General features: G+C 38.0%; 113 protein-coding genes, 8 tRNA genes, 1 rRNA gene and 1 pseudogene (1 of these 123 running past the window's edge). 30 read left to right on the plus strand and 93 right to left on the minus strand.

The genetic code is table 11. From position 1 onward, the window contains the following. The 21 genes from B5473_RS01135 to acpS all read right to left on the minus strand — a co-directional run. Positions 1-93: ribosomal RNA gene (locus tag B5473_RS01135) — 16S ribosomal RNA — on the minus strand; the annotation flags it as partial. Between the two features lie 198 nt (positions 94-291). Further along, positions 292-365, minus strand: a tRNA-Gly gene (locus B5473_RS01140). 19 nt (positions 366-384) lie between these two features. Then, positions 385-461: transfer RNA gene (locus tag B5473_RS01145), tRNA-Arg, on the minus strand. A 10-nt stretch (positions 462-471) separates the two neighbouring features. Further along, a tRNA-Leu gene (locus B5473_RS01150) sits at positions 472-557 on the minus strand. A 54-nt stretch (positions 558-611) separates the two neighbouring features. Then, a tRNA-Lys gene (locus B5473_RS01155) sits at positions 612-687 on the minus strand. Positions 688-691: 4 nt separating this feature from the next. Beyond that, positions 692-766 (minus strand) — tRNA-Gln (locus tag B5473_RS01160). 5 nt (positions 767-771) lie between these two features. Beyond that, positions 772-847: transfer RNA gene (locus B5473_RS01165), tRNA-Asp, on the minus strand. Between the two features lie 30 nt (positions 848-877). Then, positions 878-952, minus strand: a tRNA-Glu gene (locus tag B5473_RS01170). A 5-nt stretch (positions 953-957) separates the two neighbouring features. Further along, a tRNA-Asn gene (locus B5473_RS01175) sits at positions 958-1,033 on the minus strand. Between the two features lie 195 nt (positions 1,034-1,228). Beyond that, on the minus strand, positions 1,229-1,696 hold the full coding sequence (locus B5473_RS01180; RefSeq protein ID WP_079523290.1) for a SprT family protein: 468 nt from the start codon (positions 1,694-1,696) through the stop codon (positions 1,229-1,231). 75 nt (positions 1,697-1,771) lie between these two features. After that, the gene (locus B5473_RS01185) at positions 1,772-3,943 is read right to left on the minus strand and encodes a Tex family protein (protein ID WP_079523291.1); all 2,172 of its coding nucleotides are present in this window, start codon (positions 3,941-3,943) and stop codon (positions 1,772-1,774) included. 127 nt (positions 3,944-4,070) lie between these two features. Beyond that, on the minus strand, positions 4,071-4,856 hold the full coding sequence (gene sigB / locus B5473_RS01190; RefSeq protein WP_079523292.1) for an RNA polymerase sigma factor SigB: 786 nt from the start codon (positions 4,854-4,856) through the stop codon (positions 4,071-4,073). Beyond that, the gene (gene rsbW, locus B5473_RS01195) at positions 4,834-5,304 is read right to left on the minus strand and encodes an anti-sigma B factor RsbW (RefSeq protein WP_014822539.1); all 471 of its coding nucleotides are present in this window, start codon (positions 5,302-5,304) and stop codon (positions 4,834-4,836) included. Before rsbW ends, sigB begins: the two co-directional genes overlap by 23 nt. Then, positions 5,304-5,636, minus strand: coding sequence for an STAS domain-containing protein (locus B5473_RS01200; protein WP_079523293.1), 333 nt, complete (start codon positions 5,634-5,636; stop codon positions 5,304-5,306). The genes rsbW and B5473_RS01200 overlap by 1 nt, the downstream gene beginning before the upstream one ends. A gap of 66 nt (positions 5,637-5,702) precedes the next feature. Further along, positions 5,703-6,698, minus strand: coding sequence for a PP2C family protein-serine/threonine phosphatase (locus B5473_RS01205; RefSeq protein ID WP_079523294.1), 996 nt, complete (start codon positions 6,696-6,698; stop codon positions 5,703-5,705). A gap of 13 nt (positions 6,699-6,711) precedes the next feature. Continuing rightward, positions 6,712-7,113 carry an anti-sigma regulatory factor gene (locus tag B5473_RS01210; RefSeq protein ID WP_079523295.1) on the minus strand — a complete coding sequence of 134 codons (402 nt, stop codon included), beginning with the start codon at positions 7,111-7,113 and terminating at the stop codon, positions 6,712-6,714. Positions 7,114-7,384: 271 nt separating this feature from the next. Next, on the minus strand, positions 7,385-7,735 hold the full coding sequence (locus B5473_RS01215) for a type II toxin-antitoxin system PemK/MazF family toxin (protein ID WP_008405778.1): 351 nt from the start codon (positions 7,733-7,735) through the stop codon (positions 7,385-7,387). A gap of 4 nt (positions 7,736-7,739) precedes the next feature. Beyond that, positions 7,740-8,027, minus strand: a complete 288-nt coding sequence (locus B5473_RS01220) for a hypothetical protein (RefSeq protein ID WP_008405780.1) — start codon at positions 8,025-8,027, stop codon at positions 7,740-7,742. 166 nt (positions 8,028-8,193) lie between these two features. After that, complete coding sequence (gene alr / locus B5473_RS01225) at positions 8,194-9,312, minus strand: alanine racemase (RefSeq protein WP_079523296.1); 1,119 nt, start codon at positions 9,310-9,312, stop codon at positions 8,194-8,196. 181 nt (positions 9,313-9,493) lie between these two features. Continuing rightward, positions 9,494-10,486, minus strand: coding sequence for a LolA family protein (locus B5473_RS01230; RefSeq protein ID WP_079523297.1), 993 nt, complete (start codon positions 10,484-10,486; stop codon positions 9,494-9,496). 65 nt (positions 10,487-10,551) lie between these two features. Continuing rightward, a complete protein-coding gene (acpS, locus tag B5473_RS01235; protein WP_079523298.1) occupies positions 10,552-10,905 on the minus strand; it encodes a holo-ACP synthase in 354 nt (117 codons plus the stop codon). 90 nt (positions 10,906-10,995) lie between these two features. Here acpS and B5473_RS01240 point away from each other — a divergent pair, with 90 nt between their 5' ends. Next, positions 10,996-11,619: a rhomboid family intramembrane serine protease gene (locus B5473_RS01240; RefSeq protein ID WP_079523299.1), complete on the plus strand. Its 624-nt coding sequence runs from the start codon at positions 10,996-10,998 to the stop codon at positions 11,617-11,619. A gap of 45 nt (positions 11,620-11,664) precedes the next feature. On the opposite strand, the gene B5473_RS01245 is transcribed toward B5473_RS01240, so the two are convergent. From B5473_RS01245 to B5473_RS01255, 3 genes are all read right to left on the minus strand, one after another. Next, a complete protein-coding gene (locus B5473_RS01245; RefSeq protein WP_079523300.1) occupies positions 11,665-13,143 on the minus strand; it encodes a PH domain-containing protein in 1,479 nt (492 codons plus the stop codon). Continuing rightward, positions 13,136-13,615 carry a PH domain-containing protein gene (locus B5473_RS01250; RefSeq protein WP_079523301.1) on the minus strand — a complete coding sequence of 160 codons (480 nt, stop codon included), beginning with the start codon at positions 13,613-13,615 and terminating at the stop codon, positions 13,136-13,138. Before B5473_RS01250 ends, B5473_RS01245 begins: the two co-directional genes overlap by 8 nt. 227 nt (positions 13,616-13,842) lie before the next feature. Further along, entirely contained in the window at positions 13,843-15,387 is a 1,545-nt protein-coding gene (locus B5473_RS01255) for a DEAD/DEAH box helicase (protein WP_079523302.1), read from the minus strand. Between the two features lie 36 nt (positions 15,388-15,423). Between B5473_RS01255 and B5473_RS20560 the strand changes: the two genes are divergently transcribed. After that, positions 15,424-15,597, plus strand: a complete 174-nt coding sequence (locus B5473_RS20560; protein ID WP_176141991.1) for a hypothetical protein — start codon at positions 15,424-15,426, stop codon at positions 15,595-15,597. A gap of 154 nt (positions 15,598-15,751) precedes the next feature. On the opposite strand, the gene B5473_RS01260 is transcribed toward B5473_RS20560, so the two are convergent. The 4 genes from B5473_RS01260 to B5473_RS01275 all read right to left on the minus strand — a co-directional run bounded on the left by B5473_RS01260 (position 15,752) and on the right by B5473_RS01275 (position 19,843). Beyond that, the gene (locus tag B5473_RS01260; protein WP_079523303.1) at positions 15,752-16,447 is read right to left on the minus strand and encodes an alpha/beta hydrolase; all 696 of its coding nucleotides are present in this window, start codon (positions 16,445-16,447) and stop codon (positions 15,752-15,754) included. Positions 16,448-16,538: 91 nt separating this feature from the next. After that, the gene (locus B5473_RS01265) at positions 16,539-17,909 is read right to left on the minus strand and encodes a UDP-N-acetylmuramoyl-tripeptide--D-alanyl-D-alanine ligase (RefSeq protein WP_079523304.1); all 1,371 of its coding nucleotides are present in this window, start codon (positions 17,907-17,909) and stop codon (positions 16,539-16,541) included. Positions 17,910-17,921: 12 nt separating this feature from the next. Beyond that, complete coding sequence (locus tag B5473_RS01270; protein WP_079523305.1) at positions 17,922-18,995, minus strand: D-alanine--D-alanine ligase; 1,074 nt, start codon at positions 18,993-18,995, stop codon at positions 17,922-17,924. A gap of 98 nt (positions 18,996-19,093) precedes the next feature. Beyond that, complete coding sequence (locus B5473_RS01275) at positions 19,094-19,843, minus strand: hypothetical protein (protein ID WP_079523306.1); 750 nt, start codon at positions 19,841-19,843, stop codon at positions 19,094-19,096. Between the two features lie 293 nt (positions 19,844-20,136). On the opposite strand from B5473_RS01275, the gene B5473_RS01280 reads away from it, so the two are divergent. Beyond that, a complete protein-coding gene (locus tag B5473_RS01280; protein WP_079523307.1) occupies positions 20,137-21,327 on the plus strand; it encodes an FtsW/RodA/SpoVE family cell cycle protein in 1,191 nt (396 codons plus the stop codon). A 95-nt stretch (positions 21,328-21,422) separates the two neighbouring features. On the opposite strand, the gene B5473_RS20565 is transcribed toward B5473_RS01280, so the two are convergent. After that, on the minus strand, positions 21,423-21,560 hold the full coding sequence (locus B5473_RS20565) for an Lmo0850 family protein (protein ID WP_176141992.1): 138 nt from the start codon (positions 21,558-21,560) through the stop codon (positions 21,423-21,425). Positions 21,561-22,041: 481 nt separating this feature from the next. Here B5473_RS20565 and B5473_RS01285 point away from each other — a divergent pair, with 481 nt between their 5' ends. After that, on the plus strand, positions 22,042-22,842 hold the full coding sequence (locus tag B5473_RS01285; protein WP_079523308.1) for a YwqG family protein: 801 nt from the start codon (positions 22,042-22,044) through the stop codon (positions 22,840-22,842). A gap of 81 nt (positions 22,843-22,923) precedes the next feature. After that, positions 22,924-24,390: a cardiolipin synthase gene (cls, locus tag B5473_RS01290; RefSeq protein ID WP_079523309.1), complete on the plus strand. Its 1,467-nt coding sequence runs from the start codon at positions 22,924-22,926 to the stop codon at positions 24,388-24,390. Between the two features lie 97 nt (positions 24,391-24,487). Here cls and B5473_RS01295 read toward each other — a convergent pair whose 3' ends face one another. From B5473_RS01295 to B5473_RS01305, 3 genes are all read right to left on the minus strand, one after another. Beyond that, entirely contained in the window at positions 24,488-25,378 is an 891-nt protein-coding gene (locus tag B5473_RS01295; protein WP_079523310.1) for a M15 family metallopeptidase, read from the minus strand. 25 nt (positions 25,379-25,403) lie between these two features. Next, complete coding sequence (locus B5473_RS01300; protein WP_079523311.1) at positions 25,404-25,658, minus strand: hypothetical protein; 255 nt, start codon at positions 25,656-25,658, stop codon at positions 25,404-25,406. 288 nt (positions 25,659-25,946) lie between these two features. Beyond that, positions 25,947-26,741 (minus strand): helix-turn-helix transcriptional regulator, encoded by a 795-nt coding sequence (locus B5473_RS01305; RefSeq protein WP_079523312.1) that lies wholly within the window; start codon positions 26,739-26,741, stop codon positions 25,947-25,949. A 587-nt stretch (positions 26,742-27,328) separates the two neighbouring features. Between B5473_RS01305 and B5473_RS01310 the strand changes: the two genes are divergently transcribed. Continuing rightward, a complete protein-coding gene (locus B5473_RS01310; RefSeq protein ID WP_008405802.1) occupies positions 27,329-27,979 on the plus strand; it encodes a LytTR family DNA-binding domain-containing protein in 651 nt (216 codons plus the stop codon). A gap of 333 nt (positions 27,980-28,312) precedes the next feature. Further along, positions 28,313-29,833, plus strand: a complete 1,521-nt coding sequence (locus B5473_RS01315; protein WP_079523313.1) for a succinate CoA transferase — start codon at positions 28,313-28,315, stop codon at positions 29,831-29,833. Positions 29,834-29,997: 164 nt separating this feature from the next. On the opposite strand, the gene B5473_RS01320 is transcribed toward B5473_RS01315, so the two are convergent. The 14 genes from B5473_RS01320 to B5473_RS01385 all read right to left on the minus strand — a co-directional run bounded on the left by B5473_RS01320 (position 29,998) and on the right by B5473_RS01385 (position 43,259). Beyond that, entirely contained in the window at positions 29,998-30,414 is a 417-nt protein-coding gene (locus B5473_RS01320; RefSeq protein ID WP_079523314.1) for a 3-oxoacyl-ACP reductase, read from the minus strand. A gap of 347 nt (positions 30,415-30,761) precedes the next feature. Next, positions 30,762-31,043, minus strand: coding sequence for a GNAT family N-acetyltransferase (locus B5473_RS01325; RefSeq protein WP_079523315.1), 282 nt, complete (start codon positions 31,041-31,043; stop codon positions 30,762-30,764). A gap of 98 nt (positions 31,044-31,141) precedes the next feature. Further along, positions 31,142-32,056: a DUF1002 domain-containing protein gene (locus B5473_RS01330; RefSeq protein WP_079523316.1), complete on the minus strand. Its 915-nt coding sequence runs from the start codon at positions 32,054-32,056 to the stop codon at positions 31,142-31,144. Between the two features lie 119 nt (positions 32,057-32,175). Further along, entirely contained in the window at positions 32,176-33,033 is an 858-nt protein-coding gene (locus B5473_RS01335) for a CvfB family protein (protein WP_079523317.1), read from the minus strand. A gap of 26 nt (positions 33,034-33,059) precedes the next feature. Then, entirely contained in the window at positions 33,060-33,479 is a 420-nt protein-coding gene (gene mntR / locus B5473_RS01340) for a transcriptional regulator MntR (RefSeq protein WP_079523318.1), read from the minus strand. 314 nt (positions 33,480-33,793) lie between these two features. Continuing rightward, complete coding sequence (locus B5473_RS01345; protein WP_176141996.1) at positions 33,794-34,075, minus strand: late competence development ComFB family protein; 282 nt, start codon at positions 34,073-34,075, stop codon at positions 33,794-33,796. Between the two features lie 159 nt (positions 34,076-34,234). Beyond that, positions 34,235-36,352: a heavy metal translocating P-type ATPase gene (locus B5473_RS01350; protein WP_079523320.1), complete on the minus strand. Its 2,118-nt coding sequence runs from the start codon at positions 36,350-36,352 to the stop codon at positions 34,235-34,237. A gap of 8 nt (positions 36,353-36,360) precedes the next feature. After that, on the minus strand, positions 36,361-36,702 hold the full coding sequence (locus B5473_RS01355; RefSeq protein WP_254865215.1) for an ArsR/SmtB family transcription factor: 342 nt from the start codon (positions 36,700-36,702) through the stop codon (positions 36,361-36,363). A gap of 146 nt (positions 36,703-36,848) precedes the next feature. Further along, the gene (locus B5473_RS01360; RefSeq protein ID WP_079523321.1) at positions 36,849-39,260 is read right to left on the minus strand and encodes a penicillin acylase family protein; all 2,412 of its coding nucleotides are present in this window, start codon (positions 39,258-39,260) and stop codon (positions 36,849-36,851) included. Positions 39,261-39,338: 78 nt separating this feature from the next. Continuing rightward, positions 39,339-40,097 carry an exodeoxyribonuclease III gene (locus tag B5473_RS01365; RefSeq protein ID WP_079523322.1) on the minus strand — a complete coding sequence of 253 codons (759 nt, stop codon included), beginning with the start codon at positions 40,095-40,097 and terminating at the stop codon, positions 39,339-39,341. A gap of 101 nt (positions 40,098-40,198) precedes the next feature. Further along, on the minus strand, positions 40,199-41,110 hold the full coding sequence (murB, locus tag B5473_RS01370) for a UDP-N-acetylmuramate dehydrogenase (protein ID WP_079523323.1): 912 nt from the start codon (positions 41,108-41,110) through the stop codon (positions 40,199-40,201). Between the two features lie 85 nt (positions 41,111-41,195). After that, positions 41,196-41,501, minus strand: a complete 306-nt coding sequence (locus B5473_RS01375) for a winged helix-turn-helix transcriptional regulator (protein ID WP_079523324.1) — start codon at positions 41,499-41,501, stop codon at positions 41,196-41,198. Positions 41,502-41,702: 201 nt separating this feature from the next. Next, the gene (locus B5473_RS01380) at positions 41,703-42,341 is read right to left on the minus strand and encodes an FMN-dependent NADH-azoreductase (RefSeq protein ID WP_079523325.1); all 639 of its coding nucleotides are present in this window, start codon (positions 42,339-42,341) and stop codon (positions 41,703-41,705) included. Between the two features lie 213 nt (positions 42,342-42,554). Further along, positions 42,555-43,259 carry a DsbA family oxidoreductase gene (locus B5473_RS01385; RefSeq protein WP_079523326.1) on the minus strand — a complete coding sequence of 235 codons (705 nt, stop codon included), beginning with the start codon at positions 43,257-43,259 and terminating at the stop codon, positions 42,555-42,557. 155 nt (positions 43,260-43,414) lie between these two features. Between B5473_RS01385 and B5473_RS01390 the strand changes: the two genes are divergently transcribed. Continuing rightward, complete coding sequence (locus B5473_RS01390) at positions 43,415-44,791, plus strand: FAD-dependent oxidoreductase (protein WP_079523327.1); 1,377 nt, start codon at positions 43,415-43,417, stop codon at positions 44,789-44,791. A gap of 21 nt (positions 44,792-44,812) precedes the next feature. On the opposite strand, the gene B5473_RS01395 is transcribed toward B5473_RS01390, so the two are convergent. The 3 genes from B5473_RS01395 to B5473_RS01405 form a co-directional block, all read right to left on the minus strand. After that, the gene (locus B5473_RS01395) at positions 44,813-45,739 is read right to left on the minus strand and encodes a manganese-dependent inorganic pyrophosphatase (protein ID WP_079523328.1); all 927 of its coding nucleotides are present in this window, start codon (positions 45,737-45,739) and stop codon (positions 44,813-44,815) included. Positions 45,740-45,871: 132 nt separating this feature from the next. Beyond that, complete coding sequence (locus B5473_RS01400) at positions 45,872-46,720, minus strand: MurR/RpiR family transcriptional regulator (protein WP_079523329.1); 849 nt, start codon at positions 46,718-46,720, stop codon at positions 45,872-45,874. A gap of 357 nt (positions 46,721-47,077) precedes the next feature. After that, positions 47,078-48,310 (minus strand): MFS transporter, encoded by a 1,233-nt coding sequence (locus B5473_RS01405; RefSeq protein WP_079523330.1) that lies wholly within the window; start codon positions 48,308-48,310, stop codon positions 47,078-47,080. Between the two features lie 206 nt (positions 48,311-48,516). Between B5473_RS01405 and thrC the strand changes: the two genes are divergently transcribed. The 4 genes from thrC to B5473_RS01425 all read left to right on the plus strand — a co-directional run bounded on the left by thrC (position 48,517) and on the right by B5473_RS01425 (position 53,194). Continuing rightward, positions 48,517-49,575 carry a threonine synthase gene (thrC, locus tag B5473_RS01410; RefSeq protein WP_079523331.1) on the plus strand — a complete coding sequence of 353 codons (1,059 nt, stop codon included), beginning with the start codon at positions 48,517-48,519 and terminating at the stop codon, positions 49,573-49,575. Continuing rightward, a complete protein-coding gene (thrB, locus tag B5473_RS01415; protein ID WP_079523332.1) occupies positions 49,572-50,471 on the plus strand; it encodes a homoserine kinase in 900 nt (299 codons plus the stop codon). Before thrC ends, thrB begins: the two co-directional genes overlap by 4 nt. A gap of 167 nt (positions 50,472-50,638) precedes the next feature. After that, positions 50,639-51,286, plus strand: coding sequence for an NAD(P)-dependent oxidoreductase (locus B5473_RS01420; protein WP_079523333.1), 648 nt, complete (start codon positions 50,639-50,641; stop codon positions 51,284-51,286). Between the two features lie 339 nt (positions 51,287-51,625). Then, positions 51,626-53,194 (plus strand): IS1182 family transposase, encoded by a 1,569-nt coding sequence (locus B5473_RS01425; protein WP_079523334.1) that lies wholly within the window; start codon positions 51,626-51,628, stop codon positions 53,192-53,194. Positions 53,195-53,315: 121 nt separating this feature from the next. On the opposite strand, the gene zupT is transcribed toward B5473_RS01425, so the two are convergent. From zupT to hflX, 11 genes and pseudogenes are all read right to left on the minus strand, one after another. Further along, on the minus strand, positions 53,316-54,137 hold the full coding sequence (gene zupT, locus B5473_RS01430; protein WP_079523335.1) for a zinc transporter ZupT: 822 nt from the start codon (positions 54,135-54,137) through the stop codon (positions 53,316-53,318). A gap of 147 nt (positions 54,138-54,284) precedes the next feature. Beyond that, the gene (locus B5473_RS01435; RefSeq protein ID WP_079523336.1) at positions 54,285-54,869 is read right to left on the minus strand and encodes a phosphatase PAP2 family protein; all 585 of its coding nucleotides are present in this window, start codon (positions 54,867-54,869) and stop codon (positions 54,285-54,287) included. Between the two features lie 126 nt (positions 54,870-54,995). After that, a pseudogene (locus B5473_RS01440) lies at positions 54,996-55,328 on the minus strand (antibiotic biosynthesis monooxygenase family protein). Positions 55,329-55,392: 64 nt separating this feature from the next. Next, entirely contained in the window at positions 55,393-56,430 is a 1,038-nt protein-coding gene (locus tag B5473_RS01445; protein ID WP_079523337.1) for a siderophore ABC transporter substrate-binding protein, read from the minus strand. Between the two features lie 183 nt (positions 56,431-56,613). After that, entirely contained in the window at positions 56,614-57,381 is a 768-nt protein-coding gene (locus B5473_RS01450) for an iron ABC transporter ATP-binding protein (RefSeq protein ID WP_079523338.1), read from the minus strand. Next, positions 57,378-58,334: an iron chelate uptake ABC transporter family permease subunit gene (locus B5473_RS01455; protein ID WP_079523339.1), complete on the minus strand. Its 957-nt coding sequence runs from the start codon at positions 58,332-58,334 to the stop codon at positions 57,378-57,380. Before B5473_RS01455 ends, B5473_RS01450 begins: the two co-directional genes overlap by 4 nt. Further along, entirely contained in the window at positions 58,321-59,277 is a 957-nt protein-coding gene (locus tag B5473_RS01460; RefSeq protein WP_079523340.1) for an ABC transporter permease, read from the minus strand. The genes B5473_RS01455 and B5473_RS01460 overlap by 14 nt, the downstream gene beginning before the upstream one ends. Positions 59,278-59,554: 277 nt before the next feature. After that, positions 59,555-60,664, minus strand: coding sequence for an o-succinylbenzoate synthase (gene menC, locus B5473_RS01465; RefSeq protein WP_079523341.1), 1,110 nt, complete (start codon positions 60,662-60,664; stop codon positions 59,555-59,557). 47 nt (positions 60,665-60,711) lie between these two features. Further along, positions 60,712-61,545: a GNAT family N-acetyltransferase gene (locus B5473_RS01470; RefSeq protein WP_079523342.1), complete on the minus strand. Its 834-nt coding sequence runs from the start codon at positions 61,543-61,545 to the stop codon at positions 60,712-60,714. Between the two features lie 401 nt (positions 61,546-61,946). Further along, complete coding sequence (locus tag B5473_RS01475; RefSeq protein ID WP_079523343.1) at positions 61,947-63,431, minus strand: peptide MFS transporter; 1,485 nt, start codon at positions 63,429-63,431, stop codon at positions 61,947-61,949. Positions 63,432-63,747: 316 nt separating this feature from the next. Then, on the minus strand, positions 63,748-65,025 hold the full coding sequence (gene hflX, locus B5473_RS01480; protein ID WP_079523344.1) for a GTPase HflX: 1,278 nt from the start codon (positions 65,023-65,025) through the stop codon (positions 63,748-63,750). Between the two features lie 323 nt (positions 65,026-65,348). On the opposite strand from hflX, the gene B5473_RS01485 reads away from it, so the two are divergent. The 5 genes from B5473_RS01485 to B5473_RS01505 all read left to right on the plus strand — a co-directional run bounded on the left by B5473_RS01485 (position 65,349) and on the right by B5473_RS01505 (position 71,004). After that, positions 65,349-66,509, plus strand: coding sequence for a class I SAM-dependent methyltransferase (locus B5473_RS01485; RefSeq protein ID WP_079523345.1), 1,161 nt, complete (start codon positions 65,349-65,351; stop codon positions 66,507-66,509). Between the two features lie 204 nt (positions 66,510-66,713). After that, positions 66,714-67,334 carry a DUF47 domain-containing protein gene (locus B5473_RS01490; RefSeq protein WP_008405849.1) on the plus strand — a complete coding sequence of 207 codons (621 nt, stop codon included), beginning with the start codon at positions 66,714-66,716 and terminating at the stop codon, positions 67,332-67,334. A 19-nt stretch (positions 67,335-67,353) separates the two neighbouring features. After that, a complete protein-coding gene (locus tag B5473_RS01495) occupies positions 67,354-68,370 on the plus strand; it encodes an inorganic phosphate transporter (protein WP_079523346.1) in 1,017 nt (338 codons plus the stop codon). 108 nt (positions 68,371-68,478) lie between these two features. Continuing rightward, complete coding sequence (locus B5473_RS01500; RefSeq protein ID WP_079523347.1) at positions 68,479-70,596, plus strand: MMPL family transporter; 2,118 nt, start codon at positions 68,479-68,481, stop codon at positions 70,594-70,596. 126 nt (positions 70,597-70,722) lie between these two features. Next, positions 70,723-71,004 (plus strand): hypothetical protein, encoded by a 282-nt coding sequence (locus B5473_RS01505; RefSeq protein ID WP_079523348.1) that lies wholly within the window; start codon positions 70,723-70,725, stop codon positions 71,002-71,004. 137 nt (positions 71,005-71,141) lie between these two features. Here the strand turns inward: B5473_RS01505 and B5473_RS01510 are convergent, their stop codons facing one another. The 14 genes from B5473_RS01510 to B5473_RS01575 form a co-directional block, all read right to left on the minus strand. Further along, positions 71,142-71,360: a hypothetical protein gene (locus tag B5473_RS01510; protein ID WP_079523349.1), complete on the minus strand. Its 219-nt coding sequence runs from the start codon at positions 71,358-71,360 to the stop codon at positions 71,142-71,144. A gap of 20 nt (positions 71,361-71,380) precedes the next feature. Continuing rightward, entirely contained in the window at positions 71,381-71,845 is a 465-nt protein-coding gene (locus B5473_RS01515; protein WP_079523350.1) for a hypothetical protein, read from the minus strand. Positions 71,846-71,954: 109 nt separating this feature from the next. Continuing rightward, entirely contained in the window at positions 71,955-73,043 is a 1,089-nt protein-coding gene (locus tag B5473_RS01520) for an AI-2E family transporter (protein ID WP_079523351.1), read from the minus strand. Positions 73,044-73,178: 135 nt separating this feature from the next. After that, positions 73,179-74,882, minus strand: a complete 1,704-nt coding sequence (locus B5473_RS01525; protein WP_079523352.1) for a M3 family oligoendopeptidase — start codon at positions 74,880-74,882, stop codon at positions 73,179-73,181. Positions 74,883-75,049: 167 nt separating this feature from the next. Next, positions 75,050-76,798 (minus strand): methyl-accepting chemotaxis protein, encoded by a 1,749-nt coding sequence (locus B5473_RS01530; protein ID WP_079523353.1) that lies wholly within the window; start codon positions 76,796-76,798, stop codon positions 75,050-75,052. A gap of 198 nt (positions 76,799-76,996) precedes the next feature. Next, entirely contained in the window at positions 76,997-77,716 is a 720-nt protein-coding gene (locus tag B5473_RS01535; RefSeq protein ID WP_079523354.1) for a YebC/PmpR family DNA-binding transcriptional regulator, read from the minus strand. A 157-nt stretch (positions 77,717-77,873) separates the two neighbouring features. After that, complete coding sequence (ypfJ, locus tag B5473_RS01540; protein WP_079523355.1) at positions 77,874-78,737, minus strand: KPN_02809 family neutral zinc metallopeptidase; 864 nt, start codon at positions 78,735-78,737, stop codon at positions 77,874-77,876. A gap of 149 nt (positions 78,738-78,886) precedes the next feature. Next, entirely contained in the window at positions 78,887-79,345 is a 459-nt protein-coding gene (locus B5473_RS01545) for a low molecular weight protein-tyrosine-phosphatase (RefSeq protein ID WP_079523356.1), read from the minus strand. Positions 79,346-79,400: 55 nt separating this feature from the next. Continuing rightward, complete coding sequence (locus B5473_RS01550) at positions 79,401-80,003, minus strand: lysophospholipid acyltransferase family protein (RefSeq protein WP_079523357.1); 603 nt, start codon at positions 80,001-80,003, stop codon at positions 79,401-79,403. Positions 80,004-80,069: 66 nt separating this feature from the next. Beyond that, positions 80,070-80,957 (minus strand): NAD-dependent epimerase/dehydratase family protein, encoded by an 888-nt coding sequence (locus B5473_RS01555; RefSeq protein ID WP_079523358.1) that lies wholly within the window; start codon positions 80,955-80,957, stop codon positions 80,070-80,072. A 6-nt stretch (positions 80,958-80,963) separates the two neighbouring features. Next, positions 80,964-81,800 carry a putative RNA methyltransferase gene (locus B5473_RS01560; protein ID WP_079523359.1) on the minus strand — a complete coding sequence of 279 codons (837 nt, stop codon included), beginning with the start codon at positions 81,798-81,800 and terminating at the stop codon, positions 80,964-80,966. Positions 81,801-81,900: 100 nt separating this feature from the next. Further along, the gene (locus B5473_RS01565) at positions 81,901-82,779 is read right to left on the minus strand and encodes a polysaccharide deacetylase family protein (protein ID WP_079523360.1); all 879 of its coding nucleotides are present in this window, start codon (positions 82,777-82,779) and stop codon (positions 81,901-81,903) included. A 135-nt stretch (positions 82,780-82,914) separates the two neighbouring features. Then, positions 82,915-83,583 (minus strand): nuclease-related domain-containing protein, encoded by a 669-nt coding sequence (locus B5473_RS01570; protein ID WP_079523361.1) that lies wholly within the window; start codon positions 83,581-83,583, stop codon positions 82,915-82,917. A gap of 58 nt (positions 83,584-83,641) precedes the next feature. After that, positions 83,642-84,361 (minus strand): YjjG family noncanonical pyrimidine nucleotidase, encoded by a 720-nt coding sequence (locus tag B5473_RS01575; RefSeq protein ID WP_079523362.1) that lies wholly within the window; start codon positions 84,359-84,361, stop codon positions 83,642-83,644. Between the two features lie 132 nt (positions 84,362-84,493). On the opposite strand from B5473_RS01575, the gene B5473_RS01580 reads away from it, so the two are divergent. Continuing rightward, a complete protein-coding gene (locus B5473_RS01580) occupies positions 84,494-85,264 on the plus strand; it encodes a TSUP family transporter (protein ID WP_014822492.1) in 771 nt (256 codons plus the stop codon). Between the two features lie 78 nt (positions 85,265-85,342). On the opposite strand, the gene B5473_RS01585 is transcribed toward B5473_RS01580, so the two are convergent. From B5473_RS01585 to B5473_RS01600, 4 genes are all read right to left on the minus strand, one after another. Next, a complete protein-coding gene (locus B5473_RS01585) occupies positions 85,343-85,813 on the minus strand; it encodes a DinB family protein (protein ID WP_079523363.1) in 471 nt (156 codons plus the stop codon). An 84-nt stretch (positions 85,814-85,897) separates the two neighbouring features. Further along, positions 85,898-86,404: a DNA-deoxyinosine glycosylase gene (locus B5473_RS01590; protein ID WP_079523364.1), complete on the minus strand. Its 507-nt coding sequence runs from the start codon at positions 86,402-86,404 to the stop codon at positions 85,898-85,900. A 105-nt stretch (positions 86,405-86,509) separates the two neighbouring features. Next, a complete protein-coding gene (locus B5473_RS01595) occupies positions 86,510-88,087 on the minus strand; it encodes an amidohydrolase (protein ID WP_079523365.1) in 1,578 nt (525 codons plus the stop codon). 17 nt (positions 88,088-88,104) lie between these two features. Beyond that, positions 88,105-88,611: a fructose-2,6-bisphosphatase gene (locus B5473_RS01600; RefSeq protein WP_079523366.1), complete on the minus strand. Its 507-nt coding sequence runs from the start codon at positions 88,609-88,611 to the stop codon at positions 88,105-88,107. Positions 88,612-89,209: 598 nt separating this feature from the next. Between B5473_RS01600 and B5473_RS01605 the strand changes: the two genes are divergently transcribed. Beyond that, entirely contained in the window at positions 89,210-90,952 is a 1,743-nt protein-coding gene (locus tag B5473_RS01605) for an ABC transporter ATP-binding protein (RefSeq protein WP_079523367.1), read from the plus strand. Further along, the gene (locus B5473_RS01610; RefSeq protein WP_079523368.1) at positions 90,949-92,685 is read left to right on the plus strand and encodes an ABC transporter ATP-binding protein; all 1,737 of its coding nucleotides are present in this window, start codon (positions 90,949-90,951) and stop codon (positions 92,683-92,685) included. Before B5473_RS01605 ends, B5473_RS01610 begins: the two co-directional genes overlap by 4 nt. Before the next feature lie 50 nt (positions 92,686-92,735). On the opposite strand, the gene B5473_RS01615 is transcribed toward B5473_RS01610, so the two are convergent. Further along, positions 92,736-94,937, minus strand: coding sequence for an MMPL family transporter (locus B5473_RS01615; protein WP_079523369.1), 2,202 nt, complete (start codon positions 94,935-94,937; stop codon positions 92,736-92,738). Between the two features lie 180 nt (positions 94,938-95,117). On the opposite strand from B5473_RS01615, the gene B5473_RS01620 reads away from it, so the two are divergent. Continuing rightward, positions 95,118-95,990, plus strand: coding sequence for a MerR family transcriptional regulator (locus B5473_RS01620; RefSeq protein ID WP_079523370.1), 873 nt, complete (start codon positions 95,118-95,120; stop codon positions 95,988-95,990). Positions 95,991-96,123: 133 nt separating this feature from the next. Here the strand turns inward: B5473_RS01620 and B5473_RS01625 are convergent, their stop codons facing one another. From B5473_RS01625 to B5473_RS01650, 8 genes are all read right to left on the minus strand, one after another. Further along, on the minus strand, positions 96,124-96,345 hold the full coding sequence (locus B5473_RS01625; RefSeq protein WP_079523371.1) for a hypothetical protein: 222 nt from the start codon (positions 96,343-96,345) through the stop codon (positions 96,124-96,126). An 89-nt stretch (positions 96,346-96,434) separates the two neighbouring features. After that, positions 96,435-96,728, minus strand: coding sequence for an RNA polymerase alpha subunit C-terminal domain-containing protein (locus B5473_RS01630; RefSeq protein WP_079523372.1), 294 nt, complete (start codon positions 96,726-96,728; stop codon positions 96,435-96,437). Positions 96,729-96,814: 86 nt separating this feature from the next. Next, positions 96,815-98,371, minus strand: coding sequence for an alkyl hydroperoxide reductase subunit F (gene ahpF, locus B5473_RS01635; protein ID WP_079523373.1), 1,557 nt, complete (start codon positions 98,369-98,371; stop codon positions 96,815-96,817). A 212-nt stretch (positions 98,372-98,583) separates the two neighbouring features. Continuing rightward, the gene (ahpC, locus tag B5473_RS01640; RefSeq protein WP_079523374.1) at positions 98,584-99,147 is read right to left on the minus strand and encodes an alkyl hydroperoxide reductase subunit C; all 564 of its coding nucleotides are present in this window, start codon (positions 99,145-99,147) and stop codon (positions 98,584-98,586) included. A 444-nt stretch (positions 99,148-99,591) separates the two neighbouring features. Next, the gene (locus B5473_RS21015; RefSeq protein ID WP_303047299.1) at positions 99,592-99,714 is read right to left on the minus strand and encodes a hypothetical protein; all 123 of its coding nucleotides are present in this window, start codon (positions 99,712-99,714) and stop codon (positions 99,592-99,594) included. Between the two features lie 24 nt (positions 99,715-99,738). Then, positions 99,739-99,861 (minus strand): hypothetical protein, encoded by a 123-nt coding sequence (locus B5473_RS21020; protein ID WP_285848962.1) that lies wholly within the window; start codon positions 99,859-99,861, stop codon positions 99,739-99,741. A 375-nt stretch (positions 99,862-100,236) separates the two neighbouring features. After that, positions 100,237-100,638, minus strand: coding sequence for a DUF948 domain-containing protein (locus tag B5473_RS01645; RefSeq protein ID WP_079523375.1), 402 nt, complete (start codon positions 100,636-100,638; stop codon positions 100,237-100,239). Between the two features lie 129 nt (positions 100,639-100,767). After that, complete coding sequence (locus tag B5473_RS01650) at positions 100,768-102,321, minus strand: NlpC/P60 family protein (RefSeq protein ID WP_254865216.1); 1,554 nt, start codon at positions 102,319-102,321, stop codon at positions 100,768-100,770. Between the two features lie 384 nt (positions 102,322-102,705). Here B5473_RS01650 and B5473_RS01655 point away from each other — a divergent pair, with 384 nt between their 5' ends. Both B5473_RS01655 and B5473_RS01660 read left to right on the plus strand, forming a co-directional pair. Then, complete coding sequence (locus tag B5473_RS01655) at positions 102,706-103,440, plus strand: MerR family transcriptional regulator (RefSeq protein WP_079523377.1); 735 nt, start codon at positions 102,706-102,708, stop codon at positions 103,438-103,440. Beyond that, entirely contained in the window at positions 103,437-105,149 is a 1,713-nt protein-coding gene (locus tag B5473_RS01660; RefSeq protein ID WP_079523378.1) for an ABC transporter ATP-binding protein, read from the plus strand. The genes B5473_RS01655 and B5473_RS01660 overlap by 4 nt, the downstream gene beginning before the upstream one ends. A gap of 95 nt (positions 105,150-105,244) precedes the next feature. On the opposite strand, the gene B5473_RS01665 is transcribed toward B5473_RS01660, so the two are convergent. The 4 genes from B5473_RS01665 to B5473_RS01680 form a co-directional block, all read right to left on the minus strand. Then, complete coding sequence (locus tag B5473_RS01665) at positions 105,245-105,628, minus strand: hypothetical protein (protein WP_254865217.1); 384 nt, start codon at positions 105,626-105,628, stop codon at positions 105,245-105,247. A 49-nt stretch (positions 105,629-105,677) separates the two neighbouring features. Further along, entirely contained in the window at positions 105,678-106,724 is a 1,047-nt protein-coding gene (locus tag B5473_RS01670) for a DUF4097 family beta strand repeat-containing protein (RefSeq protein ID WP_079523380.1), read from the minus strand. A 2-nt stretch (positions 106,725-106,726) separates the two neighbouring features. Then, positions 106,727-107,041 (minus strand): PadR family transcriptional regulator, encoded by a 315-nt coding sequence (locus tag B5473_RS01675; protein WP_079523381.1) that lies wholly within the window; start codon positions 107,039-107,041, stop codon positions 106,727-106,729. Between the two features lie 116 nt (positions 107,042-107,157). After that, entirely contained in the window at positions 107,158-107,817 is a 660-nt protein-coding gene (locus B5473_RS01680) for a phospholipid phosphatase (protein WP_079523382.1), read from the minus strand. A 122-nt stretch (positions 107,818-107,939) separates the two neighbouring features. Here B5473_RS01680 and B5473_RS01685 point away from each other — a divergent pair, with 122 nt between their 5' ends. Both B5473_RS01685 and B5473_RS01690 read left to right on the plus strand, forming a co-directional pair. Beyond that, positions 107,940-109,151 carry an NAD(P)/FAD-dependent oxidoreductase gene (locus tag B5473_RS01685; RefSeq protein ID WP_079523383.1) on the plus strand — a complete coding sequence of 404 codons (1,212 nt, stop codon included), beginning with the start codon at positions 107,940-107,942 and terminating at the stop codon, positions 109,149-109,151. An 88-nt stretch (positions 109,152-109,239) separates the two neighbouring features. Beyond that, complete coding sequence (locus tag B5473_RS01690; RefSeq protein ID WP_079523384.1) at positions 109,240-109,641, plus strand: PH domain-containing protein; 402 nt, start codon at positions 109,240-109,242, stop codon at positions 109,639-109,641. A 42-nt stretch (positions 109,642-109,683) separates the two neighbouring features. Here the strand turns inward: B5473_RS01690 and B5473_RS01695 are convergent, their stop codons facing one another. Then, positions 109,684-111,387, minus strand: a complete 1,704-nt coding sequence (locus B5473_RS01695) for a sensor domain-containing protein (protein ID WP_079523385.1) — start codon at positions 111,385-111,387, stop codon at positions 109,684-109,686. A gap of 384 nt (positions 111,388-111,771) precedes the next feature. On the opposite strand from B5473_RS01695, the gene B5473_RS01700 reads away from it, so the two are divergent. From B5473_RS01700 to B5473_RS01720, 5 genes are all read left to right on the plus strand, one after another. Beyond that, on the plus strand, positions 111,772-112,314 hold the full coding sequence (locus B5473_RS01700) for a GNAT family N-acetyltransferase (RefSeq protein WP_079523386.1): 543 nt from the start codon (positions 111,772-111,774) through the stop codon (positions 112,312-112,314). A 19-nt stretch (positions 112,315-112,333) separates the two neighbouring features. Beyond that, positions 112,334-113,506, plus strand: a complete 1,173-nt coding sequence (locus B5473_RS01705; protein ID WP_079523387.1) for a M20 metallopeptidase family protein — start codon at positions 112,334-112,336, stop codon at positions 113,504-113,506. A gap of 42 nt (positions 113,507-113,548) precedes the next feature. Further along, positions 113,549-114,109, plus strand: coding sequence for a signal peptidase I (lepB, locus tag B5473_RS01710; RefSeq protein WP_079523388.1), 561 nt, complete (start codon positions 113,549-113,551; stop codon positions 114,107-114,109). A 157-nt stretch (positions 114,110-114,266) separates the two neighbouring features. Further along, positions 114,267-114,794: a DUF6773 family protein gene (locus tag B5473_RS01715; protein ID WP_079523389.1), complete on the plus strand. Its 528-nt coding sequence runs from the start codon at positions 114,267-114,269 to the stop codon at positions 114,792-114,794. After that, entirely contained in the window at positions 114,791-114,994 is a 204-nt protein-coding gene (locus B5473_RS01720; protein WP_079523390.1) for a helix-turn-helix transcriptional regulator, read from the plus strand. Before B5473_RS01715 ends, B5473_RS01720 begins: the two co-directional genes overlap by 4 nt. 53 nt (positions 114,995-115,047) lie before the next feature. Here B5473_RS01720 and B5473_RS01725 read toward each other — a convergent pair whose 3' ends face one another. After that, positions 115,048-115,343: the 3' portion of a PQQ-dependent sugar dehydrogenase gene (locus B5473_RS01725; RefSeq protein WP_079523391.1), read on the minus strand. The gene runs 766 nt beyond the window's last position; the window shows 296 of its 1,062 coding nt (coding positions 767-1,062); its start codon lies off the right edge, out of view — the gene reads right to left on this strand; it ends in the stop codon at positions 115,048-115,050.

A 115,343-nucleotide genomic window follows, 5' to 3' on the forward strand; every position in this document is an offset into this window, starting at 1 on the left:
AAGGTGCAAGCACCAAAAGTTCGTCCGCTCGACTTGCATGTATTAGGCACGCCGCCAGCGTTCGTCCTGAGCCAGGATCAAACTCTCCATAAAAGTAGTTTGAAAGCTCATTTGCTTTGCTAGCGATCCAACTTCGTTAGAAGTTAAAATCTATTGTTTGCTTCATTTAAGAAGCTTGTTTCATTAACGTTGCTTGTTCAGTTTTCAAGGTTCATTTCGTTGCCTCAAGTGACAACTTTTATATCTTATAACATCTTCATTTAGATGTCAACAGTTTTTTAAAATAAAAACTGGAGCGGGTGATCGGAATCGAACCGACAACATCAGCTTGGAAGGCTGAGGTTTTACCACTAAACTACACCCGCATTATATTATAGTAAATTATGGCGCGCCCGACAGGAGTCGAACCCATAACCTTCTGATCCGTAGTCAGACGCTCTATCCAATTGAGCTACGGGCGCCGGGAATTTTTGGTGCGGCCGAGAGGACTTGAACCTCCACGGGGTTGCCCCCACTAGGCCCTCAACCTAGCGCGTCTGCCATTCCGCCACGACCGCTTCATCCGACAATAATTATTATACATCTCTGAAATAATTTGTCAACATGAAAACTGGTGAGCCATGAAGGACTCGAACCTTCGACCCTCTGATTAAAAGTCAGATGCTCTACCAACTGAGCTAATGGCTCTAAATGGCTGGGGTACCTGGATTCGAACCAGGGCATGACGGAATCAAAATCCGTTGCCTTACCGCTTGGCTATACCCCAAAAAATGGCGGTCCCGACCGGGATCGAACCGGCGATCTCCTGCGTGACAGGCAGGCATGTTAACCGCTACACCACGGGACCATTAGTAAATCTTCATTATTAAAATATAAGTGGTGACCCGTACGGGATTCGAACCCGTGTTACCGCCGTGAAAGGGCGGTGTCTTAACCACTTGACCAACGGGCCATTAATGGCTCCGAAGGCAGGACTCGAACCTGCGACCTGCCGGTTAACAGCCGGATGCTCTACCAACTGAGCTACTTCGGAATAATTACTTCGTTGCGACATCATCTTGTCGACTTTTACTATTATAGAGAGCGATTTCCTTTTCGTCAACACTTTTCCTAAAAAAATTTAAAGAAAAAATCTCTTCCTATTTATAGAGCAAAAATCATGTTCTCTAAAAAACAACATAAATACTGTATACCATTATTCACTTATTTTTAAACATCATTTCTAAAATTATTTTTCACTGTGTAGAAATTTAATTTTACCTTTGCACATACTGCAACAGTATTTTTTTACATCCATTTTTCTTTTTCTTTTATATATTTGTCCGCAGTTCGTACAGCTATATATATGTATAGTATTTTGTTTCGGCTTTTCTTTAGGCTGTTCCAATGTAGAACAAAAACGTGGCGCGCCTACTTTTTTCAATAGATTCCGAAAATCTGCATCACCATGCCTATAACCCATCCCCAAAATATGAAGATGATAATGGCAAAGTTCATGTAAAATAATACCCTTTAACTCCTCTATGCCGAAATGATCATATAGTTTTTTATTAAGTTCGATATTGTGGCTGCTTAACATATACCGACCGCCAGTCGTTTTCAAGCGACTATTAAAATAAGCTTTATGAATAAACGGTCGATTAAAAAAGTCATTTGATAACTGTTCCACTAACTTTTGTGCCTGTTCGTCCGTCATATGCCAACCCCCTTAAATTAATAAAAAGCGCATATTCAGCTATGCGCTTTTTATTATAATTGAAAATCATGCTCTTTACACGCTATGTTGATTTTCAGGAGTTAACATCGTTAAAGAAATACGACCTTTATTTGCTTCCACTTTTTCTACCCAAACCGTCACGATATCCCCAAGAGAAACAACATCTAATGGATGTTTAACACGACCTTTTTGCAATTTGGAAATATGGACAAGTCCATCCTGCTTAACCCCGATATCGACAAATGCTCCAAAATCTACAACATTTCGGACGGTCCCTTGCAGCTCCATTCCAACTTGCAAATCATCCATTTGAAGTACATCTGTTTTTAATAACGGTTGCGGGAAAGCATCACGAGGGTCACGGGTAGGTTTCATTAATGTATCGACAATGTCTTTCAATGTAACTTCCCCTACTTCTAATGACTCACCTAATGTTGTTAAATTTAACTTGCTGATCGCTTCTTCGGCTTTTGCCGTTCCGACATCCTTTTTCGTTAATCCTGCTGCCTCCAATACAGCTTCGGCTAATTTATAACTTTCCGGATGGATACCTGTAGCATCTAACGGATTTTTGGCATCTGCAATACGCAAGAAACCGACTGCCTGCTCGTAAGTTTTAGCACCTAATCGCGGGATTTTTTTCAGTTGTGCACGTGATGTAAATTGTCCGTTTTCACTACGCATCGTCACAATATTTTCAGCTACCGTTTTCGAAAGTCCAGATACATATTGTAAAAGAGAGGCCGAAGCTGTATTTACATCTACCCCAACTTGGTTTACCGCTGTTTCCACAATAAACGTCAGTGATTCTGCGAGCTGCTTTTGCGAAACGTCATGCTGATACTGTCCTACACCGACTGCTTTCGGATCAATTTTTACAAGCTCTGATAAAGGGTCTTGTAATCGACGAGCAATCGATACAGCACTCCGTTGTTCCACCTGTAAATCCGGAAACTCTGCTCGTGCCACTTCGGAAGCAGAATATACGGATGCCCCTGCCTCATTGACAATGACATATGCAATGTTTCCGTCTATTTCTTTCAGCAGTTCCGCAATAAACTGTTCTGTTTCACGGGAGGCTGTCCCGTTTCCAATCGCAATAATACTAATCGGATATTTCTTTAATAATGCCTTCACTGTTGCTTTCGCTTTTGAAGGATCCGACGTAGTGTGAGGATATATAACGCCCACTTCAATCATCTTGCCCGTCTCATCGACTACCGCTAACTTGCAGCCTGTTCTGTATGCAGGGTCTACACCAAGAACCATTTTACCGCGCATTGGCGGCTGTAATAATAAGTTACGTAGATTTTCCGAGAAAATATGAATCGCTTGAGTTTCTGCTTTTGCTGAAAGTTCTGCTCGAAGCTCATTTTCAATAGACGGTTTAATTAATCGTTTATAGCTATCCGCAATTGCCAGCTTTACTTCATTTACAGAAGGGCCTACAAAATTTCTAGGAATAAAATGATTTTCCATTTGTATTGTTGCTTTATCGATTGGAACTTCAATTGCTGCACGTATTACATCTTCTTTTTCACCGCGGTTTACCGCCAGGATTCTGTGAGGTGCAATTCGGTGAACAGGTTCTTCATATTCGTAATACATTTCAAATACTTGTTTTTCATCTTTTTCCGCATTTTTTACCGTTGTTACAAGCTTGCCTTCCCGCCAGGATAGGGTACGTAGCTTTTCACGAATTGCAGCATCATCGGCAAATCGCTCTGCTAAAATATCTCGTGCACCAGCCAATGCTTCATCAATTCCAGTAACACCTTGCTCTTCGTTTATAAAAGGCGCCCCCATTTCTTCCAAAGTACGCTTTTTAAACTTTAACAGTTCTTCAGCTAATGGTTCCAAACCCCGTTCTTTGGCGATCGTTGCTTTTGTACGGCGCTTTTGTTTAAATGGTCGGTACAAATCTTCTAAACGTTGAAGAACCGTTGATGCTTGGATAGCTGTTTTTAGTTCATCCGTCAATTTACCTTGCTCATCGATCAGTCGCAGCACTTCTTCCTTTCGTGTTTCGAGCTGTTGTATGTAATGGTAGCGGTCTTCCACTGCCTTAATTTGAACTTCATCAAGTGAACCTGTCATTTCTTTTCTATAACGTGCGATAAAAGGTACTGTGTTACCTTCTTCCAGTAGTCCAATAACCGCTTTTGCCTGTTTTGGTTCCACTTTCGCATCTTTTGCGATTATTTGTAACATTTTTTGTTGATCCATCATGCCACTCCTTTAAATTTCGAACTTTCTTTTAGTGTACCATTCCATTTGTATTGTTTCCCAAAAAAGCTTTGAATTTATGCATGAAAAAAGAGCCTACTAATTTATACTAGTAGACTCTTAAACTTTATAATGAGACGCCGCCACTTGCTGTAATGGCGTCTTGTAATTTTTTAATTGCTTTACGTTGAATTCGCGAAACGTGCATTTGGGATATACCGAGTCTTTCTCCGGCTTCCTTTTGACTAAGCTGTTCCAAATAAGTTAATTGGATAATTTGTCGCTCACGTTCATTTAAAACATTCATCGCATCTGCTACAATCATGCGGCGGTTTGTCACTTCATAGCCTGTATCTTCTCGACCGACTACATCAAATAACGTAACAGTACTACCATCAGAATCCGATTCGATTGAATGGTCCATCGAAAGCGCCTGATAGCTTCGGCCCATTTCCATCGCTTCCAGTACGTCCTCATCCTGTACTTCTAAATATGTTGCAATTTCTGTAATGGATGGAGAGCGTTGTAGCGATGTCGTTAATGCTTCGACAGCTGCCTTGATTCTAGGTCCTAATTCTTTAATACGTCTCGGAACATGTACGTCCCAAGTTTTATCACGTAAAAAGCGTTTTATTTCACCTACGATAGTCGGAACTGCAAACGCCTCAAAGCTTCTGCCAAAAGAAGGGTCAAATCGTCGGATCGCACCTAATAAGCCAAGCATCCCTACTTGTACAATATCATCATAATAAGATTTACCATGTGAATATTTGCGTGCAATCGACTCGACTAACTGCTGATAATGGAGCACAAGATTTGTTTGTGAATCTTCACAGCCGCTTGCCTGATATTCTGCAATCCAATTTAGTACTTCTTCTTTTGATGTATTTTTAGGTAGTGATTCTTTCGACATTTCCTTTCACCTGCTCTCTCGAGACATACTTTGTCATGAAAACAGTGACGCCACCTTCGTTATTTAATTTCACTTCATCCATTAAAGTCTCCATTAAATAAATTCCTAATCCACCTTCACGTAATAATGCTACGTTTTCATTTTCATGATATGGACCAACTTTTGATTTGATCTCTTCAAAGTTAAAGCTTACACCGTAATCTGCGACCATTATTTCAATCTTGTCCTCAAATAATGCACACCCGATTACAACTTCGCCTTCCTCGTTTGCTTTATAAGCATGGTGAACAACATTTGTCACCGCTTCACTTGTAGCAATTTTTAAATCTTCTATTTCATCATAAGTAAACCCAACTCGCATCGCTAATCCTGAAATTGTTAGCCGTATTACACTTACATATTGCGATTTGGCAGGCACTCGAATTTCAATATAGTCAAATGCTCTCATCATTTCAACTCCAATTCCTCATCAATCTCAATACTCATTAATTCACTTAATCCTGTAATTTCAAACAATCTCACTAAACGATTGGATAAATTCACTAATTTTAGTGATGCATTTTCCTTCGTAACTTTTTTATAAAATGCAACAAATATTCCTAATCCTGTACTGTCCATATAATTTACTTTTGATAAATCCAATTCGATTTTTCGGCCTTCTACAATTTGAACTGTTTCCAGCTCTTCGCGTAATATCGGGGCTGTATACGTATCGATTTCACCCTCGATATAGCCTTTTAATACGTTTCCATCTTCTCTAAATTGAACATTAACATTCATTATTAGACACCTCCATTATAAACCTAATTACTTTTCCCGAATCCTCGGATTTTAAACATAAATTTTTTATTTTTTAAAAATAACAACCGTAAAATCATCTTCTAATTCGAAATCAGGCAAGTTTTTCAAATAGGTGTACATTTCCTCACACATTTCCTGTGCTGAAAGATGGTTACAACTTAATGCCAAATTTTTAATAACATCCCGAGGATCCAGCTCTCCTTGCTTGCGAAAATCCGTTACACCATCTGTAATCATAATGATAAAATCATTTTCTTCCAAACAAATGTCGTACTGTGGATATGTCACTTCCGGCATAACACCCAATAGTAAACCCTTCGATTCCAAATCAAAGAAAGTTTTTTTACGGGCATTATAATATATAGCAGGCTCATGCCCAGCCGACCCATATGTAAATTTGCTTTCCTCAATATTGTATGTCCCATAAAACATCGAGACAAACATACTATCATCAACACTTTTTTCGATAATACGATTTAACACTTCTAAAATGTAAGATGGATCTTTTGTTGCGTACTCAAGTGTATCAAGCCCATATTTGACCATAGACATGCACAGGGCTGCAGGCACACCTTTTCCAACAACATCTGTCACAGCTACACTGACAACCGAATCATTGTTGTTTAAGAAGTGAACATAATCACCATTCATTTTGCGGATTGGTACGGACAGCATCCCAATATCAATCTGATCAAGCATAGGTACTGTTGTTCTGAGAATCATATTCTGGATCTTTGTAGCGACATTCATCTCCATTCGCAGTTCTTCTTGCTGTTCCAGTAAACTTTGATGCTCCTTTAAAGTTAAACCAAAGTGCACCATAATCTCAATTAAAAAATCATAGCTATGCGAAATATCTTCTGGCAGATCTGGATAAATTTGTTCTATCGCATATTTGTGGATATTGATGACCTCTTCTGGAGCTACTTTTTTTTGAATTAACTGTCGAATAAAGTTTTGTCCTATATACAAATTTCGCTCAGTTTGGTTTGCCAAAAAATCCGATAAGATTTTTTGATATTGTATTTGCAGCTCTTTCAAATTTTATCACATCCTACTTTACCCATTTTTCGATAACTATCGTCGTTCCATTTCCTACAGTGGATTGGATGTCCATTGTATCCATTAGTCTTTTGACTCCCGGCAAGCCCGCTCCAAGCCCGCCTGAAGTTGAATAGCCGTCTTCCATCACTTTTTTTAAATTGCTTATTCCTGGTCCTTTATCTGCCGCTATTATGCGAAGGCCAACTTTCTCTTCATTACTAATACGTTCTATTGTCACTTCCCCGGCACGGGCATATAAATAAATATTTCGAGCCAGTTCACTTATCGCCGTCGTAATTCGAGCTTGATCTACCGCGCCAAAGCCAATTGCTTTCGCCTCGTTACGTCCAAGTTGGCGTGCAGCTACAATATCCCATTCTGTTACAATCTCTACGGTAGATTTCGTATTCATCATAGTGCCCCCAATTTCCTACTTTTTCTTTCTATGGAGTTAACGTATAGTATCAGTTTTTTGAATTATTAATTTTTACATTATACCATATGTTATCCTTGTAGTTTAGTTGGATATAAGTTTTCAACCATATTTTTGCTATATTATAATTTTAAGTAAAATATTACAAAGTTGCATGATTACAGTTTACTATTTACCTAAAATGTATAGGGGACTTCTATTTATAATAATAAAAAACACCGAAACGATAGTTTCGATGTTTTTTTATGTATTAAAATTTTACAAGTCCTAAACTAATATTAAGAGCGATATCTACTTCTTGCATTAGTTTTGCATCTAGCTGAGTAATACGATCTGTTAATCGCGATTTATCAATTGTACGCAATTGTTCAAGCAAAATTACCGAATCACGCTCAAAACCATACTTTTTCGCATCGATTTCAACATGTGTAGGTAACTTTGCTTTTTGAATTTGCGCAGTAATTGCAGCTATTATGACAGTTGGACTAAAGCGATTTCCAATATCATTTTGAATAATAAGAACGGGTCTAGTCCCGCCCTGTTCCGACCCTACCACCGGTGATAGGTCAGCAAAAAAAACGTCTCCACGTTTTACAATCAAATTGTCATCCCCCGCTTACGAGACGCTCCACCATATGTTCCGCTTCATACTCTGCATGCAAGCACTCACTGCAAATTGTCAGATTAATTTGCGACATTTCCACATAGCCCTTTATTAAAGCTTCCCGTATTTGATTTGGTTGCATATGCTTTGTATAATTTTGAGTCGCCAAATACGCCATCATATAACCATTCTCAGTATTACGCCCAAACGTTCTTTCGAATTGCGTTACTAGCTCATTTGGTATGTCAATTACTACTTCTTCTACTTCTACTAATTCCTTCGCGTACAAAACAAGCACCTCCACCGAACATCCCATTTCCCATTCATTCTATCATTGATTGACTACAATGAAAAGACAGGAAAATTAAAAAACTGACAATTCTCGCAATAAAGGAATAAATATGGACATACTTGTTTTGTATATTTGAAGTTATTTGCAGTAATATTACATCGATTTATTTATATACCCTAGGAACTCTAGCCGTTATTACACATGGCACTTCGTAATTAATTGTTTGGAGTTTATGAGCCCAATCATCTATCGTGATTTCCTCTTGCTGTTGGCAGCCTATCAGTACAACTTCTTCCCCAACATTATATGCTTCCGGAAGTAAAATCATACTTTGATCCATACAAATTCTGCCGACAATTTTCGCTCTTTTTCCTCCAACAAGCACTTCTTGGCCTGAAAGCTTACGAATCATACCATCTGCGTAGCCAATCGGTATTGTACCGATATAGCAGTCCTTTTCTGCCGTATATGTTGCACCATAACCTACCGATTGACCAGCCTTCATTTTTTTAATATGTACAAGTTCGGTCTGTAGAGAAAATGCCGGCTTAATCGGAAATGGCAATTTTGTGCCTACATAACCTGAAGGAAGCAATCCGTACATGGAAATACCGAAACGTACCGCATCATAATGCAAAGAAGGATCTTTTACTAATGCGGTAGCTGTATTGGCAACATGAACAAGACGAGGCTTTTGTGGCAGTGCACCTAAAAAGTCCTTGAATAGGGTAGCTTGATTGTCAAAGTACAGTGAATCTTCTTCATCTGCAGTAGCAAAATGCGTAAAAATTCCATCCACTAAAAAGTCATCGGAAGAATTAATCATTGTATATAACTCCAATAGTTCTTCTTTAGTAGATACACCGATACGTCCCATGCCCGAATCAACTTTAATATGAAGTCTTAACTGGTTTAACAGCGGTGTATACTGCTGTGCTTCTTGGAGCCATTCTGTTGAAAAGGCAGTAAGGATAATATTTTCTGCTGATGCATACGGAATAAAAGCATGCGGTGAAGCACCTAACACTAAAATATCGATTTCCTTAAAATTCTCTCTAATATGTACTGCTTCGTCGGGTGTTGCGACAGCAAGCATTGTTGCACCGGCCTCAATTGCCGTTTTTGCAACTTCCACATCTCCATGACCATATGCATTTGCTTTTACGACAGCAATAATTTGGATATTCGGTCCTATATAATTTCGTAGTGAAGCAAGGTTATGTGTGATTGCTTGCAGATGAATTACTGCTTTTGTTGGTCTGTAATAAATTGGAGTATCCATTTCGATTTTTACCCTCTTTTTATAAGTTTAAACTTACTGTTATTTATGTAATTTTCAGTCAACCACTTTTAAATCTGTATACGAAAGAAATCATCTTGCGCTAGTATGCGCAAGATGTCTCTTATTAAATATAACCATAAAATACAATTTAAAAACAAGTTTAGAAAGACATAATTATAATTTATTTTATACTACTTTCCTGCACACTTGCAGCTACTTCCAATAATTCATCCTTCGTTAATTTTGTGGAAGCGATAAAGAAGGTCATGCCATCTTTGTCCCACTGAATTGAATTATCAGTAATAGCCCCTATTGTATATCCTAAATCTGCCGGGTCCCCGGATACAGGTAATATTGTATCATCGGATTGGATCGGCTGCTGCATTAATGTAAACGGCTTTTCCCCTTCAAATGTTAAAATAACTCGTGTATTTCCATCTTCCTGCACTTCAAACTCATCTGTCAGCTTTGTATGGGCCCAGTCAATCGTAGGATAATACACACTAAACTCTGTATCTACCACTTCTGCTGATGCAGCTTTCTTTTCCTCTTTTTCAGAGAATTTTTCTACCGCATATTCTTCCGCAGTATGCTGCACTCCCAGTTTAATGTCTGCAAATGTAATGACAACTTGTTCTTGTAAAGATTCATCCATAACGCTAACTTTTGTCGGAAGCATCGTTTTCTTATCGACTACAATTTGCTGAACCGGTAATGCTGTTTGGTCTACGTTTCGAGTCGCAACTTCAAAAGTATAGCTTGCATCATCTTCAGTCATTACCGCTTTTGAATCTGACAACAAATCTTCAGCCAATGCACCAATTATATACGCCTGACTGTTTTGCTTTGGCCATTCACTTTGGAATTTATGCGTTTTACGTAATGATGGCGTGACAACAAAGACACCTTCTTCATTTCGAACGATCAACTGCTGTTCTGACTCACCTTTTGGATTAACTGCCACTCGGTAAAAATCCGGTTTTGTATGCCAAACTTTTACATCGTAAACACGTGGCTCTGCGCCTGTCCGAACTTCCATCGAAGCACTTAACTCATAACCTTTGGCGTCATTCCACTTCTTGTTAACATCTTCAATCACTTCATCCTTTGTAGCTTTTCCACACGCCGCCAAAAAGAGACAACAAACGACAACTACTAGCAGTCGTAGTTTCAAAGATTCACCCTTTCGATTATCTATTTCGATAAATTACTATATGAGCCAAGGTGTCCATGTATGTATTATTGCATTAAGATTACTTGAGCAACTGCTGTCGTACGCGTATGAGTAATGGATATAAACCCGTTCACCAGTTCACCATCGAAGTATAATACAGGTTTTCCTTGCTCCGTTTTTAAAATTTCTATTTGATGGAGTTCACAGCCTTTACCGATTCCTGTGCCATTTGCTTTTGAATAGGCTTCCTTTGCAGCAAAACGACCTGCCAAAAATTCCACTTTGCGCATATCCGATAACGAATTAAAAATGGCCAGTTCCCTATCTGTTAAAATTCTTTGAGCAAATTTTTCTGAACGTCCAATCATTTTTTTAATTCGGTCCAATTCTACTAAATCTAAACCAATCCCTTTTATCATTTAATAGCTCTCCCTTTCTTTTAATCATTACTCCAATGTATAATGAATAAAAATACGTTTTATTTTGTATCGACTTAATTGAGGTGGAACATGTTTATTCGTAGAGAAAATTTTAAACAGTACATTACGTTATATCCGGTCGTATCGTCAATTATAGCAATTAATCTAATTGTTTTCGTCCTAACATTAATACCGGGCTTCGGCGAAGATCTGCTTTATGCCGGTATGAGCGTAAATGGACTCATTGCAGCCGGTGAATGGTGGCGTATTATTACGTCCATGTTTTTACATGCAGGTTTTATGCACGTTCTTTTTAATATGTTCTCCCTATTTTTATTTGGTCCGGAACTTGAGAAAATCGCCGGCAAAATGCGCTTTTTAACAATTTACTTTTTAGCCGGAATTTTTGGTGTTGCTGCTACTTACGCAACACAAGATGCCTATTATGCAAGCGTAGGTGCAAGTGGAGCACTATACGGAATTTTCGGAGCGTTCGGGGCCCTTGTTTATTACACTAGACATTTATTCCCGCAGTTAAGACAAATAATATTGCCATTAATAGTGATTAGTATTATTATGACATTTTTAACACCAAATATTAATATTGCCGCACATCTAGGCGGTTTAGTTACCGGCTTTATTTTAGGGGTTGTTTACTTTAATCCTAAAAATATGGGACGCTGGCGCAAACAGCCCATTAGACGGGTAAAATAAAAACAGGATTCGCGAAAAGTAAAACTTCTTCGCGGATCCTGTTTTTTAATGTTCATACCAGGACAGTACTCTTTCTACTTCCTGTTGCTCCATATGACGCGCTGTAGCAGAAGCTCCGAGCATACCTGACATCACTACAATTTTTACAGACCCAATATCCCGTCGCTTCTGGAAATAGGTTTGACTACCTTGCGTAATTTGTACTCGCTTTTTTATAGCATAAAATGTTACACGGCTTACAAGACGCGAGACGATCGTAATTTGCTGATCTTTCACCGTAAATCCAGTCGTCTTAAATTGCCATCTTCCAAGTAGAATGATCGGCACGATTAGCAATAATGACAACAGTCCATATGGATAGAAGAAGTAAGAAATAGCACCGATTAACGGAACTAACCATACAAAATCGATCCGATAGAAAAAAGGTTGTGCTTTTTTTGGCGGCTGAATAAGTTGGGTAACTTCAAAATCATATTCAGGAAACAGTTCTGCCAATGGTGTAAACACCTCTTTTTTTGCAATCAATGGAAATAAAATGATTTTCTTATCATTCTCCCCGCTAAATCCTCCACCAGCACTTTCTACCGCAACAGATGCTAAGCCGAGCATTTGCTGGAAAGGGTTTTCCGCCAGTTTAATTGCCTGCACCCGTTTTAACGGAATTGTCACACGTTTTTTTTCGATTAATCCCCGCGTAATAATTAGACGATCATGCTCCTTGCTGACCGTAAAGTTATAATAATTTAAAAACGTCAAGCCAACAGAAATTCCCCATGCCAGTATTAGCGCAAGCGCGATTAAAATCATGACAACAATAAAGCCGTATTCCACTAAAAATGCCAATTCATCATATATCAGATCAAAAGGAATAAACTCCGCAAATTGCGAAAGAACTGCAAAGACACCGGCAAGTACTACCCCCACACCGCTGGAAGTCGTCGCTAACAGTAACAGCTCCGGTATTTTCATTTTGTGTAAAACTACTGATTCCGGCTCTGGCTCTTCAACTTCAACCATTTGCCCTATGTCACTTTCAATCGGCAGTTTCTGTTTCGCCTTTTTCATTTGAATTTCCACTTCGTCTGCCGCAGCTTTCGTTACCGCTGTCAGTTCCGCTTCAGGTTTCCCATCTTTACTTCCCGCCGTTTCCACTTGTACTTGTACAAGCTTGAACAACCGGTGAAAAATACCTTCTTTATAATTCAAATTTTGAATGCGATCAAATGGAATATAACGCTTTTTCTTTATAAACAGACCATATTCCACACGGAGTTCACTATCTTCAAACCAATATACAAATGTCCACCACTTAATCAAACCGCTCACTACCGTTACCGATAAGACGATAACTAAAATTAAGAGCGGGATCATCTCACTGAAAAACGTTTCGCTTCGATAGTCCAAATTAAAATTAAAGCCGTTCGCCGCAACAATGATAATGATCGGGATAAGGAGATCTTTCAATGCCTTTACAACATTGATGATTGCCGTTACAGGATGAAGTTTATATTTGTCTTTAGACATCATCTTCCGCCACCCTTGCAAGTTCAGAGATTTTTGTCCTCAATTCATCGGCATCTTCAACTTTCAACATAGGAATCGTATGTACTGTTGCCGCCGAAGAAATCGATATACTCGCTAACATGTATTTTTTTAAAATCGGTCCCTGCTCTGTATCAACATGTTGAACACGCACCATCGGTATTAATGTCCGTTTTACGACAAACAGGCCACTTTGAATTTCAATTTCCTGTTCTCGTACTTCATAACGCCAAATTTTCCATCGGATGCTCGGGAATACAATAACTGAAAACGCAACTGATAACAATACGAGCGCGATGGCAATCCACATAATCCATTGCGGCCAATCAAATTTAACTGTTAAAAATACGATGCCGCCTGTTAAAAGAGCGATAATAAAAGTTTGAATGATTCCATATAGTCGCCACACTGTTTGCGCTTTTTTAGGTAACTGAAACTTTGGTTGTTCTCTCACTAGCCTTACACCTCTTTCTCTATATTATGCTATACGTATTAACTGCTTAAATGTTTCAATATGTTCTAACTAGGATGACAAAAACAATCCCCTCTCCCTCATAGTATAGTTAATTGGTAAATTTGTTAAATAATTTATAAAAATTTTATTTCCCGGAAAATATATTTGTATAAAATTTTCCACAAAAAAACACACCAACGAGAAATCGTTGGTGTGTTGAAATAGTTTTAGTCTTCGCGACGTTGACGTGGACGACGATCACGAGAGCCTTCGCGACGAGCACCGCCTTCACGACGACCTCCATCACGGCTTCCGCTACCAGAACGGCTTCCGCCACCTTCACGACGGCGATCTCCTCCGCGACGGTCACCACCGCCACGGTTGCCACCACGGTTACGGTCATTACCGCCACGGCCGCGGCCTCCGCCACCTTGTGAACGGTCACGACGCATTGGTAATGGACGCTCTTCAGATAATGATACTGGTGTAGCATCCGGTTCTTTAGTAATTGATTTAAGTGCTGCTGCCACTAAGTCAAGTGCATCGTTATTTTCCAATAACTTAGCAGCTAACTCACGGTAAGTACCTAAATCATTATTTTGAACTAATTCCACCAATGATTGCATTGCATCTTCTTGTAAGCCTACTAATGCTTCTTCAGATGTTGGTGGACGTAAAGGTGTCATACGTTTTTTCGTAGTTTCTTCTACGATGCGTAAGTAACCCATTTCACGAGGTGTTACGAATGTTACTGCAACACCAGATTTACCAGCACGGCCTGTACGACCGATACGGTGAACGTAAGACTCAGGATCTTGGGGAATGTCAAAGTTGTAAACATGTGTTACACCTGAAATATCCAATCCACGAGCTGCTACGTCTGTTGCGATTAAAATGTCAATTTTACCTTCTTTGAACTGGCGTAAAACTGAAATACGTTTCGCTTGAGATAAGTCACCGTGAATACCTTCAGCTAAGAAGCCACGTAAACCTAAAGCTTGGCTTAATTCATCAACACGGCGCTTCGTACGACCGAAAATGATTGCAAGTTCTGGTTTTTGAACGTCAAGTAAACGAGATAAAGCATCGAATTTTTCACGCTCTGTTGCTTTTACGAAGAATTGTTCAATGTTTTCCATTGTTAATTCTTTTGCTTTAATTTTTACGATTTCAGGATCTTTCATGAATGTCTCTGCAATTTTGCGAATTGCTGGAGGCATTGTCGCTGAGAATAGTAATGTTTGGCGATCTGATGGTACGTTTTCTAAAATCGCATTGATATCATCGATGAAGCCCATGTTTAACATTTCGTCCGCTTCGTCTAAGACTAAAGTTTGCACTTCGTCTAAACGTAATGTACGACGGTTAATATGGTCTTGAATACGACCTGGTGTACCTACAATAATTTGTGGTTTATTTTTTAATGCGCGGATTTGACGGCCGATTTCTTGACCACCGTAAACTGATAATAACTTTACGCGCTTGTCATAACCTAATTTATAAAGTTCTTCTGAAACTTGGATTGCTAATTCGCGAGTCGGAGCAATTACCAAAGCTTGGATGTTTGGATTTTTTGGATCGATTTTCTCGATTAAAGGAATACCAAACGCAGCTGTTTTACCAGTACCTGTTTGTGCTTGACCTAAAACGTCACGGCCGTCCATTGCAAACGTAATTGTACCTTCTTGGATTGGTGTTGCTTCTTCAAACCCCATACGCTTAATAGAACGTAATGTCGATTCACTAATGTTTAATTCTGAAAAATTTGTCAAACTCTTCATTCTCCTTTTTCCTGTATAAGTTGACAAATGGTTACATTTTCAGATGAAATGGCGGCAAATTTCGAGCCATTGTATGTGGAACGTTTCCGTTACTTAAAAATTCTCTCTGCTTCATTGCAGAGTCTCTTATATGAAAAGGAAAGCCCGGTCATTGCCGAGCGGTTCAATTCTACCGTTTCTAATTGGGTGTTGCATTTGTAAAAAATAGAATAAAACCGTTTATCAAAAAAAAGCACTCTTCACCCATAAGTCTGAAGAGTCTTCGCACAAAATGTATCCATTGCTTTTATTAGTCTAACATGGGTTGTAACGGTATGCAATGATATTGCTTTGTATCAAAATAGTCAGATATTTATTACTCCAATAAAAATTGATACACTTGATCAAACCATTGCTCACAATCATCACTGTAACAAATATGATGTTTTCCACAATCTGAAATATACATTTGCTTTTGTTGCGACTGAATTTGTTCAAATAATATTTGGGCGGTTGCACTTGGCACAATTCCATCCAGCTCCCCTTGTACAATGAAGGTAGGACACTGAATGTTTTTTATATAAGGCTCCGTTTTTTTCACGACCTTCATAAATTCAATCGTTGCTGTTAACGGGACATTTTTAAATTTAAATTTGTACCGTGCAAACAATTCGTTTTCTTCTAACTTTTTATGCACCATATCTTGGGCAATTGCTCGAACATCTTTTACTAACTGTGTAGGACTCACATATTTTGCTGCAGCACTTAGGAGTACCAACTTTTTTACTGGGTAACGTATAGATAAGTACATCGCAATGACACCACCCATTGAAAAACCGACGACGATGACTTCATCGACTTGCTTTTTCAACTGCCGATATGCGATTTCCGCTTCCATCATCCAATGTTCTGCTTTATAGCCTTTCATAGCCAAATGCTCTGCATCACCGTGACCGGAGAACGTCGGAATACTTACGACCCAATCTATTCGTTGCTCTATATAATGCGCAAAAGGCTGGACTTCATACGGTCCACCTGAAAATCCATGTAAAAACAGGACGCCGACTTTCATCCAATCACCTGCTTCCATTAAGCTGTTACTATCTATAATAAGCGACATTTAAAGTCGAAAAAAGTTTTTGCGCTAAAAAAACGAGCTAGCACTAGGCTAACTCGATTGAATGGATAATTTTCTCCAACTGCATTCCACGAGAACCTTTTACTAAAAGGATGGACTCGTTTGTTGCATGAGACTGAATTTTTTCGATAATCGGTGCGTACTCATTCTCGGAATACACTAAATGCTCAGCATCAAATGTTTTTTGCAGTTTATTATAAAGCCATTTCATGCGCGGGCCATACAAGCAAACATAGCGTATTTCTTCAGGATGAATATGTGCGGCAATTCCTTCATGCATCTGCTTTTCATCATTTCCAAGCTCGAGCATATCACCAAGTACAAGCCACTTTTCGTTGCGGATTGTCGTTTGCTCGACAAATTGGATTGCAGCATGCATCGACGTTGGCGCAGCATTGTACGCATCGTTAATAAATAATAAATCACCGACCGGAACAAGCTGCATCCGCATATCTGTTAAAACTACTTTCTTTAATGCTTCGCGGATTTGCTCGTCAGTCAAACCTAATGCCTTACTTACCAGCATTGTACTTAATGTATTCTTCACTTGGTGCTCGCCTAAAACCGAAATGAAGAAATCACCTTGGATTACTCCATCTACATGGAAACTGCTTCCTTGTGCTGTCGCTTCTATTTGTGAAGCTGCTAAACTTTGCGCTTGGCTAAAGCCAAATGCCTGTGTTTTTAATTGCGGTGTTTTTGCAACTAAGTTTTGAAGTAACGGTTCATCACCATCATAGAAAAGAACTCCTTCTTCAGACAATCCTTTTACAATTTCAAACTTCGCCTTTGCAATCCCTTCGCGTGATCCTAAATCTTGCATATGCGCTTCACCGATATTTGTAATAATGGCATAATGCGGTCGTGCAAGCTTCGTTAAAAATTCAATTTCACCGAAACCGCTCATCCCCATTTCCAATACGGAAACTTCCGTATCCTCATCAAGCTGTAAAATCGTAATCGGCAAACCGAGCTGATTATTAAAGTTCCCGATCGTTTTTTGGACCTTAAAATATGGAGAAAGAGCTCCCGCCAAAATATCTTTTGAAGACGTTTTCCCGTTTGAGCCAGTAATCCCGATAAATGTCGCTTGATGCTCATTACGGTAACACTCTGCCATTTTCTGAAGTGCTAGCTCTGGGTCTTTCACGAAAATTAGTGGCAAATGTTTCGGTGGATTTGGCTCATCGATCATCCATAAAGAAGCTGCCGCGCCTTTTTCAAATGCCTGCTCAACAAAACGATGCCCATTTACGGCTTCTCCACGGAAAGGAATGAATAAATCCCCTTTTGCAATTGTCCGTGTATCAATGGAAATACCTGTGACAATCGTTTCAGGAAATGACTGATTTTCTATCGTTAACCATGTTGCAATTTGCTGTAAACTTTTTTTCACTTTTTATCCCACTCAATCTCTGTTGTATTGAAGCTGTTGTTTTTCTGTATAACGTTCAAGCGCAAAATCAATCAGCTCTTTAATTAGCTGTGGATATGTTACATCCGTATGCTGCCACAATAAAGGATACATGCTTACCGGTGTAAATCCTGGCATTGTATTTACTTCATTGATGAATATTTCGTTGTTTTCAGTTACAAAAAAATCTGCGCGCACTAATCCCGCTCCGTCAATCGCTTTAAACGCTCTTTTCGCCATATCTACTAAGTCTGTATAAACATCGTCTTGTAATGGGGCCGGAATAATTAATGCTGTCGAACCATCTTTATATTTTGAATCATAATCATAAAACTCAGTCATTGGCTTAATCTCACCTGCTATTGAAACGTTCGGTGTATCATTCCCTAACACAGCAAGCTCAATTTCTCTAGCTGTTACGCCTTGTTCAATGACAATTTTGCGGTCATATTGCAGTGCAAATTGGACAGCTTTTTCTAGTTCCGCTGCATTCGTCGCCTTGCTAATTCCTACACTTGATCCTAAGTTAGCTGGTTTAACAAACATCGGATAGCCTAAAGACTGTTCGCATCTTTTGATCCAAGCTTCTTTCTCCCGCTCCCATTCACTTCGAATAAAATATTCATAAGGTAATTGCGGCAAATTTGCCATTTCGAATAATTGCTTCATAACTACTTTATCCATACCTGCTGCTGAACCAAGAACACCGTTACCTACATAAGGAATGTTCAGCACTTCCAAAAAGCCCTGTACTGTTCCATCTTCACCGTTCGTACCATGCAGTAAAGGGAAGATTACATCGAATGGACTTTCCATATGTTTTGCAATAAATTGCGTAATATTATTTTCAGACTGGTCTGTTGCCGTTGTAAATTGCAATTGTTCAATCGTTTGAGCGGGTTCTGTTAATTGAGGTCCAACACGCCATTCACCCTTCAATGTTATAAAAATCGGGAAAACGTCAAACTCATTAAAATCCATTGCTTGCGTTACTGCTTTTGCCGTTGAGAGTGATACTTCATGCTCGGCTGACTTACCACCATATAATAAACCAATTCTTTTTTTCATTTTTTTGACCTCCAGTTTTCACTAACCTTATTTTATCACGAATACACTAAACGCTGAAATCGGATAAAAAACACCCACTGCCCTGTTCGCTGTGAGTGTCAACTAATTTGTATTAATTCATCATAGCCTTGTTTTAATATTTCATCTAAATCATCCCAAACTTCATCCGGATAATCATAATCACTCAGCACTCGGATTTCGATTGCATAATGGGAATTTGGTTTATCTAGTTTATATAATGACAGCAATGCACCTTCTTTAGCAAAAGGCCGATATTGTCTTAATGTAGAAGGATCGATTGTCGGTGAGTTGTTTTTATTCTTTCTTCTCCAAAAGCTCCCAACACCTTCTTTATCTCTTATCATTTGATTAAATAGATTCGAAACGAGTATTTCAGAATCGCCTATAAAACGATAATATACTTTTGTCATTTTGTCAGTTACAGATGAGTAATAAGCATAGCGATTTTGCAATTTGTTGAAAAATGGCGATGCAAGCGGCTCACGCTTATGACTAAAATACAGGAGCTCTGCCTGTTCAAGGGGAGTTAACGTATTAATGTTTTTCTCTGTCGTAAAATCTACCCAGCATAAATCTTTCTTTAAGTCGCTTTCCTTTTTCAGAAAATCGCGCATATCTTCAATTGTTACAAAATCAAATTGTGTATGCATATTAAAAGAGCCGTTGTCGTAGGCGTGCTTTAATAACAGAACATTTTTTACGGGCTCGACCGAAACCATAAATTCCTTCAGTGTAAGACCACTATAAATAACAAAATGTTCGACATCGTTCATATGAATATATAAATGATGCATAAAATCTTCAGCAGATTTCATTTTCTTCGCCACGATTTGCACGCCCCTTTAATATGAATAATATGATTATTATATGACTTCTCATTCAAATTTGAAACATTTTCTCACCTGTTTCGTCCAACTTTTAAATTAGTCTTACTAAAGTAATTTTTATAAGAATATGATAAAGTAAATAAAGCTTAAAACATTACAGCAATTTCCGTGAAAACTTTCCTATATCTGCAATTCTTTTACCGGGAAATGTTGTGCCCATATAAAGAACCTTCAATTTGTTGGTATCTTCTGACCCTTTAACGGGTTAAATTTAATAATTTAAGGTGAAACGAATGGATACAAACAATTATAATTTTAATAAACGGTTCGACTGGCCGCTTACTACTATCCTCATCATATTTTTAGGGGTAAGTGTGCTGGCAATCGCATCTGCACAAACTTCAGGTCAATATGGAATAAATTTCATACCGAAGCAAATAATAAACTATGCTATTTTTGCTTTTATTGTGGCCTTTGTCATGTACTTTGACCCTGATCAGTATAAAAAAATGGCATGGCCGCTTTACGGTTTCGGAATCTTGCTATTAGTTGCCCTTGTCGTTATTCCGACTTCAACTGGTTTAACTGTTGAAACAAACGGAGCAAAAAGCTGGTTCAAAACACCAATCGGTAATATTCAGCCTGCCGAATTTATGAAGACATTCTACATTTTAGCTTCTGCCTTTTTAATTAGTAAGCACAATGAAAATTACCAGATTAAAACGATTAAATCCGATTTATTGCTGCTCGGTAAAATTTGTTTAACGTTGGCAATACCGCTTGGCTTCATTATGATGCAGCCGGATTTAGGTTCTGCGCTAGTATTCTTTGCAATTACTGCAGCACTTGTGATTGTCGCAGGTGTAACTTGGAAAATTATTTTACCGCTTTTTGGCGGTGCTGCACTTGTTGGCGGTTCGTTATTATGGATGGCACTGTATATGCAGGACTTCCTGGAAAAGACATTTGGTTTCCAACCATACCAATTCGCCCGTATTTACTCATGGATTAATCCTTATGAGTATGCGACTTCAGACGGCTATCATTTAATTACTTCACTAAATGCGATTGGCTCCGGTGAGGTTTTCGGTAAAGGATTCATGGCGCGTGAAGTATATGTTGCGGAAAACCATACAGACTTTATCTTTGCTGTAATTGGTGAAGAGTGGGGCTTTATCGGCGCAAGCGCTGTTATTTGTCTATACTTCCTGTTAATCTATCACTTAACGAAGATGACTTTGTTATTAAAAGATCCATTCTGTACTTATGTATGTGCAGGGATTATCGCTATGATTACGTTCCATGTATTTGAAAACATCGGTATGACGATACAACTTCTGCCGATTACAGGTATTCCGTTACCTTTCATTAGCTACGGAGGTAGTTCGATGATGGGGAATGCCTTAGCGATCGGTCTAGTCTATAGTATGAAGTATCATTACCGTACGTATATGTTTACAACAAATGATCCTGACGATGAATAAAACAAAAAGGACCCGTGTATACCGCGGGTCCTTTTCCTATTGCTTCATATGAAATTAACGTATGACAAACGGGGTTTCATCACACCTAATTTTCATTAATTTTGCGTTTGTGGAGTTTGTGTTGGTGGTGTTAAAACTTTTAAAAGCTCAAGACGAGATTTCGTAACTGTCGCCGTAACACCTAATTTTGATAAGTTTGTAACAATACGCTTTAAATCAATCTCTTTCGCCATTTGATTACACCTCAAACTTTCCTTTGTTAATATATATAACGATATTTCATGTTAAAAGTTTCAAATTTATAAGGTCAGACCTTGTACTACTTCATATGTTACCACGTATAAGCTTATTTTTCTTTCCTGTTTTGTGACAAAACTAAAACATAATTAAACTTAACCGTTTATTAACAATAATAAACCTATATAAATTTATTTTAGAGAAAATTTTTTCTAGTAAATTTTATAATTACTTTTGAAATAATTTACATAATCTTCTCGAATACATGTTATTTAATAATTTTATTTTCCACGTGTAGTTAAAATGAATTGCATTATATTTCCAACTACGTTTAACAAAAATTACAAGTGGAAATATTGAAAATATCATACCCATTTTTGTGAAGTAATTCCGACTTGGAATAAACAAATTTTTATCCGTTCGGGCCTTTTAATTCATCATTTCACATAGATGTTACTTCAGTAGGAGGAACTTCAAATGTCACATATAGAAAAAAATATTTATATTCCAAAAGAATTGATCCATTATCATACGAGTTTAAGTCATTCAGCCGAACAAGTAGCAATTTTAAAACCGGTGAAACAGCCTGCGTTTTTACATGAAAGTAAATTTGCCGGTCTTCCTTTTCTAACAAATAAAATGGAACACCCTAAAGACAATCAAAATCGCTATATGCTGTTTTTGGCACAGCTTAACTTTGCGGAGATTCAGCTTGACCATCCATTTCCACAAGATGGTATATTGCAATTTTATATTCCACAGCAATGTTATGAAAGGGAAAAATCACATTCGGAATGTCGTTCTTTTAAAGTCCAATATATACCTTATCAAGGTCACTATAATGAATTTATTCATGATTTCACATATTTAGAAGACGTAAACATCAGCAGTTTCCCGATTCAGCAGGAGATGAAGCTCATTCCAAAAACACAATTTGAACCAGTGTCTGCAATGGATTACCGTTTAAATAATTATTTTAATCCTGAAATAATGGATGCACCCATTACATTGGATGACCGTTCATTTCAGGATGTATATTTGGAGAGTTATTTAGCAGCGGAGCATAAAATTGGCGGCTATCCGTATTTTATACATCAGGACTTCAGGAAAACGTCGCGCTACTTACAGCACTACGACACATTATTACTGCAAATCGTTTCAAACGATGAGCAAAATATTATGTGGGGAGATAGTGGGATTATCAGCTTCTTCATTAACTCCAAAAAATTAGCACAACGTGATTTCTCGGATATTTACTTCCATGTTGAGGAATATTAAAGCAGTAAGAAGCACTCGCTTGAAGTGTTTCTTTTTTTGTTTTGCTTCCATAGGCTATAATGAAAGTAAGAAGGAAAGTAGGTGAATCTTTTGAGCGCAATTATTCAAAGTTCCATTTGGGTACCGCTTATTATGTTTATAAATATTCTATTTGCCCTGACTGTCATTTTTTTAGAGCGCAAAAAGCCTTCATCAACTTGGGCATGGTTGCTCGTTCTTTTTTTCTTACCGTTTGTTGGATTTTTCCTCTATTTATTATTAGGAAGGCAATTAAGAAAAAAACACTTATTCCGTTGGGATGGCAGAAAAGATATCGGGATTGAACAACTGATTAATTATCAGATTGAAGCAATTGAAAAAAATGAGCTGGAACTGCGTGCAGAACATATTAAAAGTTATAATCATCTCATATATATGAATTTAAAAACAAATAACGCTGTCCTGACACAAGATAACGATGTGAAGATTTTCGATGACGGCAGTGACAAGTTCGAAGCACTTATAAATGATATTCTACATGCGAAAAACCACATTCATATTCAATACTATATTTTCAAACTGGATAACTTGGGGCAACGCATTGTAAATGCTTTAATAAAAAAGGCAAAACAAGGTGTAAAAGTAAGAGTACTATTTGATGAAATGGGCTCACGCGGAGTTCGGAAGAGGCATTTTAAAGAACTGATCGAAGCTGGCGGTGAAGTAGAAGTATTTTTCCCTTCAATTTTGCCACTCATCAATCCACGCTTAAACTTTAGAAATCACAGAAAAATTTCCATAATAGACGGGCGTATCGGCTATATTGGAGGTTTTAACGTCGGGGATGAATATTTAAGTTTATCGGATCGATTCGGCTACTGGCGCGATACACACTTACGTATTGAAGGAAGTGCTGTCCACCCATTACAGACACGTTTCATTTTAGACTGGAATCAGGCAAGTGCCAAAAATGATATTTGTTATGCAGAGCGTTATTTTCCGATTATTCCTCAAAAAGGAACGGCAGCTCTCCAAATTATTTCAAGTGGACCTGACACAGAATGGGAAGTAATTAAAAACAACTATTTGCATTTAATCTCAAATGCAAAAAAATACGTGTACATACAGTCCCCGTATTTCATTCCGGATGATTCGTTTTTTGACGCTATTAAAATTGCAGCACTATCCGGCCTCGACGTGCGGATTATGATTCCAAATAAACCTGACCATATGTTTGTCTATTGGGCAACTTATTCATACGTAGGACCACTCGTTGAAGCAGGTGCCAAAGTGTATCATTATGAGAAAGGCTTTATTCACGCCAAAATGATTGTCGTGGATGATGAAATTGCTTCCGTCGGTACTGCAAACATTGATGTGCGGAGCTTTAGTTTAAACTTTGAAGTGAATGCCCTTCTTTATGACCGATTATTGGCACACCATCTTGCCGAAATATTCGAAAGTGATATATTAGACTGCTCAGAGCTCACATATGAACTGTACAAAAATCGCTCCAGCTTTATTAAATTCAAAGAATCCATTTCTCGTTTATTATCACCGATACTGTAGGGAAATAAGATTGAGTTTAAAGTTTTACGCATAGTAAAAAACCAATTTCCTCTTTTTTGAGGAAATTGGTTTTTTGTTTATCATTCAATTTCAAGTATTATTGTATCCCTAAGTATTCTTCCAGCGTTACGCCTGCTTCAAATACCTTTGTCGCAAGCTCACCTTCCAAATAGCGGAAATGCCATGATTCATGCATGAAACCTGTAATCTCTTCTTTTCCTTTTGGATAACGTAAAATGAATCCGTATTTATGGGCATTTTGTGCCAACCACTGCCCTGCTTCAGTTTCGCCGAACTCATTTGTCAGCCATAAATCTTCCCGGCCCTTTTCCCCAATATCAAAAGCGAGTCCAGTTTGATGCTCGGAATATCCTGGTCTTGCACTATAGCGATCCGCCGCTTCCTTTCCGTCTCGCTTCACATACCGATCGTATAGTGTTTTTTGATAGTCATAAGAACGGAAACCACTAAAAGCAACGAGCTCTAGTCCATTTTCCATTGCAGCTTTTGCCATCTTTTCAAAAGCGGCACGCGCCTTAGGATCTTCCCCTTTATTGTAAGTTGAAGGAAGAGGGTTTTTCTTATTCGCAATTAAAACCCCTTTTACAAAAGTAGGCTCAGTTGCAGGCTTTTGTCCAACAATATATCCATTTTCCAGTTCCACTTCTTCCGTAGCGGGTGGCGTTTCTTTAGCAGGTTGCTTAATTGGCTGTTCTCCGGAATTTACCAAAGAATTTCCACCGTTTTTTTCTGAAGAAGCCAGATCATCTGCATTTTCATCTTGTGGCTTCAACGGTTCTTCTGTTTCGTTTGTTTTATTTTGCGTCTCTTCTTTTTCCAGTTCAGTTGGTTCAACAGATTTTTCTTCTGTAGCAGATTGTGCTACTTCAAATTTATAATAAATAGACCCTAAGATCGCGATTAAAATAACAATTGAAATGGATACAATTATTGCGATCGGACTTTTTCTGTTTGCTTTTCTGTTCATTCCATTTCGCCTTCTTTTTCTATTTTTATCCTGTGACAATAATAAATAAAACAATAATTGATAAAACCGCAAAAATCATCGACATCTTCTGCATCCATTTAGCTTCTTTTTCATGGCCCTTTTCTTTAAAGGTACGTGAACGGAAAAAATTCGTAAACGTAAACATAATCGTCATAGCTAAAATGGCCGCTTCCATATTTTGTTTCACAATGAAAAATAGTGCGGTTAAACTAGCTCCTGCAACTAAAACGAGTGAGATCGCTCTTTCATATTTTTTCATTTTTCTCTCCTTACATGATGATTGCATGTTCTTCTTAAAAGCAATCTATTTTTCAACCTTTGTTTAGTATAAAACTAGCTTAATTGATAATGCAATTTTGAAAATCTTAAAGGTACAACTAGTTTCAAAATAAAAAACTCTACATGTAATAATATATACCATGCAGAGTTTTCGTAGATTATTCTTTTTTTTCTGAAACTTTCAGCTGAACGAAGAATAAAGAAATTAAATTAACTATTCTGCCCAACAATTAAGGGTGAACTACACGCACTAGTAGGCTTTTAATTATTAAACATTTTCGTACTCTACTTCAGGAATTTCAAATCGGAAAAATTCATGATGCAATTCATCACGGAAATGTTTAGGTGTTACACCTGTGTATTTCTTGAAAATTCTCGTGAAATAACTCTGATTACAGAAATGGAATTGATCTGAAATTGACGTAATACTTTTATTCGTATGGCGTAAATAATATTGGGATTCCTCTACACGGCGAACATTTAAGTATTCAACTAAAGTGATCCCTACATGCTCACGGAAAATACGCGATAAATGACTCGTACTAATATGGAAGTTCGCTGCAATACTTTCAACTGTTAAATCATTTTCCAGCTCATCATTTATGTACATAATTACTTTGTTTACTGTTTGGTGACGGAACGTAGGCTGCTTTCGATCCGCAATAAAGTACACATAAAAATCGATTAAGTCATCCGCAAATTGCAGAAACTCGGCATCCTTCATCTTGTTTTCAATCATATCTGCACATGCTAAATTGAAGGCAAATGCTTTTTTAGAAGGGACTTGATTATCTAAAAGCTTACGCGCAACAATTGAGGATAACGTAACAAAATACGAGCGCACTACTTTAATGACCTGTTTTCCGAAGCGTGCGGATAATATGTCTATTATTTCGTGTAATGTCTTCTTTGCTTTTGCTACTTCTAAATGATAAACTTCAAAAATCAATCGAGATTCCAGAACAAAAAAATCTTCGATACCAGCATATTGATTGATATTGTCAATCTCTTGAAAATACCGTTTTGAAATTGTTTCCGAGATTGAATATTGATGTAGTTGCATAAGTTACCCCATCTTTCTTCAGAATGACCTTCTATTACTTATTAGAAAAACAAGCCTAATACAAATGTACAAGAAATTGTCATAATTCTGCAGATTGTTTATATTCCTTACATCTGCCAGTCTGTATTTCATAATAAGTAATATCATTATATTAATCATAAGAAATTTCCATAGTAGAATTTCTTTTATTAAGCAAAGTAATTATTTATTCATTTTTATATTTATACTATTATAGTATGCATTGTTTTCCGCATAATAGTACATTTTATTAGTAACTATAGTGAATATTACCATATTACAAGATTTGCTTTCAACCTAATTTTAACAATTACCCTAGGACAAAATTATTAGGTTACTTCCAATTATAGAAATAAAGGAATTTAAAAAATGCATATTTCACCTAATCATACTCTTTTAGCATAGTAATTTTCACGCTATTTTTTCATTATATTTTCCATAAAAAAATTCACTTTTTACATCCACAAAAAATATTTTTCATTTTAAAAAATCTTCCCAACCCAATTTCTTTAAATATGTAGTAAAATAGTTCATAATTGTATAAAATGCTTATAAAGAGGTGTTATAAAGTGGATCCAAGACAAATAGAAGAAATTATGGAAGTCATTAAAGAATTTTTCCCTGAGAATACATCAATTGCTATTTCAGATACAAATGAGTATTTATATTATCAGCCAAGCAAAAAAGTAGACTTAAAAATCAAACCAGGTGACCCGATTAAAGAAGGTTCAGCTGCATACAAAGCATTAACGTATGGTCAAAAAATCAATTCATACATTGAATCTGACGTATTCGGTGTTCCTTATTACGGAATGAGTATTCCTCTCATTGAAGAAGGTGAAACAAAAGGTGCTATTACAGCAATCTTCCCTCAAAAACCTTCTCCATTTTTAACTAATTATATTACAGTAAAAATTGATGACTGCTGGTACCCAATTAAACACAATCAAGTAATTTATCTTGAGACACAATTGCGTAAAACATTTGTAAAAACGATGCACCGTGAAGGATATCACCGCCTGAACTTAAGTGACTTAGAGTTATTTTTAGCTCCTGATTCGTTCATCCGTTGCCACCGTTCTTATATTGTTAATATCGATTATATTGATGAAATTCAGCCAGATTCACACTCGACTTTCCTTTTAATTATGAAAGACGGCACACGTATTCCTGTAAGCCAACGTTATGCTAGCTACTTCCGCCGTTCTTTAGGATTCTAAAATTAATTTAAAGCGACTCGTAAATACGAGTCGCTTTTTTACTTTCCACCCTCGATATTGGTCTTTTGACCTATTTCCCCGACCTTTATTGTGCATATTTGCTAAACAAGTAATAAGTGAGTTTCAAAACCAATCTGTTTTTATCTCTTTTTTACGTTAAATTTCTCTAATAATCACCTTTTAAGCGCTTTTATGTTGGGCGTGAAGTAAATGTGACAATTTGATGATAATATTAGCATAAATGCCGGTTTACTACCTGGTGAAAAACACAGAAAATTACAAAATTTTCTGTTTATCAAACGATTAAATAACTTATTAGGGGAGGATTTATTAATGGATCCACGAGTTGAGAAACGTTTAGGTTTAAAACAATTAGTAGATAAAGTTGTATCTGCTGAAGAAGCTGCTGCTTTAATCCAAGATGGCACAGTGGTAGGGATGTCAGGATTTACTCGCGCAGGTGATGCTAAAGTTGTACCAATGGCATTAGTAGAGCGCGCTAAAAACGAAAAATTTAAAATTGATGTATATACAGGGGCTTCATTAGGTCCTGAAGTTGATAACTACTTAGCTGCTGCTGGTGTTATTAACAAACGTGGTCCTTTCCAAGGGGATGCGGTAATGCGCGGTTTAGTAAACAAAGGCGAAATTTCTTATGTAGACGCTCACCTTTCTCACAATGCTGAGTTAGTACGTCAAGGAATTATCGGTCCTATTAAACACTTAATTTTAGAAGCAGTTGCAATTACAGAAGACGGTTTAATTATTCCTTCAAACTCTGTAGGTAACTCACCAATCTTCGCTGAATATGCAGAGAACATTATTATCGAATTAAATATCTCTCATCCGGAAGCATTAATCGGTATTCACGATATCTATGTTCCAGGTGAACAAGGTAAGCGTGACGCGATTCCAATGACAAATGCTGAGCAACGTATCGGTGAAATCGGTATTAAAGTAGATCCAGCTAAAATTAAAGCAATCGTTATTTCTGAAGAGCCAGACGCTCCTTCATTAATCGTTCCTCCAGATGAGGAAACGCAAACAATGGCAAACATTTTATTAGACTTCTTCCGTTCTGAAATCAAAGCGGGCCGTTTAACAAATGAATTAATGCCATTACAATCAGGTGTAGGTTCTGTAGCAAACGCAGTATTAGACGGCTTCGCTGATGCAGAATTCGAAAACTTGGTAGTTGCTTCTGAAGTATTACAAGATGCAGTATTCAACTTAATTGATGCTGGTAAAGTACGCTTTGCTGCTGCAACTTCTATTACACTTACAGAAGAATTACAGAAAAAAGTATACGGCAACTTAGAAAAGTATGCTGATAAAATTTGCTTACGTCCACAAGAAATCTCTAACCACCCAGAGCTTATCCGTCGTTTGGGCTTAATCTCAATCAACACTGCTCTTGAATTAGATATTTATGGTAACGTAAACTCTACACACGTTTCAGGTACTAAAATGATGAACGGTATCGGCGGTTCTGGTGACTTCGCACGTAACGCTCGTCTTGGTATCTTCGTAACGAAATCATACGCAAAAGGCGGAGCGATTTCTTCAATCGTACCAATGGTTTCTCACGTAGACCACACTGAGCATGATGTAGACGTAATCGTAACTGAACAAGGTATCGCTGATTTACGCGGACTTGCTCCAAAAGAGCGCGTAAAATTAATCATCGAAAACTGTGCTCACCCAGATTTCAAAGAGCAGTTATGGGATTACTATAACCGCGCTTACGAAGCAACTGGCGGCGCGCACACTCCTCATATTTTAGAGGAAGCTCTATCTTGGCACGTAAACCTTGCTAAAAACAAAACAATGAAAAAAGAAACAGCTAACGCTTAATCTTTTATACATGTTAAAGGGTTTGTCTGAACGTTAAAAACGTTACAGACAAACCCTTTTTTTCATTTTAGTTAACAGCATCACTAAGTGCTCCGACATCATATTCATAAAAAAAGGAGGCTACTTTCCCGCCTACCTTGTTTTTATTAAATTCATCGGTTTGCTTACGCTCGTTTGTCCTGTTCATAATTGTAATAATCAGTTGTTGTTTGAGCGCCTTCTTCGACCATTTGGTTACCTTCTAACGTATGATCGGCAACCTCTCCAGCTGTCACTGCAACTTCCTCCAGTGATTCTTTTTTGTAATCATCTTTTCCGACAGAAGCCGATTTCGCCATATTTGTATCTAAATCTCCTGTCGATGATGGATGCGCATCTTCATTACTATAACCAGCAGAACCATCAGGTTTACCTTGAACTTTCTGCATCAAGCCCTGAACTCCACCGCTTTCATTTACTTTACCTTTTGCTTTATTCAAATAGTCCATTGCTTTATCACGGTTTTCCTTTTTACTTAAAAATGAAGCAGCACCTGCTAATAAACCTGCAACTACAACGCCTTTACCTTTTAATTTAGCCATAATAATATTACCTCCTAATTAGGGATTTAATTTCACTTTTCATATAAATTAATATACCCTGCGAAATTCTTTTAAAACATTCGTAGTTATAGGATTAAAAACTACCTGAATTGGATAAATATATATAAATAAAAAATAAAGGAGTGTCCAATATGTTCCAAAACAAAGAAATTACATATAAAGGTACGGAAATTCTTACGCTTCTCGGTGTTTCTGGACTTATTACTGCTCTGATTTCATTATTTGTAGGTTTTTAAAATACATGATAATACATATCGAAAAATGTTTTTAATTCCATAATAAAACACGATTTTCTAAAAATGAAAATCGTGTTTTTCTGTATATTGCTATACTTTTACATCGTCATACGCGTCGCTTTTTTGGAATGAAGAAACGACATATGAACAAATGGCATTCATTTTGTAATTGTTTTCTCGCGCGTAATCCGCAGCGGCATCTAAAAGCTTTTTGGCTACCCCTTGACCGCGCAGCACATCAGATACATACGTATGATCCATATTCATGACACCCTCACGTAAAACCCAAGTAATCTCAGCAACACGCTGACCGTTCAATTCATATTCCAGAGCACCATAGTTGTTCCCTTTGTCTTTATAAATAAATTCCATATTTCTCCCTCCTTCTGTACTTCACAATATACCATAATTTGAATTTTCAATAAAAATAAAAGCACCCGATTTATGAGTGCTTTCATTTAATGACTATTTTATTTGAACCAAGATGAAATTGTATCGATTAAATTATTGAAAAAGTTTTTAACGCTTTGCCAAAATCCTTCATCCTCTAATATTGCACCGAACTTTTCATCGAACTTTGCCGTTAAATCCGAAAGCTGTGATGATAATTTACTGAAGTCGATATTCAGATTACTGATTCGGTCCATTAAATCAACTAAAATCTGACGGTCTGCTTCACTTAAATTGATTTGCAGTTTGTTCAGCTGTTCTTCAACAATTTGCTGAACTTCTTCTTTTGTTGCCGGTTTATTTTCAGCAATTGCTTTCTTAATTTCCGTTAATAATTCTGAAACTTGTGCATCTGAAACTCCTGCCGATTCAGCAATTGATGTAGCAACCGATAATTCATCATTCGCGACATCTGTTCGCTCAATATCTAATGTCTCACCTGTTTTCGCTTCATATGCTTTATAAATCCCGACTAATGCCGAGTGACCCGTTACCGGTTTAGGTGCTGCAATTTCCACAATCGCATCTTCAATACCTGCCGTTAACATGGCATTTGCATACATTTCCGATGTTACTTGTGTAATATTATCTGGTGTTACGATACTAATTGTAAGTCCCTTGCCTGCATCTTGACGTGTAATTTTAGCAGATGAGAACATACGTGAACTTGGGTTGCTATCTTTTATATATTTTGCTAAATCCTGTCCTGAAATTGAAATTTCATCTACTTCTGATTCCTGATCTACACGTAAAGCAGTTTTCACTAATTCCTTTTCATCAGCAGATAAATTGCTTCCATAAACAACGATTGGTACACCGAGTTTTTCATTGATTGGATTTTTTTGTTCTGTAGTCGCCGCAGAAGCGCCCATTGGTAAAACAAAAGAAATCAATAATGCGAATGCTGCAATGACAGCCATCCATTTTTGTCTCATTTATAAATCCCCCTTTACGAATGTATATGTTGTCCAATTTTACTATACATTCTCTAATTAGTACGAATAAAAAAAGTAAAAGGTTTCATATACATTTCCCCTTTTACTTATAATTGTATCTAAACGATTTCTGTCCAGCCGTCTTTTTGTGTAATTTTGCGTGCTTTCATTAGAGTCCCTAGTGCACGTTTAAACGAACCTTTACTCATATTGAACATTTCAGAAATTTCCTCTGGCGTTGACTTATCACCAAATGGCATTTTTCCGCCGACACTTTCCAAATATGCAAAGATTTTTTCAGCATCATCACCTAAGCGCTCATGTTTTCGAGGTAAAAATGAGCCGTTTAACGAGCCATCTTCTTTTACATCAATAATGCGTACTTGCACTTCTTGTCCTAAACGGGGCTCAGCTTTCATTTCCGATTCGTGGACGAAAATACGATAAGGATTTTCAACGCCTAATAAAAACGATCCTACCGGTAATAGACGGTATGGTCGAGCTGTAATGTTTTTATTGAACATTTCTTCCGCTGCGCCTTCATACATGTCATTAACTTTTTCTTCTGTAACTAAACGACCGAATAAATCCCCGTTGCGATCTGTACGTAATGTAATATACAAATGATCTCCTGCTTCAGGCCATACTTCTTCAATAACCGGTAAGTCTTCAGCACGGACTAATACTTCGCGGGATGTACCAATATCACAGAAAGCACCTTCTTTTGTTACTTTCAACACACGTGCCCAACCGTAATCTGCTTCTGTAATATGCGGAATGGCTGTTGTTGCTTGAAGATCTCCACGGCGATCCGTATAAAGGAATACTTTTAAAACATCGCCGATTGCAATTGTTTCTGCTACATCTGATGCATTTAAAGGAATTTCCAATTCACCATTTGTTAAAATATAACGTGATCCTTGCTCTTCCAATACCGTTAATTCCACTACTTGTCCTGATTTTATTAATTGATTCATCATATTCTCCTTTTTCTTGTCAATCATTACATACTATGATTTGATTTCATTTCTTCCAGCTTCTTTGTCATTTGAGGCTCTTCTTCTAAAAGCTGTACAAGATCCGCAATGCGATCAATGGAATTCCAGCTCAAGTGATGTTCAATACCTTCAACGTCTTCATATATACGTTCTTCATCAACCCCTATTAAACGCAAAAATTGTTCCAGCAAATCATGTCGCTGAACAAGTCTCTTTCCTAACTTTTGCCCTTTTGGCGTTAATGTTAAGCCTCTATATTTTTCATATATTAAATAGCCGTCTTTATCCAATTTCTGCACCATTTTTGTAACGGAGGAAGGTAGAACAGATAAAGCTTCCGCAATATCGGACACACGTGCATACCCTTTATGTTCAATTAGTAGATAAATTTGTTCAATGTGGTCCTCCATGCTAGGTGTTGGCATAGCTGTTCCCTCTCTTTCCAATTGCTTCTTTAAGTTTACTACAATTTCACGCAAAAAGTTAACTGAAAACAGTAAACGCTTAAATTACACTGGCTCAGTTTTTTAATAATTCGGCTATGGTTACATAGGAAGCTGATTAGTCAGCTATTGCCGTAATTGTGGCAATTTTAAACAGTCTCCCTACGCTAAAAGGCATTAAAAGAAAAAGGCTATTGCAATTAGTATGCACCTAATTGAATAACCTCTTCATTTTATCTTTTATATAACTTGATCATTACTGCTTATATACATAAAGAAAGCATTGAATTAACTTTTTATGGATGCTTAGGATATTGTTTTACAATGTGAAGTGCGCGGATAATCTGTTTATTGATTTCCTCAAGATTTTCCGGTGTGCTCATTTGCTTAAAAACAGCATCTCTCGTCTCGTTTGATGTAACATAACGAGCCGGCAAAACATTTAAGACAATTGCATTCACATCCATCTCACATTGTTCACAATGACAAAATGTTTGATATTCAACGCCATGCAGCAGAAAACTAACAAGCCCTCTTACAATTTCTTCTGTTACATTTATTAATTTAATACCTGACATTGTCATCTTTCGCCTCATTTATAAAACTAGATTCTCTTCTACAATCATATAACGCCAAGTAATTTAACTCAAACATTTCGATTAGTATATGTGACTTTTTTACTTTCGAATTAAAAACTAGATTTCTATAATTTAGCTCACTTTATAAATACCAGTATACTACTTTTCTACCTTTAATAAGCGCAACGAATTTAAAACAACGATTAATGTTGCGCCCATGTCTGCAAAAATTGCAATCCATAACGTTAGCCAGCCTGGGATGATGAGTAAAATCGCAACTAATTTCAGACCGAGCGCAAATGTAATGTTTTGTTTAATAATATTTAATGCTTTTCTGCTAAGTTTCATTGTATATGGGAGTTTTGAAAGGTCATCTGCCATAAATACAATTTGAGCAGTTTCCAGTGCTGCATCAGTACCTGCACCGCCCATCGCAATTCCAATATTTGCTGCAGCCAATGCCGGCGCATCATTGACCCCATCACCAATCATCGCAACCGACCCGTACTGCTGTTGCAATTCTTTCATTGCCTTTAACTTATCGTGCGGCATAAGATTTGCCCGTATGTCACTTATCTGTAGTTGTTGGGCAATTTTTTGTGCGGTCAATTGTGCATCACCTGTCAGCATAACTGTATGTTTAACACTATTTTCTTGAAGTGTTTGAATAACCTTTTTACTTTCAGGACGAATTTGATCCGCTATCGATAAAATCCCTAAAACACGTTCGTTATTTGCAGCAAGGATTACCGAATGACCATTTGAAGCAAGCTGATCAATTGTTTTTAATAGTTGTTGTGAAACAGTAACAATCGATTGTATCCAAGGAACACTTCCAGCATAAATTACTTCGCCTTGCACTGTTCCATATGCCCCTTTTCCTGTCACGGACTGAAACTCCTCCACAGCAGGGACGGTAACTTTTTCGTCAAATGCCTTTGCTAAAATTGCGCGTGCTAATGGATGCTGCGACTTTTTTTCTACTGCTGCTATCTTTGCAAGTAATGTACGCCAATCTTCGGCATTATTTTCTACTATTATTTCCATTACTTCCGGCTGCCCTTTTGTAAGGGTACCTGTTTTATCGAAGGCTACTGCTTTAATACGACCTAGCTCCTCCAAATATGCGCCACCTTTAATTAAAACACCATTGCGCGCCGCATTCCCGATCGCAGTAACAATTGCTACAGGTGTTGAAATTACAAGTGCACATGGGCAGCCAACTACTAAAACAGCTAAGCCTTGATAAATCCAATGCAGCCAGTCTCCTGTAACAACACTCGGAACGACGGCTACCAGCAAGGCTACTATCATAATGGCTGGTGTATAATACTTGGCAAAGCGGTCAACAAACTTTTGCGAAGGGGCTTTTTCAGCCTGCGCTTCTTCGACTAAATGAATGATTTTTGCAATGGTTGTATCTTCCACCCTTTTTGTTACTTCTATTTCTAAAGCGCCTGCTTCATTTAATGTACCTGCAAAAACTGCATCTCCGATATTTTTTGTCACTGGTAAAGATTCGCCGGTAATTGCAGCCTGGTTTACAGTGGAAATTCCTGCTGCGACAATACCATCCATTGCAATTTTCTGTCCTGGTTTAACAATAAGTATATCCCCAACTTGAATATCTTCCGTCGCCAGCTCCATTTCCCGAAGATGCGTACCATGGCCTCTTTTAATCATGGCAGTCTTCGGTGTCAAATCAACCAATTGAGTAATCGATTGGCGTGCTTTGTTCATTGAGTATGCTTCCAATGCCTCACTAACAGCAAAAAGAAATACGACAATTGCTGCTTCCTGCCATTCACCGATAATCGCTGCACCGATAATCGCAATCGTCATCAAAGTTTTCATATCAAACTCTAAACGCAGTAAATTTTTTATACCTGTTATGAAAATGGGGTAACCTCCAACAATGATAGCAATGGCATATAGACTATTTGCGTACAGTTGCCCTTCGTTAAAAACATAGCTACATATAACACCAATCAAAACAAAAAGTAATGAAAACCCTGCCAACTGATTTTCTCTACGTTTATAAAATGGGACTTTCTCTATTACTTTCCGTTCATTTGCCGGCGTAACTTTAATACCGTCAAATGCTCCGGCAGCTTCAAGTTCTGCAACGGACACATCTCCTGTTACAGTCAATTTTGCCGCTCCAAAGTTCAATTGCACTTTTCTTACGGAATCAATGTCTTTTATATTTCGTTCAAACTTTGCCGCGCAGTTGGCACAAGATAAATTTTCCAGGCGGTATTGTACAGTTTTTTCCACGATAAAATTCACTCCTTCGAATGTTCATAAGCAATCATTACAATTTGATAAACGTGATCATCGGCCAAAGAGTAATAAACCAGTTTCCCTTCCCGAGCGGATTTTGCCAATCCATGCTCCTTTAAATATCTTAAATGATGGGATGCGGTTGCTGTACTCGTTCCAAGAATCGCCGCTACATCGCATACACATAAACGTTCTTCTATTGTGAGCGCAAATGTAATTTTCAGCCGTGTTTCATCTGCGAGCGCTTTTAGAAATTTTGCTACTTTTGACAGTTCCGGCATTTGTCCTCTGACAGCCTCGACCGCCTGTACATTCACCTTTGTTACATCGCAAGTTTCCTTCACTGTTCGCACCTCATTCTAATAGTCGTTTGAATGTATTATAGCTTATGCACATACAACGTTCAAATGAACATTTGAATGAAAAAAGTTGGGGGCAGAAATTAAAACACCCTTTTTCTCATTGAGAAAAAGGGTGTTTTACTTTATTTCTATTCAGCTTTTAATATTAATTCGTAACCATGGTCAACTTCGCCATTGATTTTTGTTTTATGATAGCGCCCGTAAACCCAGTTTGAAGTCTGGTTGTCATACCATTTAGACTTCACATGTCCGCTCTGTCCTGGACCAACAATATGATATGCTGATGATAAATCATCCAAGTCGGCAACAAAGCGCCATGATGCACCGTGATTTACATTTCCGCTGCCATCTTCAGAAGCTGCCTGCACGGTAACACTAGAACCGCCAACCGGTAGTTTTTCAGGGTTGACATAGTCTGCTAAAAAGTCAGATGCGCTTGCTAATGGATGATCAAATGTCAGCTGATTATAGCTGCCCCATTTCCATTTTGAAACAGACGTCCCAAATTTACCTTTAATCTTCGTTACAGCATCCTCGAATGCAGTATAAACGAATTTATCCAATCCGCCTTCTTCTGTAATCCAGACTCCCGGATTACCTGCATATGCATCACGCAGCATTTGGTCGGTGATTTGCGATTTGCCAGGCATTAATTTATAAACATCTTCCGGCATTGCATCTTGGAATAATGCTTTTTCCATATTTTCGATTAAGAAGTGGTATACAAGTGGTGCCCCTTGATCTTTGTCATCGTAATACTCCCATTCTTCCAGAAGGGTAATGACACTCTTGTACTTGCCGTCTTTATCTTGAGCCTTAATCGTTTCAAGCAAGTTTGGTAAAAATTCTTCGGCATGCAAATTCTTTTTATCCATTTGCATACCTTTCATTTCCGCAACAGTCAGCTTTAATAATTCACCTGTTTCCTCATCATACATCGGTGTTTTAATCATCTCTACGATTCGCTCATATCGATAAGGCTGTGCCCAAAGATTTGAAATATGATAAGGGTATTCCTCGCCTACAACTTGATTGTTCGCTGTTGCAATATAGCCTTCTTCCGGATTAATAACAGTTGGCAGCTCATCAAATGGGATATAGCTTTCCCAGCCGTATTCGGACGAGTTCCCCGGCACTGGTAATGAACCTGTACCTTGTTTACGGATTGGTACTAGACCATTTGCTTTGTATGCAATTGTTCCATCAGTTGAAGCAAACACAAAGTTTTGTGCCGGTGCTTTAAAGTCCTCTAGCGCAACTTCAAACTCTTCCCAGTTTGTCGCTTTATTGAAACCTAATACTGCTTTTAATTCTTGTGTTGATTGCAGTGCTGTCCACTGCATAGAAAACTGCTCTTTCATCTGTGTATCTTTTAGCATAATGTTAGAAATGATTGGACCATGGCGTGTTTCCACAACTTCAAAGTCCACCGTTTCACCGTCTTTTACTTTGATCGGTTCTTGTCGTACAGTTGCCTCTTCCCATTCACCGTCATATTCAAATTCATAAGGGTTTTCCGGGTTTGGTTTTTCAATATATAAATCTTGCACATCCGGGTTTACATTCGTTACACCCCATGCAATTTGTTCGTTATGCCCAAGAATAATTCCAGGGATCCCTGCAAAAATTACACCACTTACATTTTGTTCAGGTGATTCCAGATGCATTTGATACCATACAGATGGCGTGCTTAATCCTAGATGCGGATCATCTGCAAGTAATGGCTTACCTGACTTTGTCAGCTCACCACTTACAACCCAGTTATTACTGCCGTTATGTTCTGACGGTAAATAATCTGTCGGAATGGCACTTGCTATATCCGTTTCCAGATTTAAATTCGCTTCAATAATCGATTGAGCATTTTCCGGATACTCTACAAATAACTCTTCAGCTTGTTCTTTTGTATAGTTTTGCATTGCCCATGATCGGAAAGCTTGTTGATTCCAGTTTCCGCCCAAGTCATACGCCATATATTTTCCGATTGTCAATGAATCGATCGGTGTCCAAGCTTCAGGCGTATACCCAAGTAGTTTGAACTCATATGAAAGTTTGCTTGTATCTTTTACTTCATCGATAAAGGCATTTACACCTTCCGCATACCATTCAAGAATTTGTTTTGACTGTGCATCATAGTCATCCCATGATAACTCTGCAGCATGTCGTAAACTGAATGTACGGAAAAACTTATCTGTATTTACTGCAGATTCCCCTACCACTTCAGCTAAAGTACCACTTGCTTGGCGGCGCGCTAAATCCATTTGGAATAAACGATCCTGTGCCTGTACATAGCCTTGTGCACGGTAAAGGTCCGCATCAGACTTGGCCACAATGTGCGGAACTCCTACCCCATCTCTCGTAACTTCCACATCATTATCTAAAATCGATACCGCGAGCTCACCTTCAATGACAGGTTTAGAATTTGCTACGTATAAGTGCAATCCTGCTACCGCTGCACCTCCTACAATAATTAAAATCCCAACTGCCCAAATGACGATGTTTATAAATTTGCGCCCTTTTGACTTTTTCGCCTGTTGTGCCATAAATTCCACCTCTTTTTTTCTGTTTTTTACAAAGCTTTATTATGCTTTTAAAGTTCCGTTTCTATTAGTCTATTCATCTTACACCGTTTTTAATTTTAATACGATAGGGCAATGATCGCTACCTAAAATTTCTGAATGTATAGATGCTTCCTCTACTTTTTCAACAAGTCGGTCAGAGATAATAAAATAGTCAATGCGCCAGCCGATATTTCGCTCACGTACTTTCGCCATATAACTCCACCACGTAAAATGGTCGGTTAAGTTCGGATGGAAATGACGAAACGTATCCGTAAATCCACTTGAAAGTAATTCTGTCATCTTTCCGCGCTCTTCATATGTAAATCCAGAGTTCCCAATATTAGATTTCACATTTTTAATATCCAGTTCACTATGTGCAACATTTAAATCTCCACAATAAATGACGGGCTTTTTCGCATCAAGTTCCTTCAAATATAGTGCCATCCGGTCTTCCCATTGCAGCCGCTCTTCCAAACGAGTTAAATCTCTCTTTGCATTCGGTGTGTATGTATTCACTAAATAAAAGTTTTCATACTCCAATGTAAGGATGCGGCCTTCATCTGCTGCAATTTCATTTTCGATGCCGTAGTACACTGCTAACGGTTCATGTTTCGTAAATACAGCTGTACCGGAATAACCTTTTTTCACTGCTGAATGCCAATATTGATAATATCCTTCCAGTTGAAGGTCAATCTGTCCTACCTGGCATTTCGTTTCCTGGATACAGAAAAAGTCCGCATCCATTTCACGGAAATAATCCAAAAATCCTTTATTTACACAAGCACGAATCCCGTTCACATTCCACGAAATAAATTTCATCTTTCTTACTCCTTTTATGTAACCCATATTAATTATCCATTAAAAAAAAGAGAACCCGCGCTAAATTAGCACGAGTTGAAGTCATTTTATATCGTCCAAGATTAGTCTTCACCGACGATTTTTACTTCCATTTCCAAGTCGATATCGTACTTCTCTTTTACAACACGCTGTACCATTTGAATTGTATCGATATAGTCCTTTGCCGTAGCATTGTTTTTATTGACGATAAATCCTGCATGCTTTGTAGAAACTTCTGCTCCACCGACACCTTTACCTTGCAATTCACTATCCTGAATAAGCTTACCTGCAAAATAGCCTGGAGGACGTTTGAATACACTGCCTGCCGAAGGATATTCAAGCGGCTGCTTCGATTCACGCTGGAACGTTAAATCAGCAATCTTCTCATCGATTTGCTTTTGATCACCGTGTGCTAATTGGAACGTAGCAGACAATACAAAATAGCCTTTTTTTGCAATAATGCTTTTCCGGTAAGAAAGTTCAAGTTGCTCGTTGTTCAGCTCAAGAAGCTCTCCTTCCGGTGTGAGTACTTTACAAGATGTGACGATGTCTTTAACCTCGCCACCGTAAGCGCCGGCATTCATTGCCATTGCTCCACCGATTGAACCTGGAATACCGCATGCAAACTCAAAACCGGTTAAGCTCTGAGCTGCGACTTGTTTTGATACTTCTTTAATCAATGCACCGCTTTGTGCATAAACCGTATCACCTTCAATGCGAATTTCGTCCAATAAAGCAAAATGCAGGACGATTCCACGTACACCGCCATCACGTACGACCATATTGGAGCCGTTCCCCAGCATGAGTAGCGGTATATTATTTTCATATGCATACTTAACGACAGCTGCTGCTTGCTCTTCAGTTTTCGGCAACACTAAAATATCTGCCTTACCGCCAAGTTTTGTCATCGTATATTTTTTTAATGTTTCATTTTTTTTTATATTAGTTGAAGGGATCCATTGTAATAAATCATTTTCCCACTGTTGAATTGTCATAAAAAACATTTTCCTTTCCTGTAAAGCTGACGTACTTTTTAAGTATCTGTTTTTATAACGCTTTTTACAAGTAAAACAGCATGATTTATAACCAAGTTTTCGCCCATATTTCAATTTCTCTCACAGTTTGTTCAAGTGAACGCCCTTTATCCGTTAAATTATACTCAACACGAACCGGTACTTCTGAATACACTTTCCGTTCAACAATACCTTCTTTTTCGAGCTCTTTTAATCGCTCTGACAGTAAGCGTCCACTAATCGGCAATGCTGCTTCGATCGCATTGAAACGTTGAGGTCCTTCCAATAATTGATAAATAATTAAAGCTGTCCAGCGTTTCCCGACTAGCTCCATTGCTTTTGATAGACGCGGACATAGTGCTGACTCTTTCATTTTCTTCACCTCATATTCACTACTCTAAAACTAAATTTATTTAACTGCTACTTATTATATTACCACTTCTCATTAATTACGAAAAGTAAGTAGCTTACTGCCAAGTGAATTTTTATCTTAATACATGCTGTTGACCGACTAAAAAAAGAAGGGAGCTCACAACTTTGTGAGCAACCCTTCTCTACTATATGAATAATTAAATTAAGCTGTTACTTTTGCCAAATTTTGCGCTGCAGCTTTTACTTTTTCTAAGCCATCAGCAATAATTTGTTCAGCTCCAGCTGGATTTGAAGCATGACCTTCGATAATAACTTCATCAATTTTTTCCATACCAAATACGCCACCGATAACTGCATTAATATAGTTTACTGACATTTCTGATGCAGATGCTTGTGGTGTTGAGTAAATACCTCCACGTGCGTTTAATACGATATATTTTTTGTCAGTCATTAAGCTTACTAATTCACCTTGTTCATTGTACTTGAATGAATAGCCAGCGCCATAAGTGTAATCGATGAATGATTGTAATGCTGCTGGAATTGTTAAGTTCCATAATGGGAATGCAAATACTACTACATCTGCAGCTGTTAATACTTCACGAGATTTGTTGAAAGCAGCTAAAGAACCTGCTTCGATTGCTGATAATTCTTCGCCTGCTTGTGCTTTACCGAAAGCGTTGAATAATTCTTGACCGAAATATGGCATATTCTCTTCGAATACATCAAAAGTTGTTACGTTTAAACCTTCATTGTTCGCTATTTCAGCCATGAATGTTTCATACATTTTTGTTGATACGCCATCTGGACGGTTATTTGCTTTTACTACTAATACGTTTGTCATTTTCATTTCTCCCTACTATTTTCAATATTATTTATTTTTGAAATTTTATCTTGTTTTAAAGTATCTCAATTTCGAGGTACTTGTATATAATAAAAGAACAACCTAAAAAAATCAATTAGATTGTCCTCATACTTTAGTCTGAATTCCTATTTCGTGTTTATATAAAAATACGAATCTAGGTAAAATTCCCTGTTCAAACCCTGTTAACTCCTGTTAAATATCACAAGAATCATCGGTACACGCAGCACCGTCTACCCCTTGCATTTTCAAAGGCTTACGTAAACCCATTTCCTGAGCTGCCTTTTCAATCGTTTGTTCAAACACTTCCTGTGGCTGTGCACCTGAAATGCCGTACTTATTATCAATGACAAAGAATGGTACACCGCGTACACCAAGATTTTGAGCGACCGCAATATCTTGCTGCACCTGCTCCATATACTCATTACTTTCAATAACTTGACGAGCTTTTTCTGTCGATAATCCAACTTCTTTTGCTAATGTCAGTAATACCTCAGTTTGTCCGATCGCTTCACCTTCTAAAAAGTAAGCTTTTAAAACGCGCTCGGTAAACTCTTTTTCTTTGCCTTCTGTTTCAGCCCATTTTGCTAAACGGTGCGCTTTTACAGTATTTGCACTTTTCATTTCATCAAAATTGTACTCAAGCCCGACTTCTTTGGCACGTGCTGTAACATTTGCTGTCATTTTCTTCACTTCATCTAATGAGATCTGGTATTTTCGTGACAGTTCTTCATATACAGAGCTTGTCGTATTAACTGGTGTGGAAGGATCCAATAAATAGCTTTTATATGCTACTTCAATCGCATCACCATATCCAAGTTCATCTAATGCGATTTCTAATTGTTTCTTGCCGATATAGCAAAAAGGACATACATAGTCAGACCATACTTCAATTTTCATGCTAATCACTCTCCTTGTCTTGTATTGTAGCGAGCAACTATTCAAAAGTACAATGTTTGAAACTAGCCCCCTAGCTCAGGGAATTTTTATTATGTGACAACAGCTGAATAAATCCTGGTCAATTACCCTATGCTAAAAAATAAAAAGGTGATATTTTGAAACAATCTCTCTGGCTTCCAACACATTCAGATTTTGCTGCCCCTACTCTGCAAGAATCGATTAACTGCGATATTTGCATAATCGGAGGGGGAATTAGTGGTATTTATACTGCATACTCTCTGGCTAAAGAGGGTCTTAATGTCGTTCTAATCGAAGCAATGCCTCAGTTTGCTCAAGGAACAACCGGCTATTCTACAGGAAAATTAACAGTACAGCATAATGTCATTTACTCAAAACTTAATGAAGAAGACGGGAAAATTTACTACGAGGCAAATAAACAGGCTATCGAAAAAGCCGTTTCCGAAAGTAGCACCAGCTTTACCCGAGCTACTTCGTATGTTTATACAGCTACCCCTCAAGGAAAAGAGCAGCTTTTAAACGAGGCGGAAAGCTATAAAAAAATCGGGATTCCCTTTGTTGCAACAAAGGACATCGAACTTTCGGTTCCTGTAGAACTTGCGCTCGGCATTAAAAATGAAGGTCAGATCAATCCTGTCGAGTTCACGAATACGTATGTTCATTTAGCAAGAAAACATGGCGCACAACTTTATTTAAATACGCGAGTCACTAAATTAGAAATGTCCAAAAATTGCCTTCATACAAGCAATGACAGTACCGTTCATTATAAAAAGCTGATTTTATGTACCCATTATCCGATTGAATCAATTCGTCAGCTTTATTCGATGAAGCTCCAAATTAAGCGGTCTTACCTGACAGCAACAAAATATTCACAGCTATTAGAAGGCCAATACTTAAGCGTCGATGCTCAAAGTCGGACAATCAGAACAGCGCTTATCGATAATCAGCCCTACTTCATATATGGCGGACAATCGCATACAGCTGGCTCGACAAGTGATACAGACCCGTTTTATGAAACTTTGCAGCATGAACTAACAACTGATTTTGAGCTTCCGCCATTTGAATACGGTTGGAGTGCACAGGATGTTATGACGGCAGACCAAATTCCTTATATCGGCCAGCTATCTCCGAGTGATGACAGTTTGTATATTGCAACGGGCTTCAATAAATGGGGGCTATCTTCTTCGCTTGTTGCAGGAACATTGCTTACAGATCTTATTAAAAGAATTGCAAACCCTGCAGCCGCTTTATACTCACCGAATCGTTCGAATTTCGGGAAGACATTTTACTTTATGCTTCAGACAGGCGGGATGATCGGAAAAGAGCTTGTAAAAGGCTATATCGACAGACTGGATGCGCCTAAGTGTACACATCTTGGCTGTAAAACTAGATGGAATGTTGCAGATGATACATGGGATTGTCCATGTCATGGTTCACGCTACAACTCAAAAGGCGAAGTAATTGAAGGCCCTGCCGTCTATCCGTTAAAATTAAAAAAATCCGGTAATTCATAAATGAGTTACCGGATTTATTTTTTATTTTAAGTTTTCTGTTAAAACGGGAACGATTTGTTTTTTACGTGAGACAACGCCTGGTAAGCTGATGCGACCATTAACAACTGTTGCACCAAACGCTTTCGCTGCTTCTTCAGCAACTTGTCCAGCTGCTACTGCTGTTGAATCATTGTTTAAAATATCTGTTACGACGAAGAAGAATAAATCTAGGCCGTTATCTGCAATATTTTTGTTCAATAAGTTTTCAAGCTCTTCTTGGCGACCAAGAACATCTTCAATATCCACTGCATTTACTTGGGCAACCGTCGCTTTATATTCACCGAATTCAAAGCCTTTTGCATCCAATGACAATAAATCTTCCAATGACTTATCTGAAAGGTCCGCACCTGCTTTTAGCATAGCTAAACCATATTGTGCAGTATCAACATTTGCAATTGCTGCCAATTCTTCACCAGCTTTAACATCTTGCTCTGTGCATGTTGGCGATTTGAATAATAATGTATCCGAAATAATAGCAGAAAGCATTAAACCAGCAATATTAGCCGGAATTTCAACGTTATTTTCTTTAAATAATTTATTTAAGATTGTTGCTGTACAACCTACAGGCTCAGCACGGAAATATACTGGATCAGCTGTTACAAAGTTCGCAATACGGTGATGATCGATGACTTCTGTGATTTGGACTTCTTCGATTCCATCTGCTGATTGCTGGAACTCATTATGGTCTACTAAGATTACTTGTGCCCCTTCATCTTTTACGTTAGCAATTAGACGTGGTGCTTCAAAGTTGAATTTTTCTAGTGCATACTTTGTTTCGTTATTTAATTCTCCAAGACGAACTGCTTCTGCATCTACACCTAATTGTTGTTTTAAGTATGCATAAACAATTGCTGAAGTAATAGTATCTGTATCTGGATTTTTATGTCCGAAAACTAATGTTTTACTCATGAGTGAGCCTCCTATTAAATGCTTTTCGCTCTTCATTTTAACATAACGTAAAGAAAGTGAAAAACAGAAGATTTACCAATGTTGCTTAACAAAAAGGAAAACTGTAATGGCTATGAGTTAGCCTTTACAGTTTTAGCTGATTGCTATTAAATTCGACGTATTGAACGCGCTTTTTGTCTTTTCATTATACTGCTCATATTGTTGCGGGTTTTGGCTTACCATTGATTCCACTAATATATGTAATAGGGAGAAAATAGCAATTGTACATGTGGCTCCGGCTTCTTTTGTATTGGGAACGATAAGCACGGGGTTAGCCGGTTCCTCTTGAGATGTAAGCTCTTTGTTACGGATTGCGACAATTTTTACATTTTTTCTTTTAGCTATTTCTACTGTTGTGGCCATATCTTCATACTCTTCATCAAGCGATATAATGAAAAGCAATGAATCTTCATCCATATATGCAAGTTGTTGTGCAATTTTGTCTGCCTCATGAGGAATAAAATGAACATGGTCACGTAACCTGTTGACATTGCTGTACATCCAAAATGCAACCGGTGTCGATTGTCTGAAACCTAAAAAGTGGATTTTCTTTGATGTATGTAACAATTGCACAACTTCTTCAACATCCTGCTCTTTTAGCTGGTTGAATGTTTTGGATATGTTGGCGATATCTTTTTTTACAATGTCTGCTCCAATGTGATTACGGATTTTTTTAACAGGCATCGCTTGTTTAACTTCAGTTACTTCGCCTTTTTCCATTAAATATTCCTTCAGTTTATCTTGGAGTTCACTAAAACCAGCTAAATCCATTGAGTAGCAAAATCTGATTACAGTTGATTCACTTACATCTGCTAACCTTCCTACTTCGGAGGCGGTATGTGTCCCCACTATATTCGGATTATCCATAACAAACTGAGCAACTTTTCGCTGCCCCTTAGAAAGACGAATATATTTCTTCTTAATATTTTCGCAAATAGTCAAATTCTCCATCTCCCTTTCTTATATTTTTTTAAAATAATATCTCACTCATTCATGTAACTTTACGTGCGCTAAATTCTTAATAATAAAAAATACATTATCATGAATAATAATAGAATTCAACGAGTTTTCTGAAAAAACTTTAGCATACTAAAGAATATAAAAATTTGAATAGGAAATTGACATACTTTTGTAAAATTTATAATTTATAAATAAACTATTATTAAAAACCTGTTAAGTACATTTATCTATTAGGTATTTTTTTACAGCTTAAAGATACTAAAAGGGACCTGCGCTATTTTATTAGCACAGGTCCCTATTCAATATTATAAAAAGCATTTTAATACTAATAATTTACAACTATAGTAATTCTGTTTGCTTTGTTTCTTTCCCTAAAAATATAACTGCTAGTACTCCGATAACGATGGCCACACAGAAAATCGCGAAAATATAGCTAATATCAAAGCCTTTCGTCAGCAATGTCCCAACTAATAACGGACCGAAAATACCACCAACACGACCTATTGCTGCTGCCATACCCGCTCCCGTTCCACGTACAATTGCCGGATATTGCTCAGGTGTATACGCATATAAGGCACCCCATGCTCCTAAGTTAAAGAACGAAAGCAACATTCCTGAAATTAACAATGTTTCGATTGTTTCTGCACCGCCGAATACAAAGGCACTTGCTGCAGTCCCTAATAAATATGTAACTAATACAAACTTGCGCCCAAATTTCTCGATGAACCAAGCGGCTGTAAAATAACCTGGTAACTGGGCTAACGTCATGATTAATACATATTTAAAACTTGATATTAAATCAAACCCTTTGCCAACCATTACACTTGGTAACCATAAAAACATGCCGTAGTATGAAAATACAACTGCAAACCATAAAACCCAAAGCATTAATGTAGAGCGTGCATATTTTTTCTCCCATAACGTTGCGATATTTTGGAATACCGAACGTTTCTTCGACTCTTCTTTTACCCTGAACTGTGGAGAGTCCGGTAGTTTCATTCTTATATAAATTGCATAAAGTGCAGGGATTGCCGTAATTAATAATGCAATTCGCCATCCTTCAATTGGCCAAAATTCAGCCGGTATAACGAAATAGGCAATAAGTGCGGCAATCAGCCAGCCTCCAGCCCAAAAACTTTCAAGTAAAACGACAACTCTCCCGCGTTCTTCAGCTTTTACACTTTCAGATACAAGTGTTGAAGCGACAGGTAATTCTCCGCCAAGCCCCATACCAACAAAGAATCGTAAAATTAAAAAGAGCGTCAAAGTTGTTGTAAATGCGGATAAACCACTCGCAACTGAGAATATTATTAGTGTCCACATAAAGATTTGCTTACGTCCTACTTTATCTGCAAGTACACCGAAAAACAGTGCACCAACTGCCATACCGATCGAGTTTACACTTGCAATCCAACCCATTTGACTACTACTTAATCCCCAGTCAACCGCAAGTGCTGCAATGATAAAAGACAGTATTCCGACATCCATTGCATCGAACATCCATCCAACCCCAGCTATACGTAGAAGTTTATTACGTGATAGGGGCTTTTGTTCATTTGTTTCCACCGACATTACTTTTCCACCTTCCATGTGTCTTTACACTTGACTTAACATAACTATCATACATTTCTTTCTTAAAAGTGACAACATTTTTTTAACTTAACGAATTGTTCCGACAATTTAACAATTCCTATTGAAATAAGGGACACATAGGTATAAAATGTCTTGTATACAAAAACAAATGTTCACCTAGCGAGAACAGAAGGAGTTTATTATCTATGTGGAAAGGTCTTATTGAAGAATATAAACAGTACCTACCTGTTACTGAAAATACACCTGCATTATCACTTAACGAAGGAAATACACCATTAATCCCACTAGTAAATTTATCTAAAGAGCTCGGAATTGAGTTATACGGAAAAATTGAAGGCGCTAACCCAACAGGTTCGTTTAAAGACCGGGGTATGGTTTTTGCTGTTGCAAAAGCAATTGAAGAAGGCTCTAAAGTTGTTATTTGTGCATCTACAGGAAACACATCTGCGGCAGCTGCAGCATATGCGGCACGTGCAGGCATTCAGTCAATCGTTGTTATTCCTAAAGGTAAAGTAGCGCTCGGGAAATTGGCACAAGCTTGCATGTACGGTGCAAAAATTATTGAAATTGACGGCAACTTTGATGATGCATTAAATATTGTGCGCAAAATCGGGGAAAATACTCCAATCGCACTTGTTAACTCTGTAAATCCATATCGTATTGAAGGTCAAAAAACAGCGGCGTTTGAAATTGTTGATCAACTTGGCCAAGCCCCAGACTACTTATGTATTCCTGTAGGAAACGCAGGGAATATTACAGCTTACTGGAAAGGCTTTAAAGAATATAATGAAGCAAAACAAAGCGGTCTTCCTAAAATGTACGGTTTTGAAGCAGAAGGTGCCGCTGCAATCGTGCAGGGAGCACCAATTGCAAATCCTGAAACAGTAGCGACAGCGATTCGTATCGGGAACCCAGCAAGTTGGAAATTCGCCGAAAATGCTCGTGATGAGTCAGGCGGTCTAATTAATTCAGTAACAGATGATGAAATTTTAGACGCTTATAAACTAATCGCCAACAAAGAAGGAATCTTTGTTGAACCTGGTTCGGCTGCTTCATTAGCTGGTGTCATCAAGTCAGTGAAAGCCGGCAAAATCGCTGCGGGCAGTCGTGTTGTTACAGTCTTTACTGGTAATGGCTTAAAAGATCCGGATACAGCGATGAATGTTTCGACTGTAGACCTTGTTTCACTTCAAAATGATGAGCAGGAAATCCGTAATTATATCGAGGGCGTATTTAGTCTATGAGTAAAAAGTGGCAAATCAAAGTTCCTGGCAGTACAGCAAATTTAGGCCCTGGATTTGACTCCATTGGTCTTGGATTATCGCTCTATTTAACATTGGATGTCACATTACAAGATGAGTGGGAATTTGTGCATATCGGTGACAATGTGCCCTCTGATACGTCAGTCGAAACGCATTTAATTTATACAATTGCACAGCAGGTAGCTAAGCAATATAATGCAACGCTGCCTCCTTGTAAAATTGAGATGACTAGTGAGCTTCCCCTTGCACGTGGTATCGGAAGCAGTGCGGCAGCAATTGTTGGTGCTATTGAATTAGCCGATATTTTAGGGGATTTGAAATTATCGCAGCAGGATAAGCTCAACATTTCATCTCAAATTGAAGGTCATCCTGATAATGCGACCGCTTCGGTATTAGGTGGATTAACGATTTCTTCAATGGACGAAGAAGGTATTGTCGACACACTGCATATTCAGGAGATGGATACGGCATTCGTTGTATTTATTCCGAATATCGAACTTAAAACAGCAGCATCACGCGGTGTTTTACCGGAGCAGTTGAAACGAGGCTACGCAGTGCGTGCAAGTGCAAATGCGAATATGCTTGCCGCTTCCCTTATTGCAAAGGATTATGAGCGAATTGGACGTTATATGGAAGCAGATCTTTTCCATGAGCCTTTCCGCGCAAACCTTATTCCCGAATATAATGAAATTCGCGAAGCTGCAAAAAAAGCTGGAGCATATGGAACTGCTTTAAGTGGTGCTGGTCCAACATTAATCTCGATGATTCCGCTCGCTTTATCCGAACAATTTGTTAAATCAATGCAGCGACAATTCCTGGACCATCAAGTAGTAGTGACAACCGCATCACCATCCGGCTCAACTGTCACAACTTATTAATAATAAAATTATAGATAAAACTCTTCATTAAAATGCTTAATGTACGTTATTCTCATATTTGAATAACGTACATTTTTTGTTTTTTCTATTCTTTTTTGTCTTTTATGCATAATTCCCCTTAAATTTGGGTATATTAATAAATCTACTGTTAGAAAGGGGTAATGTTTATGAAAATTGCAGTTATTGGGGCTGCAGGTAAAGCAGGAACTCATATTTTAAGAGAAGCCATCATGAGAAACTTTGATGTAACAGCGATTGTAAAAAATAAGGCAACAGTACAAGAAGAAAATATTAATATTATTGAAAGCGACCTTTTTAAATTAACAAAGGAACAAATTGCTCCTTTCGATATTTTAATTAATGCTTTTGCTCCGCTACCAGGGGAAGAACATTTACATGTTGATGCCGGTGAACACTTAATTTCTTTACTGGAAGGAACAGAGAAGAAATTATTCGTGATCGGTAGTTCAGGCTGCCTTTTTGTTGATCGTGAAAAAACAGTTCGCCTGATGGATCTTGAAGATTATCCTGAGGACCTTGCTGTGGCAGCAAAGGCTCAATTGCAGAACCTACGTGATTTGGAAAGCTCTTCAATTCAATGGTCCTTTGCCATCCCATCAGCTATGTTCGATTCGGATGGACCACGTACCGGCCATTACATTAAAGGTGAAGAGAAAATTCTAGTAAACTCGCAATTTAACAGTTATATCAGTTATGCTGATTTTGCTGTCGCATTGCTTGATGAAATCGAAAAAAATGAATACCCAAATACAACATTTACTGTTGCATCTGAAAATGTAACAGCCGCATCTTAATAGAAAAGGGATAAAGCCCTTAAAAGAGGTTGGGACAAAACCCTCCTCAATAAAAAGCCGTTCAAATTTTACGATGAGTAAAATTGAACGGCTTTATTATTTTGTGTCTACTATGTAGCCGTTGTTCTCCGTTACGGCGGACGCTTTCCTGGGGGCACGGATCGAGCCTTTAGTCTCTCCCACGTGCTTGTCCCCTGGGAGTCGCCGCCTTCACTCCGAACAACTAATTTTTCTTCTATATCAAGTAAATCTCTGCATAATTTCGAGCATAAAAAAAGGACATTCTCTGTTAAAATTTAAGTATCCTACAACCAAATTTCAAACGAAAGAAGTGTCCTTATGTTTAAAGATTATAACATGAATCAACTTATTTTACCGCTAGATTTAGAAGTAAAGTTACATAAAAATGATATTGCCTTTTCAATCCATAATTTGGTCGAAAGCATTCCAAACGAAGCTTTCGCTCCTTTCATTCACCATACGGGTTGCCCATCGTATCATCCACGTATGATGCTAAAGCTGATTCTATGTGGTTACACACAATCCACTTTTTCAGGAAGAAAAATTGAAGATCTGACTAGAGACAGTATCCGTATGATGTGGCTTGCCCAAGGATATGAACCAAGTTATCGCACTATTAATCGTTTTCGTGTACATCCAAATATGAAAGAACTCATTCGCCAATGTTTTGTACAATTCCGTTGTCAGTTAGTTGAAGAAAAACTCATCGATCAGGAAGCGATTTTTATCGATGGCACAAAGATTGAGGCAAATGCCAATAAGTTCACATTTGTTTGGAAAAAATCAGTGGAAAAACATCACACCAACCTCGTAGAAAAATCAAATAAACTTTACGATGAGTTACTTGAACATCAAATTATTCCTGAAATCAAACGTGAAAATGATGAACAGTTATCATTAGAAGAGTTAACTCAAGTAGCACATCACCTAGAAGAAGTAGTCGACGACTATACGAGCAAAATAGAGCATTCTGACGATGTCATTGAGCGAAAAAGATTACGTAGCGAACGAAAAACACCGAAGCAAATACTTAAACAAGTACACGATTGGATCATAAGAAAGCAGAAATACCAAAAAGATTTTGATGTGTTTGGCACACGTAACAGTTATTCAAAGACGGATCATGAAGCAACATTTATGCGGATGAAAGATGACTATATGCAAAACGGCCAATTGAAGCCAGGATATAATGTACAAATCGCTACTGAAGGTCAATATACACTCGCGTACGATGTATTTCCAAATCCAACAGACACGAAAACGCTTATTCCATTTCTTAATCAAATTGAAGAAAATTATTTCGAGTTACCAAAGCATATTGTAGCGGATGCCGGATACGGCAGTGAACAGAATTACCAGGATATTCTTAACAATCGAAAACGAACAGCACTCATTACATTCAATCATTACTTGAACGAACAGAAGCGAAAATACAAAAATGATCCTTTTAAGACAAGCAATTGGGTGTATGAGAAAGAAAACGATGCATACATATGTCCAAATGAAAAGAGATTACGATTCCAATACAATTCTGTTCGTACGGATAAATCAGGTTTCCAAAGAGAATTTAAAATCTATGAATGTGAAGAATGTACAGGGTGTCCTTTCCGTACAAAGTGTACCAAAGCAGCGGAAGGGAAAAATCGTAGACTCATGATTAATGAGAATTGGGAACAACAAAAAGAAGAAGTAAGAGCGAAGCTTTCAGAAGAAAAAACGGCTGCCATTTATCGTCAACGTAAAATTGACGTGGAACCAGTTTTTGGATTCTTGAAGGCTAATTTGTGTTTCCGTCGATTTTCTGTTCGGGGAAAATCAAAGGTTACTAACGAAATAGGTTTGGCACTAATGGCCACAAATTTAAGGAAGTATGCGGTAAGAGGTTAATACCTCTTCCAATATTTTCTTAATAAAGCGCAAAAAAGAGAAATTGCATTGTGCAATTTCTCTTTTTTGCGTGAACTGGAACTAATTCTGTCCCAGCCCCTTTTTCATGAAGTAATTACAATTAAGTTAACATTACTAAACTGATGGCCATAACTGCCATACCTGCTATTAATCCGTAAATAGATGAATGGGCTTCATCATATTTTTTAGCAGCTGGCAACAGCTCATCAATTGAAATAAATACCATAATCCCTGCAACACCAGCAAAAACAATACCGAACAATGTATCTGTCATAAATTGCATTAGTACTAAGTAGGCAATAAACGCACCGAACGGCTCTGACAAACCAGAGGCGAACGACCATTTAAATGCCTTCATACGCTTCCCTGTTGCATAAAAAATAGGAATGGCTACCGCAATACCTTCCGGGATATTATGAATGGCTACCGCAATTGCTATCGCGATTCCGACATTCGGATCTTGAAGTACCGCCATGAATGTTGCAATACCTTCCGGGAAGTTATGAATTGCAATTGCCAGCGCTGTAAATAATCCCATTTTCATGAGGCGGTCTGCTTCTACATCTTCATTCCCGATCAATTGAGCCTTTTGTACATCTTCTACAGACTTTACTTCATGCGGATTTTTCCCTTTTGGAATAAAGCGGTCGATTAAGGCAATTACAAGCATTCCTCCGAAAAAGCCGATGATGGTGTACCAATACCCTATAGTTTCTCCATGAACGTTTACTAATGCGTCTTTCGCTTTTACAAAAATCTCTACAAGTGATACATAAATCATCACACCCGCTGAAAAGCCTAATGCAACAGAAAGAAACTTCTTGTTTGTACGTGTTGTAAAAAAGGCAATTAAGCTGCCAATACCAGTAGCAAGCCCTGCAAATAATGTTAAACCCAACGCTAATAATACATTCTCATCCATACTATTCTCCTTTTTTATAATTCTTTTCTCACATTATACGCACAATGTTTCCTTTGTGCAACTTTTTTTAATACGGAAACATCTTATGCAGCAAACCAAATCAAGTTCTAAAAAAGGGATTCCTAAATATTAGGAATCCCTTTGGTTCTATTTATGCTTTTTTGACTCATACCATAATACGCTTACGATAAACCAAGTATACCCGATACTCCACCCTGCTAAAACATCCGTTGCATAGTGGCGGCCTTCCGCTATACGTGATAAACCAATTAAAAAAATCAGGACTAGCATTAAACCGTATGTAATAAATTTCCACTTCTTATTTTTCAGCCACTTCGAAATTAAATATGCCAGCGTTAAAAAGAATAATACGCTAATTTGCGCATGGCCGGAAGGAAAGCTAAACGACGAAAGCTGATCTTCAATTTCCGGACGTGGTCTTGCAAAAATACGCTTTAAAAGCTGGTTTAGACCATTTCCAACACCAACTGTAAGTAGGACAAAAAGCACACCGCGAAAATCTTTTTTAAAGATCGCTAAATACAGCAACATAATAACGGTTGCCACTATGATAAACTTTGTTTCTCCTAAATTGTGAAATAAGATAATAAAACTATTACCAAATAATAGTGAGCGGATTTTTATATCAAACGCCTCAAAGCTTGGTGTATCAAAATTTAGTGCAATAATAATAAAGATTACCAGTGTAACTAGCGCAAAACCTTTTTTCAAACAAAAACCCACTTTCTTCAGTCAAACTGTTACTTTACTTACCCTATTATTATATGTAATATACAAAAAAATAAAATCCACTTTGCCAAAAAAACTCCGCAAAGTAGATTTCTCCCTAAACAGCCATTATTCCACAACTGTGTAATTTCCGTGCTCCATCGAAATAACGAAGTCCGGTTTTGGTGGTTTACCGCCATGCTCTTTGATTTTCGCTTTATGGCCTGCAATATGTTCCGGGCTCTTCTCCCATGCTTTCCATGCATCCTCTGACTCTCAACGAATAATCATCACAACTTCCTCTTCACCACGTCGAACATTTTTTACAAGCAGTTCACGGCCAATGAAGCCTTCACGTTGTTCAAGCATTGATGGACCTTGACCCGGTTTTTTGCTAAAGCGCTCAATAATTTTATCAGAGTTGCCTTCTGTTACGATCCACTTACGAATTTGTACGAACATTATATTTCCCCTCTCTTTTAAAAAAGGCATGCCTCTCGTTGAGAGACATGCCATATTTATTATATTATTTTAATTCGTTTAAGATTTCATCTAATTTTTCTGCTTCAGTTGTTACACCGTTAGAAGAGAAGTACCAGTTTACGCCATCAAGGTAAACAATTTTGCCTTCTTTGTAAGCACGAGTTTGTTTGATAATATCGTTTTCGATGTCAGCTTTGATTGTTTCTACATCAGATGCTGTACGGTCGATGATTAATAATACTTCTGGATCTACAGAAAGAATTGATTCATAAGAGAAGTCAGAACCGTGTGATGATGCTTTGATGTCAGTAGTTGATGGTTTGAAACCAAAGTCATTGTACACATATGCAAAACGAGAATCTTCACCGTTGTCGAAACCAGAGATCTTTTTGTCGTTGTACATTGCTACTAATGCATTTTCATAACCAGCTGCTTTTTCTTTAACAGCATCAACTTTTTCTTGTAATGCAGCTTTTAATTCTTCAGCTTTTTCTTGTTTGCCGAAGATTTCCGCAGCTAAGTCAACTGTTTCAAATACGCCATCCACATAGTTCGAGTTATCAGAACCGATGAATACTACGTTTGGTGTAATTTCTTTTAACTCTTCATAGAAAGAACCTTGACGACCTGAGATGAAGATTGCATCTGGATTAGCAGCTGCAACTTTTTCGAAGTCGATTTGTTTTAAAGAACCAACGTCAGTAACTGAATCTGTTAAATATTTTTCTTTTAAATGCTCAGGGAAGTTACCTTTACCGCCGTTTGCAGCGATACCAACAATACCTTCAACACCTAATGCATCAAGTGTATCTAAGAAACCGTAGTCAAATACTACGATATTTTTTGGCATTTCTTCAAATGTTACATCTTCAAAAGTAAGAGACTTACCATCTTCTGTTTCACTGCCTGCTGATAATGAAGAAACTGTCATGGGGAAAGCTGAAGTTTCTGAAGCTGTAGTTGTCTCTTCTGTTTTAGCTGGTTCGTTTGCTTCATCTTTTGTAGATGTTTCATCGTCTGAACCACAAGCTGCTAACATTAATGTTAATGCTGCTGCCGTTAAAAATTTCCACTTTTTCATTGTTACTTTTCCTCCTAATGTTCTCTCAAGCGAGAGTGATAATCGTTTTCAATTAACTAACGTTAGTGTAAAACAACTGTACATACTTGTCAACGAATATTCTGAAACTAATATTCATTCTCAATTAAATTCATAAAATAAATGCATAAGCGAGCAAACCTATGCATTTATTTCCAATTTTATTTAACTGTGTGAATTAAAGTATACACAAATGCGACATCCATCTTGTTCTTGCACCGGAATATGCATATCATATACTTCTCGTAATGCTTCTGAGTTAATAATCTCATTTGTTGGGCCATCTTTTACAAGACGTCCATCTTTTAAAGCGACAATCCGATCTGAATATACTGAAGCAAAGTTAATATCATGCAAAACAATTACTACTGTTTTGCCCAATTCATCAACAAGCTTACGTAAAATTTTCATAATCTGAACAGAGTGCTTCATATCCAAGTTGTTTAATGGCTCATCTAATAAAATATATTCCGTATCCTGAGCAATTACCATTGAGATAAAGGCACGCTGCTTCTGACCACCAGATAGTTCATCTAAAAACTTATGCTCCATATCACCCAATGTCATATATTCAATCGCACGGTCAATATGTTGTTCATCTTCTGGAGTCAAACGACCTTTCGAATATGGATAACGTCCAAATGATACAAGTTCACGAACTGTTAAACGCACATTTAAATGGTTTGACTGGCGTAAAATTGCTACACGTTTCGCAAAATCATTGGACTTCATTTTTTTAACATCACTCTGATCTAAAAATACTTCACCTGTATCTGCATCAAGCAATCGGCTTACCATTGATAATAATGTGGATTTACCTGCTCCATTCGGTCCGATAAATGAAGTGATTGCTTTTGGCTGTATAGTTAATGAGACATCCTCAACGACCGGTTTTTTTCCAAAGCTTTTAGAAAGCCCTTTAATTTCAATCATCCTGCTTTCCTACTTTCCTTCAGTATTAGGTAAATAAAGTAAAGTCCACCGACAAAGTTAATAATAACGCTGATCGTTGTACTTAACTGGAATACATGCAGTACTAAGAACTGCCCACCGACAAGTGCAATAATACTAATTAAACTCGCACCCACTATTAAAACGGAATGCTTGTACGTAGCAAAAAACTGATATGCCAAGTTTGAAACGATTAACCCTAAAAATGTAATCGGACCAACTAGCGCAGTAGATGTTGCAATTAAAACTGAAGATAAAATTAATACTTTTAATACTATTCTATCATAATTTACACCTAAGTTTATTGCATTCTCACGACCTAGCGACATAACATCTAAATCACGCAATAAACGGTAACCGTATATAAATGCAGCCCCTAAAATAATGACAGCAATGAGCAACAGCTCTGTTTTCACATTCATGAAACTAGCAAACAAACGTGTCTGTAAGCTTTCATATTCTACCGGGTCAATTATTACTTGTAAAAATGTTACAAAACTGCCGAGCAATGTTCCGATAATCATTCCGGCAAGTAAAAGCAGGAAAATCGGATGTTTGTCTGCCCGGAACAAGAAACGATATAAAATCAGGGCAAAAATTACCATCGCCAAAATTGATAAACCAAAGTTTAAATAACGACTTACTACAAAGATTGACGCAGAGCCTGCAAAGAAGAAAATAATCGTTTGCACTACTTCATACATCGAATCGACACCCATCATAGAGGGTGTCAGTAAACGGTTATGTGTAACCGTCTGGAATGTAACGGTTGCATAAGCAATCGCCGTACCAGTTATAACCATTGCCGCAATTCGCTCTAATCGCTTTGGAAAGGCATAACTGAATCCGCCTTGAATATTGTAAAAAGCAAATAACGCAATACACACCAGTGCGATAATTGCTAAGAAAATTAGCTTCGTACTATTTTTTCGCATATGCTTTCCCCCTAAATAACATTACTAAGAAGATCGCACTGCCGATTACCGCAACAGTTGTGTTTACTGGAATTTCAAACGGGTATACTATTAAACGACTTAAAATATCACACATTAATAGGAATGCTGCACCTAAGAAAATAGTATGTGGAATTGTTTTTCGTAAATTGTCCCCCATATATAATGAAACCAAGTTCGGTACGATTAATCCAAGGAAAGGAATAATCCCTACCGTCAAGACAACTGTAGTGGATATAATCGCTACCAGTACTAAACCGAGATTTAAAACAGTACGATAGCTTAAGCCAAGATTTTTAGCGAAATCTTCACCCATACCAGCTACTGTAAACTTATTGGCATATAAATACGCGAGGATAATTGCGGGTACTGCTATATAAAGCAATTCATAGCGACCTGATACAACAAGCGTAAAACTTCCTAGGAAGAATGTATCCACACTTTGCAGCACATCTGCCTCGTACGCAAGAAATGTTGAAATGGCACCAATAATATTTCCGTACATAATCCCGATTAGAGGTACAAAAATAACGTCCTTGAATTTAATGCTTTCAAGAAGACGCATGAAAATCATCATACCGATCAGTGCAAATGTAAAGCTGAAGATAATCTTCTCCATATATCCTACACTTGTGAAAAATATCATTGATACAACAATACCTAGCTTTGCTGCATCGAGCGTACCAGAAGTTGTCGGCGATACGAATTTGTTACGGCTTAAGCTTTGCATAATTAATCCTGAAATACCCATCCCTGCCCCGGCAAGTATAATTGCCATTAATCGAGGTACTCGACTCATTAAGAAAATCTGCATTTTATCTGAATCCCAATCCAGTAAATCAGATGGCTTAATGTCAATTGCACCAATAAATAATGATATAAAGGACAGAACGATGGTTGCAACTACGAGCATCCAAAGTCTCATTACATTCTCCCACTATTCTTTATATATTTTAGATTTTTATATAATACGTAAATTCTAAATGAAAATGAGAATCATCTCTTTCCCTACATCATTATATAATTGCTAATAATGAAAATCAAACAGACAATTTATATTACCTTGTATTAAAAGAGGAATAGACTGAAAAATGTATTTTTAGAGCGATTCGCCGTTTTATTTACAACATCCTGTATGTATTCTAATAGGAAGTAAAAATGAATAGAAACAGGCCACAATTAATAAAATTGTGGCCTTACAATTACATGCGATATGTTTTTTTATTTACACTGTATTTATTTATTGCTTCGCGATTTACATTATAGCCAAGCCCTTTTGTTTTCGGAACGGTAATGTAGCCATCTGTAACGCTTACTTCCGGTTGAATAATGTCTTCATGCCAATAGCGTTCAGAAGCCGCGGTATCTCCAGGCATTGTAAAGTTTGCAAGACTTGTCAGTGCTACATTTTGCGCACGGCCGATACCCGCTTCCAGCATTCCCCCGCACCATACAGGAATATGGTGTTGCATGCAGAAGTCATGAATACGCTTCGCCTCGCTAATTCCGCCAACTCTCGCAATTTTAATATTTACCACCTGACAGCTGCCTAACTGAATCGCTTTTCTCGTATCCTCTAAAGAAGTAATACTCTCATCTAAACAAATCGGTGTCTTTATTTGTTTTTGCAAAACGGCATGATCGATGAGGTCATCATGGGCTAATGGCTGTTCGATCATCATTAAATTAAATGCATCCAGCTCTTTTAGTCGATCGATGTCATCCAATGTATACGCAGAGTTTGCATCTGCCATTAAAGGAATTGCCGGGAATGCTTGACGTATTGTTCGGATCAGCTCAATATCTTTTCCCGGTTTAATTTTTACTTTAATTCGCTTATAACCTTCATCCAAAAACTGCTGAATTGTATCGATCAGCTGTTCATCTGTAGGCTGTAAACCGATGCTGATTCCTACTTCAATTTTTTCCTGGATTCCGCCAACAGCTGTTGCCAGCGATTGGTTCGTCAATTGAGCATAAATATCCCACACCGCTCCTTCGATCGACGCTTTCGCCATGTTATTGCGTCGAATCGTACGGAATCGCTCATACACATCATCTGGATGCTTTAATTCTTTACCGAGTAATGCAGGAATTAAAAAATCCTCCAATAAATGAAGTGAAGTTTTAAATGTTTCTTCTGTATAGGAAGGCTCTTCAAATGCAACCCCCTCACCCCAGCCGACTACACCACTTTCATCCTTCGCCTCCACAACTAAAAAACGCTTGTCTTGCATAGTACCTAAGCTAGTCGTAAATGGAGTTTTCATTCGCATCACTAGTTCATGTATTGTCACTTCTACTAATTTCATCTTTGTTGCTCCTAATAATATTTAGCTGCGGCATCATTCATTCATAATTAAAGAGCAAATAATGAACGCTTTACAAGTAAGTAATGGCTAATATTATCATTTATTTTGTTTAAATAAATTATTTTATAATTTTGATCAAACATTGCCTGTAAAATATTCCTTGTTTTATAGCGCCAATCTTCTGCTAAAGCAACACTTTCCACTTTGATTTTCTGGAAGTTCGTAGGGATCGGTAACAGATAGGCATCATGAATAAGCGCCTCTTCTTTATCAAACTTTTGCTCCGGATCCAATGTCGGAAGGCCTACCATATTTTCTTCCCAATTCACTACCGGCTTTGCTTCATCCAGTAGTTCTTCCACTTTTGCATCCCAGCGCAAGTAATCATTATCAACAAGTTGCCATTCTACACAAAGACGGTCTGTAGGCAATGCCCGATTGAACGGGTCTTCCATTTCACCGTAACAATTTTCTATATAAGTATCGCTATAACTACGCAACTTTGAAAAGTTCAAAAATCCGCTGCGCGCTTCAAGTGGATCAAATGTCCAGCGGCAAGTTCTGTAACCGCGCTCTATTGCGATATCCTTCAAGTAATTTTTAAGCAGTTCTCCAACGCCTTGCTCACGATAATTACGCTTCACACCAATCATATGGGAATATAAGTATATATTCTCATCCATATATCCAGGGCAACTATAGTTAAAACCAATTATTTCATCATTTAAATATGCACCGAGTACAATCCCGCCATTGCGAATCGTCGCAATTGTTTGGTGTACTGGAATGCTGCCGACAGCCCAAATTTCATGTTCTAGATTACGTGCCTCTTCAATTTGTTCAATTGTCGTTAATTCTTTAATCCTCACTGATTCTAACATAATTCTGCCTCCCCTATAGTTACTTTTCTTCATACTTAAAAACGCCTTGCTTTACTTAGTGTCTCTCCGCAATCATACTTTGTTGCATGATTTTTGAAAAAGATGTGTAACCATCGGGAATGTTCTACATATATCGGTTACCCAGGTTATTTTCGACCAAAAGTAGTGAAATTAACCCAAATGGGTCTCTTTCGGCAAAAGTTTTTGGCAATCGCTGAAAGAAGTTAATGTGAAGAATCGATACTTCCTTACTGAAAGAATTCATAGCGCTTCTTTAAGTATCATCCCAATCCCATTATATACCACAGACTACCTTTATAAGTAGTTAACTTTTATTATTCCTTATTGAACAAAAGAAAAAACCTTTATTTACAGAAATTCTGTAAATAAAGGTTTGATAATTATTTAATACCACGCATTGCTTTAGAGATGATTGGCGAAATCAGGAGAATAATAACACCTAATACAACCGATAAACCACCTAATACACCGAAGTAAGTTGTTTCAGATACGATTCCGTAAACTCGAACTAACTGTGCGTTAATCGCTTGTGCAGCAGCTGATGCTAGGAACCATAACGCCATTGTTTGGCCTGCGAATGCAGCTGGTGCTAATTTCGTTGTAGCTGATAAACCAACTGGTGAAAGCAATAGTTCACCTAATACTAACAGGAAGATTGAGAATACAACCCAAAGTGGGTTTACTAACGTATCTTCCGGAGTTAAAACGATTGCTGCAATCATTACGAAGAATGAAATACCTGCAAAGAATAAAGATAAAGCAAATTTCTTTGGAGTTGATGGTCCGCGATCCGCTAATTTCGTCCACATAAACGCAAACATTGGCGCTAGAACGATGATGAATAACGGGTTAAATGACTGGAACCACGCAGCCGGAATTTCAAAGCCCCATAAATTTAAGTTTGTACGAGTATCAATGAACGTTGCTATAACTGTTGAAGATTGTTCAGCAATAGCCCAGAACATTACCGCACAGATGAATAATGGGATATATGCTAATAGACGAGATTTTTCGTCTGCATTTGTTTTTGGACTACGGTACATATAAATAATAAATACTGTAGGAATCATTACACCTAAGAATGTAATTAATAATGAGAAATTCTCAATGCTAGCGTTACCTGTTTGGTAAGCTACAAAACCTAAAATTACAACAATTAAACCACCGATTGTGAAGTTACGAGTTGTCGTTTTCTTCTCTTTACCAGAAAGTGGGTTTGGTGCTACAGAACCTGCTAAACCAAGGCTCTTTTGTGACATTAAGTAAACAACTAAACCGATGAACATACCTACTGCAGCAACACTGAATCCTGCATGGAAGCCCCAGTTTTTTTGGAATAAACCAACTAATAAAGGTGCCAGGAAACCACCCATGTTGATACCCATATAGAAAATAGAGAATCCTGAATCACGACGTGCATCATTTTCTGCATACAAGTCACCAACTACTGATGAAACGTTTGGCTTTAATAAACCAGTACCAATGATGATAAAGAACATCGATAAGTATAATGCTGTTACACCAAGCGGCAAGGCCAATAATATATGACCAATCATAATTAATATTCCGCCATAGAATATCGCTTTACGCATCCCAGTAATACGGTCAGCGATCCACCCGCCGATAATACCTGACATGTAGATTAATGAACCGTAAATCGACATGATGATGTTAGCTTGCGTACGATCTAGTCCTAATCCACCATCTTTAACTGCATAGTACATGTAGAATAGTAGAATGGCACGCATACCATAATATGAAAAACGTTCCCAAAACTCTGTAAAGAATAGTGTAAACAACCCTTTAGGTTGACCGACAAAACCAGTTTGAGGAACGGACTTCACGATTTCTTCTTTTGAATACATTTGAAATCCTCCCGATTAATAAATATTCTGACAATAAACACCGTAGTCTGTTGTCTGACATTTGAAATAATATACTTGAACACTTTAGCCTAATAGTTGATTAAAATCAACAAATAATCAAAATGTTATAATTTTATGTTTTTTCGTTATTTTCAGACAAATAAAATAAATTAGCACCACAGGATTTTTGTATTATAAAACAATTAATTCAGTAAATAAATTATTTTGACTTTTCATAGAGGCAAAAATTTAATAAAAAATAAAAAAGCTAGAGTACGATGCAACTGCAACGTACTTTAGCTTGTTTTGTCCATTATTACTTTACTACATAAGTTTCATACTTCTGATAATCCGCTTCTTTGAGTTCAAGCGTTAATAATGTACCCTCTTCTTCATATTCCGTTTCCAAAACAGTTGCCTGCTCATTTAAATAGGAAACAATTCCACCCTGATTATATGGAATAAGCATTTGACATGTAACATAATTAGCAAAAATTTGTTGTTTAATTTGCTGAAGCAACTCTTCCAGCCCTACATTTTCCTTCGCAGAAAGCCAAATATTATCTCCGCTAACTAACGGATATTCCACATCAGCCAAGTCGGATTTATTGTATACATATATAGTAGGAATATTTTCAACATCAATCGCTTTTAATGTGTCATTCGTTACTTCCATCATAAAGCGGTATTCCTCATTTGAAACATCGACAACATGCAGCAGCAAATCAGCTTCTCTTGCTTCTTCCAATGTTGATCGGAATGCTTTTACTAAGTGATGCGGCAGTTTACTAACAAAACCAACCGTATCAGTCAGTAAAAAGGATTTATTATCTTCCAGTTCAATATTGCGGACCGAAGTTTCAAGTGTCGCGAACAACATATCCTTTTCAAACACTTGCTTCGTATCATCTTGCCCCGCCTTTGCAAGTAACTGGTTCATAATCGTGGACTTCCCTGCATTTGTATAACCAACAATTGACACGACAGGTACTGCATTTTTACGGCGTTGCTTCCGCTGTGTTTCACGCTGCTCTTTAACGGATTCAAGCTCTTTCTTGATTTTCGAAATCTGATCTTCAATCTTACGACGGTCAAGTTCAAGTTTTGTTTCCCCTGCACCACGGTTTTTAAAGCCGCCGCCTGTTCCTCCCCCTTGACGGGACAGTGAAGCATGGAGCCCAACTAGGCGCGGAAGCATATACTGTAATTGAGCGAGCTCTACTTGTAATTGCGCTTCACGTGTTTTTGCACGGCGGCTGAAAATATCTAAAATCAGCATTGTACGGTCAATTACTTTACATTGTAAATCGCGTTCTAAATTACGGATTTGTGATGGTGAGAGTTCATCATTAAAAATAACAATGTTGGCATCGGTTTCATCAAAGAACGCCTTAATTTCTTCAATCTTTCCTGTACCTACATAATGTGAAGGTGTCACACGTTCCAGATTTTGCGTCACCATGCCGACAACTTCTACATCTAAAGCTTGTGCTAAATTTGCCAACTCTTCCATTGAGTAATCAAAATGCTCATCCTTTTGTAAATTGACGCCAACTAATACACCGCGTTCAATTAATACTTCAACATCTTTCAAATTTTTGCCTCCTTGCTATCATCTATAGTTTTTTCCCATCGTAACATACAATTCAAAAGCCTGTACAATGACAACATATAAGCGCATTATGATACTATAGGGACACATTATTTCTCTTCATTCATCACTCACCAATGAAAGGTGAGTGATGAATAAAGAAAAGCCCCGGCGGCGGATGTCACAGATTTTTTAAGGGAAATGAAGTCAGCCTAAATACGTCACATCATGTGACAACGGCTGACTGACCCACATCCTGTGGGCCTAAAAAAATCTGGACGCAATTACGCCGAGGCGTAATCGATAAAAAAGAAAAGGCGGTTTTTATGGAATTCGAACAAATGAAAGTGCAGCTTCATGCACTCATTTCTAATAAAACACTACTTCAGGCAACTATTAGCCAGCCACGTCAAAAATCCAATGACTTAAAACGGGTCAAACTCAAGCCCGTAGAAATTCGTGGAGAATATATGATCCAGCTGGAATACCAATATGAGCGTATTTTAAAACATGAAAATATTACTGTTGAAGATTTAGCCGCGAAACTCGATGCTCTTTTTGAACAGTTCCGTCAAGTACATGCTGAATTTCAGGAGCAGACAGTACAAGTGCAACTCTCGAAGAAAAACAAAGTGCTTTGGAAATCTGATCAAAATGCTACAACTAAACAAGTGAATTTATCCCATAACCGAAAAAAACAGTATCTATTGGATGATTCCCGTATTCACCCGTTTTTAGTCCGTTTAGGAGTGCAGTCAGAGGATGGGAAAATAAAGAAACAGAAATATGATAAGTTTAAACAAATCAATCGCTTTGTTGAGTTTATCGATGATTCTTTAGCCCATTTACCGGAAGACAAAACAATTCGCATACTAGATTTTGGTTCAGGTAAATCCTATTTAACATTCGCTTTGTATCATTACTTAAAAATTGAAAAGGGTCTTGATATACATGTCACAGGCCTTGATCTCAAAAAGGAAGTGATTGAGGAATGTAACCGGATTGCAGCAGATTTACAATATGAAGATCTTCAGTTTTTAGTTGGGGATATTAATGACTTCAATGAAGAAACTGCTGTAGATATGGTCGTAACCCTTCATGCTTGTGATGTTGCGACAGATATGGCATTAGCCCGTGCAGTAAAATGGGGCGCAAAAGTTATTTTAAGTGTTCCTTGCTGTCAACATGAGCTGAACCGTCAGCTGCAGGCACCTGCATTATCGATTATGACACAGCACGGTTTGGTGAAAGAGCGCTTTGCCGCATTAGCTACGGATTCAATCCGCGCTGAATTATTATCACTTGTCGGCTATGATACTCAGTTATTGGAATTTATCGATATGGAAAACACTCCAAAGAATATTTTAATACGCGCTTATTTCACTGGAAAGAAGCCAACGAGTGAGCAGCGATTAAAGTATGACGAATTTGTGCGCTTTTTAAATGCAAAGCCATTTTTAGAAAATGAGCTGCAAAATTTACTATAATAGCAAAACAGTTTTCTCGTTTTGACTTATTTTTTCTATCTTTTGACTAAAAATAATCACTTATTCACCTTTTCCTTTTGTTACAGAATTGTAAAGATTGATAAGGTCAGAGTAAAATTTGTATAGATTTTTTTAAGTTTTTGTTATGATAATTGAGGTTAATTTTTAAAATTATTTTAATTATATATATTCAGGAGGCATTCCATGTTTAGTTCAAAGAAGCAAGATCCGTTTTTCTCAGCGTTATTGAAAATTGCTGAAAATATGCGTGAAGGTATCCATTATGCAAATGATTTCCGCATTGAAACGGTTGCAGACTTAAAGGAAATTAGCATTCGTATGAAACAATACGAAACAGCGGGTGATAAATTAATTCATGAATTAATCGTCATGCTTAATAAATCATTTATGACGCCAATTGAGCGTGAAGATATTTTATCATTAGCAATTCGTATGGATGATGTGTTAGATGGTGCAGAAGGTACGATTGCACATTTCGAAATGTTTTCATTAACAGAAATCGATGAATCGATGCGCGATTTCCTAGCATATATCGCCAAATCTACTGATGAAATTGTTAAAGCGATGGAACTATTAAACAAAAAAGATCTTGTTGGGATGCGCCAACACGCAATTTTAATTAAAGATTATGAACGTGAATGTGATGAAGTATTACGTTCTTCTATTAAAAAGCTGTTTTTAAATGAAAAAGATCCTATTCGTCTAATTAAATTCAAAGATATTTATGAGCAGTTAGAAGAAATTGCCGACTACTGTCAAACTGTTGCTAACACAATCGAAACAATCATTATGCGTAATGCGTAATTAATGAGGAGTCCTTTTAATGAATACACTACTTATCATTACTGTCCTAGTAGTCTTTTTTGCACTTGCATTTGACTTCATTAATGGTTTTCATGACACGGCAAATGCGATTGCTACATCCGTTTCAACACGTGCGCTACCTCCTCGAGTAGCGGTAATCATGGCAGCGTTTATGAATTTCTTGGGTGCCATTACATTCGTAGGTGTTGCAAAGGCGATTGCGTCGGATATTGTTGATCCTTTTGCGTTATCCTCACCTGATGCACCATTAATCGGTACTGTTGTTATTTTGGCCGCTCTATTATCGGCGATCACTTGGAACTTAGTTACTTGGTATTTTGGAATTCCATCAAGTTCTTCTCATACATTGATCGGTTCGATTGCGGGTGCTGCCATTGCAGCATCTGGAATCGGAGTTTTAAACTATAGCGGATTCACAAAAATCATCATTGCTTTATTAGCATCACCAATCATTGCGATTTGTGCCGGTTATATCATGATGACAATAATGAAATTCATTTTTAAGAATATGAACCTATATAAAACAAATAAAGGTTTTCGTATTATGCAAATTTTCACTGCTGCCATTCAATCATTTACCCACGGAACAAATGATGCTCAAAAGGCGATGGGTATTATTACGATGGCACTTATTGCAGCGAATTGGCAAACAACGGATGATGTACAAGGGTGGGTACGTTTCGCCTGTGCTTTAGCAATGGGTCTTGGTACATCAATCGGCGGTTATAAAATCATTAAAACAGTCGGCGGCAAAATTATGAAAATCCGTCCTGTAAATGGTGCTGCTGCCGACCTTGCTTCCGCATCCATCATTTTCGGTGCGACATTAATTCACTTGCCTGTATCAACAACACATGTAATTTCTTCTGCAATTATGGGTGTCGGTTCGGCTCAAAATGTAAAAGGCGTAAACTGGGGTATGGCTCGTAAAATTGTCACTACTTGGATTATTACAATGCCGATTTCTGCGGTTATGGCAGCGGTTATTTATACAATATTAAATCTATTCTTTTAGTAAAGAGGAGAGGTAGGTTTCGAAACTTTTTTCGGACAAACCTCCCTCTTTTCTTTTTTTCTACGAATCCATTACACTGTATTTATGGAAAAAGAAAGGCGGTAATTTATGAAACAGTTCGCAGCATTCATTACAAAATTCGCAAAACCGATCGTTCTACTATGGTGTGCACTTTTAGTTGTTCTAGCATTTTTTGCGCTCCAACTCCCATCTAAACTGCAGGGGGATGGGTTTTTCTATGATGGCGACCACTCATATGTAACGAATGAGCTATCAGATACATTCAATTTACCCGCAAAGACGATTTTTGTACTGTTTGAAAATAAAACGGATGATGAAATTTCGTCTGCCCTTGAAAGTTTAGAAACAATTGAAGAGATTCAAACAATAACATCTCCTGTAGGTGTCGAAGAATTAAATAAAGACGGCTATGCCTATGGAATGCTGGAGTTTGATAATACGGTGGATGACTACTTCCCTATTATTGATGAGCTGCGCGAAAAGCTCGGCGAAAGTAACGGTATTTCTATTACAGGTGAACCGGTTATTTCAAAAGACATTAATGTCGCAAGCCAAAATGATTTAATTAAAGCAGAAACGATTGGTCTTCCGATTGCTTTAATCGTTTTATTGCTGGCATTCGGTACAATCGTAGCTTCTTTACTGCCAATTTTAGTTGGCGGTGCGACGGTTGTCATTACACTTGGTCTATTGGCTCTTTTAGGCGATAGTGTGAACTTATCGATTTTCGTATTAAATATCGTCCCAATGCTCGGGTTAGCTTTAAGTATTGATTTTGCGTTGCTCCTTATTAACCGTTACCGTGAAGAACGCAATACACAATCGATTGAGCAGTCTGTTCAAACAGCGATCCAAACAGCCGGACGATCGATTATCTTCTCAGCGCTTTGTGTCATGATCGGTCTTGGCGCAATGATTGTAATTGATGTGGAGATCTTCATGAACATCGCGCTTGGCGGATCAATTGTCGTATTGCTGGCAGTATTAACAGGCATTACACTTTTACCGGCAACATTGATGCTTCTGGGTGACCGTTTAAATAAAGGCCGTGTTTTCCGTATAAAACCGACTGCCTCTCGTTGGCAGAAGTTCGCTGCCTTTGTTATGAAACGACCTGTCACTATTATAGTTGTGGCCATCATTCTGTTATGTGTTGCAATGGTGCCGATCAAAGATATCGAGTTGACGATCCCTTCTACGGAATCATTGCCGGAATCCTATGAATCGCGCCAAACATTCGATACGCTCGATGAACAGTTTGGGCTTGGCGATAATACACCTGTATTCCTTCTAGCAGAAAATGAAAATGCCGGTGATTGGGATTCGACAGAAGGACGCGAAAAAATATTCGAAATTCAGCAGCAGCTGTTGGATGACCCTCTTGTCGATCGTGTAACATCTATGTTTACTGTAGCCAATATTGAGTCCGTTGAAATGTGGGAAATGGCGAACAGCAACCCGCAAGCACCCGGTGCACTCGATGAAGTGGCGGAAAACTTTATTCAGGAAGACAAAATGTATATGGTCGCTTATTTAGATGCAGAAGGTTCTTCATTCGAAGCCCAGGATTTTGTACGCGACTGGAGCAAAAAGGACTTAGGTGTCGATTTCGCCTTATCCGGTCAAGCGAAGTTCAATCAGGAAATCTTTGATGAGATTGCCGGCAAAGTACTCATTGCCGTTGCGATCATTATTGTTTCTACCTTTTTCATTTTAATGATTGCATTCCGTTCGATTTTAATTCCGTTGAAAGCGATCTTGATGAACATCCTTGGCTTAGGTGCGACATTCGGTATTCTTGTCTACATTTTCCAGTATGGCCATTTCGGTTTGGAAGCGACGACAATTGTGTTAATTATTCCGGTATTGACCTTCTGCCTAGTGTTCGGCTTAAGTATGGACTATGAAGTATTTTTAATTTCCCGTATTCAGGAAGAATATTTAAAAGGGGCAACTAATACGAAGGCAACGGTCGATGGACTTGTTTCAACAAGTAAAATCATTACATCGGCAGCACTTATTATGATCGTCATTACAGGCGCGTTCGCATTTACGGATGTAATGCCCGTGAAGCAAATCGGAGTCGGTATTGCGATCGCGATTGCCATTGACGCAACAATCATCCGCCTGATGCTCGTCCCAAGTTTCATGAAGCTTTTTGGCGACTGGAACTGGTGGCTGCCGTTTAAGAAGAATACGAGATAATGTTTGATAAATAGTCGTCCGTCCTGATGTAAATGGGGCTGGGCGGCTGTTTTTATTTTGTTAATAGAACATCGGGTGAAGCGGGTGACTTTTCTTTGAGTTCGAGGGGGCCGGGTGTGACCGGTCTTGGGTTTATTAGAACAATTGCCGGGGATATTAGAAGAAGTTGCGGGGATATTAGAACTTCCGTTGCTTTTATTAGAAAACCGGGTGGAACAAGTGACGGTTAAGCTGCTTTTCTCCTTAATTAAGGGCTTACGGGTGACCGAACTTGAGTTTATTAGAACATTTGCACAGATATTAGAACAACTTGGCAGGATATTAACACATCCATCAACTATATTAGAAGATCTCGAACACTTATTAGCACATTGGGCAAATATATTAGAAGATCGGACTTTTATTTAGAACATTTTAAAATATATTAGAACATTCCACCTGTTTATTAGAAAACGACGACCACCGCACCCCGCACCCCCAAACAAAAAATCCCCCGCGCCGCATGTAATAACGACGAAAGGGATTTAGAAATCGAAGCAGTCAGCCTAACCTAAATACAGCTGCTCCTCAAACGGAACTGAATTTACATCGCTCGACTCTTCACTTTTGTTCAACTCGATTTGTTTCGGGTCTTTAGGTTCCCACAACATGTAAAATGCTTGAATTGCAATGACAATCACAATGGATGCTACTAAAATTGTACCGACGATAATTTTGACCATTTTATTTCCGGACATTTCTTTCGATGAATTCTGTTGTGTCATTCTTCAATTCCCTCACTTATCTATTTTGAAAGTCGGAAACCTTCCTCACGTAAATAAGCGACAGCGTCTTCACGCGTACCGAAAGATTCCTCTAAATTTCCTTGATGATAAATATTCCAAGAACGATCGTTGAACTCAAGCTCAAGCTTCGTACCTTCACGCGATGTCCATGTCTCAACAATCGGTAAGATCTCTTCTTCTTCCTCAGATAAATAGTTGATTGCATCGCGCACAATTTCACGTAATGCTTCCTCGCTGTAGTCGCGAATATTAACAAGCCCGTTGTCGCCAGCTTCTTTTTCATATTTCAATAAGTCGCCCACGAAAACAAAGCCATTACCGTTTGGATGCAATTTTTCTACAACGATAGATTTTTCGTAAAGACTTCCTTCAAAGTGATAATTCACACGTTTCAATGAAATTTCCTTTTTAGTCAACTGCGGAAATGATTCAATAATTTCTTGTTTTTGTTCAAATGTTAGCATTGTCTGCTCCTTTTAAATGTCTTTTCAATTAATAAGTATACCGTGTCCGGCGAAAATTAAAAAGCGAAGCATACGCTTGTCACATATGTCCCGCTCCCGAATCTATTTATTACACATTCTTAGTTGCTGTCTCTTTAATCTGTTTGCGTTCTTCATAAATATTTTGAACGATTACTTTAATGACACAGTACGTTGGGATGGCGATTAAAATCCCGATAAATCCAGCAATATTCCCTGCAGCCAATACAATTGAAATTACTGTTAACGGGTGAATATCCAAAGACCGCCCCATAACATTTGGTGTAATTAAGTTACTTTCTACCTGTTGTGCGACAAGCGTAACAACACCAACCCAAATAATATCAAAAGGATCATTAACCAACGCTACAATCACAGCCGGTACAAGGGAAAGCCATGGCCCGATAAATGGAATCATGTTCATGAAAAATGCAAATAAGGCAAGTAATAATGAATATTCCAAACCAATAATTAAATAGCCGATGTACATCATGATTGCGAGTAAAAAGCTGACCAACACTTGTCCTTGAACATAGCTTCTTAATACGTTATCAATGTCTTCTAAAGTTTTCTTTACCCATGTACGACTCTCCCCGTTAAATATACCGTAAATTTGAGGAGCGAATTTTTCATGGTCCTTCAACATAAAAATAAAGAAAAACGGCGCCAGTACTAATGTTAATGTTACCGTTACCGCCCCACTTAAGAAGGAAACAAGATATTTACTGCTTGCGACAGCAATGTCTTGTATAGAAGTAGTTACAGATCCTATAAACTCTTCTACTTGCGGTGGAAGCATCGGAATATTTTCCTTATTATCTAAAATGAAATCAGCTGCTTCTTCAATATCCTTTGCGATTGTCGGTGCATTTTCAACAAGTTTGTTTACTTGGTTTGCAATTGGAGAACCGACTAAAACTAAAAAGGTTGCGAATAAACCTGCAATTATAAGGACTATTGTTATTAAACTTCCCCATCTCGGCATACCCCGTTTTTCCAATATACGCTGCAACGGCTCCGAAATATAATAGAGCACCCCACCGAGTAATAACGGTACAAGGATGGTCGAAAAAATAATGATAATCGGATTAAAGATCGAATGAATTTCAATGAAATATTTGATAATTAATAATGTAATTAGTATACCTACGCCAACTTGGAACCACAGTTTTCTAGTCATCGGCTCACTCTCTTTCTCAAACTTTCTTTTACTATAACTATGTACGTTTTAGCATGCCATAAAGCTTCATAAAATACAAAAAATAAAAAAGGTTTGTTTCGCAAAATAATATTTGCGAAACGCACCTCATAATTTTTATAGCTTTTTATCGTCGATAGAATTTAAATAGTCTTCGATTGTTCCTACAACTGATTCCACGCAGCCATCGTCAAATGGTGAGATTAAGCCCGCTTCCTCAACAAGTTTTGTGAAAGCAAATGAACCGCCAAGGCTACATAGGTGCAGGTAGTCTTTCCAAGCCCCTTCAAAGTCTTCTCGTGAACGTTTCCAGAACTGGAATGCACAAATTTGCGCTAACGTGTAGTCAATATAATAGAATGGAGATGAATAAATATGGCCTTGTCGCTGCCAAATAGCCCCTGATTCTAAATAGTCATGACCATCGTAATCACGATGCGGTAAATACTTCGCCTCAATTTCTTTCCATGCAGCATTGCGATCAGCTGGTGTCATTTGTGGATTTTCATACACGACATGCTGGAACTCATCGACTGCTACACCGTATGGTAAGAATAGTAACCCACTGCTTAAGTGCGAGAATTTATACTTATCTGTTTGGTGCTTGAAGAATAGCTCCATCCAAGGCCATGTAAAGAATTCCATACTCATAGAATGAATTTCTGCTGACTCATATGTTGGCCATAAGTATTCCGGAATCCCAATATTTCGGCTAGAATACACTTGGAATGCATGTCCTGCCTCATGTGTTAGTACATCGATATCACCAGATGTGCCATTAAAGTTCGAGAAGATGAACGGTGATTCGTAGTCTTCGATAAACGTACAGTATCCGCCGCTTTCCTTACCTTTTTTCGCAACAAGATCCATCAGGTCATGCTCGATCATATAGTTGAAGAACTCGCCTGTTTCTTTTGATAGTTCTTCGTACATTTTTTTACCGTTATTAATAATCCACTCCGGGTCACCTTGAGGAACGGCATTTCCTGTTAAGAATGTTAAGCCTTCATCATAGAATTTAAAGTCTTCTACATCGATCCGTTCTGCTTGGCGCTCGTACAGTTTTGTTGCAAGCGGCACGATATATTCGCGTACTTGCTCGCGGAATTTTGCTACCATCTCTGCGTTGTAGTCAATACGGTTCATATTGACATAACCAAGTTCCACATAGTTTTTAAAGCCTAGCTTTGTCGCGATTTCATGACGAAGCTTTACTAACTCATCATAAATCTGATCGAACTTTTCTTTGTTTGAAGCATAGAAATCTGCACTCGCTTCACGTGCTGCTTTACGAACATCACGCTCAGTAGATTCTGCATATGGTCCAAGCTGTGCCAATGTCAAAATTTTGCCGTCAAATTCAATCTGAGCAGAAGCAACTAGCTTGCTGTATTCAGAAGTTAACTTATTTTCCTTTTGCATAAGCTCGATTACTGCAGGCGAGAAACCTTTTAATAAGTTTTCAGCTAAAGCAAATAGTTGCGTACCCCACTTTTCTTCCAGTTGTGCACGGAATGGCGACTTCACTAGTTCTGTATAGTAATTAAATACAAGCTCATCTGCCATTGGGCTTACTTCATCGAAATGGTCACGCTCTTTTTGGTAATATTCATCGTTTGTATCAATTGATGCACGTACATAGACAATATTAGCCATTGTAGAAAATGTGTTGCGAATCGCGTTTAATTTTTCGATAACTTCGCTTTGTTCATCTACTGTAGTTGCAGCTTTAAATTCCTCTAATAATGCTGCTGTCTGTTCTTTCATTTGTTCTAAATCTGGTCGTTTATAATCAAAGTCTTTAAATGTTACCAAACTCATTCACCCCATCTGTTCACTTCATTCGGAATTCGAAATTCCCTCTTTTATTATTTATGATTATGGCATAAATTGCAATTATTTTCAGAATATTTATCTAGCTTTATTTTAGGCTAATAGACATAAAAAATAAGCAGCCGAGAAAAGGTCTCAGCTGCTTATGCCAGTCATTATATTTTGAACTTATTCATTTCCAATACAACTTGTTGTGAATGGTTATCCAATTCTTCAACCGCTTTTGTTAAATCATCGACTACGAGTGTTTGTTCATCAGAAGCAAGAGCCAAATGTTTTGCATAGTCGGATGTATCATTTACTAAACGACTCATTTCCTCAGTCGAAGCTAAAATTTGTTCTGCACCTGCTGACATTTGCTCAACAACTGCTGAATCGTCCTGAATTCGATTATTGACATTCAATACAGAATTTAAAATTTGATCTAAGCGTTGACCAATTTCACCTACTGCCATCGTTCCTTCTTTAACATCTGTTGTTGTCATATCAATCTCAACTAGTAAACGATCCGTAATTTGCGAGAATTTTTGAAGATGACCTGAAATTTCCTCTGCTGATGTACGGGACATTTCAGCCAGCTTCTTCACTTCATCAGCTACAACCGCAAATCCTTTTCCGGCTTCTCCGGCACGTGCTGCTTCAATTGCTGCATTGAGCGCCAGTAAATTCGTCTGATCCGAAATATTCGTAATGACTGTTACCATCTCTTTAATTGAGTGGAAGTTTTCTCCCATTTCTTTCACTAGTTTAGCCGTATTTTCTACCGATTTTTCTACCCCTTGAATCTGGTCAACTACCTTACCGGAACTTTGTGCACCATCTTCAACAAGGCTCGTCATATCGGAAGAAACTTCAGCAATCTCATTAAATGTATCGGCCAGTTTCTGAATGCCGATAGCCATTTCATTCATCGCAGCATTTACTTCATTATTGCTTACTTGCTGTAATGACCCGCTGTGTGAAATCGTAGCGATGTTTTCCACCATTTTTTCATTTGATGTGTTCACCCGTTCTGTAGAAGTTTCGATTAGATCGACTACTTCTCCGAGCCCATCTGTACGTTCCTTCAATACTTGGAATGTAGCTGATAACTCGACAAGCGAACTTTGGAAATTTTTTGCGAACGCTGTAATTTCATTACTCTTTTTAAAATTCAGCTTGTTTAACAAAGCCTGTGATTCAACAATATCACCTGAAGCCAGATTTTCTGCTGCTTTATTTAATGTTTGTAATGGCGATAACGCTCGACGGATATAAGTATAAATACCGATTAAAGCTGCTATAAAAATAATAATGAAAATAAGCGCAATAATTGGGACGATCTCTTTTGCTACATTTTTTGTTAACGAAGAAACATACGATGCATCGATATCAACACCTAAATAGGCAATCGTTTCCCCTGCATCATTTTTAACCGGTACAATACCTGTAATATATTCACCGAAATCACTGCTTAAAAGGTCTGATGCAAATTGGCCGTCTTCGATAACGCGCTCAATATGCTCGTACTTTGTAGAACCTGATGGGTCACCCAGCTTCCCGGCATTCTCAGTATCATCTGCCGGCATGCCATCAACTAAAAAGGTAACTTCCCCATTTTCTTCAGGTACAAAATAGGTATAGGCATACATGACACCATTATATTGGCGTAATTCATTTAACTGTTCACGTAATTCCCAATACGTTTCATTTTCATCTGGCTCTTCAATAAGCTGTTCATACTTTTGTACATCTATGTAATTTACTAAATTACTAGCTACTTCTATCGTACGTTCTTTCACAGATGACTGAACTGAACGCGCGGAATTAAACTGAAGCATAATAACGGTTAACAGTAAAATAACGGCGAAAATAATGCCGATCATTAATATTATTCTACTACCTAACTTATCCATTCTTTTCATAGCCTATTTTATCTCCTAATATAATATTTAATTGTTAGATTTATTTTGAATTAAAGATTATTTAAAAGCAACTTCTTTTAGTGAATATTCTATATTATTAATGAATAATAAGAGAATAGCACCATCTATTTCCCGTTAGTTTCCAGTAGAAATTGGAAGCACAAAAAAGCCCAAAGAATCATCTTTGGGCTTACATTTTTATTCGCCTAAATCAGCATTGTGGTAAACGCGTTGCACGTCTTCCAAATCTTCCAATGCATCAATCATTTTTTCGAATTTCACTAAATCATCACCAGTTAAAGCAACATCTGTCATTGGCAGCATCGTTAACTCTGCTACAGTAAATTCTTCGATGCCTGCATCTTTAAATGCTTCTTGTGTAGCATGGAATTGTTCCGGCTCAACATAAACGATAATTGTGCCTTCTTCGTCCATAATGTCACGCATATCTAGATCAGCTTCCATTAAAATTTCAAGAATTTCATCTTCTGATTTACCTTCAATTCCGAATACAGCTGTATTTTGGAACATATGCGCCGCTGAACCAGATACGCCCATGTTACCGCCATTTTTACCAAATGCAGCACGTACTTCAGAAGCTGTGCGGTTTACGTTGTTTGTTAATGCATCAACGATTACCATTGTACCTGCGACACCGAAACCTTCATAGCGTAACTCATCGAATTGCTCATCGCCGCCACCTTTTGCTTTGTCGATTGCTTTTTCAATAATATGTTTTGGTACTGAGTAAGTTTTCGCACGTTCTAAAACTGTTTTCAGTGCACGGTTAGATTCCGGGTTTGGTTCACCTGATTTTGCTGCTACGTAAATTTCACGACCGAATTTAGCGTAAATACGACTATTTGCTGCGTCTTTCCCAGCCTTTTTATCTTTAATGTTATTCCACTTACGACCCATTTTGTTCACTCTCTTTCATACTCTATTAGTAACGTTATTTAAAAACGAAAAAATATATTTAACTTATTTATTATACATAAACTTGAAATAATTTTAAATTACTCTGCATAAAAAAATGCAAAAACCTATAGCATTTTTTCTATGCTATAGGTCATGTTTATAATTGTGAAGCCTCAATATTAAATGTATCGCCGCCTTGAAGTGTACCGGCATTATAGCCTTTTTTGAACCAGCGCATCCGTTGTTCGCTAGTACCATGTGTAAAGCTTTCCGGAACGACATAGCCTTGCGCTTCCATCTGCAATGTATCATCGCCAATGGCATTCGCTGCCGTTAATGCCTCTTCAAAATCGCCTTCTTCCAAATAGCCCTTGTCCTGAACATGGTGTGCCCATACCCCCGAGTAATAATCCGCCTGAAGTTCCAGCCGTTTCACTGCTTCATTGTACTGAGCTTGAGATACTTTTCCGTTTAAGGCATGTACTTGTTCGGATGTACCCAATAATGTTTGGACATGGTGGCCAACTTCATGTGCGACTACATAAGCCATCGCAAAATCACCCGGTGCATCAAACCGGTTTTTTAACTCTTTATAGAAACTTAAGTCAATATAAAGCTTATAATCTGCCGGACAGTAAAACGGTCCAACCGCAGCATTTTGCATCCCGCACCCGGAGCTTACGCTGTCCGTAAATAATACGAGCGTCGGATTTTCATAAGTTAGCCCATTGTCGGCAAACAATTGTTGCCATATATCCTCTGTATCCGCAAGTACTACAGAAACGAATTCCGCCAGTTCCTCTTCTTCAGCGGTCGGTTCATAGTTTTCAGAAGTTGCACCGTTTTGCGTAATGCTCTTTGATACTTCCGAAACAACATCCCCTGCATCACCGCCATTAAGTAATGTGAAAATAATGGCAATAATTATTCCGACTCCGCCAAGACCTCCGCCGATTTTCCCGGCACTCATTCCCCGACGATCTTCCACATTACTGCTTTTTCGTCTTCCTTTCACATCCATAGCTATTCCCTCCATATAAATCTTTACATACTTTGCCATATAATTACCCTTAACAACGCTACTTATAACAGGCTATAGAAAATAACATTAGTTAACAAACCAAAGAATAATAAAAAAAGCGAAGCGGATCATGTCCACTTCACTTTTCCTTATAAATCCGCTTCGATTTTTTCCAGCAATGCCTCGCAGCCTTCTAAACATAAATCGTACGTTTCTTGGAAATCCCCTGTATACCAAGGATCCGGCACATCTTTTTGATGTGACGTCAAATCAAGGAAACGGAACACTTTTGCATCTGCTTCTGCACGAAGCATTTCAATCGTATTTTTCACATTGCTTTCATCCATACAGACAATATAGTCAAAGCTGTCTAAATCGGAAGTGCGTAACTGTCTTGCAAGCATGCCTGTTGTCATAATTCCGTATTCCTGTAATTTCGCCATCGTCCCTTTATGCGGGGTTTCTCCAATATGGTAATTGCTCGTGCCGGCTGAGTCGACTGTGATTTTATCCGTCAAATCACGTTTAGCGATTAAATCACGCATTACAGCTTCCGCCATAGGAGAACGGCAAATATTGCCCAAACATACGAATAGTACTTGCTTCATCTCTTTTTCCACTCCTAATTAAAGAAGCCGCACGAAAGATTCCGCGCAGCTCCTGTTATTTTACTTCCGGGTGCATTTCTTTCAAATGCTCTGTTAATCGGTTCAGCTCATCTTCCAAAAATTGAACGGATTGTTCACGGCCTTCTTTTCCTGCACCAACCGTAAATGGCTTTCCGTAAATTAAATAGCCTTTTTGACGTTTGAAAACACCTTTCGCATCTTTCGGACCGATATAAGCAGCCGGTAAAATTTCCGTCTTCGCCAGTTGAGCAATCGTCACTGCGCCGGCTTTTAGTTCCGAGTTTTCCGAGCTTCTCGTTCCACTCGGGAAGATTCCGACTACTTTTCCTTCTTTAATAAGCTGACGAGGGATTTTAATAACACTTGGTCCCGGATTGTCACGATCCACCGGGAATGCATTTAATCTCGTAATTAGCCAGCCTAATCCTTTCACATCAAACAGTTGCTTCTTAGCCATAAAGTGTACTTCTTTTGGCAGCATCGAAATCCCCAGGTTCAAAATATCGATATAGCCATTATGTGTACAGGCAACGACAAAGCCGCCTTCTTTCGGTATATTCTCTTTCCCGTATACCTTTGCCTTTGACCCGTTAACCCCTAAAATTCCATATACAACTCTTGCAATAAATTTATACACGTTTCATTCCTACCTTATCGTTAATCTCACTTCATTTTAATTGAAAGTAATACTTTCATTCAATGACTACTGTTTTGCCGTAGTTCCCGCAATTTGCTCGATTAATGGAGGCAGCCAATCTTCAAGCTGACTGAACGAAAATCCTAATTGCTCTGCCTTGTCATTTTTCATATACCATGTTGCAGGAATCGCGTATGGTGAACGGATTTCCTCTGTCCCAAGCAACGCTATTTTGGCACGTTCGCCTGACTTTTCTTCAATAAGTGAAATTAGGTCTTTTAAAGAGATGACTCCATTTGCTGTCGCGTTAATTGGGCCTTCCACATTATCATTACCTGCCCACTCTAAAAATCGGGCCGCCTCTGTTGCCTGAATAAAGGACATTTCCGCATCCATGTTTACAAATCCGATCGGTTCCTTATTAATAATGCGCTCAATATGGAAATGCAAACGGCGTGTGTAATCATCTTCTCCCATGACGATTGGGAAACGAACTGCAACTACTGGGAATTCGGCAAACTTATAAAATACCGCCTCTGCCAGACGCTTTCCTTCACCATACGTAAATTCATGTGTGTCTCCCATGATGATGCCATATGAAGTCGGATCGAAATCTCCTTCAGAATGCGGCTTGCCATCTGCCTCATATACCGCTAATGTAGATGTGAAAACGAGCTTACCGATTTTCCCATTGAACAGATCGCACAGCTGTTTTGCTTCGTTTGGCGAATAGCAAATATTATCATAAACAATATCAAATGTACGATTTTCCAATGCTTTCTCAAAAGCCGCTGTATCTTTACGATCCACTTTAATATGCTCCACTGCATCGCCAAATGGATTTTCCGACATTCCGCGCGTAACAATTGTTACTTCATGCTTTTGCTCCAATAAAAGTTCCACTAATTTACGGCCGAAAAATCGTGTCCCGCCTAATACCAAGATTTTCTTCATCTACGATCACTCCATTCCAATTAATAAATCTAAATCAATTGTAATTTCCTGTAATTGAATACTTTCTTTATCGTCAATATGCCAGCCCATCGGTGTCATTTCAAGCAAATTTTGTACTAAATGGTCTTCAAGCGGTACTGTATACGTGATTCTTTTTACTTCTGTATGTGCAAAACTTGCTTTAAAACGCTCTACAGTTTGGGCATTTGTATAACTTTCCTTTTCTGAATCTGCAAACGCCTGTTTACGCAGTTCTTTTAAGTAATTTTCCTGTGGGACGACTTTAATTACTTTGCCGCCTCGCTTTAATAGACGTTTAAACTCATCGTAATTTGCAGGGGATAAAATATTTAAAATCGCATCAAAAGAGTGCTCGTTGAACGGACTATTCGCTAAATCACCGACACACCAAAGCTCTTCGGGATTATACTTTGCCGCTGCGATTATCCCTTCTTTTGAAATATCGATTCCTACACCGACAGGGCGATCAAGCTGTTGGCAAATACGATGTAAATGAGACCCCTCGCCACAACCTGTATCTAAGATTACCGGTTGTTCTAAATTGATTTCCCGGGCAATCGCTGCTTGTAACCGATCATAGATCCCTGCTTGAATGACAGTATGGCGAGAATCGAATAATTCTTTTCCATACATTGATTGGACAGGACGGTTTAACATATAAACATAGCCTTGTTTTGCCACATCAAATGTATGATTCGATAGACAGCTCATTTTTCCTTCATTACTTATCTCTATTTCCTTTTTACAAATAGGACATGCAAAAAGTCGGCTATTGAATTGAAACTGCTGAATACTTAACGCTCGTTTTGATAATAGACCCATGATGGATCCTCCTTCATATGTGTTCGCTAGTATCGTACCATAAACTCATTCAAATAAAAAAAGGAAATAGTGGTCACTACTCCCTTCAAATACTTTCAATCTATAATAGTTGGCTCGTTGTCACAAATTCATAGCCTTCTTCTTTTAAATACAATATGACATCCTCTAATGCGTCTGCGGATTGCTGATGTATATCATGCATTAAAATAATGCCATTATCCTTTGCTTGTGCTTTTAGATTCGCCAAGGTCTTTTTAGGTGTTTTATGCTGCCAATCAAGTGTATCAATATTCCACAACACTGGTGTTAAATCAATAGACTCCCGTACGTTTTCATCCAATGCTCCAAACGGTGGACGATACATCGTAGGCGTCTTTCCTGTTGCATCACAAATTGCCTCATTTGCCCGGTCGATTTCCGCCCGTATTTGTTGTGCGTTTAGCTTCGTTAAGTTTTTATGGCTCCACGTATGATTGGCAATTTCATGACCGAAAGCATCCGCTTTTTTCACGACATCGGGATACTTTGCAGCATTTTGACCGAGCACAAAAAATGTTGCTTTCACATTATACTTTTGCAGTGTCGTTAAAATTTGATCGGTCACATTTTTATGGGGGCCGTCATCGAACGTGAGCGCAATTCTTTTATGACTGGCCTGCTGTTCTGCTTGTTTTTGCTGCCGGTCATCTTCTTGTACAACATCGGCCTCCTTATTATCCAATATATTTTCAACCTTTATGTATGTTGTACAATTTCTGCCCGGTGACCCGCCGTCATTCATATAATACGGCATTATTTTATTTAAGCTGCCGGACGACTTGTTTATATAATCATTGGAAGCTGACGGCTCATTATAAGTAGCATTTACCGCAACCTTTTTATTACTTGCATAAGTTGGCGGTGTATCGATCCATAGACGAAATCCGACAACTACTAATATTCCACATAATATGCTGAGCACTGTTATTTTTTTGCCCATTCTACTACCCTCCTTTTCTCTTATATGTATTAGACGTAAGAAGAGAGCAAAAAGTTGATAAAAATTTGGATTTTTTTATAAATTTTTCCCATAAAAAAAGCAAAGTAGAAAAAAACTACTCTGCTCTATTTCTTATTAATTTGTGGTTGTGACAGCTTTTGAACGTAATGTTGTATTTTTACGATGCATAAAGGTCTCTAATGTTGCGTACAAATTTTCAATATCTGTATCTGATAAACGTTTCCCTTCAATTGTTGTTGCCCATTTTTTTAATTCCGCGATTTTCAGCACTTCAACATTGGAAGATTGAATTTCAACCTGCTGGAATGAACAATCATTCGTAAAAACTACAACTGTTTCAAAAAGTGTACCATCAACTTCCGGGAACTGGTCTTTTAATGTATGGATTAAACGTTTTGTTTCATGGATTGGATTATTAAATACTTGTTTTTGATTTTTATGTAATAACTCAATCCATTCGATGCTCTGTTCCCGTCCGTTAATCCATCCTGTTTTCTCTTTAACATTCATTACATAAATCCCTGATTCATGAAGTAAAAGAGCATCAATTGTTTGAACTTCATTGTGAACAGGAAGCTGTAGATTCACCATTATTCTTTTTGTACCTTGTACATGCTCCATTTCCTTTATAAGCTGATAGGAAGTTCGGACACTTTTGTTCATAAGGACGTCAAAATACGAATAGCCAGTCAATTGATAAAATGATGTATTGTCATGACTATATAATTTAAATATAAAGTAACCTATAATCGCAATTAGAACGAACAGTATAAATAAGGTCATTGCGCTCACTCCTTGCCTGCATCATCGCATTTCATTTTATATAGCATTAATGCTCTTACTAAATTCCTAAAGGCTGTTGATTGATAGCTTTTTTACTGTTTATTATCGGTAAAAGTTGTGCCAGCTTTTGTATTTCATAAGTTGGATGAATTGTTGCTGGTACTGCATTCAACGGGTTAAGCCAGCATGTATCTATTCCGGCATTTGCACCACCGATAATATCTGCACTGTAGGAATCACCAATAATCATCGCCTTGTTTGGATCGAAATTTGGAATTCGTTCAAACACAAAATCAAAAAATGGCTTCATTGGTTTTTGATAGCCTGTATTTTCCGAAACGAAAACTTGCTTAAAATAAGGTGCCAAACCTGTTACTTGGAGGCGCTTCATCTGTGTCTCCGCCAATCCATTCGATGTAATGTACAGTTCATAGTCAGGTGCCAATGTTTGAATCAGCTCCAATGCACCTTCAACAAACACTTTACTTTCTGCTAAATAGCTACGGTATTCAGCATCCAATACCCTGCCATCTATTTCAACGCCAAAATGCGCGAATGTCTTTCCGAATCGGGTTTCCATTAAAAATTCACGAGTAATCAGCCCTTCTTCAAGCGCGCGCCATAAACCGGTATTAATTTCTCGGTAAACAGCTTCGATTTGAGGCGTTAATGGTAGCTGATATGCTTCAAATAATTTCGGCAAAGCTAAACTTTCTGCAGCTTTAAAATCCAGTAATGTATCATCTAAGTCAAACAATAAAAATTGATAATCCTTCATTTGTGTACTCCGTTTCCATTATACTAATATATTACCTTATCATAATCGAGTCATAATTTTAACTATTTACACTACTCCTAATTTTCGATAGCATGAGTGTATTGCTCTATGTGAAGAAAGAAGGGTTCTTTTATGGGATTTGAGTTAGACCCACAACTAGTTATTATTTTAATTTGTTTTGGTTTTTTAGCAGCATTTATCGATTCCGTTGTGGGAGGCGGTGGCCTTATTTCACTGCCTGCATTAATGTTTGCAGGGCTAAGTCCCTCTGCAGCTGTTGCTACAAACAAACTCGCCGGGACAATGGGATCCTTAACGAGTACTATTACCTTTTATCGGTCTGGAAAGCTGGATATTAAATCCGTCATGAAGTATTTTCCGTGGGTTTTTATTAGTTCGATGATCGGGGCTTGGATTGTTCATTTACTTGATCCAAACTTATTGAAACCTTTAATGCTGATTATGCTGGCCGCTGTTGCTGTCTATACAATTTTCAAAAAAGATTGGGGCAGTATTTCAGCGGTAAAATCACTTTCAAAGACAAAGTATATTTTATTTTTCTTAGTGATTTCACTGATTGGTTTTTATGATGGATTTTTAGGTCCTGGTACCGGGTCATTCCTTATATTTGCATTTCTAATGGTGGGCTATGATTTCTTAAAGGCAGCCGGTAATGCAAAACTCCTTAACTTTGGGAGTAATATCGGGGCTCTTTTAATGTTTATCTATTTAGGGCAGATCAATTATACATATGGTTTGATAATGGGGGCCGCACAAATTGTCGGCGCGATTGTCGGTTCACGGTTTGCAATTAAGCGTGGAAGTGGCTATGTGCGTGTCCTTTTTATCATCGTCACGATTACATTACTTGCAAAAAATAGCTATGATTTTTTCCTGAAATAAATGTACTGGATGTCCAACTTAAACTTGGGCATCTTTTTTTTATTAAATAAGCCCCGAAACATTTTCGGGGCTTAGTTCTTATTGCATTTCTTTTGTAGGTCCCATTACTGGCGGTACTGTTAAACCTGCTTGGCGAAGTAGTACTGTCATTTGGCCAACATGATGTGTTTGGTGTGTGATTACTGTGCGAAGTAATTCACCGCGCTTCATCATACCTCCAAAAGCAGGTACTTCTTCTAAAAGCTGTTCCTCTGTTAATGATGCCGCTTCTTTTTTATACGCTTCGCGCACCATTTCATACTTCTCTATAATTTCAGCCATTGTCTCTGGCTGTGGCATATCAGGACCTGGACCCGGAATTTGCAATCCTGCAAAATGGCCGAATGCGCCTGCTACACTTACTAAATGCCATGATAACCATCCTAATGAATTGTGTTCATCTACGATGGCGATATGCATTTTGTCATCTGGAATTGCTTGCATTACTTTCAATGCTCCCTTTGATGAAATCGCCCAATCTTTTACAAAATCTTCAGCTACACGATACATAAATAAATCCCCTTTACTACGATTTGTCTTTATCATACCTAATAAGAAGGCATTGCGCTATCATTCAACAGTTAAGATTTTTGATTAAGATAAATAATCTTGCACAATGCTCCATATTTCAACTTTTTCATCAAAGGTTTTAATATTTTTTCCTGGAATCGGACTTGTTGATGGCATTTTTTTGTATGCCCGCCCGCCCAAAACTTCAAGTCCAATATGTCTTTTAAAAACATCGAAGCTTTTCCCGCCATTAAAGAGGACAAGCTGTATTTGCGGATATTTTTTAAACAGCTCCGAAAAGTTATTCGGTACTTCATTTTTTATTGTTGCATCCAGGCTCCCTTCGCGTTCACAGCTTTCGATTGAATCCCAGAGCCCTATACAATGTTTACGAAGAAGTGCAATTCTTTCGTTATAGTCTTCCGGAATATCGGTTGCTAGAAGCCTTCCCATAATCGGCCAAAAGTGATTCCGTCTGTTGCCGTAGTACTGTTGCTTTTCTAATGATTGCTTTCCTGGCATCGATCCGAGGATGAGCACTTTAGTTTTTTCATCCACAATCGGAGGTAATATATTTCGGATTGGCCCCATCACAACTTCCACCTTTTCTTTCCAGTCATTTTTATTATTGATAATCTAGAGATTAATAATAAAAGAACCACATAAATGTATGCGGTTCTTCCACTATAGTATTAGTTATTTTTTATATACGATTTCCCCTCCAACGACAGTCAACAATGCATTTGTCTGGAGAATTTCTTCCGAGCTGCATTTCATTAAATCCGTATCAAGTATTGTAAAATCCGCATCATACCCTTTTCGGATATAGCCGCGTTCGTTTTCTTTACAAATTGCCTCGGCACTTCCAACCGTATACATTTTCACTGCCTCAAAGCGGGAAACCTTTTGCTCACGGTTATAACCTTCATGTGTATCTTTTGGCTTCTTTCGCTCGACTGCCGCATAAATTGTTTCAAATGGGCTCATCGCTTCAATCGGCGCATCGGTACCTGCCGCACATATGAATCCTTCATCTATAAACGTTTTCCAAGCGTAATGATGACCAGCACGGTTTTCACCAAGCTTCTCAGTTACCCATGGATAGTCTGATGTAACAAAGGCCGGCTGCAAATCCAATATAACCTGCAGTTTCTTCATTCGGGCAAGCTGTTCTTCTGATACGACACAGCAATGGATCAGGCGGTCGCGCTTCCCTTCAGCTACGGGATATTTTTCTAAATATCGGAGCACCTGTTCCATTGCACCATCACCGATTATATGAATGGCTACCGCTTCATTATATTTTCGCGCTAATTGAATGAGTGCTTCCATTTGAGCATCAGTATGAATGAGCATCCCTTTATTATGTTCATCATTTGCATAGGGAGCCAATAGTGCTGCAGTAGAGCCGCCTAATGAACCATCTGCGAAAATTTTCATCGCACCCGGCTCGATATAAGGTTCATTAAACGGCGCATTATTCGTAATCATTTCTTCGAATACCGCGTGATGGCGCAGTAAGTTTACGCGGAAATGCTTCCGTTCACCAACAACGCGATGATAGGCAGTTAATGGATTCATATAATGACCATAATAACTCATTTCTTCTGTATGTCCGCCCGTTAAACCATAAGATTGCATATGTTCGATCGCCAGTTGCAAGGACTGCGCCAAGCTTTCAATATAGCTTTCTCCTTCTTGTTTGAATAGTGAAGATACTAGACCCGTTGCCTGTTCATACAACAATCCGTTTAGCTCATCGTTTTCATGACGGCCAAGCTTTCCGCCTGCCGGATCTTCAGTATTTATTGTAATACCCGCCAAATGGAGTGCGGCTGAATTAACTAAAGCAACATGGTGGCACACACGGTTAAGGAACAGTGGGTTATTAGTGACAGCATCCAACTCTTCTTTCGTTGGAATACGGCCATCTTTAAATTGATTTTCATTCCAGCCGTCTCCAATGAGCCACTGCCCATCCTGAAGTTGGTCCGCTGCATTTTTAACCAGTTGTACAAGCTCTTCACCGCTTGTCGCTACTGTCAAATCAAGGCGCATCAACTTTTCACCGTGTCCAATCATGTGGAGATGGCTATCTACAAAGCCCGGGTACATAACTGCCCCCTGTAAATCGATAATGTCATCTGCATATACTTGTAAATCCTCGAATGTTCCTGTCTCCACGATTTTTCCACCTTGTACAAGCACTGCCTGCACGGTCGCACCTTCTTGTTCCATCGAATATATCGTGCCATTAGTCCATAGTTGCTTCATCTTCAGCTATCCCCCGTCTACATATCAAAATCTTGTCGTTTATATGGTAGTCCTATATTCATATGATCTAAGATTGGTTCATCCGATCCTTTATAAAGAAACGTTATATCCTGCAATTCAGGTAAATTCTCGAAATAAGAACGCGCTAATGTCTCAACAAACATATTGGCACCTGCAGAACCTTGAATCGTATAAATATCATCACCTAAATTAAGCACTAAACTTTTATCTTCGTTTTCTATCGTATAATCAAGCAGCTCTACCTCATGTTCATTCACTTTTGAGAAAATAAACGGTACTAGCTCTTCTTTACTGCTATCATAATTTTCATCAAATGGAACGGTATTTTCAGCATTCTCATCTGATTTATATAAAGTAATCTTTTCCTCTTTCACTTCAGGGCTACCCTGTGTTACATTGTCTGAATTATTTCCCGGGACATTATTTACATCATCACTCGTCTCTTTTGTCCCGCATGCTGCGAGCACAAGCGCAAATAGCATGACTAATAACAATTTCCTCATCGTTGTCTCACTCCTTTTGATGTATTACTTTCAAGATACAGAATAAACAAACAATTTTCAAACTTCCGGCGGCTTTTTCCAACTACCATTTCTGGTAGAAATATAGATAAGCCTATTTAATTATAATAAAACCAATAAATTACAACACTGAAAATAAAATGTTTTCAAAAAATATTGACAATGATAATTGCCTCCACTAATATTAAGGAACACTAAATAAATTAAAACAAGGAAAGGAGTTAAGGAATATGAACACATCAATTGTGAATTTACACATTTCAACAGCGACAATTTCATATTGCCCTAACCTGAACTTTTGTTTTAATTTTGCACGTACATGTAAATAAAAGGCACAGGTGTGGATTCCCCTGTGCCCTTTTTCGTTTTGACACCTTTTCGAAAAATCGGAATAGGTGTCTTTTTTGTTTACATTGTGCCGACGTTTAAATACCGTCGAAGAATTGTACGATGCATTCAGTGTAACAACATTTCAGGAGGGCTTTAAATGACTATCTTTTTGCAACGAAAACTATTAAAAATGGATCGATATGATGACGGGTAGCAACACGATCAACATTGAAGAAAGAAGGTATACGTAATGTTTAATGTATTTGTGAAATTAAAATGGTTTTTAAAAATGTATCGTAAGCAGTATACAATTGCGATTGTACTCCTTATGCTGGCGAGCTTTATCGAAGTTTTGCCTCCATGGATTTTAGGGGAAGCCATAGATGACATGACAAATGGAGATATGAATCAGATGCAGCTGCTGAAGTATGTAGGCTTCGTTATTGGTGCTGCCATCGTGAGCTATGCTTTAAACTTCATATGGCAATATCAGTTATTTGGCGGTTCCATTACGCTTGACCGTATTTTGCGAAAAAAACTGATGCATCAATTTTTAAAAATGACCCCGACGTTTTACGAAAAAAACCGTACTGGTGATTTAATGGCCAAAGCTACAAACGATTTAAATGCAGTTACATTAACTGCCGGCTTCGGTATTATGACCCTCATTGATTCGACGGTCTATATGGCCCTGATCATTTTAGCAATGGGCTTTTTCATCTCTTGGAAGCTGACATTTTTTGCGATGCTCCCAATTCCAATCATGGCTATACTCATTCAATATTTAGGGAAAATTGTTCATGAACGCTATATGAAGGCACAGGATGCATTCGGTGAAATGAATGACAATGTGCTGGAGTCTGTTGCGGGAACTCGTGTCATCCGCGCATATGTTCAAGAAAAGAAAGATGAAGAACGCTTTTCGGAAATGAGCGAAAACATTTTTGCCAAAAACATGCGTGTCGCTTATATTAACGGACTCTTCATGCCAATTACAAAAATCGGAACTGGTATTTGTTATGTAATCGCATTAGGTTACGGAGCTGTTCTTGTTTCAAATAATGAGCTAACGGTTGGTCAGCTCGTTTCATTTAACGTGTATTTAGGTTTGGCAATTTGGCCTATGTTTGCAATTGGCGAGCTTATTAATGTCATGCAGCAAGGAAGTGCTTCGCTTGACCGTGTACAGGATACTTTGGAATATGAAGCGGATGTACAAAATCCTCCTTCACCAATGACACATCATGTACCGAATTCTATCGGGTTTTCTGAGTTTACATTCCAGTACCCTCTATCTCAGGTGAAAAACTTGCAGCAAATCTCACTGAACCTAAAAAAAGGGCAAACACTTGGTATTGTCGGGAAAACAGGTTCAGGTAAGACAACATTTATTCGTCAGCTTTTGCGTGAATATCCGTTAGGCAATGGGCAAATAGCCATTAATGATACGGACTTGGCACAAATGACAAAAGAACAAATTTTGGACTGGATCGGCTATGTGCCACAGGACCATGTACTATTCTCCCGTACAATCCGTGAAAACATTTTATTCGGGAAAGAAAATGCTACGAACGGTGAAATCGAAGAAGCAATTCGACTGGCAGACTTTGAAAAAGATTTAGCAAATTTACCGCTTGGCATTGAAACACTTGTCGGTGAAAAAGGCGTATCTTTATCAGGTGGCCAAAAACAGCGTGTATCAATTGCACGTGCGTTGATTAAAGATCCGGAAATTCTAATTTTGGACGATTCTTTATCTGCTGTCGATGCAAAAACAGAATCAAAAATTATCGAAAATATACAAACAGAGCGCGCTGGAAAAACGACAATCATTTCAACTCACCGCCTGTCAGGTATTCAGCATGCGGATGAAATTATCGTGCTGGATGATGGTTATATCGTTGAACGAGGTACTCATGAAGAGCTCCTACGCTTAGGCGGATGGTACAAAGAGCAGTTTGACCGCCAGCAGCTTGAGGAGGTGGAGCAATGAGTACATCAAAACGACTGTACCTGTATGCTTTAAAATTTAAAAAACCGATTTTAATCGGGTTAGCTTTATTAACAATTGCGGTCGCAACTGATATTGCAGGACCGTTCATCGCAAAATATATTATCGACCACTACATGGAACCGGGTAATCTTCAAGTAGAACCGATCGCGATACTGCTGTCGATCTTCTTCTTATTATCTGTGCTGACTGCTGTGTTCCGTTATTTAATGTTCATCTTTTTACAACGTGGTGCAAACTTTGTAATTCAGCAGTTACGGAAAGACGTATTTGGACATATTCAAAAGCTGCCAATTGAATACTTCGATAACTTACCAGCCGGAAAAGTTGTTGCACGTGTCACAAATGATACCGAGGCAATACGCAATCTATACGTAACTGTACTTTCGCAATTTGCGAACAGCTTTATTACCATTGCAGGGGTATATATAGCTTTATTTATTTTAAATTGGAAAATGGCACTCTTCGCTCTATTACTCATTCCAATTGTTTATGTTTGGATGATTTTATACCGAAAGTTCGCTTCACAGTACAACCATATTATTCGAACAAAAATTGCGGATATTAATGCAATGATCAATGAATCGATTAATGGGATGACGATTATTCAGGCATTCCGCCGGGAAGAACAGATGAAGCAAGAGTTCGACGAAATGAATGACGAACATTATAAATACAACCGTAAACTTTTAGTGCTGGACTCCGCGACATCTCATAACCTTGTCAATATTTTACGACTTGGAATGTTTGCAGTATTTGTTTTTTACTTCGGTACTCAATCGATGACATTGCCTGAAGCGGTAACAGCAGGTACGCTATATGCGTTTGTTGATTATATTACGCGCCTGTTCAATCCGATCACGAACTTAGTCAATCAGTTCTCCCAGCTTGAACGTTCACTGGTAGCAGGTTCACGGGTATTTGAACTGCTTGATCAGCAAGGGGAAACTGTAAGTACAGAACGAATTGAACGTTATAAAGGAAATGTTGTGTTTGATCATGTCTCATTCGCCTATAAAAATGATGAATATGTATTGAAAAATATTCACTTTGAAGCAAAAGAAGGCGAAACAATTGCACTTGTCGGTCATACAGGATCGGGGAAAAGTTCGATTATGAATTTACTGTTCCGCTTCTATGATCCGCAAAAAGGCCGTATTGTCATTGACGGGAAAGATATTACGAAGCTTCCGCGCCAAGCGATTCGTGAGCATATGGGAATCGTATTGCAGGATCCGTATTTGTTCACCGGGACAATCGCTTCGAACATTAGCCTCAATGATAAGCGGATTTCAAGAGAAACCGTTGAAAAAGCGCTCGAAGCAGTCGGAGGCGAACGTGTCTTATCAAAATTCGAAAAAGGAATTGATGAGCCTGTAATCGAAAAAGGAAGTACGCTTTCTTCTGGTCAGCGCCAGTTAATTTCGTTTGCGCGTGCGCTTGCATTTGATCCGGCTATTCTTATTCTGGATGAGGCGACATCGAATATCGACTCAGAAACAGAGGAAATTATCCAACATGCAATGGACGTACTGAAAAAAGGCCGTACAACGTTTATTATCGCCCACCGACTTTCCACTATTAAAAATGCAGATAAAATTTTAGTATTGGATCGTGGTGAAATTGTTGAACAAGGCAGCCATGATGAACTTGTGGCACTTGGCGGTAAGTATGAACTGATGTATCGCCTGCAATCCGGTTCATTAACTTCTTAATAAAAAAGAAGCGTATAGTCCCCTTTCATTAGGGAGCTATACGCTTTTTGTTATTTTTCTAGCTTTTTATTCGGCCAGTATGACCATTTACCAAACACCGTAATGAGGGCCGGTACGAGTAATGGACGTACGACAAACGTATCAAGCAGTACCCCTACCGCTGTTACGATACCGAATTGTACTAATAGCTGTATTGGTAATGTCGCTAATACTAGGAATGTACCAGCTAAAATCAGACCAGCAGATGTAATTACTGCACCCGTTGAAGCAATACCATTTGAAATGGCTTGTTTATGCGCAATACCACGCTTGCGGTTTTTCCATATATCAGAAATCATGAAAATATTATAGTCATTACCTAATGCGATAATAAATACGAAACTGTACAGTGGAATCGAACTAGCCATCGCTTCATGTCCTAAACCGTAATGGATGATCAACCAACCTGCACCTAAAGCAGAGAAGAAAGATATTACTACTGTTACCATTAATTGAATCGATGTGATTAAAGCACGTAAGTACGCTAATAATACGACGAAAATAATAATGATCATGACAGGTTGAATGATACTTTCATCGCCTGACTGAACGACTTTTGTATCAAGTTGCGAACTCGTTTCGCCCCCGATCCAGAATTTGCCGTCTTCCAGATTGTTATCCGCAAGAATCTTTTTAACATCGTCCTTCATTTGCTCAACATCATCCATCGCTTCATTTGAGTATGGATTTTTATCCAAATCAATTTCATAAAGTTGGATGTTGTTGTTTGTTTCACCTTTACGCATTTCTTTTATTACACCGACATATGGGAGTCTTAACAGTTGTTCTGTAATGTCCATATCAGTTCCTTCACTGTCTACCAACAACTGCACCGGCGCCAATTCACCTGGTGTAAAGTTTTCTTCAATGATTGTAAATCCTTCACGTGATGGCATATCTTCAGGGAATGAAGAAATTAAATCGTAGTTATACTTAATATTTGTAGAAGTAATTGCCAAACCAATTAATATCGCACCTGCAACAATTATGACAAGCCATGGTTTCGAAGTAACAAATTCACCCACCTTACGCATATAGCGGTGATTAGGTTTACGTTGTTTATATGGTTTGTTTTTCTTTTCGGCATTTGCTTTTTCAGCTTCCTCCGTACGAGGAACAAATGGCCAAAACGCTGCGCGCCCTAAAATCCCAAGAATAGCCGGAAGCAATGTAACTACTGCAAAACCTGTAATTAATACACCAAAGCTAAACGGAACAGCAAAACGCTGGAATGCGCCGTAATCCGCCAATGCCAATGTCGCTAAACCGATTACTACTGTTAAGCCACTCATTACGATTGCGCCTGTTGATTCACGTACAGCCGATGCCAACGCTGTAAATTTATTATCTTCAGTCAGCAATATATCTCGGTAACGTGTAATTAAGAACAAACAATAGTCCGTACCTGCACCAAACAGTAAAACAATCATAATCGCTACCGCTTGCGCATCTTTATCGATCCATCCGTTTTCAGCCATTAAGCCCAATAATGGACTTACAACTAAATACGCTACCCCTACAACAATTAATGGGATAATCGCTAAAATTGGTGAACGGTAAATTACTAATAAGATGACTAAAATGATAATGACAGTGGCAACCATTAGTTGTACGTCAGCTGCTTTAAAAAGATCTGTCGCATCAATTGAGATACCAACCGGTCCAGAGAATCGAGCATGAAGTCCCTCATCCTCTAAATTTGTATCATACGGATTTTCACCAAATTGACTTTCCGTACGTTCTTTAATAATCGCTAGATTTTCTTTTAGAACATCTGAATTTTTATCTGTTGAAAAGAAAACTGGTGTGACAAGTGCTGCACCGTTCTCAGAAAGTGACCCCATCAATGCTTGAACGGGAAGGTTATGGAATGGCGGGATTGTTTCCTGTCCATCTAACGGGTCATCCGCCAGTTGTTTGTATAACCCTTTAATATTTGTCAAATCTTCTTCTGTAAGACCAGATTCGTTATACCAAGTAATTAATAAAGGGATCCCACTATCAGATGAGAATTCTTCCTCCATAATGTTTCCTGCTTGAATTGATGTATAAGTATCAGGGATTTCATCGCCCACAAAGTTTTCAACACTATTAATTTGCGGGAAGATAAGTGCAAATAAAACGGCAAACATAATCCATAAAGCCAAAACAACCCAACGTGTTTTCTTACCGCCCATTACACTTCCCCATTTTTCCAATGGATGTTTAGACATCACATAGCCTCCTTCATCTTCTTTTTTATTCCCAAATATTACAAGGTATACATGCCCTTTTAATGATACCCTTAATTTATGTTATACAAACATTGTACAATATACGAAAAACATTTGACAAGTACTTTCTTTTTCGGTTGAATAGAGTTTAATAAGGATCTCTTTAGGAGGTGGTAAAATATGACTAAAAAAACTTACTCGATACAACAAGTATCTAACTTGACGAATCTTTCTAAACAACTGATCCGAAAATGGGAAGATCGCTACCAAATCATTCAACCGGATAGATTAGACAATGGCTACCGCGTATATACGGAAGATGAAGTTCAAACGTTATTGCAGCTGAAACAATATATAAATAGCGGTATGACGATTAAACAAGCGGTAGATCACTATATCAAAAATAAGGATGTACCAGAAGCTGACCCTGTATCGTTCTTCCACAAAGCACTAATTCAAGCTGGGACCGAAGCAAACGAACATGAAATTTTGCATTTGCTCGAACAGGCACACCATAAATTCGGTGTAGAGAAGCTGATCCAGGATATTGTCGTCCCCTTCCTTCATGAAGTAGGACAGCTTTGGTGTGAAAAAGCATGGGGCGAATACCAAGAAGCGATTAGCAGTCAAACAGTGCGTGACTTTTTAAGCCACCTTCGTCGACATTTTTATGTTCCGGACGATGCGCCACTCGCATTAGGGAGCTGTCTACCTGGAGAGAGACATGAAATCCCAATGCAAATTCTGCTTATCCAATGTATGTTGCGGGGTTACCGCACACTAATGCTGGGACCATCACCGGCTCCAACAGCGATACAGTCTGCTATCGCTTTAAAGAAGCCAGCCATTGTACTGCTAACCGGATCTACCGAGATTGCTTACAATGAATTTGCCCAGTCCATTCACACACTCGAAAAATTGGCACAAGTTCACGAGCATATTTCTTTTTATATAGGTGGTGCAGGAACAGAACTTTTTTATGAACAGTTCCAATTGAAAGCTTTAAAATTAGCAAGAACAATTGATGATATCCTTCCGCCCGCTAACCTTTAGCAATGGTCCACACCGAGCTCGCTGTATTACTATTTACAGCGAGCTTTTTGCTAAATTTTTCGTAAAGAAAAATTGACCACTTTGCCTGATTTGCAAAATGGTCAATTATTTTTGTGATTACTATTATTTGAAGTTATGCGTCTTTTGTTTCGTCCGGCTGGTTTTTACGCTCACTACCGGAAGTAGTTTTCGTGTTCGCACGATATTTCTCATCTTTTACTTGGTCATTCAATTCTTCCATCGGAATTGGATCCACGAATTTCATTTCCTCATCTCTATCGAAAATGCTTTCCTTTTCGGTATTCAATAAATCCGGATTGTCGAGCTTTTTATGCTTTATTTTATCGTCTTTCATTTATAAAAGCCTCCTTTTCGAATAGTCTCTTATCTATTACCCGAAATTAGAGATGGTTACACTTTTTACTATTATTAAGCAATAACCTTTTAACTTTTAAAATTTACGTTTTTCTCGGCCATCGCATGTTTTAATGTAGGCAATGAAGAAGGTCCAATCCCATGCAATTGTAAAATTTCTTTTTCCGTATATTCAGCAAGATGCTCCAACTCGGTAATGCCCGCGTTTATTAATGCATTACGCGCAGGGGAGGATAAACGAGATAAAAATCCTTCAGATGGTCTATTTGCCTGCTCACACTTAGGACAAGTTCCGCAATCTGTACTTTTATAATACCGGTGCCCCATTGGACAAATACGCAATGTCCGCTTCCTTTCCACCATACTATCCCCCCCTGTTTTATCTAAACACCATTATTCTACCCTTTAAAAAAATCCGTTGCACGATTTTACGTACAACGGATTCTCTATTATGCTTCTACAAATTCAGGCGAAACAATATTACGGATCATATAGTCAAATGCCCCTAAGGCAGCTGTTGCCCCAGAGCCCATTGAAATAACAATTTGTTTGTATACTGTGTCTGTGCAATCGCCTGCCGCAAAGATTCCCGGAATATTAGTTGCACCGTGCTTATCTATAATAATTTCGCCATGTGCATTCATCTCTACTGCCCCTTCAAGGAACTCCGTATTTGGCAATAAGCCAATTTGAACGAATACACCTTGTAATTCAATATGCTTTTCTTCACCTGTCACAACATCTTTATACGTTAAACCATTTACTTTATCAGTTCCTGTAATTTCAGTAGTTAAAGCGTTTGTAATAACTGTAACGTTTTTTAGACTGCGAACGCGCTCTTGCAACACTTTATCTGCCTTCAACTCACTGTTACGTTGTATTAGCGTAACATGATTTACAATACCCGCTAAGTCGATCGCCGCTTCTACACCCGAGTTACCGCCGCCGATTACTGCAACATCTTTCCCTTTGAAAATCGGGCCGTCACAATGAGGGCAATACGCAACACCTTTATTCTTAAATTCTTCCTCGCCAGGTACCTCAAGTTGACGATAACGAGCCCCTGTAGAAAGGATTACTGTTTTCCCTTTTAATACCGCGCCATTTTCTAACGTTACTTCGATTAAATCCTTTTTCTCGATCTTCGCTGCACGTTGTGATTTCATCACATCGATATCATAATCCAATACATGTGCTTCTAAGCTCGAAACAAATGCAGGGCCTTCTGTTGCCTTTGTTCCAATAATATTTTCAATTGATAACGTATCGTTAACCTGACCACCGAAACGTTCTGCTACGATACCTGTACGAATCCCTTTACGCGCCGAATAAATAGCAGCCGCTGAACCTGCAGGACCACCACCTACTACCAATACATCAAAAACTTCTTTATCTGCAAATTCCGAGCCGTCCGATACTTCACCTAACTTCGTTAAAATATCTTCCAGCTCCATACGACCGCCACCAAAGTTTTCGCCGTTTAAATATACTGTAGGCACTGCCATAATGTCTCGATCCTTAATTTCATCCTGGAATGCCCCACCTTCGATCATGACGTTCGAGATGTTTGGATTTAAAACCGCCATAATGTTCAATGCTTGCACAACATCCGGACAGTTGTGACAAGTTAAACTAACGTACGTTTCAAACTTCAATGGCTGCTTAATCGCTTGAATACGTTTTACAACTGCTGCATCAATTTTCGGTGCACGACCTGAAACTTGTAAAAGCGCTAAAACTAATGATGTAAATTCATGACCAAGCGGTAACCCAGCAAATGTAATACCGGATTCCCCTTCACCTACTTTATTAATACTGAAACTCGGTGTACGTTCTAATAATGCATGTTGGACGGTAATACGAGGCGACATCTTTTCCAACTCTTCAACTAAATTGAGCATTTCTTGCGAAGTTTTGTCGTCATTAACACTCACTTTAATTAATAAATCACCTTCGAGCATTGATAAATACTGTTGTAATTGCGCTTTAATCTGATTATCTAACACTGCACAAGCTGCTGTATGAACACCTCTTATCGTTCCCTCCCGAAAAATAAGCGGCCATTCTCCCTCAAATACAGCCAGCCTTTCACCTCTTTCATATTAAATTTAGAAGATAGAGAGCTTACCTTTCTTTTCTCTAATTAAAAACAGAGCGACAAAAACCAAGCCGTAACGGTTGTTTTTGTCGCTTACTTGTTTGTTATTAATTACTCAGATTAGATTTTACCTACTAAATCTAAGCTTGGTGTTAACGTTTCGCCGCCTTCTTCCCATTTAGCTGGGCAAACTTCACCTGGATTGTTACGTACATATTGAGCTGCTTTAATTTTGTTCACTAAAATTGAAGCGTCACGGCCGATACCGCCAGCATTGATTTCTAATGCTTGTACAACGCCGTCTGGATCGATGATGAATGTACCGCGCTCAGCTAAACCGTCTTCTTCGTTTAACACGTCAAATGCCTTAGAAATTGTATGAGATGGGTCACCAATCATGAAATATTCGATTTTACCGATTGCTTCAGAAGTATCATGCCATGCTTTGTGAGTGAAGTGTGTATCAGTCGATACTGAATAAACTTCTACTCCTAAAGATTTTAAAGTAGCATATTCGTTTTGTAAGTCTTCTAACTCAGTTGGGCAAACGAATGTGAAGTCTGCTGGGTAGAAGCATACTACTGACCATTGTCCTTTGAAGTTTTCTGAAGTTACGTCGATGAATTCGCCTTTTTGGAATGCTTTCGCAGCGAATGGTGCGATTTCTTTACCGATTAATGCCATTTTAAAATTCCTCCTATAAACATCAATGAAATAATTATTATAAAATAATTATTTTTACCATCTAAAATTATCTTATATTAGCAATATTTCGTCAACCTTCTAGGACCTAAATTAAGAGAATTCTTCTTTATAAATCGAACATTCGTTTTACCTAATAAGGAATAATGAATTTATATGTATTTAAAAAAGTACTTAAAGACAAATTAATGTCTTTAAAACACTATTTTTGTATATTCATTTAATTCGAACATAGTTATTAAATCTATAACTTTCTCCTCTTCCTTTACAACTAGCAGCAAAAATTCTTTCTAATAGACACCATTCTCGTTTAACGTTGCTTCATACTAATAAATGAGAAAAACGCATCCATCAACCCTCCGTATTTCTCCCAAATAAAAAAGTCTATGTAGAAAGCTTTCACTTTCTACATAGACCTTTCTTTAACTAGTTTGTAAACGACAGGACAGCATTTTTGTACTTTGCTAAGAATGCTGCAGCCTCGCTTTTAGTTGTGTATTCGAATATACGAATGTCATTAGGATTATTGAACACTGTTACTACCCACATATTTTACCGCTCCTTTTCCTTTTTTTATTTTGTATATGATAATATTGCGTTTTTATATTTTTCTAATTTTGAAGTCGCTTCAATTTTCGTCGTATATTCAAATATACGAATATCGTTTATATCGTTAAATACTGTTACTACCCACATGTTTCATTCTCCTTTTTTATAAAACTGTATTATAAATAGTCGATTCTCCCGTGACAGTTGCAGATTGTTATATAACACACTTCCTGTTTTCTATTTTACTCCTTTTTAATTAAAAAGAAACCTTCTAATCCCTCTTTTCACAATGTGTTCATAATTTATCTGATTTCTTTGAACACTTTGTGAATGTCCTGAATTTTATGTTTTAAACAAAAAGCAGAAGAATATAAGATAAGCTAGCATGTTCTGTTCTAGTACAGAACAATAGCGCTTACATATAAATTTACACTTATATTTAATTTTCATTTTCTTTATTTTTTACGCTGTTAATTTTGAAAAAAAAAGAATGTACAGAAAATCTGTACATTCCTTTTCCTATCATGCTTTGCGCTGAATGATACCCATTGCAGTATTGGTCCAGCGCTCTACCTCAGCTTGTCGTTGAGGATCATTGTTCGCTTTCTTCATAACCTTCACGGTCGCATCGTGTGACACATCGCTCACTTGATCCAATATTTTACCTGTATGTTTGACAGATTGAATAACAGACTGGACAGATTCTTTTTTATATTCGATATCTGCCATCAAATGATTGACTGTTGTTGTTAATTTCGTTGTTTCGGTTTGAATAGGGCTCAGCTGTTTTTTAATTCCTTCAGCATGTGCCAACAGCAGTGTAACAACCTTTTTTATTGGTCCGATTACTACAATAATACAGACGATTAACAGAACTACAGCAATTCCCAGTATAACAAGGGCTGCTATTAACCACGGATTCATAAAATATGCCTCCTTATTAAAATTCCTTCATTCCTTACATATACCCAACTTACTCCTAACAATACACTAAATATTTTGCCATGTAAGTTAAAAAGTAGCGGAAAGTTTTTATTTAAATGTACATGCCTATTATAAATAGCGTCTTGCACCAGAATAGTTCTTTTTGTAAACACCACTATTCATTGATTCGATTTTTACTTTCGATGCGTAGTGTGGTGCATGTAACATTTTACCGTCACCGATATAGAGGCCAACATGGTACACTTTCCCTTTGCCGCCATTATACGCGAAGAATACAAGGTCGCCCGGCTTTAAATTTTTCTTCGCAACAGCTTTACCGCCTGTTGCCTGATAGAATGAATCCCTCGGAATCATGATGCCGTGTGTACGGAATACGGCATATAAAATACCTGAGCAGTCATAGCCCCACGAAGAGGTTCCTGCCCAAAGATACGGCAAGCCCAAATAACGCTTCGCTTCGTTAATGATTGTAGTAGCTGTCGGTTTTGGAACTTCACTATAGGATTCATACGATTTTGCTGCACTTTTCTTTAGTAGTTTAACCCCATCACCTGGTGTCTCTACATAATAATATTTTGCAGTCTCCTCAATTACCGGCAAAATAGTTGCATAGCTAATTTGTAAAAATTTCGTTTTCGCATCTTTTTCTAACAGATTGGTTTTATCTGCGGTAATAATTGCAATACCGCAATCCTCGTAGTTTTTGTTCGTTGCCACAACATGAGATTTTGGAACCCATCCAGGATAACCTGCCTTTAAATATGGTACATATTGATCTTTTGCCGCGATACGTTGCCATTTCCCTTTTGTTTCAAGCAATGAAACCTCATCTCCATATAACGCTTGGGTATCTGTACGTCCAACAAGCCATTTCTTTTGAGATAAACTTAATGATGAAATCCATTTTTGCATTTCTACCGGGTTTTTTGTCGAAGGATAATCAACAGCACGCGCCTGGTTAGGTTTATTCCATAAATTTGTTACTGCGACATCAACTACATAACGCTTTTTCGCCGTTTCTTTTACACAGCTTTGGAACACTGGCTGTTCAGGTTCGGCAGGTCTTAATGATGGCTCAATAATTCTTGCAAGATACGAAACAAAATCCGCGCGAGTCATCATATCACTCGGATTGAATTTTTGATTTTTTGCCGGGTATACAATTTTATTTGCTACTAATGCTTGAATTGCAGGTACGGCACTATGATTTTTTGCAATATCCGTATATGAAATTGCCGCCTGCCCCGTTAATTGAAACGCAGGTACCAAAATTTTTACCGCTTGTGCTCGCGATAATTTTACATCCGGATTAAATTTCCCTTCAAACCCAGTCATCATGCCAAGCTCAGTTATTGCTGCAATAACAGGCATGCGCGGATCATCTGCAGGAATGTCTAAATATGTAGGAATTGTACTCATTTCTAAATCAATTTGCATTGTGCGTACGATAAACTCAGCCACTTCATAGCGTGTAATCGGATCATCTGCACGAAAACTTTCGTTTGGCGATTGTACCACTCCACCTAAATTATTTAACACTGTAAGCTCTTCAGTTAATTTAGAATCATTTTTTACATCCGAAAAAATTTGGGCATAGCCTGTATTTGTTACTGCCGCTAACAGCAAGCAAATTACCCCAATTTGAAGTAAAATTTTCCTCATTCTTTTCATGTTCCTACTCTTCATTTTTCCTTAACCCCCCATAATATAAAAGTTTACCTATCAATCTCTATACGCCCTTAACCTTTCTTTCTAAATATAATAGTATTTATTGTAATTTTTTTCTATGTTATTTCGTAACTATTTTTTGATTATTACAAATTTTTATTATTTCCTCTTAATTAATTGGTTCATATTTAGCTGAATTTTTTTCACGTGGAACATAATGTGACAACTTTCGATAAATTTGCACATTATTTTTTTGTAAGACAGAAGAAACCGTTACTTTATTTTTCCATCGCAAATTCATCATTTTAATATTTTTAAATGTTTTCATTGCATGTTACGTTACGTGAGCTTTTATACTACATATAAGGAGTGAGGAATATGTATTCAATCGGGGAATTTTCTAAAAAGACAGGCATTACGATTCGAACTTTGCGGTATTACGGAGAAAAGGGTTTATTAATACCTGCCCGTATTTCTGAAGGTGGGCAGCGCTATTATAATGACGCTAATATCATCACTGTCCAAAAGATCGTTACTTTCAAATACCTTGATTATTCTCTAGAGGAAATTAAAGAGCTGATCAAAAAAGATGATTCTTTGCTTCAATCTTTGGAACATCAAAAGTTGCAGTTACTAAAGAAGAAAAAACAGCTGGAACAAATGCTTGCAACGATTGATACAGCGATTCATATTCACCAGGAAAATACGGCTGTCGATCCAACTACATTACTGCTCATCATTCACAGTTTACTGACAGAGAAGGCTCAAAAGGATTATTTAAGACAGTATATTCCGGAGCCGCTCATTGAACGGATATACAGTTATTTAGATATGAATTTTATCGAAATTAATCGGCGTTACATTGAAAGTCTCTTTGAAATTAAACAGGCTTTCCTGCATCCGCCAGAAGATACGGAACTGAAACAACTGATCGAACAGCTATTTTATATTATCCCGCCAGAACTAACGAAAAGTTTAGCGCAGGAATTTGAAAAATATGAAAATGTTGATTTTGATAATTGGTTATTTACGATTCCGCTTTCTAGTGAGGAAGAAAATTGGCTGTTGGATCAAGCAACACGATTGAACATATTAGAGGGGGTTATTACATGAACGTTCAGCTGAAGCAATTATGGGAACTCATTAAAAAAAGCAAATTCCCCAAAAAACTCGTCATCATCGTTTTTGTTTTAAGTATTATCGAAACACTCGCTTCACTTGCTGTACCGTTATTTACGATGAATATGATTAACGATTTTTCGACTACTGGTTTTGCTTGGACAGCGGTCACTGCCGTTGCTCTAATTTTAGTCATACAAGCGGTTCTGAGTGGGTTGACTTATTTTCTAATGCGTATGCTCGGAGAACGGATTGTCGCGAATTTACGAAATACACTTTGGCAACATATTTTACATTTAAAAACTCCTTACTTTGATGCCCACGAATCCGGGGAAACGATGAGCCGTATTACACAAGATACAAGCGTCGTAAAAGAACTGGTAACCGACCATCTAGTAAGCTTTGTATCGGGCATTTTTTCTATAATCGGGGCGATTGCAATTTTACTTTGGATCGACTGGAAAATGACGCTTCTTATGCTAATAGCCGTACCGCTTGCGATTTTTGTTACATTGCCACTGGGGCAGAAAATGCATAAAATCGCTAAAGCCAATCAGGACGAACTCGCTTCGTTCAGTGGGCATCTTGGACGGGTATTATCAAATATCCGACTTGTAAAATCTTCGCAAACCGAACCATTGGAAAGAAAACGGGGTGAAAACCGGATTGAGCAGCTTTACCGATTTGGTTTAAAGGAAGCAAAGATTCTCGCTATTTTATCTCCGATTATGACGCTCATTATGATGATTGTACTGATTCTTTTATTCGGGTATGGGGGCACACAAGTATCATTGGGAGCCATTTCTTCCGGGGAGCTTGTTGCGATTATGATTTACCTTGTGCAAATCATCATTCCCTTTACACAAATGGCAACTTTTTTCACAGCCTTACAAAAAGCACTTGGTGCAACAGAACGTATACAATCGATCATTGCACAGGCAACCGAAAAGATATCCGGCCTTTCCATTCCTGCGTCAGCACAAAATATCATTTTTCAAAATGTAAAGTTTCAATATGCCGAGCAGCCTATTTTAAAAGGGATGAACTTTACGATTCCTTCTGGTAAAACAACCGCATTTGTAAGCAGTAGTGGCGGCGGGAAAACGACGATGTTTTCTTTAATCGAACGCTTTTATGAAGTGACAGAGGGCGAAATTTTATATGGACAGACAAATATTGAGCAGTATGATTTATATGAATGGCGAAAATTGTTTGGGTATGTGACGCAGGACGCGCCCCTTATGAATGGGTCGATCCGTGAAAATGTTTTGTATGGTCAAAACAAAGCAACAGACGAACAAGTAATTGAAGCATTGAAGGCTGCATATGCCTATGATTTTGTAATGGCACTTGATCAAGGAATCGAAACAGAAGTTGGTGAAGGCGGCATTAAACTGTCAGGAGGACAAAAGCAGCGGATTGCGATTGCCCGTGCAATTCTACGCAATCCGCAAATATTGCTGCTTGATGAAGCAACATCGAATTTGGACAATGAATCCGAACGTGAAGTTCAGCTCGCTTTACAGACGTTAATGCAAAACCGGACGACCATCATTATTGCACATCGCCTTTCTACAATTACAAACGCCGATCAGATTTTACTGTTTGAAGATGGTCAGCTGTCAGGTGCAGGTACACACGCAGAACTTATTAATTCCCATTCATACTACAAACAGCTTTGGTCAAAAATGCAAATGATTTAGAGTGAAAAGTGCTCCGAAGAAAACTTCTCAGCACTTTTTTTGCTATAGAAAAACACGCCGAAAGTGTTTTACTTTTGACGTGTTATATTTGAATTTTAAGCTTTCAATTGAGCGAACTGTATATTTTTACAACGCTTTTTCAGTATATCCATTACTTCGTTTAAAAGACTAATTTCATCTTTTTCGACCATCCAAGCGTTTTCATCATGCTGAGATACATATGTGCTGCTTACATATGGAGCATTTTCCGCTGTAATAAGACGCACATAACCGAATGTCATACCGGCTTCCTTGTAATCCACTCTTAATATATCATCGTATGAAATAGTTTTTACCCGAGGTTTGGATTTATTTATAAATAGAAACTTTTCACCTGCATAGTCAATTGTTATTTCTGTTTTATCAAGTATCACCTTATAGCCACCAAATAATCTAAAGCTATATGTTTTCATCGTTAACGACTCCATTTCAACTATCATTAGTTTTATTATACGGATTGTGCCGATGAATTTCTAACTTTTACAAAGATTACTGAGCTAAAAGATCCTCAACTGTAATTTTCCCATTGCTTGTTTTTAACTGTATGGTGTTTTCTCTAGTGCCGTGCGAATAATGTGATGTTTTTTCATTATAAATAGATACCGATCCCCATGCAGTCCAACTATCAATTTCAATATTTTGAAGTTTTCCTTCTGTACTCAATATTATTTGACCATTATCAGATTCAAATTTTAATGGTGATTGAACCGTTTTTAACTGTGCAACAATACGACCATTTCGTGACTGTGCATTGATTTTACCTAATACATTCTTAATCTCGACACGGCCGTTATCTGATTCTAACTGAAGTTCTTGACCCAATACATCCTCTGCGATAATCCGGCCATTATTGGAACTTGCTTTAACATGTTCAATGTTGGTTTCTGTAAGCACCACTCGTCCGTTAGCCGAATGAGCATCAAGAACTTTCCCTTGGATATGGTCTGTTAAAATACGGCCGTTATCTGATTTCAGATAAAATTGCTGTGCGATTGTTTCAGACACCTTAATCCGTCCATTGTCATTATGAATCACAAGCTTTTCATACTGCTTTTTAGGCAGATAAACAACAGTATCTATTGTATTGACCGTTCCTATTATTGTTATAAACCAAAAACGTCGGACCTGTTCCTGACGCTTTATAGAGATGAATAGAGTGTCGTCTTTTATTTGCATTGTTGCTTCTGTCATCTGATCCTTATCCTTTGTTTCAATAAGAGCCTCGTCCGCGTCAGTAGGAACAATTACAACATTCACACCGTTAGCTTCAATTTCTACATTTTGATACGGAATTGGCTTATCATTTTTCACAACCGCAACATTTTCCATGAAGTCCTCTTCATCATATGAAGCAAGAAGCTCTTCTGCCAGTTCTTCAACACACCCGAATGATTTTATAATTTCTTCTGTCGTTTTTCCTTCTGCTCGTCCATTTTCAAAGTATTCTTCAAAGTCTCTGCGGATGTCATCTCTTTCCTGCTGTTGTAATTTTGCTAAATGGTCATCAAGTAAATCTAAAAATTGTTGCTCGTTCATTTTTATTCGCTCCCTTGAATTAAAGTATTTACACCTGAAATAAAACTTTCCCATTCATTAAGTAAGCTCTGTAGTTGTTCAATCCCTAGTTCGGTAATTTGATAATATTTACGCGGTGGGCCTTCTGTGGATTCCATTAAATATGTTGTAAAAAGACCGTCTTTTGTTAATCTGCGTAACAGCGGATATACCGCTCCTTCTGATATTTCGATTTGTGTAGAAATTGCTTGTACGAGTTCATATCCATACATATCTTTCTTTTCCAATAAGGCGAGGACACATAAATTCAATACGCCTTTTTTAAATTGAGGATTCATTATTCCACCTCACTACTATTTAATATACAATAGTGTAACAAACACTACTATTCATTGCAAGGTAGTATACAAAAAATAATTGTGCTAAGTTATCTCCTTAGCACAACCTTTCTTTGTTAAAACCTTCTATAAGGTCTGTCGTTTGAAAAATGGATCGCTGTCCACATTAAAGTCGCAATTAACACTAACTCAAAAGCATTTGTTATCGCATCACTGCCAATATCAATCGGAAATGCACTACCGATTGTCATAACAATTGTACCAACAAGCATCCACCACCATTTTCTTTTCCAGGCTAGCATGATTGCGGCAATTAATAAGGCGACAAGGACAATTAAAATCATTGGTGGCGGTCCGGATGCTGCTTCTGTTGTACTGTAGCTAAGTACACCATAAGATTCCTCCGGAGCTAGTTCCAGTCCACTCAGCTCCGCAAAATATTCGACAATCATGGCAACAACCCATAAAGCACCAAATGTAAAAGGAACCCAACTCTTATAGGCAAAATGAAGGTTGGCCTCTTTCATTACAAACAACGAATAAAGTATTAAAGTCGGTGTAAATATAGCATGGAGCCAAAAACGTCCATAGCTTAGGGTTTCAAGAAGGTCTCCCTCTCCGATAAGATGGCCTAACGCTAATATTGCATTATCATAAATCAGGGCGGCAATAACTAAAAACAAAATGGCGGATGCAGTTTTCTTATGTTTTGCCATTCCCCAGACGAAGATGGCAACATAGGCAATCGTGAAAAATCCGAAAATATAAGAATCCATCATACCCCTCCTCTTAGTTTCTACTCTTCCCCTTTACCCCGAAAATAAGTTATTAAAAATTTCAAGATTAGAAACAGAAAGGAGCGGGAAATATTCTTTTGATAATAAAAGGGGGACTATTTATGGAATTGCACAATGGTTTATTGTTTTGGCCAACGACACTTTTAAAAGAACCACACACGAACCCACCAATTAAACCTCATTACGATGCAATAATCGTAGGTGCCGGAATGAGTGGTATACTGACGGCGAAAGCACTAATTGATGAAGGCTTAACGGTAGCCGTTTTAGAACGAAATGAACTCGGCTCCGGCAGTACTTCCGCTAATACAGGACTACTTCAATATTCAAATGATATTCAATTACATGAACTAAGTGATTTAATCGGAGAAGAGGATGCTGTGCGTTTTTATAAACTTTGCTATGAAGCAGTTGACCGTCTCGAAAAAATTGCGCAACCTTTAAAAGATCAGGCTAATTTTATTCGACGTCCAAGCGTCTGTTTTGCGAGTGAAAAAAAAGATGTGTCAAAGCTTGAAAAGGAATGTGGAATATTAGTAAAGCACGGATTCCCTGCTGAATTTTGGAATGAACTTGTCGTAGAAGAACGCTTGCCTTTTAAAGCGCCTGCTGCTTTGTACACACATAATGATGCGGAAATGAACCCTTATAAATTTGTTGTTTCTTTAACCGAGCAGCTTATCGCTAAAGGACTGGACTTATTTGAAAATACGTATGCCAATATTATTGAAGATGAGGGAAATGAGATTATTTTGCACACAATGAACGGAATCTTTAAAACATCCCGTATTGTTTACACGACCGGCTACGATCGGCTTCCTTATGGAAAAATGAAGGGTGCTGACATTAACCGCTCCTATGCGATCGTGACAGAGCAAAAACCCGGCTTTGAGGGCTGGTATGATAATGCACTCATTTGGGAAACTGCTCGCCCGTATTTATATATGCGAAAAACAATGGATCATCGCATTATAATTGGCGGATTAGACGAAAAGAAAGCCGATCCTGCCAAACATGAAACAAAAGTGGACGCAATGGCAAATGTGCTGCTTGATAAACTTCATGAATTATTGCCTGACGAGACCTTTCATGCATCCTACAAATACTGTGCTTCCTTCGGCGAATCATTAGACCATCTTCCTTTTATCGGACAGCATCCAGAACAGCCGAACCACTATTACCTGCTCGGATTTGGAGGTAACGGCACGGTTTATAGTATGCTTGGCTCTCAAATTATTGCCGATTTAGTCATGAACCGCCCGAATGACGATGCACGTCTCGTGACATTGGACCGAAAATACGGAATTAAATAACAAATAAACTCTTTTGCTAGAATTGAGAATTGTATTTTTAAATTCTGACTCTTTGTTATAAGCTATAAAGTAGAAGGGGGGCTTTTTGATGGTTTTTAAATCAAAGGTGGATATTTGGATGGCTATTATATTTATTTTTGTGCCAATCTCAATGATATACGGGGTCATTACCGAGCCAAGTGCTGTTTTGCTGCTCGTTACGGCATTCATTATTGTGTTATTATGCATACTGTTTTTTGGTACAAAATACGTCATCGAAGAGGAAGAACTCATCGTTTACGGCGGTATTTGTAAAAAGCGAATTCCTATTAAACAAATACGCAGCTTACGTCCATCGAAAAATCCTCTATCGGCTCCGGCTATGTCAATCAATCGTATTGAAATAACCTTTGATCCGCATATTCAGGTCATTCTTGTATCCCCAAAGGAAAGGGAGCTGTTTGTAAAAAAGCTTCTTGAGATTAATCCAGGTATTACACTAAAATCATAAAAAAAGTCCACGCAAATTGAATGATCAATCTGCGTGGATTTTTTATACGAGTATCCCCTTTTCACTTAAACGTTGCGAAAAATCATCAATCGTTAATGGACGGCTATAATAGTAACCTTGTACAAATTCACAATCAAATTCCCGTAAAAGGTGCAAGTCTTCATGTTCCTCGACGCCTTCCGCAACTACTTTTAAATTAAGTGCACGTGCCAAAGAGATCATCGCTGAAACCATGGCAATGTCTGCAGTGTTTTTATACATTTCGTGAATGAACGAACGGTCTATTTTCAATAAATCTACCGGGAATTTCTTCAAATAGCTTAATGAGGAATAGCCTGTCCCAAAGTCATCAATAGCTAGCGTAATATCCATTTCACTTAAATGCTTGATTGTATTGAGCAAATCTGAATTTTGATCTAAAAAACTCATTTCTGTTATTTCGATTTCCAATGCACTTGGTGAAATTTCATGCTCCTGTAAAATTTGATTTAAACGCTCGATAAAATTATCCGCTTTCAAATGGCTTGGGGAAATATTGACAGCCACACGAAGATTCAAATTATATTGCTTATTCCATTCTGTTACTTGTCGACCGGCTTTAGCAATAACCCACTCACTAATGTCACTGATCAGTCCAAAATCTTCTGCAAATGGAATGAACTGATCCGGTGGTACAAAACCAAGTTCATCGTCAAACCAGCGAATAAGTGCCTCCATACCTTCAATTTTATTTGATTGTAGATTCACTTTCGGTTGGTAATACAGTTCAAATGCCTGATTTTTAATAGCATCATGTAACTTTGTTTCCAATGTAAGTAGTTGGTTATGTGAAAAGCGCTGTTGTTTCTTATAAATAACAAAACCTTTATTATTGCTTTTTTTCGCTTCATACATCGCAATATCTGCATATTTTAATATGTCTTGTGCGGAGTGACCATGCTCCGGGTAATTTACCGCTCCGATACTAATCGATGCATAAAATGCATAGTTATTTAAATTAAATTGGTGTTTAAATAGCGCTTGTATATCTTCTGCAGCACTTTCAAGTAGCGTTGCATCCCTTAATATACAGATAAATTCATCTCCACTTAATCGGTAAAAAGTCATAAGCGGACTATTCAACGTTTTTGTTCGTTCCGCAATTTCTACTAAAAACAGATCTCCCACCCGATGCCCTAAGCCATCATTAATATTTTTAAACCGGTTCACATCAAATAACATAAGTGAAAATGGCTGTTGCTCAACTTCGATCAGCCTTTTTAAATCATTAAGCAACATCCGGCGATTTGGCAGTCCAGTCAAATCATCATGATGTGCAATATGTATCATTTCCCCAATTTTCTTTTGTGCGGTAATATCTGTACGAATCGAAATATATTGATAGGGTTTTCCTTTTTCATTTAAAAAAGGCACAATCGTCGTCTGTACCCAATATGTTGAACCATCCTTTGCGCGGTTGCATACTTCTCCATGCCAAGTCTTACCAGAACCTATCGTACGCCACATTTCCTTAAAAAAAGGTTTGGGGTGATAGCCTGAATTTAAAAGTCGGTGATCTTTACCAATGAGTTCACAACGTTCATATTTGGAAATTTTACAAAATCGGTCATTTACCATCGTGATAATGCCTCGTTGATCTGTAACAGCCAAAATGGACGACTCGTCTAATGCAACTTTAATATTTTGTAATTCCTCTACCGTCAGTTGCATTGAACTTAGTACATTTGTATCTTCTGTTTTCACCATCTATCCACCAACTTCTACTTAGTGATTCTTTTCTAATGTATTTTCTAAAAATTCGCATTCTTTAATCCATAATTATAGTTCTTAGTTAATGATTTTGGTAGTTCTTTTAGATAATTTCGACTATTTTTTATAATTTTTTACTTTTTCTCTCTCTTTTTATGTAATTTACGATTTTTTCCTGAAATTTATTAGAAACTTTTTATTAAGATTTTTTGCTAATTGTTCGACATTCCCTACTTTTACTGGAATATTCTGATAAAATGATAGTAATTTCTATTGAAAGGGTTGATTAAAATGAAAACATTTACGAAAGTGATTGAAGAGTAATCTTTACACTCTTTTCAATCAAATATGAACTTAAAATTATTTGAAAAGAGGAAAACGATGTATACAGATCAAGAACTAATTATCCGACCAATTATTGAACAAGATATGGAACGTTTATGGGAATTAATTTATAAAGATGAACAGCCCGAATGGAAAAAATGGGATGCGCCGTATTATCCTCATAGAGCGATTCCTTATGAACAATTTATCCAGGCAAAGCAGGATTGGATCGGCGATAAAAGTATGTGGGTTATTGAAGTATCCGGGGTTGTTCGCGGGATTATCTCATACTACTGGGAACACGAACCTTCAAAGTGGATTGAAATAGGTATAGTTCTGCATGAAGGGCAATCGTGGGGTAAAGGGATCGGAACACGGGCATTAAAATTATGGATTGCACATTTATTTCAGACAATGCCATTAGTGCGTGTTGGTTTCACAACATGGTCAGGCAATGAACGCATGATTCGTGTTGGCGAAAAACTAGGGATGCAGCTAGAAGCAAGAATCCGTAAAGTTCGCTATTACGAAGGGCATTATTATGACTCGATTCGCATGGGGTTACTTAGAGAAGAATGGGAAGCATTGAATAACGAATAACTTTTCAGGGGTGGAGAAGATGAGCGTAAAAGAGAAACTGCAAGCAAACTATGAGGATATGGTCGAAATCCGAAGACATCTGCATATGTATCCCGAGCTTTCATTTAAAGAAGTTAATACACCGAAACTTGTTGCCGAAAAGCTCCGATCTTATGGGATTGATGTGAAAGAAAATGTTGGCGGTAATGGGGTTGTAGGCCATTTAGAGGGTGCCTTTGATGGACCGACAATTGCGTTCCGCGCAGATTTTGACGCACTACCGATTCAAGATGAAAAAGAAGTACCTTACAAATCAAAAGTCGATGGAGTGAGCCATGCTTGTGGTCATGATATCCATACAGCCGCACTGCTCGGTTTAGCAAAATCACTTGCTGAAAACCGTGACGAACTTCATGGCAAAGTCGTATTCATCCATCAATTTGCTGAAGAAGTCGTACCAGGTGGCGCAAAGGCAATGGTAGAGGCAGGTTGCCTGGACGGTGTGGACTATGTGTACGGTTCTCATGTTTCTTCCTGGAGCGAATTGGGCACTGTCCTGTTTTGTGAAGGCTACGCAATGGCAGCTGCCGACTTTTTTGAATTCACTATTCAAGGTAAAGGCGGACATGGCGCTTCTCCTCACGAAACAATAGACCCGATTGTTGCAGCGGCACAGTTTGTATTTGGTGTCCAGCCAATCGTCAGCAGAAATACTGACCCGATTGAATCTGCTGTTATTACAATCGGAAAAATTGAAAGTGGCACAGTCGGCAATGTTATTCCTGATAAAGCCCATTTAACAGGGACTGTTCGTACATTCAATCCTGCGATTCGCGATATGGTCGAAGAGAAGCTAAACAACTTATGCAAAGCGATTGAAATACAGTACGGTGCCAAGCTTGAATTCAATTATACCCGAGGCTATGACGCTGTATATAATCATCCGACTGAAACAGCTATGCTGCGCGAAGCTGTCTCAATAAATTTGCCAGACTTGCAAGTACTGAATGCCCCACCTCGCATGGGAGCAGAAGATTTCACCTATTATTTACAGGAAAAGCCCGGCACGTTTTTCTTCACAGGTGGCGGCAATCCGGAAATCAGTGCAGTCTACCCGCATCACCATCCAAGGTTCGATGTGGATGAACAGTCCATGCTGAATATTGCCGATGTTTTTGTGGAAGCATTGAAGCTTCATGGTGTTGTAAAATAATTTTGACTTGAACTGCCAGGTTCTTTAAGGAGTTTATAGAAAATGAAAAAAGAAAAAAATGAGCTTTTTGAATGGATTAAAGTTATCGCCATAACCGCCTTGTTTGTTGTCGCTATTCGCACGTTTATTTTCACTCCGATTGACGTGAAAGGTGCTTCCATGATGCCGACATATGAAGACGGAGACCGAATTATCGTCAATAAAATCGGGAAATCACTTCATGATTTTGATCGATTCGATGTCATTGTGTTCGATGGGTTAGAAAACGAATATTTTATTAAACGAATTATCGGACTTCCAGGTGATCATATCGAATATAAAGACGATGTACTATATATAAACGGTCAGGAAATCGACGAGCCCTATCTGGATGAATACAAATCTGCTCTTAACGATCCTGGTGACTTGACTCCTGATTTCACGCTGGAAGATTTAGTTGGTGTATCAGAAATTCCGAATGACTATTATTTTGTTATGGGTGATAATCGCCGTAAAAGTAGTGACAGCCGAGATCCACGCATCGGTCTCGTCTCAAAAGAACATATACTTGGCTCTACATCTATCCGTTTTTATCCGCTCGACTCATTAGGTTTAGTAAAATAATCCGCTAAACAGATATGCCGTGATTGCTTTCATTAGCAGTCGCGGCTTTTTATTTTATAAATAAGTATAAAATAAATTACAAAATGACATATATAAATTGCATTATGAATTATATAATGTATAATAAGTTTAACAACAACAATTTGGAGGGGATAAAATGGGGTTTTGGAACAAAAAGATAGTGGATGAGCGTGTGTACAATACGCAAAATAAAATTTACCGGGAAATCTATATACTTACGATGATCATTGTTATCGCTTCAATTGCGGTTAAATTTTACCTTTCTGGAATAAGTATGGAGTCTGTTGCAACAGAGATGGTCATCTTAATATGTGGGAGTTTATATTACGGCTTTCGTTCAGCCCAACTCGGGGTATTTTCGGATGAAGTTGAACTTCATGATGCCAACAGCAAGTTTTCATACAGTACAAAACAGCTGATCCTCGGTATTGGATTGGGTTTGGTCATCGCAATTTTCATGGGAATTAACAGCGCGTACCAATATGCGGACAGTTCATCTCAGGCAATTGAATATTTCTTTGTAGTGTTTATCGTTTCGCTAATAATTTACGTTCCATTATATTTATTGCTTTTATTTGCTGCCTATAAAAGCGCATTGAATAAAAGCCAAAAAGTGAACAGCAAAATGCTTGAAGAAGATGATGATGCGGGGCGAAACCGATGAAAAATATTCGCTTGAAAATGGCCCGAATTGAACATGATCTATCACAGGACGAACTTGCCAAGAAAGTTGGGGTTACACGCCAAACAATTGGACTCATCGAGCTTGGCAAGTATAATCCAACATTAAGTGTCTGTATCGCAATTTGCAGAACATTAAACAAGACATTGGATGAACTGTTTTGGGATGAACAGTCCGAATAACGGCAACGACAAAAGAGGAGTGCAAAAGTTATTTCACTTTTACACTCCTTTTGCTATAGCTCAAGCTTGTACAGCTGATCATCTTTTTCTCCTGGTGTACCGCGTCCGTCCGTATTATTCGTAATCCAGTACAATGTATGATCTTCAATCCAGACATCACGGATTCTTCCCATATTATTGACGACTTCTTTTACCTCTTTTGTCTGCAAATCAAATTCAAGCACTGCTGTTCCCCGTAGTGCCGCAACATATAGCCTGTTTTCGTAGAATGCCATACCTGAAGGGGCCCATGTATTTTCACTGCCCGATGTAAATAAAGGAGATTTGAATCCTTCTTGGTTTTGTTCTC

The sequence above is a fragment of the Solibacillus isronensis genome (genome assembly GCF_900168685.1).
GTDB classification, from domain to species: domain Bacteria; phylum Bacillota; class Bacilli; order Bacillales_A; family Planococcaceae; genus Solibacillus; species Solibacillus isronensis_A.

Bases quoted from the DNA above. Each gene is read 5' to 3' on its own strand.
- B5473_RS01180 (WP_079523290.1), bottom strand. From the start codon at position 1,696: ATGACGGACGAACAGGCACAAAAGTTAGTGGAACAGTTATCAAATGAC.
- B5473_RS01185 (WP_079523291.1), bottom strand. From the start codon at position 3,943: ATGGATCAACAAAAAATGTTACAAATAATCGCAAAAGATGCGAAAGTG.
- sigB (WP_079523292.1), bottom strand. From the start codon at position 4,856: ATGTCGAAAGAATCACTACCTAAAAATACATCAAAAGAAGAAGTACTA.
- rsbW (WP_014822539.1), bottom strand. From the start codon at position 5,304: ATGAGAGCATTTGACTATATTGAAATTCGAGTGCCTGCCAAATCGCAA.
- B5473_RS01200 (WP_079523293.1), bottom strand. From the start codon at position 5,636: ATGAATGTTAATGTTCAATTTAGAGAAGATGGAAACGTATTAAAAGGC.
- B5473_RS01210 (WP_079523295.1), bottom strand. From the start codon at position 7,113: ATGAATACGAAATCTACCGTAGAGATTGTAACAGAATGGGATATTGTA.
- alr (WP_079523296.1), bottom strand. From the start codon at position 9,312: ATGGATACTCCAATTTATTACAGACCAACAAAAGCAGTAATTCATCTG.
- acpS (WP_079523298.1), bottom strand. From the start codon at position 10,905: ATGATAAAAGGGATTGGTTTAGATTTAGTAGAATTGGACCGAATTAAA.
- B5473_RS01240 (WP_079523299.1), top strand. From the start codon at position 10,996: ATGTTTATTCGTAGAGAAAATTTTAAACAGTACATTACGTTATATCCG.
- B5473_RS01245 (WP_079523300.1), bottom strand. From the start codon at position 13,143: ATGTCTAAAGACAAATATAAACTTCATCCTGTAACGGCAATCATCAAT.
- B5473_RS20560 (WP_176141991.1), top strand. From the start codon at position 15,424: ATGGTTACATTTTCAGATGAAATGGCGGCAAATTTCGAGCCATTGTAT.
- B5473_RS01260 (WP_079523303.1), bottom strand. From the start codon at position 16,447: ATGAAAGTCGGCGTCCTGTTTTTACATGGATTTTCAGGTGGACCGTAT.
- B5473_RS01270 (WP_079523305.1), bottom strand. From the start codon at position 18,995: ATGAAAAAAAGAATTGGTTTATTATATGGTGGTAAGTCAGCCGAGCAT.
- B5473_RS01280 (WP_079523307.1), top strand. From the start codon at position 20,137: ATGGATACAAACAATTATAATTTTAATAAACGGTTCGACTGGCCGCTT.
- B5473_RS20565 (WP_176141992.1), bottom strand. From the start codon at position 21,560: ATGGCGAAAGAGATTGATTTAAAGCGTATTGTTACAAACTTATCAAAA.
- B5473_RS01285 (WP_079523308.1), top strand. From the start codon at position 22,042: ATGTCACATATAGAAAAAAATATTTATATTCCAAAAGAATTGATCCAT.
- B5473_RS01295 (WP_079523310.1), bottom strand. From the start codon at position 25,378: ATGAACAGAAAAGCAAACAGAAAAAGTCCGATCGCAATAATTGTATCC.
- B5473_RS01300 (WP_079523311.1), bottom strand. From the start codon at position 25,658: ATGAAAAAATATGAAAGAGCGATCTCACTCGTTTTAGTTGCAGGAGCT.
- B5473_RS01305 (WP_079523312.1), bottom strand. From the start codon at position 26,741: ATGCAACTACATCAATATTCAATCTCGGAAACAATTTCAAAACGGTAT.
- B5473_RS01315 (WP_079523313.1), top strand. From the start codon at position 28,313: ATGGATCCACGAGTTGAGAAACGTTTAGGTTTAAAACAATTAGTAGAT.
- B5473_RS01320 (WP_079523314.1), bottom strand. From the start codon at position 30,414: ATGGCTAAATTAAAAGGTAAAGGCGTTGTAGTTGCAGGTTTATTAGCA.
- B5473_RS01325 (WP_079523315.1), bottom strand. From the start codon at position 31,043: ATGGAATTTATTTATAAAGACAAAGGGAACAACTATGGTGCTCTGGAA.
- B5473_RS01330 (WP_079523316.1), bottom strand. From the start codon at position 32,056: ATGAGACAAAAATGGATGGCTGTCATTGCAGCATTCGCATTATTGATT.
- B5473_RS01335 (WP_079523317.1), bottom strand. From the start codon at position 33,033: ATGAATCAATTAATAAAATCAGGACAAGTAGTGGAATTAACGGTATTG.
- mntR (WP_079523318.1), bottom strand. From the start codon at position 33,479: ATGCCAACACCTAGCATGGAGGACCACATTGAACAAATTTATCTACTA.
- B5473_RS01345 (WP_176141996.1), bottom strand. From the start codon at position 34,075: ATGTCAGGTATTAAATTAATAAATGTAACAGAAGAAATTGTAAGAGGG.
- B5473_RS01360 (WP_079523321.1), bottom strand. From the start codon at position 39,260: ATGGCACAACAGGCGAAAAAGTCAAAAGGGCGCAAATTTATAAACATC.
- B5473_RS01365 (WP_079523322.1), bottom strand. From the start codon at position 40,097: ATGAAATTTATTTCGTGGAATGTGAACGGGATTCGTGCTTGTGTAAAT.
- murB (WP_079523323.1), bottom strand. From the start codon at position 41,110: ATGACAATTCAACAGTGGGAAAATGATTTATTACAATGGATCCCTTCA.
- B5473_RS01375 (WP_079523324.1), bottom strand. From the start codon at position 41,501: ATGAAAGAGTCAGCACTATGTCCGCGTCTATCAAAAGCAATGGAGCTA.
- B5473_RS01380 (WP_079523325.1), bottom strand. From the start codon at position 42,341: ATGACAAACGTATTAGTAGTAAAAGCAAATAACCGTCCAGATGGCGTA.
- B5473_RS01385 (WP_079523326.1), bottom strand. From the start codon at position 43,259: ATGAAAATTGAAGTATGGTCTGACTATGTATGTCCTTTTTGCTATATC.
- B5473_RS01395 (WP_079523328.1), bottom strand. From the start codon at position 45,739: ATGAGTAAAACATTAGTTTTCGGACATAAAAATCCAGATACAGATACT.
- B5473_RS01405 (WP_079523330.1), bottom strand. From the start codon at position 48,310: ATGTCGGTGGAAACAAATGAACAAAAGCCCCTATCACGTAATAAACTT.
- thrC (WP_079523331.1), top strand. From the start codon at position 48,517: ATGTGGAAAGGTCTTATTGAAGAATATAAACAGTACCTACCTGTTACT.
- thrB (WP_079523332.1), top strand. From the start codon at position 49,572: ATGAGTAAAAAGTGGCAAATCAAAGTTCCTGGCAGTACAGCAAATTTA.
- B5473_RS01420 (WP_079523333.1), top strand. From the start codon at position 50,639: ATGAAAATTGCAGTTATTGGGGCTGCAGGTAAAGCAGGAACTCATATT.
- B5473_RS01425 (WP_079523334.1), top strand. From the start codon at position 51,626: ATGTTTAAAGATTATAACATGAATCAACTTATTTTACCGCTAGATTTA.
- zupT (WP_079523335.1), bottom strand. From the start codon at position 54,137: ATGGATGAGAATGTATTATTAGCGTTGGGTTTAACATTATTTGCAGGG.
- B5473_RS01445 (WP_079523337.1), bottom strand. From the start codon at position 56,430: ATGAAAAAGTGGAAATTTTTAACGGCAGCAGCATTAACATTAATGTTA.
- B5473_RS01450 (WP_079523338.1), bottom strand. From the start codon at position 57,381: ATGATTGAAATTAAAGGGCTTTCTAAAAGCTTTGGAAAAAAACCGGTC.
- B5473_RS01455 (WP_079523339.1), bottom strand. From the start codon at position 58,334: ATGCGAAAAAATAGTACGAAGCTAATTTTCTTAGCAATTATCGCACTG.
- B5473_RS01460 (WP_079523340.1), bottom strand. From the start codon at position 59,277: ATGAGACTTTGGATGCTCGTAGTTGCAACCATCGTTCTGTCCTTTATA.
- menC (WP_079523341.1), bottom strand. From the start codon at position 60,664: ATGAAATTAGTAGAAGTGACAATACATGAACTAGTGATGCGAATGAAA.
- B5473_RS01470 (WP_079523342.1), bottom strand. From the start codon at position 61,545: ATGTTAGAATCAGTGAGGATTAAAGAATTAACGACAATTGAACAAATT.
- B5473_RS01475 (WP_079523343.1), bottom strand. From the start codon at position 63,431: ATGTATTCAAAAGAAGAAATCGTGAAGTCCGTTCCTCAAACTGGTTTT.
- B5473_RS01485 (WP_079523345.1), top strand. From the start codon at position 65,349: ATGGAATTCGAACAAATGAAAGTGCAGCTTCATGCACTCATTTCTAAT.
- B5473_RS01490 (WP_008405849.1), top strand. From the start codon at position 66,714: ATGTTTAGTTCAAAGAAGCAAGATCCGTTTTTCTCAGCGTTATTGAAA.
- B5473_RS01495 (WP_079523346.1), top strand. From the start codon at position 67,354: ATGAATACACTACTTATCATTACTGTCCTAGTAGTCTTTTTTGCACTT.
- B5473_RS01500 (WP_079523347.1), top strand. From the start codon at position 68,479: ATGAAACAGTTCGCAGCATTCATTACAAAATTCGCAAAACCGATCGTT.
- B5473_RS01510 (WP_079523349.1), bottom strand. From the start codon at position 71,360: ATGACACAACAGAATTCATCGAAAGAAATGTCCGGAAATAAAATGGTC.
- B5473_RS01515 (WP_079523350.1), bottom strand. From the start codon at position 71,845: ATGCTAACATTTGAACAAAAACAAGAAATTATTGAATCATTTCCGCAG.
- B5473_RS01520 (WP_079523351.1), bottom strand. From the start codon at position 73,043: ATGACTAGAAAACTGTGGTTCCAAGTTGGCGTAGGTATACTAATTACA.
- B5473_RS01525 (WP_079523352.1), bottom strand. From the start codon at position 74,882: ATGAGTTTGGTAACATTTAAAGACTTTGATTATAAACGACCAGATTTA.
- B5473_RS01530 (WP_079523353.1), bottom strand. From the start codon at position 76,798: ATGAAAAGAATGGATAAGTTAGGTAGTAGAATAATATTAATGATCGGC.
- B5473_RS01535 (WP_079523354.1), bottom strand. From the start codon at position 77,716: ATGGGTCGTAAGTGGAATAACATTAAAGATAAAAAGGCTGGGAAAGAC.
- ypfJ (WP_079523355.1), bottom strand. From the start codon at position 78,737: ATGGATGTGAAAGGAAGACGAAAAAGCAGTAATGTGGAAGATCGTCGG.
- B5473_RS01545 (WP_079523356.1), bottom strand. From the start codon at position 79,345: ATGAAGCAAGTACTATTCGTATGTTTGGGCAATATTTGCCGTTCTCCT.
- B5473_RS01555 (WP_079523358.1), bottom strand. From the start codon at position 80,957: ATGAAGAAAATCTTGGTATTAGGCGGGACACGATTTTTCGGCCGTAAA.
- B5473_RS01560 (WP_079523359.1), bottom strand. From the start codon at position 81,800: ATGGGTCTATTATCAAAACGAGCGTTAAGTATTCAGCAGTTTCAATTC.
- B5473_RS01565 (WP_079523360.1), bottom strand. From the start codon at position 82,779: ATGGGCAAAAAAATAACAGTGCTCAGCATATTATGTGGAATATTAGTA.
- B5473_RS01570 (WP_079523361.1), bottom strand. From the start codon at position 83,583: ATGACCTTATTTATACTGTTCGTTCTAATTGCGATTATAGGTTACTTT.
- B5473_RS01575 (WP_079523362.1), bottom strand. From the start codon at position 84,361: ATGAAGGATTATCAATTTTTATTGTTTGACTTAGATGATACATTACTG.
- B5473_RS01580 (WP_014822492.1), top strand. From the start codon at position 84,494: ATGGGATTTGAGTTAGACCCACAACTAGTTATTATTTTAATTTGTTTT.
- B5473_RS01585 (WP_079523363.1), bottom strand. From the start codon at position 85,813: ATGTATCGTGTAGCTGAAGATTTTGTAAAAGATTGGGCGATTTCATCA.
- B5473_RS01590 (WP_079523364.1), bottom strand. From the start codon at position 86,404: ATGGGGCCAATCCGAAATATATTACCTCCGATTGTGGATGAAAAAACT.
- B5473_RS01595 (WP_079523365.1), bottom strand. From the start codon at position 88,087: ATGAAGCAACTATGGACTAATGGCACGATATATTCGATGGAACAAGAA.
- B5473_RS01600 (WP_079523366.1), bottom strand. From the start codon at position 88,611: ATGAGGAAATTGTTATTAGTCATGCTATTTGCGCTTGTGCTCGCAGCA.
- B5473_RS01605 (WP_079523367.1), top strand. From the start codon at position 89,210: ATGTTTAATGTATTTGTGAAATTAAAATGGTTTTTAAAAATGTATCGT.
- B5473_RS01610 (WP_079523368.1), top strand. From the start codon at position 90,949: ATGAGTACATCAAAACGACTGTACCTGTATGCTTTAAAATTTAAAAAA.
- B5473_RS01615 (WP_079523369.1), bottom strand. From the start codon at position 94,937: ATGTCTAAACATCCATTGGAAAAATGGGGAAGTGTAATGGGCGGTAAG.
- B5473_RS01620 (WP_079523370.1), top strand. From the start codon at position 95,118: ATGACTAAAAAAACTTACTCGATACAACAAGTATCTAACTTGACGAAT.
- B5473_RS01625 (WP_079523371.1), bottom strand. From the start codon at position 96,345: ATGAAAGACGATAAAATAAAGCATAAAAAGCTCGACAATCCGGATTTA.
- B5473_RS01630 (WP_079523372.1), bottom strand. From the start codon at position 96,728: ATGGTGGAAAGGAAGCGGACATTGCGTATTTGTCCAATGGGGCACCGG.
- ahpC (WP_079523374.1), bottom strand. From the start codon at position 99,147: ATGGCATTAATCGGTAAAGAAATCGCACCATTCGCTGCGAAAGCATTC.
- B5473_RS21015 (WP_303047299.1), bottom strand. From the start codon at position 99,714: ATGTGGGTAGTAACAGTGTTCAATAATCCTAATGACATTCGTATATTC.
- B5473_RS21020 (WP_285848962.1), bottom strand. From the start codon at position 99,861: ATGTGGGTAGTAACAGTATTTAACGATATAAACGATATTCGTATATTT.
- B5473_RS01645 (WP_079523375.1), bottom strand. From the start codon at position 100,638: ATGAATCCGTGGTTAATAGCAGCCCTTGTTATACTGGGAATTGCTGTA.
- B5473_RS01650 (WP_254865216.1), bottom strand. From the start codon at position 102,321: ATGAGGAAAATTTTACTTCAAATTGGGGTAATTTGCTTGCTGTTAGCG.
- B5473_RS01655 (WP_079523377.1), top strand. From the start codon at position 102,706: ATGTATTCAATCGGGGAATTTTCTAAAAAGACAGGCATTACGATTCGA.
- B5473_RS01660 (WP_079523378.1), top strand. From the start codon at position 103,437: ATGAACGTTCAGCTGAAGCAATTATGGGAACTCATTAAAAAAAGCAAA.
- B5473_RS01665 (WP_254865217.1), bottom strand. From the start codon at position 105,628: ATGATAGTTGAAATGGAGTCGTTAACGATGAAAACATATAGCTTTAGA.
- B5473_RS01670 (WP_079523380.1), bottom strand. From the start codon at position 106,724: ATGAACGAGCAACAATTTTTAGATTTACTTGATGACCATTTAGCAAAA.
- B5473_RS01675 (WP_079523381.1), bottom strand. From the start codon at position 107,041: ATGAATCCTCAATTTAAAAAAGGCGTATTGAATTTATGTGTCCTCGCC.
- B5473_RS01680 (WP_079523382.1), bottom strand. From the start codon at position 107,817: ATGGATTCTTATATTTTCGGATTTTTCACGATTGCCTATGTTGCCATC.
- B5473_RS01685 (WP_079523383.1), top strand. From the start codon at position 107,940: ATGGAATTGCACAATGGTTTATTGTTTTGGCCAACGACACTTTTAAAA.
- B5473_RS01690 (WP_079523384.1), top strand. From the start codon at position 109,240: ATGGTTTTTAAATCAAAGGTGGATATTTGGATGGCTATTATATTTATT.
- B5473_RS01695 (WP_079523385.1), bottom strand. From the start codon at position 111,387: ATGGTGAAAACAGAAGATACAAATGTACTAAGTTCAATGCAACTGACG.
- B5473_RS01700 (WP_079523386.1), top strand. From the start codon at position 111,772: ATGTATACAGATCAAGAACTAATTATCCGACCAATTATTGAACAAGAT.
- B5473_RS01705 (WP_079523387.1), top strand. From the start codon at position 112,334: ATGAGCGTAAAAGAGAAACTGCAAGCAAACTATGAGGATATGGTCGAA.
- lepB (WP_079523388.1), top strand. From the start codon at position 113,549: ATGAAAAAAGAAAAAAATGAGCTTTTTGAATGGATTAAAGTTATCGCC.
- B5473_RS01715 (WP_079523389.1), top strand. From the start codon at position 114,267: ATGGGGTTTTGGAACAAAAAGATAGTGGATGAGCGTGTGTACAATACG.
- B5473_RS01720 (WP_079523390.1), top strand. From the start codon at position 114,791: ATGAAAAATATTCGCTTGAAAATGGCCCGAATTGAACATGATCTATCA.